The 113,599-nt window shown below is 67.8% G+C and carries 114 protein-coding genes, 2 tRNA genes and 4 pseudogenes (1 of these 120 cut by a window edge); 57 read left to right on the forward strand and 63 right to left on the reverse strand.

Annotated elements, in window-relative coordinates:
- Positions 1–95 precede the first annotated feature (95 nt).
- Positions 96–509 (forward strand): annotated as a pseudogene (locus AC0B44_RS15015) (carboxymuconolactone decarboxylase family protein); the annotation flags it as partial.
- Between the two features lie 11 nt (positions 510–520).
- Here the strand turns inward: AC0B44_RS15015 and AC0B44_RS15020 are convergent.
- The 7 genes from AC0B44_RS15020 to AC0B44_RS15050 form a co-directional block, all read right to left on the reverse strand.
- On the reverse strand, positions 521–1,414 hold the full coding sequence (locus tag AC0B44_RS15020; protein ID WP_471903644.1) for an alpha/beta fold hydrolase: 894 nt from the start codon (positions 1,412–1,414) through the stop codon (positions 521–523).
- A gap of 183 nt (positions 1,415–1,597) precedes the next feature.
- A complete protein-coding gene (locus AC0B44_RS15025; protein WP_471903645.1) occupies positions 1,598–2,119 on the reverse strand; it encodes a metallophosphoesterase family protein in 522 nt (173 codons plus the stop codon).
- A 64-nt stretch (positions 2,120–2,183) separates the two neighbouring features.
- Positions 2,184–3,425 (reverse strand): cysteine--1-D-myo-inosityl 2-amino-2-deoxy-alpha-D-glucopyranoside ligase, encoded by a 1,242-nt coding sequence (gene mshC / locus AC0B44_RS15030; RefSeq protein ID WP_471903646.1) that lies wholly within the window; start codon positions 3,423–3,425, stop codon positions 2,184–2,186.
- A 59-nt stretch (positions 3,426–3,484) separates the two neighbouring features.
- Positions 3,485–4,291: an SCO1664 family protein gene (locus AC0B44_RS15035; protein WP_471903647.1), complete on the reverse strand. Its 807-nt coding sequence runs from the start codon at positions 4,289–4,291 to the stop codon at positions 3,485–3,487.
- 4 nt (positions 4,292–4,295) lie between these two features.
- Positions 4,296–4,883: a DUF3090 domain-containing protein gene (locus tag AC0B44_RS15040; protein WP_471903648.1), complete on the reverse strand. Its 588-nt coding sequence runs from the start codon at positions 4,881–4,883 to the stop codon at positions 4,296–4,298.
- Positions 4,884–4,928: 45 nt separating this feature from the next.
- On the reverse strand, positions 4,929–5,654 hold the full coding sequence (locus tag AC0B44_RS15045; protein WP_471903649.1) for a histidine phosphatase family protein: 726 nt from the start codon (positions 5,652–5,654) through the stop codon (positions 4,929–4,931).
- A gap of 64 nt (positions 5,655–5,718) precedes the next feature.
- Positions 5,719–6,564: an undecaprenyl-diphosphate phosphatase gene (locus tag AC0B44_RS15050; RefSeq protein ID WP_471903772.1), complete on the reverse strand. Its 846-nt coding sequence runs from the start codon at positions 6,562–6,564 to the stop codon at positions 5,719–5,721.
- Positions 6,565–6,757: 193 nt separating this feature from the next.
- Here AC0B44_RS15050 and AC0B44_RS15055 point away from each other — a divergent pair, with 193 nt between their 5' ends.
- From AC0B44_RS15055 to AC0B44_RS15090, 8 genes are all read left to right on the forward strand, one after another.
- Positions 6,758–7,696, forward strand: coding sequence for an aldo/keto reductase (locus AC0B44_RS15055; protein ID WP_471903650.1), 939 nt, complete (start codon positions 6,758–6,760; stop codon positions 7,694–7,696).
- A 90-nt stretch (positions 7,697–7,786) separates the two neighbouring features.
- Positions 7,787–8,452: a biliverdin-producing heme oxygenase gene (locus AC0B44_RS15060; RefSeq protein ID WP_471903651.1), complete on the forward strand. Its 666-nt coding sequence runs from the start codon at positions 7,787–7,789 to the stop codon at positions 8,450–8,452.
- Positions 8,453–8,455: 3 nt separating this feature from the next.
- Positions 8,456–9,481 (forward strand): heme/hemin ABC transporter substrate-binding protein, encoded by a 1,026-nt coding sequence (locus AC0B44_RS15065; RefSeq protein ID WP_471903652.1) that lies wholly within the window; start codon positions 8,456–8,458, stop codon positions 9,479–9,481.
- On the forward strand, positions 9,478–10,590 hold the full coding sequence (locus tag AC0B44_RS15070) for a FecCD family ABC transporter permease (protein ID WP_471903653.1): 1,113 nt from the start codon (positions 9,478–9,480) through the stop codon (positions 10,588–10,590). The genes AC0B44_RS15065 and AC0B44_RS15070 overlap by 4 nt, the downstream gene beginning before the upstream one ends.
- Positions 10,587–11,444 carry a heme ABC transporter ATP-binding protein gene (locus AC0B44_RS15075; RefSeq protein WP_471903654.1) on the forward strand — a complete coding sequence of 286 codons (858 nt, stop codon included), beginning with the start codon at positions 10,587–10,589 and terminating at the stop codon, positions 11,442–11,444. The genes AC0B44_RS15070 and AC0B44_RS15075 overlap by 4 nt, the downstream gene beginning before the upstream one ends.
- Before the next feature lie 137 nt (positions 11,445–11,581).
- The gene (locus AC0B44_RS15080) at positions 11,582–12,586 is read left to right on the forward strand and encodes an NHL repeat-containing protein (RefSeq protein ID WP_471903655.1); all 1,005 of its coding nucleotides are present in this window, start codon (positions 11,582–11,584) and stop codon (positions 12,584–12,586) included.
- 2 nt (positions 12,587–12,588) lie between these two features.
- On the forward strand, positions 12,589–12,843 hold the full coding sequence (locus tag AC0B44_RS15085; RefSeq protein WP_471903656.1) for a DUF5703 family protein: 255 nt from the start codon (positions 12,589–12,591) through the stop codon (positions 12,841–12,843).
- Between the two features lie 39 nt (positions 12,844–12,882).
- A complete protein-coding gene (locus AC0B44_RS15090) occupies positions 12,883–13,956 on the forward strand; it encodes a quinone-dependent dihydroorotate dehydrogenase (protein ID WP_471903657.1) in 1,074 nt (357 codons plus the stop codon).
- 69 nt (positions 13,957–14,025) lie between these two features.
- Here AC0B44_RS15090 and AC0B44_RS15095 read toward each other — a convergent pair whose 3' ends face one another.
- Both AC0B44_RS15095 and AC0B44_RS15100 read right to left on the reverse strand, forming a co-directional pair.
- Positions 14,026–14,568 carry a YbhB/YbcL family Raf kinase inhibitor-like protein gene (locus tag AC0B44_RS15095; RefSeq protein WP_471903658.1) on the reverse strand — a complete coding sequence of 181 codons (543 nt, stop codon included), beginning with the start codon at positions 14,566–14,568 and terminating at the stop codon, positions 14,026–14,028.
- A 32-nt stretch (positions 14,569–14,600) separates the two neighbouring features.
- Entirely contained in the window at positions 14,601–15,953 is a 1,353-nt protein-coding gene (locus AC0B44_RS15100; protein WP_471903659.1) for a M20/M25/M40 family metallo-hydrolase, read from the reverse strand.
- A gap of 118 nt (positions 15,954–16,071) precedes the next feature.
- On the opposite strand from AC0B44_RS15100, the gene AC0B44_RS15105 reads away from it, so the two are divergent.
- From AC0B44_RS15105 to AC0B44_RS15120, 4 genes are all read left to right on the forward strand, one after another.
- Positions 16,072–16,157 (forward strand) — tRNA-Leu (locus AC0B44_RS15105).
- Positions 16,158–16,371: 214 nt separating this feature from the next.
- Positions 16,372–16,457: transfer RNA gene (locus AC0B44_RS15110), tRNA-Leu, on the forward strand.
- 227 nt (positions 16,458–16,684) lie between these two features.
- On the forward strand, positions 16,685–17,596 hold the full coding sequence (locus AC0B44_RS15115; protein WP_471903660.1) for an aminoglycoside 6-adenylyltransferase: 912 nt from the start codon (positions 16,685–16,687) through the stop codon (positions 17,594–17,596).
- A 306-nt stretch (positions 17,597–17,902) separates the two neighbouring features.
- Positions 17,903–18,316, forward strand: coding sequence for a LapA family protein (locus AC0B44_RS15120; RefSeq protein WP_471903661.1), 414 nt, complete (start codon positions 17,903–17,905; stop codon positions 18,314–18,316).
- A 29-nt stretch (positions 18,317–18,345) separates the two neighbouring features.
- On the opposite strand, the gene AC0B44_RS15125 is transcribed toward AC0B44_RS15120, so the two are convergent.
- Positions 18,346–19,290: a helix-turn-helix transcriptional regulator gene (locus AC0B44_RS15125; protein ID WP_471903662.1), complete on the reverse strand. Its 945-nt coding sequence runs from the start codon at positions 19,288–19,290 to the stop codon at positions 18,346–18,348.
- A 93-nt stretch (positions 19,291–19,383) separates the two neighbouring features.
- On the opposite strand from AC0B44_RS15125, the gene AC0B44_RS15130 reads away from it, so the two are divergent.
- Entirely contained in the window at positions 19,384–19,803 is a 420-nt protein-coding gene (locus AC0B44_RS15130; protein WP_471903663.1) for a VOC family protein, read from the forward strand.
- A gap of 10 nt (positions 19,804–19,813) precedes the next feature.
- Positions 19,814–20,200, forward strand: coding sequence for a YdeI/OmpD-associated family protein (locus AC0B44_RS15135; RefSeq protein ID WP_471903664.1), 387 nt, complete (start codon positions 19,814–19,816; stop codon positions 20,198–20,200).
- Between the two features lie 84 nt (positions 20,201–20,284).
- On the opposite strand, the gene AC0B44_RS15140 is transcribed toward AC0B44_RS15135, so the two are convergent.
- Positions 20,285–20,527 carry a hypothetical protein gene (locus AC0B44_RS15140; protein ID WP_471903665.1) on the reverse strand — a complete coding sequence of 81 codons (243 nt, stop codon included), beginning with the start codon at positions 20,525–20,527 and terminating at the stop codon, positions 20,285–20,287.
- An 86-nt stretch (positions 20,528–20,613) separates the two neighbouring features.
- On the opposite strand from AC0B44_RS15140, the gene AC0B44_RS15145 reads away from it, so the two are divergent.
- The 3 genes from AC0B44_RS15145 to AC0B44_RS15155 all read left to right on the forward strand — a co-directional run bounded on the left by AC0B44_RS15145 (position 20,614) and on the right by AC0B44_RS15155 (position 23,890).
- Positions 20,614–22,086 (forward strand): SDR family NAD(P)-dependent oxidoreductase, encoded by a 1,473-nt coding sequence (locus AC0B44_RS15145; protein WP_471903666.1) that lies wholly within the window; start codon positions 20,614–20,616, stop codon positions 22,084–22,086.
- A gap of 87 nt (positions 22,087–22,173) precedes the next feature.
- Positions 22,174–22,557, forward strand: coding sequence for a universal stress protein (locus AC0B44_RS15150; protein ID WP_471903667.1), 384 nt, complete (start codon positions 22,174–22,176; stop codon positions 22,555–22,557).
- Positions 22,558–22,654: 97 nt separating this feature from the next.
- Positions 22,655–23,890, forward strand: coding sequence for a saccharopine dehydrogenase family protein (locus AC0B44_RS15155; RefSeq protein WP_471903668.1), 1,236 nt, complete (start codon positions 22,655–22,657; stop codon positions 23,888–23,890).
- 6 nt (positions 23,891–23,896) lie between these two features.
- Here AC0B44_RS15155 and AC0B44_RS15160 read toward each other — a convergent pair whose 3' ends face one another.
- Positions 23,897–24,733 (reverse strand): mycofactocin-coupled SDR family oxidoreductase, encoded by an 837-nt coding sequence (locus AC0B44_RS15160; protein WP_471903669.1) that lies wholly within the window; start codon positions 24,731–24,733, stop codon positions 23,897–23,899.
- A gap of 493 nt (positions 24,734–25,226) precedes the next feature.
- Between AC0B44_RS15160 and AC0B44_RS15165 the strand changes: the two genes are divergently transcribed.
- Together AC0B44_RS15165 and AC0B44_RS15170 are read left to right on the forward strand one after the other, a co-directional pair.
- Positions 25,227–26,186 (forward strand): sulfite exporter TauE/SafE family protein, encoded by a 960-nt coding sequence (locus AC0B44_RS15165; protein ID WP_471903670.1) that lies wholly within the window; start codon positions 25,227–25,229, stop codon positions 26,184–26,186.
- A 72-nt stretch (positions 26,187–26,258) separates the two neighbouring features.
- Positions 26,259–26,843: a hypothetical protein gene (locus tag AC0B44_RS15170; protein ID WP_471903671.1), complete on the forward strand. Its 585-nt coding sequence runs from the start codon at positions 26,259–26,261 to the stop codon at positions 26,841–26,843.
- A 36-nt stretch (positions 26,844–26,879) separates the two neighbouring features.
- Here the strand turns inward: AC0B44_RS15170 and AC0B44_RS15175 are convergent, their stop codons facing one another.
- Positions 26,880–27,575, reverse strand: a complete 696-nt coding sequence (locus tag AC0B44_RS15175; RefSeq protein ID WP_471903672.1) for an ArsR/SmtB family transcription factor — start codon at positions 27,573–27,575, stop codon at positions 26,880–26,882.
- A 64-nt stretch (positions 27,576–27,639) separates the two neighbouring features.
- On the opposite strand from AC0B44_RS15175, the gene AC0B44_RS15180 reads away from it, so the two are divergent.
- Together AC0B44_RS15180 and AC0B44_RS15185 are read left to right on the forward strand one after the other, a co-directional pair.
- The gene (locus tag AC0B44_RS15180; RefSeq protein ID WP_471903673.1) at positions 27,640–28,098 is read left to right on the forward strand and encodes an OsmC family protein; all 459 of its coding nucleotides are present in this window, start codon (positions 27,640–27,642) and stop codon (positions 28,096–28,098) included.
- Complete coding sequence (locus tag AC0B44_RS15185) at positions 28,095–28,511, forward strand: hypothetical protein (RefSeq protein ID WP_471903674.1); 417 nt, start codon at positions 28,095–28,097, stop codon at positions 28,509–28,511. The genes AC0B44_RS15180 and AC0B44_RS15185 overlap by 4 nt, the downstream gene beginning before the upstream one ends.
- A 31-nt stretch (positions 28,512–28,542) precedes the next feature.
- On the opposite strand, the gene AC0B44_RS15190 is transcribed toward AC0B44_RS15185, so the two are convergent.
- Positions 28,543–29,373, reverse strand: a complete 831-nt coding sequence (locus tag AC0B44_RS15190; protein ID WP_471903675.1) for a helix-turn-helix domain-containing protein — start codon at positions 29,371–29,373, stop codon at positions 28,543–28,545.
- A 148-nt stretch (positions 29,374–29,521) separates the two neighbouring features.
- On the opposite strand from AC0B44_RS15190, the gene AC0B44_RS15195 reads away from it, so the two are divergent.
- Positions 29,522–30,304, forward strand: a complete 783-nt coding sequence (locus tag AC0B44_RS15195; RefSeq protein WP_471903676.1) for an LLM class flavin-dependent oxidoreductase — start codon at positions 29,522–29,524, stop codon at positions 30,302–30,304.
- 366 nt (positions 30,305–30,670) lie between these two features.
- Complete coding sequence (locus tag AC0B44_RS15200) at positions 30,671–31,090, forward strand: Hsp20/alpha crystallin family protein (RefSeq protein ID WP_471903677.1); 420 nt, start codon at positions 30,671–30,673, stop codon at positions 31,088–31,090.
- Here AC0B44_RS15200 and AC0B44_RS15205 read toward each other — a convergent pair.
- From AC0B44_RS15205 to mutA, 4 genes are read right to left on the reverse strand one after another with little or no spacing between them, the layout of a single operon-like run.
- Positions 31,074–31,769 (reverse strand): lysoplasmalogenase, encoded by a 696-nt coding sequence (locus AC0B44_RS15205; protein WP_471903678.1) that lies wholly within the window; start codon positions 31,767–31,769, stop codon positions 31,074–31,076. The two genes, AC0B44_RS15200 and AC0B44_RS15205, sit on opposite strands and share 17 nt — an antisense overlap.
- A complete protein-coding gene (gene meaB / locus AC0B44_RS15210; protein ID WP_471903679.1) occupies positions 31,766–32,830 on the reverse strand; it encodes a methylmalonyl Co-A mutase-associated GTPase MeaB in 1,065 nt (354 codons plus the stop codon). Before meaB ends, AC0B44_RS15205 begins: the two co-directional genes overlap by 4 nt.
- Positions 32,831–32,836: 6 nt before the next feature.
- Entirely contained in the window at positions 32,837–35,083 is a 2,247-nt protein-coding gene (gene scpA / locus AC0B44_RS15215; RefSeq protein ID WP_471903680.1) for a methylmalonyl-CoA mutase, read from the reverse strand.
- A complete protein-coding gene (gene mutA / locus AC0B44_RS15220) occupies positions 35,084–36,973 on the reverse strand; it encodes a methylmalonyl-CoA mutase small subunit (protein ID WP_471903681.1) in 1,890 nt (629 codons plus the stop codon). It abuts the gene before it with no gap.
- 241 nt (positions 36,974–37,214) lie between these two features.
- On the opposite strand from mutA, the gene AC0B44_RS15225 reads away from it, so the two are divergent.
- Positions 37,215–37,916: a TVP38/TMEM64 family protein gene (locus AC0B44_RS15225; RefSeq protein WP_471903682.1), complete on the forward strand. Its 702-nt coding sequence runs from the start codon at positions 37,215–37,217 to the stop codon at positions 37,914–37,916.
- A 75-nt stretch (positions 37,917–37,991) separates the two neighbouring features.
- Positions 37,992–38,765: a crotonase/enoyl-CoA hydratase family protein gene (locus AC0B44_RS15230; protein WP_471903683.1), complete on the forward strand. Its 774-nt coding sequence runs from the start codon at positions 37,992–37,994 to the stop codon at positions 38,763–38,765.
- Between the two features lie 33 nt (positions 38,766–38,798).
- On the opposite strand, the gene AC0B44_RS15235 is transcribed toward AC0B44_RS15230, so the two are convergent.
- Entirely contained in the window at positions 38,799–39,131 is a 333-nt protein-coding gene (locus AC0B44_RS15235; RefSeq protein ID WP_471903684.1) for an amphi-Trp domain-containing protein, read from the reverse strand.
- Between the two features lie 188 nt (positions 39,132–39,319).
- Here AC0B44_RS15235 and AC0B44_RS15240 point away from each other — a divergent pair.
- Positions 39,320–39,739: pseudogene (locus tag AC0B44_RS15240) on the forward strand (MFS transporter); the annotation flags it as partial.
- 18 nt (positions 39,740–39,757) lie between these two features.
- Here AC0B44_RS15240 and AC0B44_RS15245 read toward each other — a convergent pair.
- From AC0B44_RS15245 to AC0B44_RS15255, 3 genes are all read right to left on the reverse strand, one after another.
- A complete protein-coding gene (locus AC0B44_RS15245; RefSeq protein ID WP_471903685.1) occupies positions 39,758–40,648 on the reverse strand; it encodes an NAD(P)-dependent oxidoreductase in 891 nt (296 codons plus the stop codon).
- A 146-nt stretch (positions 40,649–40,794) separates the two neighbouring features.
- Entirely contained in the window at positions 40,795–41,244 is a 450-nt protein-coding gene (locus tag AC0B44_RS15250; protein ID WP_471903686.1) for a hypothetical protein, read from the reverse strand.
- A gap of 184 nt (positions 41,245–41,428) precedes the next feature.
- A complete protein-coding gene (locus AC0B44_RS15255) occupies positions 41,429–41,572 on the reverse strand; it encodes a hypothetical protein (RefSeq protein ID WP_471903687.1) in 144 nt (47 codons plus the stop codon).
- A 252-nt stretch (positions 41,573–41,824) separates the two neighbouring features.
- Here AC0B44_RS15255 and AC0B44_RS15260 point away from each other — a divergent pair, with 252 nt between their 5' ends.
- On the forward strand, positions 41,825–42,010 hold the full coding sequence (locus tag AC0B44_RS15260; protein ID WP_471903688.1) for a hypothetical protein: 186 nt from the start codon (positions 41,825–41,827) through the stop codon (positions 42,008–42,010).
- An 82-nt stretch (positions 42,011–42,092) separates the two neighbouring features.
- On the opposite strand, the gene AC0B44_RS15265 is transcribed toward AC0B44_RS15260, so the two are convergent.
- Both AC0B44_RS15265 and nhaA read right to left on the reverse strand, forming a co-directional pair.
- A complete protein-coding gene (locus tag AC0B44_RS15265) occupies positions 42,093–42,797 on the reverse strand; it encodes a universal stress protein (protein ID WP_471903689.1) in 705 nt (234 codons plus the stop codon).
- Positions 42,798–42,914: 117 nt separating this feature from the next.
- Complete coding sequence (nhaA, locus tag AC0B44_RS15270) at positions 42,915–44,219, reverse strand: Na+/H+ antiporter NhaA (RefSeq protein WP_471903690.1); 1,305 nt, start codon at positions 44,217–44,219, stop codon at positions 42,915–42,917.
- Between the two features lie 221 nt (positions 44,220–44,440).
- Between nhaA and AC0B44_RS15275 the strand changes: the two genes are divergently transcribed.
- Positions 44,441–44,965: an SRPBCC family protein gene (locus tag AC0B44_RS15275; RefSeq protein ID WP_471903691.1), complete on the forward strand. Its 525-nt coding sequence runs from the start codon at positions 44,441–44,443 to the stop codon at positions 44,963–44,965.
- Here the strand turns inward: AC0B44_RS15275 and rph are convergent.
- Positions 44,932–47,541, reverse strand: a complete 2,610-nt coding sequence (rph, locus tag AC0B44_RS15280; protein ID WP_471903692.1) for a rifamycin-inactivating phosphotransferase — start codon at positions 47,539–47,541, stop codon at positions 44,932–44,934. The two genes, AC0B44_RS15275 and rph, sit on opposite strands and share 34 nt — an antisense overlap.
- Positions 47,542–47,780: 239 nt before the next feature.
- Here rph and AC0B44_RS15285 point away from each other — a divergent pair, with 239 nt between their 5' ends.
- Positions 47,781–48,269 (forward strand): hypothetical protein, encoded by a 489-nt coding sequence (locus tag AC0B44_RS15285; protein WP_471903693.1) that lies wholly within the window; start codon positions 47,781–47,783, stop codon positions 48,267–48,269.
- A gap of 28 nt (positions 48,270–48,297) precedes the next feature.
- On the opposite strand, the gene AC0B44_RS15290 is transcribed toward AC0B44_RS15285, so the two are convergent.
- The 5 genes and pseudogenes from AC0B44_RS15290 to AC0B44_RS15310 form a co-directional block, all read right to left on the reverse strand.
- Positions 48,298–49,785 (reverse strand): flavin-containing monooxygenase, encoded by a 1,488-nt coding sequence (locus tag AC0B44_RS15290; RefSeq protein ID WP_471903694.1) that lies wholly within the window; start codon positions 49,783–49,785, stop codon positions 48,298–48,300.
- Between the two features lie 198 nt (positions 49,786–49,983).
- Positions 49,984–50,289: a hypothetical protein gene (locus AC0B44_RS15295; protein WP_471903695.1), complete on the reverse strand. Its 306-nt coding sequence runs from the start codon at positions 50,287–50,289 to the stop codon at positions 49,984–49,986.
- A gap of 208 nt (positions 50,290–50,497) precedes the next feature.
- Positions 50,498–51,211, reverse strand: a complete 714-nt coding sequence (locus tag AC0B44_RS15300) for a GAF and ANTAR domain-containing protein (protein WP_471903696.1) — start codon at positions 51,209–51,211, stop codon at positions 50,498–50,500.
- A 140-nt stretch (positions 51,212–51,351) separates the two neighbouring features.
- Complete coding sequence (locus tag AC0B44_RS15305; protein ID WP_471903697.1) at positions 51,352–51,591, reverse strand: hypothetical protein; 240 nt, start codon at positions 51,589–51,591, stop codon at positions 51,352–51,354.
- 208 nt (positions 51,592–51,799) lie between these two features.
- Positions 51,800–52,777, reverse strand: a pseudogene (locus tag AC0B44_RS15310) (zinc-dependent alcohol dehydrogenase family protein); the annotation flags it as partial.
- A gap of 318 nt (positions 52,778–53,095) precedes the next feature.
- On the opposite strand from AC0B44_RS15310, the gene AC0B44_RS15315 reads away from it, so the two are divergent.
- The 3 genes from AC0B44_RS15315 to AC0B44_RS15325 are packed head-to-tail and all read left to right on the forward strand — an operon-like array spanning position 53,096 to position 54,652.
- Entirely contained in the window at positions 53,096–53,527 is a 432-nt protein-coding gene (locus tag AC0B44_RS15315; RefSeq protein WP_471903698.1) for a (R)-mandelonitrile lyase, read from the forward strand.
- Between the two features lie 31 nt (positions 53,528–53,558).
- Positions 53,559–54,140, forward strand: coding sequence for a hypothetical protein (locus AC0B44_RS15320; RefSeq protein ID WP_471903699.1), 582 nt, complete (start codon positions 53,559–53,561; stop codon positions 54,138–54,140).
- Positions 54,137–54,652: a hypothetical protein gene (locus AC0B44_RS15325; protein WP_471903700.1), complete on the forward strand. Its 516-nt coding sequence runs from the start codon at positions 54,137–54,139 to the stop codon at positions 54,650–54,652. The genes AC0B44_RS15320 and AC0B44_RS15325 overlap by 4 nt, the downstream gene beginning before the upstream one ends.
- Positions 54,653–54,667: 15 nt before the next feature.
- On the opposite strand, the gene AC0B44_RS15330 is transcribed toward AC0B44_RS15325, so the two are convergent.
- Both AC0B44_RS15330 and AC0B44_RS15335 read right to left on the reverse strand, forming a co-directional pair.
- Entirely contained in the window at positions 54,668–55,900 is a 1,233-nt protein-coding gene (locus AC0B44_RS15330; RefSeq protein WP_471903701.1) for an SPFH domain-containing protein, read from the reverse strand.
- A 3-nt stretch (positions 55,901–55,903) separates the two neighbouring features.
- Positions 55,904–56,344: an NfeD family protein gene (locus tag AC0B44_RS15335; RefSeq protein WP_471903702.1), complete on the reverse strand. Its 441-nt coding sequence runs from the start codon at positions 56,342–56,344 to the stop codon at positions 55,904–55,906.
- Between the two features lie 180 nt (positions 56,345–56,524).
- Between AC0B44_RS15335 and AC0B44_RS15340 the strand changes: the two are divergent.
- Positions 56,525–56,955 (forward strand): annotated as a pseudogene (locus AC0B44_RS15340) (pyridoxamine 5'-phosphate oxidase family protein).
- A gap of 9 nt (positions 56,956–56,964) precedes the next feature.
- On the opposite strand, the gene AC0B44_RS15345 reads toward AC0B44_RS15340, so the two are convergent.
- Positions 56,965–57,801: a DUF3097 domain-containing protein gene (locus AC0B44_RS15345; protein WP_471903703.1), complete on the reverse strand. Its 837-nt coding sequence runs from the start codon at positions 57,799–57,801 to the stop codon at positions 56,965–56,967.
- A 77-nt stretch (positions 57,802–57,878) separates the two neighbouring features.
- Here AC0B44_RS15345 and AC0B44_RS15350 point away from each other — a divergent pair, with 77 nt between their 5' ends.
- The 7 genes from AC0B44_RS15350 to AC0B44_RS15380 all read left to right on the forward strand — a co-directional run bounded on the left by AC0B44_RS15350 (position 57,879) and on the right by AC0B44_RS15380 (position 64,815).
- Positions 57,879–58,688, forward strand: a complete 810-nt coding sequence (locus AC0B44_RS15350) for a hypothetical protein (RefSeq protein ID WP_471903704.1) — start codon at positions 57,879–57,881, stop codon at positions 58,686–58,688.
- A gap of 242 nt (positions 58,689–58,930) precedes the next feature.
- A complete protein-coding gene (locus AC0B44_RS15355) occupies positions 58,931–60,373 on the forward strand; it encodes a tyrosine-protein phosphatase (protein ID WP_471903705.1) in 1,443 nt (480 codons plus the stop codon).
- 38 nt (positions 60,374–60,411) lie between these two features.
- Positions 60,412–61,446, forward strand: coding sequence for an ABC transporter substrate-binding protein (locus AC0B44_RS15360; protein ID WP_471903706.1), 1,035 nt, complete (start codon positions 60,412–60,414; stop codon positions 61,444–61,446).
- Positions 61,430–63,097 carry an ABC transporter permease gene (locus tag AC0B44_RS15365; protein ID WP_471903707.1) on the forward strand — a complete coding sequence of 556 codons (1,668 nt, stop codon included), beginning with the start codon at positions 61,430–61,432 and terminating at the stop codon, positions 63,095–63,097. The genes AC0B44_RS15360 and AC0B44_RS15365 overlap by 17 nt, the downstream gene beginning before the upstream one ends.
- Before the next feature lie 44 nt (positions 63,098–63,141).
- Complete coding sequence (locus AC0B44_RS15370) at positions 63,142–64,245, forward strand: ABC transporter ATP-binding protein (RefSeq protein ID WP_471903708.1); 1,104 nt, start codon at positions 63,142–63,144, stop codon at positions 64,243–64,245.
- Positions 64,242–64,388 (forward strand): histidine phosphatase family protein, encoded by a 147-nt coding sequence (locus tag AC0B44_RS15375; protein WP_471903709.1) that lies wholly within the window; start codon positions 64,242–64,244, stop codon positions 64,386–64,388. Before AC0B44_RS15370 ends, AC0B44_RS15375 begins: the two co-directional genes overlap by 4 nt.
- Positions 64,375–64,815, forward strand: coding sequence for a histidine phosphatase family protein (locus tag AC0B44_RS15380; protein WP_471903710.1), 441 nt, complete (start codon positions 64,375–64,377; stop codon positions 64,813–64,815). Before AC0B44_RS15375 ends, AC0B44_RS15380 begins: the two co-directional genes overlap by 14 nt.
- Here AC0B44_RS15380 and AC0B44_RS15385 read toward each other — a convergent pair.
- Positions 64,793–65,626, reverse strand: a complete 834-nt coding sequence (locus AC0B44_RS15385; protein ID WP_471903711.1) for a class I SAM-dependent methyltransferase — start codon at positions 65,624–65,626, stop codon at positions 64,793–64,795. The genes AC0B44_RS15380 and AC0B44_RS15385 overlap by 23 nt on opposite strands.
- A 132-nt stretch (positions 65,627–65,758) precedes the next feature.
- Between AC0B44_RS15385 and AC0B44_RS15390 the strand changes: the two genes are divergently transcribed.
- The gene (locus AC0B44_RS15390) at positions 65,759–66,433 is read left to right on the forward strand and encodes a winged helix-turn-helix transcriptional regulator (RefSeq protein ID WP_471903712.1); all 675 of its coding nucleotides are present in this window, start codon (positions 65,759–65,761) and stop codon (positions 66,431–66,433) included.
- A 26-nt stretch (positions 66,434–66,459) separates the two neighbouring features.
- Here the strand turns inward: AC0B44_RS15390 and AC0B44_RS15395 are convergent, their stop codons facing one another.
- The 8 genes from AC0B44_RS15395 to AC0B44_RS15430 all read right to left on the reverse strand — a co-directional run bounded on the left by AC0B44_RS15395 (position 66,460) and on the right by AC0B44_RS15430 (position 75,169).
- Positions 66,460–67,536, reverse strand: a complete 1,077-nt coding sequence (locus AC0B44_RS15395; protein WP_471903713.1) for a ferrochelatase — start codon at positions 67,534–67,536, stop codon at positions 66,460–66,462.
- Positions 67,537–67,556: 20 nt separating this feature from the next.
- Positions 67,557–68,363, reverse strand: coding sequence for an NADH-dependent enoyl-ACP reductase InhA (gene inhA, locus AC0B44_RS15400; protein ID WP_471903714.1), 807 nt, complete (start codon positions 68,361–68,363; stop codon positions 67,557–67,559).
- Between the two features lie 54 nt (positions 68,364–68,417).
- Positions 68,418–69,161 (reverse strand): 3-oxoacyl-ACP reductase FabG1, encoded by a 744-nt coding sequence (gene fabG1 / locus AC0B44_RS15405; RefSeq protein ID WP_471903715.1) that lies wholly within the window; start codon positions 69,159–69,161, stop codon positions 68,418–68,420.
- A gap of 65 nt (positions 69,162–69,226) precedes the next feature.
- Complete coding sequence (locus AC0B44_RS15410) at positions 69,227–70,207, reverse strand: VWA domain-containing protein (protein ID WP_471903716.1); 981 nt, start codon at positions 70,205–70,207, stop codon at positions 69,227–69,229.
- Complete coding sequence (locus AC0B44_RS15415) at positions 70,204–71,166, reverse strand: DUF58 domain-containing protein (protein WP_471903717.1); 963 nt, start codon at positions 71,164–71,166, stop codon at positions 70,204–70,206. Before AC0B44_RS15415 ends, AC0B44_RS15410 begins: the two co-directional genes overlap by 4 nt.
- A complete protein-coding gene (locus AC0B44_RS15420; protein WP_471903718.1) occupies positions 71,163–72,563 on the reverse strand; it encodes an AAA family ATPase in 1,401 nt (466 codons plus the stop codon). Before AC0B44_RS15420 ends, AC0B44_RS15415 begins: the two co-directional genes overlap by 4 nt.
- Positions 72,564–72,728: 165 nt before the next feature.
- Entirely contained in the window at positions 72,729–74,312 is a 1,584-nt protein-coding gene (locus AC0B44_RS15425) for an NlpC/P60 family protein (RefSeq protein ID WP_471903773.1), read from the reverse strand.
- A gap of 296 nt (positions 74,313–74,608) precedes the next feature.
- Positions 74,609–75,169 (reverse strand): Rv1476 family membrane protein, encoded by a 561-nt coding sequence (locus tag AC0B44_RS15430; protein ID WP_471903719.1) that lies wholly within the window; start codon positions 75,167–75,169, stop codon positions 74,609–74,611.
- Positions 75,170–75,522: 353 nt separating this feature from the next.
- Between AC0B44_RS15430 and acnA the strand changes: the two genes are divergently transcribed.
- Both acnA and AC0B44_RS15440 read left to right on the forward strand, forming a co-directional pair.
- Positions 75,523–78,333 carry an aconitate hydratase AcnA gene (gene acnA, locus AC0B44_RS15435; protein WP_471903720.1) on the forward strand — a complete coding sequence of 937 codons (2,811 nt, stop codon included), beginning with the start codon at positions 75,523–75,525 and terminating at the stop codon, positions 78,331–78,333.
- Positions 78,334–78,443: 110 nt separating this feature from the next.
- Positions 78,444–79,010 (forward strand): TetR/AcrR family transcriptional regulator, encoded by a 567-nt coding sequence (locus AC0B44_RS15440; RefSeq protein ID WP_471903721.1) that lies wholly within the window; start codon positions 78,444–78,446, stop codon positions 79,008–79,010.
- 35 nt (positions 79,011–79,045) lie between these two features.
- On the opposite strand, the gene AC0B44_RS15445 is transcribed toward AC0B44_RS15440, so the two are convergent.
- Together AC0B44_RS15445 and AC0B44_RS15450 are read right to left on the reverse strand one after the other, a co-directional pair.
- The gene (locus tag AC0B44_RS15445) at positions 79,046–79,294 is read right to left on the reverse strand and encodes a helix-turn-helix domain-containing protein (RefSeq protein ID WP_471903722.1); all 249 of its coding nucleotides are present in this window, start codon (positions 79,292–79,294) and stop codon (positions 79,046–79,048) included.
- A 75-nt stretch (positions 79,295–79,369) separates the two neighbouring features.
- Positions 79,370–81,001, reverse strand: coding sequence for an ABC-F family ATP-binding cassette domain-containing protein (locus tag AC0B44_RS15450; RefSeq protein ID WP_471903723.1), 1,632 nt, complete (start codon positions 80,999–81,001; stop codon positions 79,370–79,372).
- 169 nt (positions 81,002–81,170) lie between these two features.
- Between AC0B44_RS15450 and AC0B44_RS15455 the strand changes: the two genes are divergently transcribed.
- Both AC0B44_RS15455 and ku read left to right on the forward strand, forming a co-directional pair.
- On the forward strand, positions 81,171–82,286 hold the full coding sequence (locus tag AC0B44_RS15455; protein ID WP_471903724.1) for a lycopene cyclase family protein: 1,116 nt from the start codon (positions 81,171–81,173) through the stop codon (positions 82,284–82,286).
- Positions 82,287–82,363: 77 nt separating this feature from the next.
- The gene (gene ku / locus AC0B44_RS15460; RefSeq protein WP_471903725.1) at positions 82,364–83,389 is read left to right on the forward strand and encodes a non-homologous end joining protein Ku; all 1,026 of its coding nucleotides are present in this window, start codon (positions 82,364–82,366) and stop codon (positions 83,387–83,389) included.
- A 29-nt stretch (positions 83,390–83,418) separates the two neighbouring features.
- On the opposite strand, the gene AC0B44_RS15465 is transcribed toward ku, so the two are convergent.
- The 9 genes from AC0B44_RS15465 to AC0B44_RS15505 all read right to left on the reverse strand — a co-directional run bounded on the left by AC0B44_RS15465 (position 83,419) and on the right by AC0B44_RS15505 (position 90,498).
- Positions 83,419–83,670, reverse strand: a complete 252-nt coding sequence (locus tag AC0B44_RS15465) for a MarR family winged helix-turn-helix transcriptional regulator (RefSeq protein WP_471903726.1) — start codon at positions 83,668–83,670, stop codon at positions 83,419–83,421.
- Entirely contained in the window at positions 83,646–83,915 is a 270-nt protein-coding gene (locus AC0B44_RS15470) for a hypothetical protein (RefSeq protein ID WP_471903727.1), read from the reverse strand. The genes AC0B44_RS15465 and AC0B44_RS15470 overlap by 25 nt, the downstream gene beginning before the upstream one ends.
- A gap of 15 nt (positions 83,916–83,930) precedes the next feature.
- A complete protein-coding gene (locus AC0B44_RS15475) occupies positions 83,931–84,359 on the reverse strand; it encodes a metal-sulfur cluster assembly factor (protein ID WP_471903728.1) in 429 nt (142 codons plus the stop codon).
- Entirely contained in the window at positions 84,356–84,859 is a 504-nt protein-coding gene (gene sufU / locus AC0B44_RS15480; RefSeq protein ID WP_471903729.1) for a Fe-S cluster assembly sulfur transfer protein SufU, read from the reverse strand. The genes AC0B44_RS15475 and sufU overlap by 4 nt, the downstream gene beginning before the upstream one ends.
- Positions 84,859–86,115 (reverse strand): cysteine desulfurase, encoded by a 1,257-nt coding sequence (locus AC0B44_RS15485; RefSeq protein ID WP_471903730.1) that lies wholly within the window; start codon positions 86,113–86,115, stop codon positions 84,859–84,861. The genes sufU and AC0B44_RS15485 overlap by 1 nt, the downstream gene beginning before the upstream one ends.
- Positions 86,116–86,119: 4 nt before the next feature.
- Complete coding sequence (gene sufC, locus AC0B44_RS15490; protein ID WP_471903731.1) at positions 86,120–86,917, reverse strand: Fe-S cluster assembly ATPase SufC; 798 nt, start codon at positions 86,915–86,917, stop codon at positions 86,120–86,122.
- A gap of 55 nt (positions 86,918–86,972) precedes the next feature.
- A complete protein-coding gene (gene sufD, locus AC0B44_RS15495) occupies positions 86,973–88,223 on the reverse strand; it encodes a Fe-S cluster assembly protein SufD (RefSeq protein WP_471903732.1) in 1,251 nt (416 codons plus the stop codon).
- Positions 88,224–89,669 carry a Fe-S cluster assembly protein SufB gene (gene sufB / locus AC0B44_RS15500; RefSeq protein WP_471903733.1) on the reverse strand — a complete coding sequence of 482 codons (1,446 nt, stop codon included), beginning with the start codon at positions 89,667–89,669 and terminating at the stop codon, positions 88,224–88,226.
- Between the two features lie 91 nt (positions 89,670–89,760).
- The gene (locus AC0B44_RS15505) at positions 89,761–90,498 is read right to left on the reverse strand and encodes a helix-turn-helix transcriptional regulator (protein ID WP_471903734.1); all 738 of its coding nucleotides are present in this window, start codon (positions 90,496–90,498) and stop codon (positions 89,761–89,763) included.
- Between the two features lie 109 nt (positions 90,499–90,607).
- Here AC0B44_RS15505 and mptB point away from each other — a divergent pair, with 109 nt between their 5' ends.
- From mptB to AC0B44_RS15525, 4 genes are all read left to right on the forward strand, one after another.
- Entirely contained in the window at positions 90,608–92,329 is a 1,722-nt protein-coding gene (gene mptB, locus AC0B44_RS15510) for a polyprenol phosphomannose-dependent alpha 1,6 mannosyltransferase MptB (protein ID WP_471903735.1), read from the forward strand.
- Between the two features lie 11 nt (positions 92,330–92,340).
- On the forward strand, positions 92,341–93,285 hold the full coding sequence (locus tag AC0B44_RS15515) for an ABC transporter ATP-binding protein (protein WP_471903736.1): 945 nt from the start codon (positions 92,341–92,343) through the stop codon (positions 93,283–93,285).
- Positions 93,282–94,079, forward strand: a complete 798-nt coding sequence (locus tag AC0B44_RS15520; protein ID WP_471903737.1) for an ABC transporter permease — start codon at positions 93,282–93,284, stop codon at positions 94,077–94,079. Before AC0B44_RS15515 ends, AC0B44_RS15520 begins: the two co-directional genes overlap by 4 nt.
- A 71-nt stretch (positions 94,080–94,150) precedes the next feature.
- Positions 94,151–95,116, forward strand: a complete 966-nt coding sequence (locus AC0B44_RS15525) for a COX15/CtaA family protein (protein WP_471903738.1) — start codon at positions 94,151–94,153, stop codon at positions 95,114–95,116.
- 73 nt (positions 95,117–95,189) lie between these two features.
- On the opposite strand, the gene AC0B44_RS15530 is transcribed toward AC0B44_RS15525, so the two are convergent.
- Entirely contained in the window at positions 95,190–95,546 is a 357-nt protein-coding gene (locus AC0B44_RS15530) for a hypothetical protein (protein WP_471903739.1), read from the reverse strand.
- 22 nt (positions 95,547–95,568) lie between these two features.
- Between AC0B44_RS15530 and AC0B44_RS15535 the strand changes: the two genes are divergently transcribed.
- Positions 95,569–96,534: a quinone oxidoreductase family protein gene (locus AC0B44_RS15535; protein ID WP_471903740.1), complete on the forward strand. Its 966-nt coding sequence runs from the start codon at positions 95,569–95,571 to the stop codon at positions 96,532–96,534.
- A 74-nt stretch (positions 96,535–96,608) separates the two neighbouring features.
- On the opposite strand, the gene AC0B44_RS15540 is transcribed toward AC0B44_RS15535, so the two are convergent.
- Positions 96,609–97,586 (reverse strand): heme o synthase, encoded by a 978-nt coding sequence (locus AC0B44_RS15540; protein WP_471903741.1) that lies wholly within the window; start codon positions 97,584–97,586, stop codon positions 96,609–96,611.
- Positions 97,587–97,798: 212 nt separating this feature from the next.
- Here AC0B44_RS15540 and tkt point away from each other — a divergent pair, with 212 nt between their 5' ends.
- The 5 genes from tkt to pgl are packed head-to-tail and all read left to right on the forward strand — an operon-like array spanning position 97,799 to position 104,254.
- Complete coding sequence (tkt, locus tag AC0B44_RS15545) at positions 97,799–99,901, forward strand: transketolase (RefSeq protein WP_471903742.1); 2,103 nt, start codon at positions 97,799–97,801, stop codon at positions 99,899–99,901.
- 4 nt (positions 99,902–99,905) lie between these two features.
- Positions 99,906–101,051 carry a transaldolase gene (gene tal, locus AC0B44_RS15550; RefSeq protein WP_471903743.1) on the forward strand — a complete coding sequence of 382 codons (1,146 nt, stop codon included), beginning with the start codon at positions 99,906–99,908 and terminating at the stop codon, positions 101,049–101,051.
- A gap of 2 nt (positions 101,052–101,053) precedes the next feature.
- Positions 101,054–102,595 (forward strand): glucose-6-phosphate dehydrogenase, encoded by a 1,542-nt coding sequence (gene zwf / locus AC0B44_RS15555; RefSeq protein ID WP_471903744.1) that lies wholly within the window; start codon positions 101,054–101,056, stop codon positions 102,593–102,595.
- Entirely contained in the window at positions 102,592–103,500 is a 909-nt protein-coding gene (gene opcA, locus AC0B44_RS15560) for a glucose-6-phosphate dehydrogenase assembly protein OpcA (protein WP_471903745.1), read from the forward strand. The genes zwf and opcA overlap by 4 nt, the downstream gene beginning before the upstream one ends.
- Positions 103,493–104,254 carry a 6-phosphogluconolactonase gene (pgl, locus tag AC0B44_RS15565; RefSeq protein WP_471903746.1) on the forward strand — a complete coding sequence of 254 codons (762 nt, stop codon included), beginning with the start codon at positions 103,493–103,495 and terminating at the stop codon, positions 104,252–104,254. The genes opcA and pgl overlap by 8 nt, the downstream gene beginning before the upstream one ends.
- Positions 104,255–104,611: 357 nt before the next feature.
- Here the strand turns inward: pgl and AC0B44_RS15570 are convergent, their stop codons facing one another.
- Positions 104,612–106,387 (reverse strand): GMC family oxidoreductase N-terminal domain-containing protein, encoded by a 1,776-nt coding sequence (locus AC0B44_RS15570; protein ID WP_471903747.1) that lies wholly within the window; start codon positions 106,385–106,387, stop codon positions 104,612–104,614.
- Complete coding sequence (locus AC0B44_RS15575) at positions 106,388–107,068, reverse strand: hypothetical protein (RefSeq protein ID WP_471903748.1); 681 nt, start codon at positions 107,066–107,068, stop codon at positions 106,388–106,390.
- Positions 107,069–107,235: 167 nt separating this feature from the next.
- Between AC0B44_RS15575 and AC0B44_RS15580 the strand changes: the two genes are divergently transcribed.
- Positions 107,236–107,724 (forward strand): SRPBCC domain-containing protein, encoded by a 489-nt coding sequence (locus AC0B44_RS15580; protein WP_471903749.1) that lies wholly within the window; start codon positions 107,236–107,238, stop codon positions 107,722–107,724.
- A 30-nt stretch (positions 107,725–107,754) separates the two neighbouring features.
- Here the strand turns inward: AC0B44_RS15580 and AC0B44_RS15585 are convergent, their stop codons facing one another.
- The 6 genes from AC0B44_RS15585 to AC0B44_RS15610 form a co-directional block, all read right to left on the reverse strand.
- Positions 107,755–108,471, reverse strand: a complete 717-nt coding sequence (locus tag AC0B44_RS15585; protein ID WP_471903750.1) for an SOS response-associated peptidase — start codon at positions 108,469–108,471, stop codon at positions 107,755–107,757.
- Positions 108,472–108,532: 61 nt separating this feature from the next.
- Positions 108,533–109,762, reverse strand: coding sequence for an RNA polymerase sigma factor (locus AC0B44_RS15590; protein WP_471903751.1), 1,230 nt, complete (start codon positions 109,760–109,762; stop codon positions 108,533–108,535).
- A gap of 14 nt (positions 109,763–109,776) precedes the next feature.
- Entirely contained in the window at positions 109,777–110,115 is a 339-nt protein-coding gene (locus tag AC0B44_RS15595) for a YciI family protein (RefSeq protein WP_471903774.1), read from the reverse strand.
- A gap of 105 nt (positions 110,116–110,220) precedes the next feature.
- The gene (gene ppc, locus AC0B44_RS15600) at positions 110,221–112,977 is read right to left on the reverse strand and encodes a phosphoenolpyruvate carboxylase (protein ID WP_471903752.1); all 2,757 of its coding nucleotides are present in this window, start codon (positions 112,975–112,977) and stop codon (positions 110,221–110,223) included.
- Between the two features lie 46 nt (positions 112,978–113,023).
- Complete coding sequence (secG, locus tag AC0B44_RS15605; protein ID WP_072698320.1) at positions 113,024–113,257, reverse strand: preprotein translocase subunit SecG; 234 nt, start codon at positions 113,255–113,257, stop codon at positions 113,024–113,026.
- A gap of 41 nt (positions 113,258–113,298) precedes the next feature.
- Positions 113,299–113,599 carry the 3' portion of a CynX/NimT family MFS transporter gene (locus AC0B44_RS15610; RefSeq protein WP_471903753.1) on the reverse strand. Its footprint extends 944 nt past the window's final position, so the window shows 301 of its 1,245 coding nt (coding positions 945–1,245); its start codon lies beyond the right edge, outside the window; the stop codon is at positions 113,299–113,301.

Consider the following 113,599-nt stretch of genomic DNA (forward strand, 5'->3'; position numbering starts at 1 on the left):
TCCTCCGAGTAGTTCTTTCGTGACATGACTGAAGATCATCTCGCTTCCCCAGCAGGTGCTGGTTTCAGCGTGTCCAAGAACCAGGGTCAAGGCCCCAGCACCCCGACGCGTACAAGCAACTGGTGAGTCTGAACGAGCAGGCCGAAACCGCGGTCCAGCAGGCCGGCGTGGATCCCTTGCTCGCAGAACTGGTCAAGATCCGGATCTCACAGATCAACGGGTGCGCGTTCTGTCTGCGGATGCACACCCGTGACGCCGTCGCGAAAGGTGAGACCTCCGATCGGTTGGCAGTGGTGGCCGCCTGGTGGGAGTCGCAGTACTTCACGCCCCAGGAACGTGCGGCGCTCGCCCTGGCCGAGCAGATCACGCGACTGTCGGTGCCGGACTCCCGTGCATGGGACGACGGTTCTCTGAGTCCCGCGCAAGCGTCCGCGGTCGGATGGCTCGCTGTCGTGATGAACGCGTGGAACCGGGTCGCGATCACCAGTGGGTATCCCGTCGCGCCCTGAACACGTCGGTCTCACGCGGGAGAAGCGGCGCCCTCGATCTCCAGGACGAAACGGGTTGTCGCGTCGGCGAGGTCCTCGGCGTACGAGCGAGGCGACCAGTGACCCGCGTCGAGCGGGCTGACTCGCAGGTTCGTGACCCATCGCGAGGTGTCTTCGTATCCGACCGGCCGCACCGCAAGGTCCCGCAGATTCTGGACGAGCTGAACGGGAACATCGGTCCGCCGCGGGCGCGGATCGGCAAGGCGCCTGCGCACATTCGCGCGGTAGAGCTTCAGGCGGTGCACCATGTCGTCGGCCAGAGTCGGCGCGACCGGTGCGATGAGCGCGGGGTCCGTACGGTCGAACATGCCGACGAAGGCGGGCCAGTGCCGGGACAACCATCCCCGCAGCACCGGCACCGGCAATCCCGGGATCTGGAACAACACTGCGTAGGACGAAGCCAGGGCCTGTTCAGACGGCCCGAGCGGCCCTAACTCCTGCAGCCGCCGCCGCATCCACATGCCCAGATGGTCGAGGTTCGGCCCCGACACCGACGTGTACGACGCGATCCGGCCATCGGCTCCCGGCTCGCAGACGGCCTCCCAGCACAGCACCGCACCCCAGTCGTGACCCAGCAGGTGCACCGGCGCCTCCGGGCTCACCGCGTCGATCACTGCGTACAAGTCGGCGGCGAGATGTTCTAGCCGGTAGTCCGCGACGGCGCGCGGGACCGTCGAACTGCCTGCCCCACGGTTGTCGAAGCGAACGATCCGAAAGGTGTCGGCGAGCAAGGGAGACACGCGATCCCACAGCGCGTGCGTGTCGGGCCAGCCGTGTACGAGGACGAGCGTCGGCCCGTCCGGGTTACCTTCTTCCACGACGTGGAGCCGCACCGGACCGTTGGTGACGACACGGGTGATGCTCATGCTGCCTCCCGAAGACGAGAAGGTCGGCGGGACTCCACCGCGGCGACGGAAGCGCTGAGGGTACGCATGGGCGTCAGGTTAACGTAACCGGTAGTAATATGTAGCCGGAAATGGCTCTCGTCGCCCGAGGGCGGATGTCGACACCGCGAGGTCGCGCGTCGCAGATTCGACGGACGCACCCGATCAGCGCTGAGCCGCCCCGCTTGCCCTCACCGGGAGGCGGTGCAACTCGACCTCGCCCAGGGCGCCGCTCTCGATCGTCGCGGTCATGTACGTGCACTGCGGCTGACGGCGGCGATCCGTCGGGGAGCCCGGATTGAGCAGACGAAGACCGCCGGGAGCTGTTGTGTCCCAGGGAATATGGGAGTGACCGAAGACGAGCACGTCCGTGTCGGGATAGGCCGCAGCCATGCGCTTCTCCCGCCCCGCCGAGCTGCCGGTCTCGTGCACCACCGCGAGCCGCACGCCGTCGAGCGTCACCCGCGCGACCTCCGAAAGCCGCTCGCGCAACGCCGCCCCGTCGTTGTTGCCCCAGCACGCGACCAGACGCCGTGCACGTTCTTCGAGTGCGTCGAGCAGTCCGACGTCGATCCAGTCGCCCGCGTGGACGACGACGTCGGCGCGGTCCACCTCGTCCCACACGACCTCGGGGAGGCGGCGCGCACGCGCAGGGACGTGGGTGTCGGCGAGCAGCAACAACCTCATGCGGCCAGTGTGCCGCTCCCACCTCGGGGACACCAAGAGGAACGGCGGTCCTGGGCGCGGCGCGCTACCGCAGCGGCACACCCAGCAGCGCATCGACGGCGTCGGCGAACAACCCCGGCGCCGACGCATCGTCGCCACCCCGCTCGACCGCGAACCGCGCCCAGCCGTCGAGGGCAGCAAGCGCCTTCGGCGTATCGAGGTCGTCGGCGAGGTGCTGGCGCAGCCGCGCGATCGTGTCGTCGGCCGACTGCGCCGACCCCAGTGCGGCGGCCTGGCGCCACAGCGCGAGACGCGCGTGCGCCTGCTCGAGCACCTCGTCGGTCCATGCCCGATCGGTGCGGTAGTGCCCAGAGAGCAACCCCAGACGGATCGCGGCGGGGTCGACGCCCTGCGCGCGCAACTTGGACACGAACACCAGGTTGCCGCGCGACTTGGACATCTTCTCGCCGTCGAGGCCGATCATGCCGGTGTGCACGTAGTGCCGGGCGAAACGCCGATCACCGGTGACGGCTTCGGCGTGCGCCGAGGAGAACTCGTGATGCGGGAAGATCAGGTCGCTGCCCCCGCCCTGGACGTCGAAGCCGCTGCCGATGCGGTTGAGCGCGATCGCGGCGCACTCGATGTGCCAGCCGGGGCGTCCGTCGCCGAACGGAGACGGCCACGCCGGCTCACCCGGCCGCTGCGCGCGCCACAGCAGCGCGTCGAGCGGATTGCGCTTACCGGCGCGATCGGGATCGCCGCCGCGTTCGGCGAAGAACCGCATCATCGTCTCGTGGTCGTACCCGGACTCGTAACCGAACTGCTCGGTAGCGTCCACTCGGAAGTACACATCCGGGTACTCGGGGTCGTCGACGGTGTAGGCAGCACCGGAAGCGACGAGTTTTTCGACGAGTTCGACGACCTCGTTCACCGATTCGACGGCGCCGATGTAGTCGCGCGGCGGCACTACCCGGAGCGCTTCCATGTCTTCGCGGAAGAGCGCGGTCTCGCGCATTCCGAGGACCATCCAGTCTTCACCGTCACGTTCTGCGCGTTCGAACAGCGGGTCGTCGACGTCGGTGACGTTCTGCACGTAGTGCACGTCGTGCCCGGAATCGCGCCAGATGCGGTTGACGAGGTCGAATGCCAGGTAGGTGGCCGCATGCCCGAGGTGGGTGGCGTCGTACGGGGTGATGCCGCACACGTACATCGTGGCGGTCGCGCCGGGGGTGACGGGACGTACTGCGCGATCCGCGGTGTCGAACAACCGCAACGGGGGGCCCTCACCGGGGACGGACGGGATCGCGACATCGGACCAAGACTGCATGGCTACGAGAGTAGTGGAGCCACGCGATGCTCCTACCGGGGCACCCGGCGGTGGGAACGTCAGAACGCGGGCCACGGAATGCGGCGCTCGCCGTACGGTCGCGGCATGACGGGATGCTCGAGGAGGTCCTCGATTCGCCGGCGCAGCGCCTCCACTTCGTCGGCGGTGATGTGCTCACGCAGCACATCGGCGAACTCGCCTTCGAGCCGACGAGCGAGTTTGTCGAGGTCGGTGAGAAGTGCGGCGTCGATCGGGTCACCGGCCCAGCCCCACAGCACGGTCCGCAACTTGTCGTCCTCGTGCAGGCAGATGCCGTGGTCGATGCCGTAGACGTTGCCGTCGGTGCCTTCGAGCGCGTGACCACCCTTGCGGTCGGCGTTGTTGAGCACGATGTCGAGGACCGCCATCCGCTGCAGGCGAGGGTCGTCCGCGTGGATGAGCAGGACGTCCTCGCCCTCGAGGTCGCGGGCACGGAGAATCGGCAGCCAGCCTTCGGGAAGCGCCTCGGCCGGGCAGAGGTCGACGACATCGAGACGGGCAGCGGGTCCGTCGGAGGGGTCGGGGGTGTCGATCCAGCGCTGCACCATTCCGGGCCCGAACGGGCCGTCGCGCAACACGGTCAGCGGGATGACACCCCACCCGAGCGCGTCACAGATCAGATACGAGGCGACCTCGCGGCCGGCGAGGGTGCCGTCCGGGAAATCCCACAGGGGCCGTTCCCCGCGGACCGGCTTGTAGACACAGCTGACGACGGTGTCGCCGTACCGCGCGTCGCACACCAGCGTCGCGTTGCTGGCGTGCGCGACCTGCCCGACGACGGTCAGGTCGCCCTCGGTCAGCACGATGCGCAGGTCGGCGACGGGCACCAACTCAGTTCTCCTCACCGAACCAGGACGCCGGGTCGAACCCGGGGGTCCGCAGATAGCCGTTCGTCCGGATGCAGATGTGGCCGTCGCCGTCGATCGGCTCGCCGCACAACGGGCACGGCGCGCGTCCAGCCGCGATCACCATGTCGGAGCGCGCAGCGAACTCACGGGCCTGCACCGGAGTGAGGAACACCCGGACCGCGTCGGGACCTTCCTCGGTGTCGTCGAGCACCACGGACTCGTCGAGTTCGGTCTCGGTGACGGCGAGCAGCTCGACGACCACCGCCCCGGAATCGGAGTCCCATCCCAGACCCATGGTGCCGACCCGGAATTCGGCTTCGATCGGGGTCACGAGCGGATCGGTGTCGACCGACGGTTCGTCCGGTACGGCGGTGCCGAACCGGCGATGCACCTCTTCGAGCAGCAGTCCCATCCGGTCGGCAAGGATCTGCACCTGCTGCTTTTCAAGCATGACACTCACGATCCGGGAATCGTGCACGGCCTGTAGGTAGAACACCCGGTCTCCGGGCTCACCGACGGTGCCGGCAATGAACCGGTCCGGAGTACGAAACACGTGTATCGCGCGAGACATCGCACCTCCTCCAGTCAACCCACTCTGCCATGACCGACACTTTCATTATCCGCCCGTCTTCTCCGCGGGCTTCTCCTCCGGGCCGGAGCCATCGTCAGTGCCGCCCGGCACTTCTCCGCCGGGCACCGACTTCGGGGCCGACGGCCCGGCGAGTCCCGACAGGTCGGAGCCCGTGTCGTTGACCCGCAACACGAACGGGCGCGTGTCCGTGTACCGGATGACGCTGATCGACGCCGGTTCCGCGACGATGCGCTGGAATCCGTCGAGGTGCGTGGCCAGAGCATCGGCGAGAATCGACTTGATCACGTCACCGTGAGTGCACGCCACCCACACGACGTCCTTGCCGTGAGCGGCGGCGAGACGCCGGTCGTGCTCCCGGATCGCCGCGACCGCCCGCTGCTGCACCTCGGCGAGACCTTCACCGCCGGGGAACACCGCAGCGGACGCGTGCTGCTGCACGACCTTCCACAGCGGCTCCTCCACCAGGTCCTTCAGCGCCCGGCCGGTCCATTCGCCGTAGTCGACCTCTGCGAGCCGATCCTCGACGACAGGCTCCAATCCGCGATCCTGCGCGAGCGGTTCCACGGTCTGGCGGCAGCGCAGCAGAGGTGACCGCACGATCTCGGCGATCTCGAGCCCGGACAGGCGGGTGACGAGGTTCTTCGCCTGGATGTTGCCGACCTCGTCGAGTTCGACACCGGGGGTGCGACCGGCCAGCACGTGCGAAGTGTTCGCCGTCGACCGCCCGTGGCGCAGCAGGATTACCGTCATGGATCCAGCCTAGAGGCCACGACACGCGGCGTCGCCGCAGACGTGCCGCGGGTCGGGGGCCGGGTCACGTCGCGGAGACCACACCCGTGGCGAGCAGCACGAGCACGACCGCACCGAGAGCGACCCGGTAACCGACGAACCAGTACATCGAATGATTGACGACGAACCGGAGCAACCACGCGATCGCGGCGTAACCGACGGCGAACGCGATGAGCGTGGCGACGATCAGTTGGACGCCCGAGGCGTTGAGTCCCTCCCCCGCCGGCTCGAATGCATCGGGCAGGCTGAACAGTCCGGACGCGACGACGGCGGGAATCGCGAGGAGGAACGAGTAGCGCGCCGCCGCCTCGCGCGTCAGGCCGAGGAACAGGCCCGCGGAAATGGTGCCTCCGGAGCGCGAGACGCCGGGAATCAAGGCCAGAGCCTGTGCCGAACCCATGATCAGCCCGTCCTTGAGGGTGAGTTGCTCGACGCCCCGGCGCTGCTTGCCGAAGTGCTCGGCGGCGGCGATCACGATGGAGAAGACGATGAGCATGGTTGCGACGAGCCACAGGTTGCGCGCGACCGTGCGGATGTCGTCCTTGAACACGAAGCCGAGGATGCCGATGGGAATGGTGCCGAGGATGACGTACCACCCCATCTTGTAATCGTGGTCGCTACGTCGTCCGGCATCGAAGATTCCGCGGAACCACGCCGTCACGATGCGGGCGATGTCGCGGGCGAAATACACGAACACCGCGGCTTCGGTGCCGAGCTGGGTCACCGCGGTGAACGATGCCCCCGCGTCCTGCCCGAAGAAGATCGCGGAGATGATCCGCAGATGTCCGGATGACGAGATCGGCAGGAACTCGGTCAGGCCCTGGACGACGCCGAGGACGATCGTCTGCAGCCAGGTCATCGAGTCGCCGATCATGCGGACACCTCCGCGCCGCGTGCCGAGTAGCACTGAGGACAGGACTGGGTCGTCACCCGCGGAAGGGTACGTGGTGCCGGCGTCATCGGCGCGCCGGAAGGCGCCGAGTGCACGCCGGCACTAGGCTGGCGCCCCGGGGACAGCGGTGCGGTACCGCACGATCCCGATGCTGGGAGGTAGCGCGGCCGGTATGGAATACAGGACTGTAGGTGCAAGCGGGTTACGCGTGTCGCGACTCGGGCTGGGCACTCTGACGTGGGGTCGTGGCACCGACGGCGACGAGGCAGCGGCACAACTGTCGGCCTTCGTGGACGCGGGCGGCACGCTCGTCGACACCTCCCCTGCCTACGGGGACGGGGTGTCGCAGCGCATCCTCGCCGAACTCCTCGACGACGTCGTCCCGCGTGACGAACTCGTCTTGTCGGGAAGTTCCGGTATCGACACGACGAAGATCGGATCCGGTCGCGTCGACTGTTCCCGTGGCGGGTTGCTGACCCAGCTCGATACGACGCTGCGTGAGCTCGGCACCGACCATCTCGACGTGTGGCAGGTGGCCACGTGGGATCCGCACACTCCGATCGAGGAGGTCGCCTCCGCGCTCGAGTTCGCAGTCGCGAGTGGCCGCGTCCGGTACGTCGGGGTGCGCGGCTACCTCGGGTGGCAGCTCGCGACGGCCGCGGCGGCCGCGCAGCGACCTGCTCCGATGGTGTGCACGCAGGTCGAATACTCGCTGCTCGCGCGCGGCGTGGAGGAAGAACTGGTTCCGGCTGCCGCTCATCACGGTGTCGGGGTGTTCGCGGCGGTCCCGCTCGCCGGCGGTGTGCTCACCGGCAAGTACCGGTCGGGTGTGCCGGCGGACTCGCGCGGCGCCGACGAGGTGCACGCCGAAGAGGTACGCAGGTATCTCACCGAATCCGCGGTGCGGGTGGTCGATGCGGTCGCAACTGCCGCCGATGGCCTGGGTACCTCCCCCTTAGCGGTGGCGCTGGCCTGGGTCCGCGACCGGCCGCAGGTGGCGTCCACTCTGGTGGGCGCCCGCGATCTGGCGCAGCTCACCGGGGTGCTCGTAGCGGAAGAACTGGCGTTGCCGCCTGCCATCGCTGCTGCTCTCGACGACGTCAGCGCGTAGCGGATCGGGATCCCCCTCGTCACAGAGCAAAGGTTAGGCTACCCTCCCCAGTAACGTTCCAGGTTGTTCGGGATTCAGGGAGGTCGGCCGATGGCCGCTGTCGAGGTTGCAGGATTTGCCGAGCGCATCAAAGTTGATACGCAGGAGGCGCACAGCGAGACCGAGAACTCCGTTTTCGTCTCCGAACTGCTCGAAGGCAAACTCACCGTCGAAGCCCACGCCGAACTGATCGCGCAGTCGTGGTTCGTCTACGACGCACTCGAACGCATCGGCCGGACCTACACCCACGATCCGATCGTCGGGCCGTTCCTCTCCGACGAATTGCTGCGCATTCCCGCACTCGAAGCCGACCTCGACTTCCTGATGGGCGAGGACTGGCGGAGCCGGATCTCCCCGCTCCCCGCGACGGTGACGTACGTGCAGCGACTCGAGCAGGTCGCCGCGTCCTCGCCGGAAGCCTTCCTCGCCCACCACTACCTGCGGTATCTCGGCGACCTGTCCGGCGGGCAGATCATCCGCCGGATGCTCGAGCGGGCGTACGGCTACCAGCGCGACGGTCTGCGGTTCTACATCTTCGACGGCATTCTCAAACCCAAACCGTTCAAGGACTCGTACCGGGCCAAACTGGATGCCGCTCCCCTCGACGCCGCGCAACAGCAGGCAGTGATCGACGAGGCGATCCTCGTGTACGGACTCAACCGTGCGTTGTTCCAGGACCTCGCCGCCGACATCGACCGCTACCGGGTCCGGGCCTGACCGATGCGCGTCGCACCTCGCACGACCCTGACAGTCCTGCTCCTCGCCGTGACGACCGCCTTCGCCGGAGCGTGTAGTGCTCCCGCCGGCGACAGTCCGTCCCTGTCCGTGGCGACGGGTCATCGCACGGCGGTGGTCGACGACCGGAATCCCCGTCCCATCGGGACGACGCCCTCACCCCGTCTGCCGGCCACCGTGCGCGGCGCGGACGGGGTCGAGGTCACCGTCACGGACGTCTCCCGGATCGTGGTCGCCGATCGCTCCGGAACCCTGGCCCAGACCGTGTATTCACTCGGCCTCGGGAACAACATCGTCGGACGGTCCACCGCGATCTTCCCGGCGGGCGAACACATCCCCAACGTGACACCCGGCGGTCACAGCCTCAACGCAGAGGCCATCCTCGCGCTGAATCCGACGGTCGTACTGACGGATACCTCCGTCGGCCCTCTCGCGGTGCAAGAACAGATCCGCGCCACCGGGGTGCCGGTGGTGTTCGTCGACCCGGAACGCAGCCTCGACACCGTCGCCCCCGGAATCGAGGCGGTGGCGGCGGCACTCGGCGTTCCCGGGGCCGGCGCAGCGCTGGCCCGGCGCACGCTCGACGAGATCACCGCCGCGCGCGAATCCGTGCCCACCGATCACCCGGATCTGACCGTCGCCTTCCTCTACCTGCGCGGTTCTGCCATCAAAATGCTCGGTGGGCCGGGCTCGGGCGCCGACGCGCTGCTCGCTGCCGCCGGTGCACGCGATGCGGGCATCATCGCCGGTCTCGAATCCCAGTTCGTCCCGATCACCAGCGAAGCGATGATCGCGTCCGCACCCGACGTGATTCTGATCATGACCCACAGCCTCGAATCAGTCGGCGGACCGGAGGGGCTGACAGCCCTTCCGGGCGTCGCACAAACCCCCGCCGGAAAGACGCAGAACATCGTCGACATGGACGACTCGGTGTTGCTGAGTTTCGGCCCCGACACCGGAAAAGTGCTCGCGGCCCTCGTCGAAGCGCTGTACCGGACGGACGCCGCATGATCGCGGGTCGCCCCGGCGGCACCCTGACCGCCTCCCCCGGCGACCCGGCCACCGACCGCGGGGTACGCAAGGCCGGACTCGGACGCACCACAGTCGTCTTCGCGGCGCTCGGCACGGCACTGGTGATCCTGGCCGTCGTCTCGGCCTGCCTCGGGCAGGTGCCCACCAGCCCGGCCGAAGTGGTCGGAAGCCTGTTGCACCGCGTCGGACTCGACATCGGACCGATGCCTGCGCATCCCGCCGGTGAAGTGACGTTGTGGGAAGTGCGGTTCCCGCGCGCCGTGCTCGCAATGCTCGTCGGAGCCGCACTCGGTTGCTCCGGCGCGCTCCTGCAGGGCATCTTCGCCAACCCGCTCGCCGAACCCGGCGTGATCGGGGTGTCCTCGGGTGCCGCGGTCGGCGCGTCCGCGGTCATCGTGCTCGGCGGCGCGTTCACCTCGGGCTGGTCGCTCGCGTGGGCCGCGCTCGTATCCGGACTGATCACCACAGCGCTCGTCTACATGTTGTCGCGCTCCGACGGACGGACCGAGGTCGTCACGGTCATCCTGACCGGCGTCGCCGTCAACGCGGTCGCCGGCGGACTCATCGCGCTCTTCACGTTCGTCGCCGATCCCGCCGCACGCGATCAGATCGTCTTCTGGCAGCTCGGCAGTCTCGGAGGCGCGACATGGGACACCGTCGCCGTCGTGGCCCCACTGACCGCCGTCGGGATCGCGGCTGCCATCGTGCTCGCCCCCAAGCTCGACCTCCTCGCGCTCGGGGAGAACGTGGCCCGTCACCTCGGTGTCGACGTGGAGCGGGTTCGGCAGGCCTCGATCGTCGTCGTGGCGGTACTCGTCAGCGCTGCGGTGGCCTTCACCGGAATCATCATGTTCGTGGGGCTGGTGGTCCCGCACCTGATGCGCATGCTCCTCGGCCCCGCTCATCGGGTGCTGTTGTGCGCGAGCGCCCTTGCGGGTGCCCTGGTTCTCCTCGCCGCCGACCTCGGAGCGCGCATCCTCGTCGACAACGCCGACCTGCCGTTGGGCATGATCACCGCCCTGATCGGTGGCCCCGCGTTCTTCTGGATGCTTCGTCGTACCCGTGCGCAGCAGGGAGGCTGGGCATGAACCGGCTCCTGCACCGACGCCAGGACGTCGCAATCCCCCGGCGATCCGGCCACGGCACCACCACGATGCGAGCTGTCGGCGTGGAACTGAGCCGGGGCACCCGGGAGATTCTGCGCGGCGTGGACCTCGAGGTGCGGACCGGTGAGGTGGTCGCGCTCGTCGGTCCCAACGGTGCCGGCAAATCCACCCTGCTGGCCGCGCTGACCGGCGACCTCCCGATCACCGGGGGAAGCGTCGAAGTCGACGGCCGGCCGCTCGGCGACTGGTCTCCCCTCGCGCTGGCACGCAGACGCGCGGTGCTGCCGCAGCAGCACGCCGTGGGATTCCCCTTCACCGCCCGGCAAGTCGTGCAGATGGGCCGCGCCGCATGGGCGCGCACCCCGCGACAGTGCGACGACGACCGCGCCGTCGCAGCCGTGTTCGCCACCTGCGATGTCGGCCACCTCGCCGACAGGCCGTTCCCCGCACTGTCCGGCGGTGAGCGGGCAAGGGTGGCACTCGCACGGGTTCTCGCGCAGGACACCGAGACACTGCTGCTCGACGAACCCACTGCGGCGCTCGACATCGGTCACCAGGAGTCCGTGATGCAAGTCGTTCGGGATCGCGCCGACCGTGGGCATGCGGTGGTGGTCGTGCTGCACGACCTGGGACTCGCGGCCGCGTACGCCGACCGGATCTGTGTACTCGGACGCGGTGCGATCTTGGCAGACGGCCCGCCGACGTCGGTGTTGACCGAAGAACTTCTCTCGAGGGTCTACCAGTATCCGATCCGAATAACCCGGCACCCGGAAACCGGCACTCCCCTCGTCCTGCCGCGACGCGCGACCCCGGGGGCCCGGCCCGACGCGGACTGAGTCGGTCGTCACAGCTCGCCACAGTGGTGTCCGAGCCGGATGCAGCGGCGGTACGCCGATCAGGAACACTGGATCGTGACGCGCCGATGCGGATCGGGTCGGCGCGCGAGTCGGCGCGACAACGAGGAGCGAGAAAGATGGCCAGACCGGGTATCCGTGGGACCGCACTGGTGTTGGGGGTCGCGGTGGCTGTCCTCACCGGATGCTCGGCGGACGACTCGTCCGAGACGCTCCAGACCATCGAACCCGCCACTCCCGCGTCCGCCCCGAGCGTGACACCGGAGGCCGCCGGCAACGTTCGCCCGTTCGACTACCGGGTCGATGCCCTGGTCGTCCAGCCCGACACCGGCACCTTGGCGGCCCTCGCCGACGGCGGGACCCGCCTCCTGCTGCTCGACGATGCCGCCGCCGAACCGCAGGTCGTGGATCTGCCGGCCGAGGCGGCCACTCTCGTCGCCGGACCGGACCACACCGTTCTCGCTCCCGCGTCGGGTATCGTCGCGCAGATCGACACCGCCGACGGCAAGGTCACCGAAGTTCCCGTCGACGCCGACGCCCTCTCGGCTGCGGTTCTGAGCGACGGCCGGTGGGCGGTCGGCACGGCCGACGGCCGGGTTCTGATCGTCGATCCGGGCACCGGTGAGGTGGCCGAAAGCATCGGCGGACTCGCCTCGGCAGACCTGATCGCCGTCAGCGGGGACTCGGTTGCCGCACTCGACCGTCGGCAGACGTCGCTGACCTCGGTGGATCTCGAGGACGCCCACCTCGGGGCCGCGCTGCGTGTCGGACGCGGCGCAACCCAGCTGACCACCGATCCTTACGGGCGCGTCATCGTGACCGACACTGCCGGCGACGAACTGCTCGTCTACACGATCGACGAGCTCATCCTCCGCCAGCGCTACCCCGTCGGTCCGGCTCCGTACGCTGTTGCATACGACGACCGACGCGATCTGGTGTGGGTGACGCTCACCGGAAGCAACGAGGTCGTGGGCTACGATCTGTCGACCGGGACCGCGGAGGAACGCCATCGTTTCGCGACCGTGCGTCAGCCGAATTCGGTTGCCGTCGACCCGGCGGATGGGACGCTGGTGATCGCCTCGGCGACCGGCGACGGACTGCAAAGGATCCCGATCGAAGGGTAGAGATGGCAAGCGAGCGATTCAGCCGGTTCACCCGACTCCCCGTCGACTGGGACACCAGCAACGACGAATACGAATACGTACCGCTGCGGCTTCCGCGCGACGTCTCCCGGGTGAGCGCGTCGCTTCGCCTGGCGATTTCCGCCGAGTTCCACGGCTGGGAGTTGACGCGCCTGCGCCTGTATCCCGACGGCAGCCGCCGAGTGCTGCTCCGCCGGCGCAAAACCGGCCAATCTGTCCCCCAACCCACCGTCCGCTGATCCGATCCCGGCCGTCGCCGGGCCTGCAGGGAGTTGTCCGTGTACCGCTTGCTTCTTCGGCTGATGTTCCTTCTCCCGCCGGAGCGGGCTCACCACCTCGCATTCTTCGTGATGCGTCTCGTGACCCGATTCGCCCCCACGCGGGCGCTCGTCTCGAAGGTTCTCGTCACCGACGACCCGATCCTGCGCAACACCGTCGCCGGGGTGGACTTCCCCGCGCCGCTCGGACTCGCAGCGGGCTTCGACAAGGACGCCACCGGAGTCGATGTGTGGGGTCCTCTGGGTTTCGGGTTCGCAGAAATCGGCACCGTCACCGCGCAGGCGCAGCCCGGCAACCCCGCACCGCGCCTGTTCCGCCTCCCTGCGGATCGCGCCCTGGTCAATCGGATGGGCTTCAACAACCACGGCGCAGGTGAGGCAGCCAATCGGTTGCGGCAGCGCCGTCGCACCGTGCCGATCGGCGCGAACATCGGCAAGACAAAGGTGGTGCCCGCCGCCGACGCGACCGCCGACTACACCGAGAGCGCTCGTCTGCTCGGACCGCTCGCCGACTTCCTGGTGGTCAACGTGTCCTCCCCGAACACGCCCGGCCTGCGTGACCTGCAGGCTGTCGCGTCCCTGCGCCCGCTGCTCGCGGCGGTGCTCGACACCGTGACGGTGCCGGTGTTCGTGAAGATCGCACCGGATCTGTCGGACGACGACATCGACGCGGTCGCCGACCTCGCGCTCGAACTGGGACTCGCCGGCATAGTCGCCACCAATACGACGATCCGCCGCGACGGCCTCCGCACCGATCCGGCGCGAATCGAGGAGATCGGGGCAGGCGGGCTGTCGGGCCCGCCGGTCGCGGCACGTTCGCTCGAAGTCCTGCGACGACTCCACACCCGCGTCGGTGGGCGGCTGGCGATCGTGTCGGTCGGCGGCATCGAGACCGCGGAACAGGCGTGGGAGCGAATCCTGGCGGGCGCGTCGCTGGTGCAGGGTTACACCGGTTTCATCTACGGAGGCGGTCTGTGGGCGCGCCGGATCAACAACGGCATCGCACGCAAACTCCGAGCCCACGGCTACCGGTCGATCACCGACGCCGTAGGTGCCGGAACCCGGGTGCAGTAGCTCCCACCCCGATCGAACACGGCGGGTGACGTCGCAGCCACAGGGCGCGACGTCACCCGCTTCGGTGCTCTAGGCGACCTCGTAGGTCCCGGTGAGAAGTCCGCGCGCGATGGCGTGCCCGAACACGTTGAAGCCCAGGAATGCCGGGCTGGAATCGGGCGTGACGCCGTCGAGAACGTCGACGTCGAGTGCGTGTACCGCGACGATGTAGCGGTGGTAACCGTGGCCGGCGGGCGGTGCGGCGCCGATGAAGCCTTGGCCACCGCCGTCGTTGCGCAGTGTCACCGCGGACTCGGGCAGACCTGCGGCTCCGGGGGTGCCGGCGCCGCTGGGCAACTCGGTGACGGTGGCCGGAATATTCGCGACGGCCCAATGCCAGAATCCCGAACCCGTGGGCGCATCCGGGTCGAACACCGTGACGACGAAGCTCTTCGTCTCCGCGGGAAATCCGGACCACGACAACTGCGGCGAGACGTCACCGCCGCCGGGAATCCCGAATGATCCGCTCGCCTGGGGGAGTTTCCATGCCTCGCCCTCGGCGAAATCCTCGCTGGTGACGTCGAACGTCGGCAACTCGGGCAGGAACTTGTACGGGTCGTAATCGAAGGCCATACCGGTCCTTTCGTGATCGGGATTCAACTGGTTCAGGCGTGCATGAGGAAGTGTTCCATGACACGGGTACCGAAGTGCAGCGCGTCGACGGGGACACGCTCGTCGACGCCGTGGAACAGAGCCGCGAAATCGAGTTCCGGGGGCAACTGCAACGGCGCGAAGCCGAAGCAGCGGATTCCCAATCGTGCGAACGCCTTTGCGTCGGTACCGGCGGAGAGCATGTACGGCACGGTGCGTCCGATGGGGTCGTGCGCGAGGATCGCCGCGTTCATCGCGTCCACGAGATCGCCGTCGAAAGTGGTTTCGTACGACTCGAGGCTCGTGATCCATTCTCGGGTGACGTCCGGGCCGATCAGTTCGTCCACAGTGCGTTCGAACTCGGCGAGGCGACCGGGCAGGATTCTGCAGTCGACCATCGCGTGAGCGATACGCGGGATCACGTTGGCCTTGTAGCCCGCGTCCAGCATGGTGGGGTTCGCGGTGTCACGCAGCGTCGCACCGACAATGCGGGCGATCGACCCGAGTTTCGCGAGAGTGCCGTCGAGATCCGGAGAGGCCGGATCTAGATCGAGGCCCGTCTCCTCCCCCACCACCGTCAGGAACTCGGCGACCGAATCGTTGACGACGAGCGGAAACGTGTGGGAGCCCAGTCGCGCGACGGCCTGCGACAGCACGGTGACGGCGTTGTCCTCGTGCAGGAACGAACCGTGGCCGGCGACGCCCGTGGCCGTCAGCCGCAGCCAGCCCATTCCCTTCTCTGCCGTTTCGACCATGTAGAGGCGGCGTTCACTGCCGTCGGGACGCGGCACGGTGAGCGAGAATCCGCCCACTTCACCGACGGCCTCGGTGACGCCCTCGAACAGGTCGGGCCGGTGGTCGACGAGCCACTGCGACCCGAACTTGCCGCCGGCTTCCTCGTCGGCCAGAAACGCGAACACGAGATCTCGGGGCGGCACGATGTTTTCGGCTTTGAAGTAGCGTGCGACCGCGATCATCATGCCGACCATGTCCTTCATGTCGACCGCACCGCGTCCCCAGACGTAACCGTTCTCCACTGCCCCGGAGAACGGGTGGACGCTCCAGTCGGCGGGTTCGGCAGGCACCACATCGAGGTGCCCGTGCAGGAGCAGCGCGCCGCGGGACGGATCGGAGCCCGGCAGTCGAGCGAAGACGTTGCCGCGACCCGGTGCACCGGACTCGATGTAGACGGTCTCGTACCCCACCTCTTCGAGGAGCGAGGCGACCCATTCGGCACACTCGCGCTCACCGCGGGTGGTGGCGGGGTCGCCGGTGTTGGTGGTGTCGAAACGGATCAATCGGGAGACGAGATCGACGACCTCCGCCTCGGCGCGGGACGGACGGTGAGCACTCGAGTGTGTGACCATGCATGCATGTCTACCATTGCCCGCGGTGCGGATCGGTGCAGGTGAGGGTGCCGATTTGGGGCGGGGGGCTCGGTGGGATAGTCTTTCACAGCACCCGCCGGAGCGGGCGCAAGCATCAGTCCGAGTGGCGGAATGGCAGACGCGCTAGCTTGAGGTGCTAGTGTCCTATTAACGGACGTGGGGGTTCAAGTCCCCCCTCGGACACTCTGAGTTGAGACAGACGATGAAGGCCCCGAACCGCAAGGTTCGGGGCCTTTGTCGTGGTGCCGGGAACCTGCCCGTTCATGGCTCGCGAGTAGCCCAAACCGTCCGCCCGGCGCGATATCGAGGCGTTTTGGGAATCGACACCGGCATGCGCTACTGTTTTCTTCAGCGCCCGCGGGAGCGGGTGCTACCGGCATGTCCCTCGTGGACGTCGGTCCGAGTGGCGGAATGGCAGACGCGCTAGCTTGAGGTGCTAGTGTCCTATTAACGGACGTGGGGGTTCAAGTCCCCCCTCGGACACTCCCGGCAGTTCCACGAACTGCAACCACACGAGGTCACGAACTCGAAAGAGATTGTGGCCTCGTTTTCGTATGTCGGCACCGAAAACCTCACCGACAGCGACAGCGACAGCGACAAACTCGACGTTTTCCGACGCCACCACGGTCTCGACCGAGTGCCGCCTCATCTCGCCCGAGAGGTCGAAGTGAGAGCCCGATCATCGCGGTCGTCCGTGATAGATGTTGCGCATGGAGTCCCCCGCCGAAGTTCTCGACCGCATCGTCGCGTTCGCGTCGGCTCACGATGGCATCGAGGCGGTGATCCAGACCGGTTCCCGCGCGCGCAACCAACGAGTCGATCGCTTCTCCGATTTCGATATCGAACTCGTCGGTCCTGCTATGCCCGCTTTGGCCGGTGACGACGGTTGGGCAGCACCGCTCGGAGACCAGCTGGTGAGCATTCATCTCGCCAACGAGGAGAACCACGCACCGGACTGGCCGACGTACCTCGTTGTCCTGGCTGGTGGACGGAAGATCGACTTGACCCTTGCAGGTCCGGAGCGGATCACCAGGATGGTCGATGGTGGCCTGGACCCGCTCTACCAGCGCGGCTACCGCGTGCTCCTGGACAAGACCGGGATCGCCGCCGCGCTTCCCACTCCCGCCGGCCCGCCCACCGAGGCTCGGCCGACCGAGTCCGAGTTCGTGTCGAATCAGCGAGAGTTCTGGTTCGAGGCGACCCAGATCCCCATCTACATCGCACGCGGGGACCTGTGGCCGGCTCACTTACGGCTGGAGGGAATTCGGTCACTGCTACTGGCCGTGCTGGAGTGGCATGCCAGGTTGCTGAGGGTCGACCCGGTGGACACCTGGCACAATGGCCATCACATCGATGAATGGCTCGCCCCCGCATATCACGACCGCATCCTCGAACTGTTCGCTCTCTACACCCGCGACGATCTGTCCCGCGCACTGCGCGCCACCACCGAGTTGTATGCGCAGGCAGTCGCCGAAATCGCTGCCCTGTATCCACTTCCCGATCTCGGACTCCTCCCGGCGGTCACACAACACATCGGCCGGGTTCTGCAGGCCGACACCGAGGGCGTTCGAGCAACTCCGACGGAACTTCCCGCAACGGGTGATCTCTCCGCGCCCGCCTAGCGGCCCGGCAGGATCAAGCCGCAGGTGGTGCCCGTACCGGCTGCATTCGAAACAGAATGCGGGATCAGTCGAGGTAATCCCCATTCACGAGACCGGCCCCGGAATCGGCGCGCTGTCCTTGCTGGGGGTTTCTGGGAATTATTCTGTATTTCTAGGGATTCCGTACGGTTCGGTATTTCATTCGATATTCCCTGCGATAGGTCGTTCGAAGGGCGCGCACTCCGGTCAACGCAGAATTGAGGGCAACGAGGGCGAAGTGCCTGCCCGGAATCCGAGTAATCGGAACGATGCGGGGTACCCGACGGCATGTCAACCAGTTCTCGAGGCCCAGGCGAGTCGAACCCCGACTACTCGCCCTCCCCGCGGCACAGCGGCGCCTCTGTCCCCTCGTCGGGCACGACGCCGGACCCCGACTCCCCCGGCGATCTGCACCCCGACCTCGAACGGCGTAAAGGCATCAGGCACACCCGGACCGGTGCTCTCTGGATTGCGCTGCTGGCCGGCATCCTGATCTTGGTGTTGTTGTTGGTATTCATCCTGCAGAACCTCGACAGCATCACGCTCGAACTGTTCGGCTGGAACTTCTCGCTTCCGCTGGGTGTGGCATTGCTGTTCGCGGCGATTGCCGGAGCGGTGATCGTCGGACTCACCGGAGGTTTGCGGATCCTCCAACTCCGCCACGCCGCCAACCGCCAGCGCACACTCACGACCGGACGGTAGAACAGCGACGAATATGCCGGCTGGGAGGATCAGCCGGCATATTGCCGTGTGAGCTCGGTCCCGATCCGCGCGAGTTCTTCCTGCACCGTCGCGGGGTCGAGCACCTCGACGGCCCCGCCCCAACCGGCGAGGTTGCGGGCGATGTCGCGCGGAGTCGGTGCAGCAACGAGCACCCGGCTCCGCCCGTCGTCGAACTCCGTGTCGATATGGCAGTGGCGGCCGAAGTGGTCGCGCAGGATCGGGACGTACCAGGTCTCGATTAGGACCGTTGCCCAAGTGCCGGAACGCTTTTGCTCGACTGCTCCCACCACCTCGCTCCACGCCCGGTCGAGCGCGAAGTCGTCCGGACGTTCCGCGGTCTCCTCGGTCGCTTCGACCTCGGCGATCCGGTCGACGCGAAAGGTGCGCTGCCCACGCTCGGTGCCCGCGATCAGGTACCAGATGTCATCCTTGTCCACGAGGCCCCACGGAGCGACCGAGCGCACCGACCGGTCCCCCAGCGCATTGGTGTAGGTCAGCCGCACCTTCCGGCGGCGCACGACGGCGTTCTGCAGCAGGTCGACCGAGTCCGGCCGGGGTCGGTCCAGTCCACTCCACCCGGTGCGGTCGCTCATGACGGCGCCGGCAGCCGCTTCCGCGTCGGCACGAAAGGTGTGCGGCAGGGCGCGGACGAGCTTGCGCAGAGCGGTCCTGGCCTCCCCCGAAATCGCGGCCGACGGGCCGACCAGTAGAAACAGCGCCTGCGTCTCGGTGGCCGACAGTCCACTCAGATCGGTACGGGCGCCGCCGACCAGCGCCCAACCGCCGCCCCGCCCGGGTTGCGGGTAGACGGGGATCCCCGCCACCGCCAGTGCTTCGAGGTCTCGCCGGGCCGTCGCCACCGACACCTCGAGTTCCTCGGCGAGTTGCCCGGCGGTCACCCGCCCCCGCTGCTGCAGAAACAACAGGGCGGCGACGAGACGGTCTGCGCGCATGACTCCAACTATCCCCGGAAAAGTGCTCAGTTGATGAGCACTTCACGGAGAAGAGTGGATCTCACCGGAAGGAAAGAGAAAGGAACATCCACCATGTTGCGAGGACTGACCACCACCAACTTCGTCGTCGACGACCTCGACTCTGCCGTGTCCTGGTACACCGAACTCCTCGGCATCGAGCCCTACTTCGTCCGTGAAGCAGAGGGGACGACGGCGTACGCGGAATTTCGCGTCGGCGACTTCCAGCACGAACTCGGATTCATCGACCGGCGGTTCACTCCTCCGGGACGAAGCAGTGCGGAACTCGGCTCGGCGCTGACCTACTGGGCCGTGGACGACGTCCGGGCGGCGTACGAACGCTTGCTGTCGATGGGCGCGTCCCCGCACGAGGACGTCACCGAGCGCGGACCGGGATTCGTCACCGCGTCGGTCGTCGACCCGTTCGGCAACGCGCTCGGCGTGATGTACAACCAGCACTATCTCGACACCGTCGCGTCGACGAAGGGCGAATGAGATGGACGTCGTGGCGAGCAGCGCCGAGGTGTGGCGTGACTGGCTGGAAACGCACGGCCGGTCCGAGACAGAAGTCTGGTTGATCATCGCGCACAAGGACAGCGGACGGCCGAGCCTGCGGTACCACGAGGCGGTCGAGCACGCACTCTGCTACGGCTGGATCGACGGCCTGCACCGCAAGCACGACGCTCACAGTTCGCGGCTGCGGTTCAGCCCCCGGCGGCCGAGGAGCACGTGGAGTGCGCTGAACCGGGAACGCGCCGAGCGGATGGTCGCGCAGGGCCTGATGACCGAGGCAGGGCAGGCAGCGATCGACCTCGCCAAATTGCGGGGCACCTGGCAGGCAACGCCCGCCGATCCGCGCGAACGGGCGCAGGTCCGGGGCCGTCGCCGCTGAGCTGAATTATCGGAAGTGCACGGCCCCGAACCGTTTTCGGTTCGGGGCCTTACGCCGGGCTGGTCGACGTCCGCGACAACCGGTTCAGGGCCGGCGTCCCTTGCGGAAGTAGCGGATCGGTCCGAAGAAGTTCACCGCGATCACCAGCGCCCACTTGAGTTTGCTGCCGTTGACCTTCTCCGCCGGACGTGTCGCGAGATCCGCCCAGGCCGTCGCCGCCAACGACAACTGCACCGAGGCGAGCGTCAGAACCAGTGCCTTCTTCCACGGCGCCATCTCGGCAAATCTGGTCTTCTTCGACGTGCGCGCCGTCGCATTCCGGCTCATCGTTCCTCCTGGTGTGACATAGCGATCACGGGCGCGACAACCACGCCCGATATCATCATTCGTACAGCACCACACGGAAAAGGCAGATGAACCCCCAAAGCGACACCCTGACTTCGACCAGCGAGACCTTCGGTACCGATCGGATCGATCCCACCGACCTCGAAATCTGCCTGAGAGTTCTCGACCAGGCCGCCGAGCTGCACGCCGAGCATCCGGACGCCCTCACCGTGCAGCGCGCGGTCGGGCACATGTTCAAGAAGTTCAAGCAGATGCGGCGCAAGGAAACGCGCGGACGCAAGGCCGCGGCGGACCGCGAGGTGATCGCTGCGACGGCCACCGGATCCCCCAACCGGATCGACGACGAAACCGCGGGTGTCCCGATCACCTCGTCGACGAACGGGGCGAGCGCGGGCACGCTGCTCCGCCCACGCCCCTGCTACATCTGCAAGGACCGGTACACGCAGGTGGACGCCTTCTACCACCAGCTGTGCCCGTCGTGCGCCGCCGAGAACCACGCCCGGCGCGACGCCCGCACCGACCTGACGGGCCGCCGCGCGCTGCTCACGGGTGGTCGCGCCAAGATCGGGATGTACATCGCGTTGCGATTGCTCCGCGACGGCGCCCACACCACGGTGACCACCCGGTTCCCCAACGACGCGATCCGCCGCTTCTCCGCGATGGAGGACAGCAGCGACTGGCTGCACCGGTTGCGCGTGGTCGGAATCGACCTTCGCGATCCCGCCCAGGTCGTCGCACTCGCCGAGGACGTCGCCGCACAGGGCCCGCTCGACATCCTCATCAACAACGCCGCCCAGACCGTGCGCCGCTCCCCCGGCGCCTACTCGGCGCTCGCCGAGGCCGAATCGGGCCCCTTGCCGGCGGGACCGCTTCCGGAAGTGCTCACCTTCGGCAAGCCGTCCGACGCGCATCCGGCAGCCCTCACCGGGGCACTCCCCTCCGAGTTGTCCGGCGACGCGTTGACCTCCCTCGCGCTGGTAGCCGGATCCGCGACGGCCGAGCGGGTCGCCGCCGGGATCGCCGTCGACGCGGGTGGCCTGCTCCCCGACCTGGTGGACACCAACAGCTGGGTGCAGACCGTCGGAGAGGTCGAGCCGCTCGAACTCCTCGAAGTGCAGTTGTGCAACTCGGTTGCACCGTTCATCCTGGTCAACCGGCTGCGTCCGGCCATGGCTGCCTCCCCTGCCCGCCGCAAGTACGTCGTGAACGTCTCCGCAATGGAGGGCCAGTTCGCAGGTCGCCGCTACAAGGGTGCCGGCCATCCGCACACCAACATGGCGAAGGCCGCGTTGAACATGCTCACGCGCACCAGCGCGGAGGAGATGCTCGCCGACGGCATTCTCATGACGGCGGTCGACACCGGCTGGATCACCGACGAGCGTCCCCACCACACCAAGATGCGCCTGGCAGAGGAAGGGTTCCACGCTCCTCTCGATCTCGTCGATGGAGCGGCCCGCGTCTACGACCCGATCGTGCAAGGCGAGGCCGGCAGGGACCTGTACGGCTGCTTCCTCAAGGACTACCGTCCCGCGCCGTGGTGACGGGACCGCAATTCGCACGCTGAGACACATTCGCACGCTGAGACAATGGAGACGAACCGTCCGCCGTTTCGCCGCCCGAGGAGAGTCATGTCTGTCGCCGTGGTCCATACCGAGAGCCCCGAGGGGCGTGCCGCACTCGTCGCCGCAGCGCGCGAAGCGGCCGATCGGGACGAACGGCTGATCGTGCTGCACGTGTTCGACGACGACGGTGCTGTCGCTCACGCCCAGGAGGAGTCGGTGCGTACCGCCATCCGCGAAGTCCTCGGGAACGACGACTGGGATCTCTGCACCGAGGTGCACGACGGCGATCGGGTCGGCGCCGTGATCGACCTGGTGGCGCGCAGCGGCGCAGAACGGGTCGTGGCGGGTAGCCGCGGAAAGAATGCCGTCGGCAAGTTCCTCCTGGAACGTCCGCTGCAGCGCCTGCTGATCGAGGTGGAGGTACCGGTTCTCATCGTGAAGGCGGCCTGAACCGACCGCACGGCCCGGCGACGACTTCGGTGCGCCGGGCGACCATACGATGTGACGCACTTCGCAACCGGACTTACCCGGCAGTAGGGTGAGGTGCATGACTGCCTCACGAGAACTCGACATCGTCGTCTACGGCGCCACCGGATTCGTCGGGCGGCTCACCGCCGCGTATCTCGCTGCGCACCTCCCCACCGGCGTCACCGTCGGGCTCGCGGGCCGATCCGCCGAACGCCTGGAGAAGGTGCGCGCGGAACTGGGCACCGAGTGGCCGCTCCTCGAGGCGAACGCCGACGACCCGGCGTCCCTGGCGACGCTCGCCCGCTCGACCCGACTGGTCATCAGCACCGTCGGTCCGTACGCGAAGTACGGGCTGCCCTTGGTGGAAGCATGCGCAGAGGCCGGCACCGACTACGTCGACCTCACCGGCGAAGTGCTCTTCCACCGGGAGAGCATCGACCGGTTCGACGACGTCGCCCGCCGCACAGGGGCACGCATCGTGCACTCGTGCGGTTTCGACTCCATCCCGTCGGATCTGGGAGTCCACGCACTGTTCCGCGCCGCAGAGGCGGACGACGCCGGTGCCCTCACCGACACGACGTTCGTCCTCACCTCGATGCGCGGCGGCATCAGTGGCGGCACGATCGACTCGATGCGGCTGCAACTCGACGCCGTGCGCAAGGATGCTGCCGCGCGCAAGATCGCGGCCCGGCCGTACTCCCTGTCGCCCGACCCCGCGCAGGAACCCGATCTCGGTCGCCAGAACGACTTCGCCATGGTCGACGGCAAGTCCATCGCCCCGGAACTGAGGGGCTGGAAGGCACCGTTCGTGATGGCGTCGTACAACACCCGCGTCGTGCGCCGCAGCAACGCGCTCACCAACTGGGCGTACGGGCGAAAGTTCGCGTACCGGGAGGTGATGAGCGTCGGGTCGTCCGTGTTCTCTCCCGTGCTCGCCGGAGTGGTCGCGGCGGGGAGCGGAGCACTTGCGGCGGGACTGGCGTTTCCGCCCACCCGCTTCCTGCTCGACAAGGTACTGCCGGCTCCGGGTGAAGGCCCCTCCGAAAAGACCCGGGAATCAGGTCATTTCACCGTCGACCTGTACACGACGACCGGATCCGGTGCGCGCTACACCGCGCGGTTCGCGGCGCAGGGCGACCCCGGCTACAAGGCGACCGCGGTGATGCTCGCAGAGTCCGCTCTTTCGCTCGCCTCCGGAGGCGCCGCCCTCCATGCGGGCGGCGGTGTCCTCACACCTGCGGTCGCGTTCGGCGACGTACTGTCCGACCGGCTACGCGACGCAGGTTTCGAGATCTCCGCCCGCCGACTCTCCTGACGGCGGTCAGCCGCCGGTTCGGGCAGCGTTCCCCGCGTCGACCGGGATCACGACGCCGCTGAGGTGAACGCTGTCCTCGGCCGCCAGGAACAGGACGGCGCGGGTGACCTCGAACGCGTCGAGCCACGCCACGGGTTGGACGTGGAGGGACCGGAAAACCGGTTCGACGTCGTCTGCTGTCGGGGATTCCAGATCCGGACGCATATGGCCGTAGAGCGTGTCGTTGTGGATCATCGGGGTGCTGATGTTGCCGGGCGCAACAGCATTGACGGTGATGCCGTGCCGGGCGAGGTCGAGCGCGGCGCTCTTGGTCAGCCCGATCACCCCCCACTTGGATGCGGCGTATGCAGCGGTGTTGGTGCCTCCCTGACGGCCCAGCATCGACGACACGGTCACGATCCGGCCGTAACCGCGGTCGATCATTGCCGGCGCCACTGCCCCGATGGTGTTGAAGACGCCGGTGAGATTGCTGCCGATCACCTCGTCCCACTGCGGAGACGTGGTGCGCTGGACGGACCCCATCAATGTCACTCCGGCGTTCGCAACCGCGATGTCGATGCGGTCGAATTCGGCGAGGGCAGCATCGACAGCGGCATCCATCGCGACGCGGTCGGCCACGTCCGCCTTCACGACGAGAGAGCGGCGCCCGGCCTCTTCGACCAGGCGGGCGGTCTCCGTCAGGTCTTCGGGGGTCGCCATCGGATATGTCAGCACCTCGCGGTCCTCACAACGGTCGAGCAGGACGACGTCGGCTCCCCGTTCCGCCAAGGCCACCGCGTGCGCACGGCCCTGTCCTCTCGCCGCGCCGGTTACGAGTGCCACTCTGCCGTCGAATCCGTTCAAGACGATTCCTCCACATAGGTTCGATGAGCGCGTAGGGGTCCGATGAGCCCGTAGGTCGGGGCTCAGTAAGCCACGTCGGCCGGGGTGAGCCAGGGCACATCTCACACAGCGAGACGACCCTCTGCGCCCCGCCGAAGGGATGGATCGGACACACCGGTCACGCGCTCCCCTACCGAGCGCACTGCACCGGCCGATCGACGGCCGAGAACTCGCGGTCACCGGATTGTGGTCGATGGAACGGGTTATGCTCGACCGGTCGCCGTGCGTCGCGGTGACATCGGCGAAATACGAGGACGGCAACGTGGGCGCGACAAGCATCGAGGCGGCTCCGGCCACCCTGCTTGCCCTCATGTCGTTCTGGCCCACGCGTAGCCACGCGTGCTTCGATTGTCTGTGTTGCACCGAGGTCTGTTGCTGAGCGGTTCACCCCGCTCCTTCCGGTACCCCTCACCGAGCCCGGCTCGGTTACTTTCGGACTTTCGGAGCTCTGCTCATGTTCAATCTGCTCGTATTCACGTTGGTCGGCGCCGGCGCCCAGTTGGTCGACGGTGCCCTCGGCATGGCATTCGGTGTCACGGCGACGACCCTGCTGATCTTCAGCGGTATCGGCGCCGCTCATGCCAGCGCCGCGGTCCATCTCGCCGAGGTCGGCACCACGCTCGTCTCCGGCGCGTCGCACTGGAAGTTCCGCAACATCGACTGGAAGGTCGTGTTGCGGCTCGGCGTTCCCGGGGCGATCGGTGCATTCCTCGGCGCAACGGTGCTGTCCAGCCTGTCGACCGAGGCCGCCGCACCCGTGACCGCAGCGATCCTGCTGACGATCGGCGTATATGTCGCCCTGCGGTTCTCCGTACGGCCACCTGCCGTCGCGCACGCACGGACGTCTCCGCACACCGCCAAATTCCTCTCGCCGCTCGGCTTCTTCGGCGGTTTCGTCGACGCGAGCGGCGGAGGAGGCTGGGGTCCGATCACCACCAGCACGTTGCTGTCGCGGGGAAAGACGGCGCCGCGTACCGTGATCGGTTCGGTGAGCGCCTCCGAGTTTCTCGTGGCGATCTCGGCGAGTGTCGGTTTCCTCATCGGACTCGGGCACGAATCGCTCGGGAACCTTCTCGTGGTCGCCGGTCTCGCGCTCGGTGGTGCGCTCGCGGCACCGCTCGCCGCATGGCTGGTCAGCCGGATCCCGGCCACTCTGCTGGGTACTGCGGTCGGTGGGCTCATCGTCCTCACCAACGCTCAGAAACTGTTCGACGTCTTCGATGCGAGCCGCATCGTGTCGACCTCGATTTCGTGCGTGATCGTCTCCGCGTGGGCGGCACTGCTGGTGGTGTCCTGGAAGCGTTCCCGGCTCACCCGGGCCGAGACCACCGGAGTACTGGAACGTCTCGACGTGCTCGAGCCCGTTCCTCTGAGGGACGCCACGGGCGACGACGTGCGAGACCGGCGTCCCTGACCGCTCGGCCGGCACGTTCCGCTCCACAACGTTCAGCTCCCTCCGCGGCGGTTTACCCGCTACCATCCCGGCGTGATACAGAACCGGATACACATTGCCGTTCCTGTTCTCGTTGCCGCCGCACTCGTCCTCGGGGCGTGTTCGAGCGGTCCTGCGGTGGCCGACGCCGGGGAGACCGGTGATCTCGCCGCGCCCGGTTCCTCCGCGAACAACCCGGACTACGTCGCTGCCGTCCGAGCGCGTTTCGCGGACTGTGCGGCCATCGGTGCGACGCTCGCGCCCTATGTCACCGGACTCGTGGCCTCACCGTCCGCCAGATTCGACCCTTCCGGTGTGTACTGCACCTGGGCAAACACCGCCACGACCGGGTCTGCCGGATCCCGCGCCGTCGAGGTCCTCGTCGAACCGGGGAACGGCGTGGTGGCGACCGCCTCCGCCGCGACCACCGGGCTGGCGATGATTCCGGACGCTCGGATCGAGTCCCTGGGCGGGCTCGCGTACAGCATGTCGGTCTCCACCGCCGGGACCGCCTACACAGCGACGAAAGTCGAACTGCCGCAGGTATCGGTGTCGATGACCGTCGGGGGTCGCGGCGAGCAGCCCGCGTTGAGCGGGCCCGCCGCCGTCCAGGCCGCCAAAACGCTGCTCGGGTTGTAGCTCGGGGCTCGTGGAAGAGCCGCGTCGACCAGCCACTCAGCCGGGCGCGAACATGTCGTCGTCGAGAGACCAGTGCTGTCCGAATGCTTCCCGGCCCGCCGCAGTGACGGTGAGGCCGCGACCGCGGCGTGCGGGCCGGACCCAGCCGGATTCGACGGCGTGACCAGCCAAGAGGGCACCGAGTCGGCCTGCGAGATGCGGACGCCGCTCGGTCCAGTCGGGACATGCCCGGCACAGCGGCCGACGGGACGACGCGCCCGCGGAGATATCCAGGCCGATACCGCCGAGTCGGTCCAGCCCGAGGTTCGTCGCCTCCAGTCCGTTCCCCTCGCGTAGCCACCCGCCGCGGACCATGGCGTCGGTCAGCGCCACTCCGAGACGTCCGGCGAGATGGTCGTAACAAAGTCGTGCCTGCGCAAGGTCTTCGGCCTGGCGAGATTGCCGGTACGACACCACGGGAGCGGAGGGACACAGGTGGCCGAGCTGTTCGAGTGCGTCGGCAACGGAAGGTCCGGCGAGACGATAGAAACGCTGCCGGCCGCGAGCCGTGGCCACGATGAGACCCGCATCGCAGAGAATCGCCAGATGTTCGCTCGCGGTCGATGCGCTGACCCCGGCAGCGGCAGCCAGTTCGGATGCCGGCCGACTGGATCCGTCCATGAGCGCATTCAGCACGACGGACCGCGCGGACGCCGACAACGCGTGTCCGATCGCCGAGAAGTCTTTGTTCACAAAGCAAATGTAGAGCCGCGACAGTTCGGCGCACGCCGAAACTTTGCTCGGATACGTTTCCGGCATGACTCGACACCACTACACCGCCCGTATCGGATGGCACGGCACGACGGGAGCAGGGTACGGCGGGTACTCACGCACTCACACCGCTACTGCCCCGCCTGCAACGCAGGAACTCTCTCTCAGTGCTGATCCGGCATTCCGCGGAGACGCGGACCTGCTGGACCCCGAACAACTCCTGGTCACGGCTGCCTCCTCCTGCCAGTTGCTGTCGTTTCTCGCGGTGGCTGCCCGGGCCGGTCTCGACGTGCGCGCCTACGAGGACGTGGCCACTGCTGTGCTCGATACCGGTGGCGTGTCTCCGCAGATCGTCGAGATCCGCCTCGCGCCCGTGGTTCGTGTGGCCGCGGGAACCGATCACGAGCAGGTGCGCGCCGCTGCCGCCTCCGCGCACCGCGGGTGCTACATCGCGAACACACTGACGTGTCCCGTTCACGTCGAGGTGACGGTGGTCGACGCATGAACGTCTTTCGCGATATCGAGGTGGCGCTGCCCGACGAGCCGGGTGCCCTCGCGCATTTCGGTGAGCTCCTGGGCAGCGCCGGGGTGAGCCTCGAAGGCGGAGGAGTCTTCACCTTCCGAGGCACAGCAGTCGCCCATTTTCTCGTCGGTGACGCCGAGACCGCGGGCCGGGCACTCGACGCGGCAGGCCTCGGGCCGGTGACGATCCGGCCCGTGGTGATGCTCGCGCTCGACCAGGAGGTGCCCGGCCAACTGGGTGCCTTCACGCGCTGCCTTGCGGACGAAGCGATCAATATTCTCGTCCAGTACAGCGACCACGACCACCACCTCGTCGTCGTCACCGACCCTGCGCGCCATGATGATGCCGCGCGCGTCGCCGCGGCCTGGACCGCCGGGTCCTGCCGCACGCACTAAGCGACAGGCGTCACCGCGGCGCGATGCGCGGTCAGATGGCTCTGAGGTTTGGGCCGTCACTTCGGAGACGGCTGATTGCCCGTGTCGTGTGCTGGTCCGCCGGCAAGAATACGATGATCTGTTGGGCATCCGGGTCGGGGAGCTCGAGTGTTTCCCTGTCGAAACGGAAATCCTCGCCACGAACGCGGATCCGGACCGGGGCGTTGTCCGGGGGGAGATGTTGGTCGAGCCGGCTGGTGAACTCGGGTCCGACCGAGGGTGCGAGTTCTGTCTTGAACCATTCCGACGCGCCCGCAGAGGGGCCGAGCCAGAGGTTGAAGGCTTGCTCGTCGGCGACTCGAACCCAGTCGGGGAAGGTGCCGCGGGCACGGTGATCGGTGAAGACGTAGCGGGTCAGGTTGGGTTCCTCGGCGTCGAGCACCCCGGTTGGTCCCATGATGGCCTGGAAACCGTGCGTATAAGCGAGGATGTCCCCGAGTCGGTTGGTGAGCGTTGCAACCCCTGGCTCGATCAGGTCGAGGATCCGCCGCACCGACGGACGAACCTCACGCGTCGGACGTTCCGGTTCGGTGTGCGCGGCACAGGCTCCCCCGGTGATCTTGGCGAGGTAGGCCATGTGTCGGCGTTCCCGGGCATCGAGGCGCAGTGCGTCGGCGATAGCGTTGATCACTGGGCCGGTCGGATTGCGGTCGCGGCCTTGCTCGATGCGGGTCAGGTATTCGACGCTGATCCGGGAGCGGGCTGCCAGATCGGATCGCCGCAGGCCGGGAGCCCTTCTGCGGCCATATTCGACAATCCCCAGGTCAGCAGGCTGGGTATCGTCCCGTTTGGCGCGAATGAAGTCACCCAGAGGTGTGCCCATGGCTCGAAGATACGCTTCGCCGCCCGGGGGTAAGGGGCTTCAGGGTGGCCCAGCGGGAGCTAGCTTGCGCTCGGCCTGTTCGGTGCCGTAGCAGTACCGGATCGTAGACGGCATGACACAGTCAGTGCCCTCGAAGGAAGCAGCTGCCATGTCCCTGCCATCCGTGGTGTTCGGGTTCGGTGCCCACAGCCACCTCGCGGAGAGCGACGAACTCATCGACCTCGCGCTCTTGGCCGACAGGTCCGGCTTGGACATCTTCAGTCTGTCCGATCATCCCTACATCGGGTCGCGCATCGACGCCTACGCCGCCCTCGGGTTCGTCCTCGGCCGCACCCACCGGCTCTCCGGATTCGCCAACGTCACCAGCCTGCCTACCAGGCCGGCGCCGATGTTGGCTCGCACCATTACCTCCCTGTCCGCGCTCACGGGCGGCAGGGTCGTGCTGGGCATGGGTGCCGGCGGCATGTTGGACCGCATCGCTGACATGGGAGTCGCCCCGCTCGACGGTGGCCAGGCCGTGGAGGCATTCGAGGAGGCAATCGTCTTGGTCAGGCGCCTCTCCGACGGTGGGCCCCCGGTGACCTTCACCGGCAATCACTACAGGGTCCGTCAGATCGATCCCGCACCCGTTCCCCCGCCCCCGATATGGACCGGATCGGTCGGTCCGAAATCCCTCGCCGCGACCGGCCGGGCCGCCGACGGTTGGATCCCCGGCCACGCCGCCGACTGGCTCTCCCACCGGTATCGCGAGTCCCGGCGGATCATCGAGGCCGCAGCAGCCTCGGCCGGTCGTGACCCGAAGGAAGTCCGGACCGTGTTCAACCTGCCCGGACAAATCACCGGCAAGCCCCTCGCAAGACCCGGGACGCCGCCAACCGGTGGATCGGAGGCTCTACCGAGCAGTGGATCGAGGAGCTCACCGCCGCGGTAACCGACCACCAGGCTTCCGGTTTCATGCTCTTCTCTCCACGAGGTGGGACTCCCGACGCGGCATCACTCGAGATCTGGTCTCGCGAGATCGCCCCCGCGGTGCGCGAAGCCACCCTGACAATCCCATCGAGCGCCTCCTAGTGTCATGCATTCATCCATCGCCGTCAGCAACGCGAAGGCACCCGGTCCGGTCAGCGATCACCGAGGTCAATCGCTCGATACCCGTCACCAGGCCACACACGGTGCACTACCCTGAATCCAGAGCGCGACCGAATTCGATTGCCCGACAAGGACAATCGGTGCATTCGCGTGGATTGTCCGCACTCGGCCGGACACGAAACCGGCATTTCACCTCAAGGGAGATCTCATGTCCACTGTTCCCGCACGCCGCGCCTGGAACCCGTTTCCGGAACTGTCCGACTTCTTCGATTCGATCGGCGGGTTCCGCCCGACTCTCGGCAACAACATCATTCGCGTCGAGGACGAACTGGCAGACGGCCGCTACATCGTGCGCGCCGAAATGCCCGGCCTCGATCCCGACAAGGACATCAACGTGCAGGTCAACGACGGGCGGCTCGAGATCTCGGCCGAGCGCACCGACAAGAAATCGGACAACGGCCACTCCGAGTTCACCTACGGTTCCTACCGGCGCAGCGTCACCCTCCCGCGCGGGGCCAAGGAGGACGACATCGATGCCTCGTACGCCCAAGGAATTCTGACCGTGTCCGTCGGTATCGGCGACGCCGACTCGTCTGCGAAGAAGATCGAGGTCAAGAAAGCGGACTGACGCGGACGTCGGCCTGTGCTTCCGCGTTCCTGGTGAGGACACCGCGTGCGATGAGAGCTTGCGCGCAGATATAGGTGATCATGATCCAGAAACCGGTGGCGGGCAGCGAGAACCCGTCGACGAAGGCGTTCAGCGCGATCAGCGAATCCGAGATCACGAAGACGACCGCGCCCCACGCGACGGTCCGGGACACGCCCGTCGCGAGAACCGCCATCGTGGCGATGCACACTCCGTAGATCGTCACCGCGACGACAAGTGCCCCGGCGCCCGGCGCACACACCGCGATCAGAATCACCACTGCCGCGGCGTACGGAGCGAGAAGCCACCGGTTCGTGCGGATCACGCTGCGGTCGCGGTAGGGCAGGAACGCGGCGATATACGTGATCTGGGCACACAGGAAGAACCCGATCAGCACGAGGAATGCGGTATCCCCGTCGAACAGGTCCGGGGCTGCGTCGCCGAGCCACGAGAACACCAGCGCGAGAAGCGTCAGTGTCACCAGCCGATCCCGGGGACGCACGGTCCGGGCGGCCACTCCGAGCGCGAGCAGCGGCATGAGCAGCCACTGAGTGGACTCGGTCACGAAGGAATCAGGGTCCACCAGCTGGGCGACGAGGTGCGCCACTGCGACGGCCGCGAAGGCGACGAATGCGGCGGTAGCGGCCGCAGTGCGGTTCACCGCTCGCCGCCGTCACCCGTGGACACCGCGCTGCCGACGTTCGTAGCCGTAGCGCCGGCAGACTCTTGTTCGCCCACACCGTCGAACGCATCGAGAATTCGTTGCGCCGCCAGAGCCGCGGTGAGCGATCCGTCTTGCACCGCCGCCTCGACCTCGCCCCGGATCGCCTTGACCCGCGGTGCGGATTCGAGACGCCGCAGCAGCTGGTCGTGCACCATCGTCCAGGTCCAGTCGATCTGCTGCCGGCGGCGCTTCTCTTCGAAGCGGCCCGCCTCGGTGAGCACGCGCCGATGTTCGAGAACGGTGTCCCAGAAGGTGTCGAGCCCGCTGCCCTCGAGGCCGCTCATCGTGATGACCGGCGGCTTCCACAGCGCGTCGTGCGGGTGCACCAGGCGCATCGCCCCCGCGAGTTCACGTGCTGCGACCCGGGCGTCGCGCTCGAACTTCCCGTCGGCCTTGTTGACCGCAACGAGGTCGGCGAGTTCGAGGACACCCTTCTTGATGCCCTGCAACTGGTCGCCGGTGCGGGCGAGGGTCAGGAAGGTGAAGCAGTCCACCATGTTCGCGACCGTCACCTCGGACTGCCCGACACCGACCGTCTCGACGAGGATCACGTCGAATCCGGCCGCCTCGAGCAGCACCATCGTCTCGCGGGTCGCCTTGGCGACTCCCCCAAGGGTGCCCGCCGTCGGCGACGGCCGGATGAAGGCGTCGCGTTCGACCGACAACCGGGCCATGCGGGTCTTGTCACCGAGAATCGAGCCGCCGGTGCGGGTCGACGACGGATCGACGGCGAGTACCGCAACCTTGTGCCCCTGTGCCAGCAGATACATCCCGAGGTTGTCGATGAATGTCGATTTGCCGACGCCGGGGACGCCGGTGATGCCCACTCGGATCGCGCCGCCCGCCTCCGGGAGCAGGCGCAGCAGCAACTGCTGCGCCTGTTCCCGATGGTCGTTGCGGGTGGACTCGACCAGGGTGATCGCCTTCGCCAATCCGGCTCGCTGTCCCGCGAGCACGTCGTCGGCGAGAGCGTCCGTATCGACCGGAGGTCTGCCCATGCCCATCTATCCCTGGGCGGGGTGGCCGAGCTGGGCCGCCAGCTTGGTGAGCAGTCCGGCGGCAGCGTCGGCGATCACGGTGCCCGGCGGGAAGATCGCCGCGGCCCCGGCCTGGTAGAGCTCATCGAAATCGCCGGGCGGGATGACGCCGCCGACGACGATCATGATGTCCTCGCGGCCCACCTCTGCCAGTGCCTGCTTGAGCGCGGGAACCAGCGTGAGGTGACCCGCGGCCAACGACGACACACCGATGACGTGCACGTCGTTGTCGGCCGCCTGCTGGGCGACCTCTTCGGGGGTCTGGAACAGCGGTCCGACGTCCACGTCGAAGCCGAGGTCGGCGAAGGCGGTGGAGATCACCTTCTGACCGCGGTCGTGGCCGTCCTGTCCCATCTTCGCGACGAGGATGCGCGGCCGGCGGCCCTCCTCCTCCGCGAACTTCTCGACGAGTTCCGTTGCCGTGGTGATGTTCGTCGCCTTTCCGGCCTCGTCGCGGTACACGCCGCTGATCGTGCGGATCTCGGCCTGGTGCCGCCCGTAGACCTTCTCGAGGGCGTCGGAGATCTCTCCGACGGTCGCCTTGGCGCGGGCCGCATCGATGGCGAGGGCGAGCAGGTTGTTCTCCATGCCGCCGTCGGTGGACGCGGCGGCCCGGGTCAATTCGGCGAGTGCGGCCTGCGTGGCCGCCTCGTCGCGATCACCGCGAAGCTGCTGGAGCTTCGCGAGCTGCTCGGCACGCACCTTCGAGTTCTCGACCTTGAGAACCTCGATGGTGTCGACCTCGTCGGGCACGTACTTGTTGACGCCGATCAGCGGCTGACGGCCGGAGTCGATGCGGGCCTGGGTGCGCGCCGCTGCCTCCTCGATGCGCAGCTTCGGGATGCCTTCGGAGATGGCCTGCGCCATGCCGCCGGCTTCCTCGACCTCCGCGATGTGCGCGCGGGCCCGGTTCGCGAGTTCGTGGGTGAGCCACTCGACGTAGTGCGAACCGCCCCAGGGGTCGATGGGCCGGGTGGTCCCCGACTCCTGCTGCAGCAACAGTTGAGTGTTGCGGGCGATGCGGGCCGAGAAGTCGGTCGGGAGCGCGATCGCCTCGTCGAGTGCGTTGGTGTGCAGCGACTGGGTGTGCCCCTGTGTCGCGGCCATCGCTTCGACGCAAGTACGTGCGACGTTGTTGAACACGTCCTGCGCGGTCAGCGACCATCCCGAGGTCTGCGAGTGGGTGCGCAGCGACAGGGACTTGGCGGACTTCGGTTCGAACTTCTCGACCAGTTCGGCCCAGAGCAGGCGACCGGCGCGGAGTTTCGCCACCTCCATGAAGAAGTTCATGCCGATGGCCCAGAAGAACGACAGACGCGGCGCGAACTTGTCGATCGCCATACCGGCGTCCAGACCCGCCCGGATGTATTCGACACCGTCGGCGAGCGTGTATGCCAGTTCCAGATCGGCCGTCGCTCCGGCCTCCTGGATGTGGTAGCCGGAGATCGAGATCGAGTTGAACTTCGGCATCTTCGCGCTCGTGTACGAGAAGATGTCGGAGATGATCCGCATCGACGGCTTCGGCGGATAGATGTAGGTGTTGCGGACCATGAACTCTTTCAGAATGTCGTTCTGAATGGTTCCGGCCAGCTGCTCGGGCTTGACGCCCTGCTCTTCCGCCGCCACGACGTACAGCGCGAGAATCGGCAGCACCGCACCGTTCATGGTCATCGAGACCGAGACCTGCGACAGATCGATACCGTCGAACAACTGACGCATGTCGAGAATCGAGTCGATGGCCACACCGGCCATGCCGACATCGCCCTGGACGCGCGGGTGGTCGGAGTCGTAGCCACGGTGCGTCGCGAGGTCGAAGGCGACCGAGAGGCCCTTCTGGCCGGCCGCGAGGTTGCGCCGGTAGAACGCGTTGGATTCCGCCGCGGTGGAGAATCCGGCGTACTGGCGGATCGTCCACGGCTGGTTGACGTACATCGTCGGGTACGGACCCCGCACGAACGGAGCGATACCGGGGTAGCTGTCGAGCGGATATCCCTCGGCGACCACGGCGTCACGGTCGGCGCGGGTGTAGACCGGCTTGACGTCGATGCCCTCGGGCGTGGACCACACGACCTGGTCCTTGGTGTACAGATTGGCGGCGGCAACGGACTCGACGAGTGCCTCGGACTGCTCCCGCGTGGGAGCGGGCGTGGCCTGTGCCGCGGGGTCCGCCAGCGGGACGTCGGCGAAGCTGCCGATCGGATGTTCGATACTCACTTACGCTCCCAGGGTGTCGAGCAGGTCGGTCAGCGCGGCAATCGCGTCGATACGGGCAGTGAGGAAGCCGTCCGGCCGGCTCTCGCCCTGCACGTCGCCCACGGCTTTCTCCGGACCCGCGAGCAGCACGGTGGTGATACCGGCGGCGCGCAGTGCGGCGGTGGCGGTCGCGGCCTCTTCGCCGTACCGGGCATCGGTGCCGCACAGGATGGCGATGCTCGCGCCGGAACCGCTCACCACGCCGGCGAGTGCATCGCCGCTGAGGTCGAGCGGGCCCGGGTTCACAGTCTCGATGCCGCCCGAGGCCATCAGGTTCGCGGCGAACGTGCTGCGGCCGTTGTGCTCGGCGACGGGACCGAGCGGTGCGAGCAGCACCTTCGGGCGGGCGCCGTGTGCTGCGAGGAACGCGTCCGAGCGGTCGCGCAGTGCCTCGAACGGCGCCGCGTAGCGGGCCGCGAACGTGCCTGCCTGCGAGGCTCCTTCCGGCAGCGGCGCCTCCGCGAGGTTGGGGAACTCGTTGATGCCGGTGAGCGAAGTCTTGCGGTGCGCGATGTCGGACTCGCGCTGCGCGCGGGTCGCGGCGATCCTGTCGGCGACAAGTCCCGATTCGAGGGCGGCGCGGTATCCGCCGGCAGCTTCGATCTCCTGGAAGAACTCCCACGCCTTCACGGCGATCTGCGCGGTCAGTTCTTCGATGTACCAGGAACCGGCACCGGGGTCGAGGACCCGGCCGAGGTTCGATTCCTCGAGCAGCAGCAACTGGGTGTTGCGCGCGATACGTGCGGCGAAGCCTTCGGACACACCGAGAGCACCCGCCGGCAGGGCAGCGTCGAACGGCAGCACCGTCACCGCGTCGGCACCGCCGACACCGGCGCCGAACGCGGCCAGCGTGGTGCGCAGCATGTTCACCCAGGGGTCACGCTGCGCCATCATCGCCGCCGACGTGACCGCGTGCTGCGGCGCGTTTCCGGCCTCGGGCGCGCCGGCCACCTGGGCGATGCGCGCCCACAACTGCCGGCCGGCACGGAACTTGGCAATGGTCTGGAACTGATCGTCGGTAGCGGCGAGGCGGAACTCGACCTGGCCGAGTGCCTGCTCTGCCGATCGCCCGGCGGTGATCAGGTCGCGGACGTACTCGAGACCGGCAGCGATCGACGCGGCGAGTTCCTCGGCGTCCGACGCTCCCGCGTTGTGGAATGCCGTGCCGTCGACGGTGAGGGCACGAACCGTGCCGGTGCGTTCTGCGGCCGCCGCGGCCAGTTCGATCGCCTCCGCCACGGTGATATCGGCGCGACCCGAGAACGCACTGGTCAACGGCGCGGCCCCGAGCGAGAGCCGGACCGCGTCCGGGTCCGCGATGTCGGTGCGGGAGTCGACGACCGCGTACAGAGCCGCCGCTGCCGCGACCGTGTCGGTTCCGGCGTCGATGGTCACCGGTGCGAGGTCGAGAAGCACCTTTTCCATTGCTGCGGCCAGGGACTCGACAGGAAGGTCGGTGCCCCCCACTCGCAACCAGAGCGCACTGACGCCGTTCTCGAGCGCGTCCAGAATGCGCTCGTTGACCTTCTTGGCCGTGCCGTATCCGGTCGCAGCGACGTCCCCACCGAACTGCGCGGAGACCAGCCAGCCGGTGGTGACGTCACGGGTGGCGGAGCCCCCACGCACGAAGGGGAACTCGCCGGGCAGCGGAACGTCGGGGCGTTCGTCGCGGATGCCGTAGAGGGGATTGACCGTGACACCGTCGTACGTCGTTGTCTCGAGCAAGCGCTGCGGCTCGGGTCCGAGTTCCGCGGGGTCGACGCGCCGGGATTTCGCGAGCACTCCCGCGACCGCATCCTGCCACTGCGCATATGCGCGCGCGGCGTCCTCGGCTTCTGCAGCTAATGACACGTGCGATTCCTCCTACTGCGGCATGCAGGATCTGTTCGGCGGCGCTGTCGGCCGGGGGCGGATGATCCCGAAAAGGTTAAACCTTTGTCGCTGTGATGCTAGCCGCACACTCTGGACACTTGCTGTGGGGATTCCCACAGATTCTCTAACGATAGATAAACAGCCCGGCACCGTGTGACCGGGCACGCGCCCGCCTGCGGCTTCGGCGACGGCCTCGGACGCCGGAGTACGCTCACACCCCGTGACGAGGATTATCGGAGACCGCAGGATTCTCGGGGTCCTCGTCCTACTCATCGGACTGATCGCTGTCGCCCTGCTGGTTCCGTTGCCGAGTGTGAGCCGGATCCGCGAGTGGTCCGAGACGATGAACGGTCCGGTTCTGCTTGTCGCGTTCTTCGTCGTCCACGCGCTCGTGACCATTGCTCCGGTGCCGCGCACCGTCTTCACCCTCAGCGCCGGCGTGCTCTTCGGAAGCCTGACCGGAATTGCGGTATCGGTCGCCGCGACCACTGCGAGCGCGATCCTGGCGTTTCTGCTTCTTCGTGCGGTCGGCCGCGACGCCGTCGCGGAGCACCTTACGCACCCGACGGCGAAAGCGATCGACCTTCGCCTCGCTCGTCGCGGATGGCTTGCGGTCGGGTCGCTGAGGCTGATCGCGGCAGCACCGTTCTTCGTCGTGAACTGCTGCTGCGCGGTGTCGTCGGTGCGATTCGTGCCGTACACGCTCGCGACGCTGGTCGGCATCCTCCCGGGCACCGTGGGGGTGGTGTTGCTCGGCGATGCGCTCACCGGGCAACCCGACCCGGCTCTGATGGTGGTCAGCGCCGTGTGTATCGCCTTCGGTATCGGAGGCCTGCTGCTCGAGGCCCGCCTCCCCGAACCTGCGGGCTCCGCTCTGGACGCGATCGTCGATCCCGCGTCACACTCGACTCCGAAGGACTGACAACGGATCTCGGGTCGCTCGTCGCCCTCTCCGTTGACCGCAGGAAGTGCGGCACGTTCGCGAGCGGAGGAACATATGACGACGTACGAGTCCATCCGTGTCGAATCGGAAAACCGTGTGACCACAGTCGTCATGGCGCAACCGGCTCGCCGCAATGCAGTCGACGGCGCGATGGCCGCGGAACTCGCGCGAGCCTTCGAAGACTTCGACGCCGATCCCGATGCCGACGTCGCCGTGCTGTACGGCGAGGGCGGGACGTTCTGCGCGGGCGCCGATCTCAAGGCCATCGGAACACCGCGAATGAACGCCGTGGCGGTCACCGGCCACGGGCCGATGGGACCCACTCGGCTGAGCATGTCGAAACCCGTGATCGCGGCCGTCGAGGGTTACGCCGTGGCCGGTGGGCTCGAACTCGCGGTCTGGTGCGACCTGCGCGTCGCGGCCTCCGACGCTGTCTTCGGTGTGTTCTGCCGGCGCTGGGGAGTACCACTCATCGACGGCGGCACCGTGCGCCTCCCCCGTCTGATCGGGGAAAGCCGTGCGATGGACATGATCCTGACCGGCCGACCGGTCGACGCGGCCGAGGCACTGACGTTCGGTTTGGTCAACCGTGTGGTCGAGCCCGGGACGGCCAGAGCGACCGCCGAGCAACTGGCCCGGGACCTGACGCGATTCCCTCAGACGTGCATGCGCAACGATCTCCGCTCTGCGCGCGACCAGGCCGGCCGCACCGAGCAGGAGGCAATGGCCCTCGAGATCCGGTTGGGACTCGAATCGCTCGCGGCCGACACCGAGTCGGGTGCCGCTCGATTCGGCAGCGGTGAGGGACGCCACGGCGGGTTCTCGTAGGTCGGCCGAGTTGTATCGGCATGAACCGCGCGATTATTTTGCGGGAGTCTTCCGGGGCCGGCCTCGTCGTGTCGTCCGCGCGGGAGACGGACTCGTCGACTCTGTCTGCGGCTGATCCTCCTCCGCCGGTACCTCCGGCGGAGCGTCGCGCCAGCTGATCTCGATCTCGATTTCGGTTTCGTCGCCGTCGACCTCGATTTCGAACTCCCAGCGGACTCGCTCGGCAATCACCGTTTTCACGGAGTCACCGGACGATCCCAGTTCCACCTCCGGGCCTTCGGCGAGAGCACGGCCGAGTTCGATCAGCCGGTCGGACGCTTCCTTGCGGGAAAGCTCGGACGTCTTCTTGATCTCCAGCTTGGGCACGGCGACTCCTGACCTCGGCGCAGCGTGCACTCACCGTAACCGCAGTCAGGCGGCCGTCCGGCCCGAACGAGTGGAAGCGCGGGCAGCTCTCCAGCGGCCCGAGTAAACATGTGCGAGCACGGCCCGCTTCGTCGCCGGCCGTGCGAAACTCGATGTCGGGACAGCGCACCGGGTACCGGTCCGGTTTCCCGCTCGCACCGATCGACGAGAAACGCATCAGCGAAGCGGCGGGGGTCAATTCTGCGTCGGGATCGTTCGGGCTCTCCTTCGGCCTCGCCTTCGCCGGCGCTCTGATGCTGGCGACCCTGTCCTTCACTTTCACCGCCATGGCGGAAACGAGCACCGTTCTCCCTCCGTCCGAGCAGCACCGGGTCGCGCAAGTCCTGGAGGACGACGCGCAGGTCGTCAGCAACACACAACTCGAGAGCCTGCTCGTCGAGCAACCCCCGACGATCGGCGACGAGATCGTTCGGATCAATACCGAGAGCCGACCCCTCGCTCTGCAGGTCGCCCTGCTCATTCCGCTCGTCGCAGGGCTCGCCGGAATTCTCACGTCGCTCCGGATGGGGCGTATCCCCCCGCCCGGTCCCTCTCCCGGGCGAATCGGGCGAAAAACGGGACGGCGCCTAGGCTCGGGCCTCACCGACCAGTCCGGCCCTGCGCCGGGTCGCCTCGGTGATCGCGGACCAGTCCTGGTGGCCCTGCCCGTGGGCCAGCGCATCGACGAACACATCCTCGAGCACGCTTCCGAACGGCAAGGTGACGTCGGCCGCGTGCGCCTGGGCGCGCGCGAGGCGCACATCCTTGAGCCCCAGAGCCAAGCCGAACCCGTTCGGCTCGTACGTGCGCGTCGAAATCATCCGGCCGTAGCCCTCGTACACGACGCCCGGGAAAAGGCTGTCGTTCATGATGTCCATCAGCAGTTCCGGCGATCCACCCACCTTCTCGGCGATGGTGGTCGCCTCGGCCATGGCCTGAAGGGCATTGGCGATGAGGTAGTTGCCGAGAATCTTCAAGATGTTGGCCTGCTTGGGGTCTTCCCCCACCCGCCACGTCCGACGACCGATGGTGTCCAACAGCGGCGACACCTCGTCGACCGCGGTCGCCTCCCCTGCCGCGAGGACCGTCAGATTGCCTGCGTCGGCGACTTCTGCGCGCCCGAAAACCGGGGACGCCACGTAGCGCGCGCCGATACCTGCCAGCGCCTCGGTAGCGTGGTTCGCCATCTCGGGGCTCACCGTCGCGAGATTGACATGGATGGAGCCCGGCTTCATCGCGGCGAGGGAGTCGGGTGAGAGCACGGTGCCGGCGAAGGCGTGATCGTCGGCCAGCGCGCTGCACGAGACCGGCAACCGGAGCGCGTCCATCGGAGAAGCAACCTCCCTGCCCCCGTACTCGATTACGCTGCCGGCCTTGCCGGAACTCCGATTCCACACGGAGACGGCGTTTCCGGCACGTGCCATATTGCGGGCCATCGGGGTTCCCATGGTGCCCAGGCCCAGAAATCCGATCTCCACAGCAGAGTCCTTCCCATCGGGAAAGCGTTGTGTTCGCAGAATTCACCGTAACGCCGCCGACGCGGGCACCGGGGCCGCTCCACGGAAGTGGTACCACCGTGCCCGATCCGCGCGGCCGGGCCGAAACCCCTGGGCTCGGACAACTGCTACGTGCGCGACCCGTACCAGCCGACGATCACCGAGCGCGCCCCCGAACACTCCAACATCGTGCGTAACGGTCCACCCGTGCAGATCTGACGGTCGAGTTCCCGCTGCTGTACTCGCAAATCCCGGTCGTCGGGCACTCCGACGAGGATCTCGACGGGGGCGTTGCTGCGCTCGCCCTCCAGGAGGAGTTGCTCTTCGTGCACCGCGTGGACCGGGACGTCGTCGTTGCCCGCCGTGTCGCCGAGGATCAGTGCAACGTAATCCACTTCGTCCTCGTCGTCGTGACACACCACGAGGCGACTGGGACGAGACGCAGGCGACGACGGGCATTCGATCGTGAGGACATCGGAGAATCCGTAACTCTCGACCGGGCCGGTCTCGTGTCTTTCCGCCGCGAGGTTGACTCGTCGCGCCGTCCAACTGAAGAATCCGGTGTCGGGCTTGGCCATCGCTCGTTTGCCCTCCTCTGATAACTGCCTCGAGGGTTATTCGTCGCCGGAGCGCACAAGGACGGGTGCTGTCTGCGGGCGGGGCCCGGGCGCCGCACAGTGCCAGAGCGCAGCGGCATGTCGAGGCCTCACCTGCAGAGGGGCCTTCGGCAACGGCGCAGGTTCGAGCGCGTCGAACGACGACTCAGCGGGAGCGGCGCTTCTGACGCATGTTGGCCGCGAACTCCTTGGCCTTGCGTTGGTTCTCCGGCTTGGACGCTTCGCGCTTGATCACCTGGATTGCCTTGACGGCGACACCGCCTTTGATGACCCGGCTGAGCATTCCCATCGTGTGTCTCCTGTGGTCCGAACCCTCGGCCGGACATCGAACCAACCGATTGTTCCAACGGTACAGAGTCGATGCGGGCGGCGCGACCGGACGCGGTGCCGGAGGGCCCAACAATGCGCCGGGGCCTCTCCGGAGCGAACGGACCTGCGGCGGCCGAACCACAGAAGTTCCGTAATATCCAGGCCCGAAGGTCCCTGATCAGGCGACGATCGATACCTTGTGCATCGGCATCTTCGTACAGAGAATCACCGCATGGGGAACTTCGGGGTGCCCGCCGCCCTTTCGGACGACGAAATCGTCGAAGGCTTGCACTTCTGGCGGAACCGCCTACATCACTTCACCTCCGAAGCGGCTTCCGAAGGAGACAAGGACGCCGAAGAGGCTCGCACCGTCCTCGAGGAATTCACGCACGAGGCTCAGCGGCGCGGGCTGCTCTGACCGGCCGCATGCACTGTGCTGCTCGCTGGTCGGTGCGGTCTTCGCCCTTGCTGATCCTGCGCTGTCGATGCCGCGCTCCGATTCAGCTGGTTTCGGATTCTCGGCCCGCCCTTTGCGGCGTTACGCGAACCGCCACAGTCGGTTCCTCCGCGTCTGCCGGGTCGGACGGGGCCGTCGGGTCCACGACCAGCACGGGCACGGGACAGTGCGCGGTGAGGTATTCGGCCACGCTGCCCATCATCCGGGTCGTCATGCCACGGCCGCGTTTGCCGACGACCAGCACGTCCGCCCGATGGTTCTCCGCGTACCAGCGCAGGCACTGCCCGGCCGGACCGGCGAGGATCGCATAGCCCGTGGGGACATCTCCCGCAGCCGAGGCCGCATCGCTCAGGCGGTGCTTCGCCCGCTCGATCAGCGACGAGTCCGGATCGCTGGCGTCGTCGTAGGACACCACCGCAACCAATTCGAGGGTGCCACCGCTGCTGCCGAACAAGCGCAGCGCCGACGCCAGTGCGTGCTGGGCCTCCATGGAACCGTCATACCCGACCATCACGCGTAAACCGGACGCTTTCGCGGTGTCGGTGCCCCAGCTGCCGACAGGCGTCACCTCGACCGAGCGGGGGTTCCGTTCGATCCGCTCGTACGCGATGGGGACGAACAGCGGACCGAGGATGACCGCGATGAGCGTCCAGCGACCATCGTGTCCGCGACGCGCCATCCACAGGCCCGTGAGCAATCCGATGAGCACCCACACGACGAGAAAGACGGCAAAAACGGTCCAGTTCACGAATTTCTCCTCGAATACGTTGCGGCAGCCCGGCGAGTGCCGGCAGGGACAACGGTTACGGCGTCTCGTTCTCGGCCGGACCGGGCACCGGTGCCCGGCAGCCCGCCGGTTCCGAGCTCAGGCACGGCCGTCACGCTTCTGGTAGACATCCGGGATCCCGTCTCCGTCCTCGTCGAGCGTTTCGATCGCGGCGATCCGTTTGTAGGCGCGGTTGCGGGCGACGAGCACGACAGATGCGCACAGTGCGCTGAGCAACGATCCGCACAGGACGGCAACCTTGACGTGGTCCGCTGCCTCGGTGCCCGCGCCGTAGGCGAGGTCCCCGATGAGCAACGAGACCGTGAAGCCGATCCCCCCGAGCAGCGCGACACCGAACACATCCACCCAGCTGAGCTCCTCGTCCAGTTGCGCACGCGTGAACCGAGCGACCAGAAAGCTGACGCCGAAGATTCCGATCGCCTTACCGATCACGAGTCCGGCGATCACACCCACAGAAATGGGATCGGTGAGGGTGTTCGTCAAACCGGTCAGGCCTCCGACCGTGACGCCTGCGGCGAAGAACGCGAACACCGGGACGGCGACCCCGGCGGACAGGGGGCGGATTCGATGTTCGATGTGCTCGGCCACCGGCACGCGCTTTCCGGCGACCATCCGTGACACCGGGACCATGAAGCCGAGCAGTACACCCGCGACGGTGGCATGCACTCCCGATTCGTGGACGAGCCACCATGTGACGAGTGCCAGGGGAACCAGCACCCACCATGCTGTCACCCCGCGCTGCATCGCGAACCCGAAGGCCGCGAGCGGCAGCAGGGCAAGACCGAGGTAGAGCAGGCTCACGTCGTCGGTGTAGAAGACGGCGATCACGGTCACCGCCAGAAGGTCGTCGACGACCGCGAGCGTGAGCAGGAACGTTCGCAACGCCGTGGGCAGATGACTTCCGATCACAGCGAGGACGGCCACCGCGAACGCGATGTCGGTTGCTGTCGGCACCGCCCACCCGCTCAGGGCGCCGCCACCGCCGCCCATGTTTATTGCGACGAAGATCAACGCCGGGACCACCATGCCGCCGAGCGCGGCGGTGACGGGCATCGCGGCGCGGCGTAGGTCGCGCAAACTCCCCTCGATGAATTCACGCTTGAGTTCGACACCCACGACGAAGAAGAAGACGGCAAGCAATCCGTCCGCAGCCCACGTGCCCACCGACAGGTCAAGGTGGAGAGCCGAGGGGCCCACGGTCGTCTCTCGTAGCGCGTGGTAGGAGTCGGACCACCCTGAATTCGCCCAGATCAGCGCGGCCAGCGCCCCGAGCAGCAAGAGCACCCCGCCCACTGTTTCCCTGCGCAGAATCTCTGCCACGCGGCGGGATTCCTCCCAGGAACCGCGGGACAGAAAAGGCAGGCCGGAGAAGATGCTCGACATCACACGTCCTCAGGGGAGATCGCGGCCGACTGTCGTGCAAGGCGGCACCGGCCCCACCCGGAATTCACGGACGGGCCCCGCAATCCGGCAGACGGGGATAAAGACTCAACGCAACGGTACACACAGTCCTCCGGCTCGAGAGATAGTTCCTCACTCTGCCGACCAGACTTCCCGGCGCACCGCGAAGGACACTACCGCAAAGTTCTGGCATCATCTCTCGCGTGACGACGGAGCGGATCGAAGTGCAACGGACGATCAAGGCCGAACCTGCCGCGATTTTCTCGGTGTTGTGCGACCCCCAGGGGCATGTGGCGATCGATGGCTCGGGCATGTTGATGGACGCGGAAGGTGATGTGGTCACCGCGGCCGGAGACACCTTCGTCGTCCACATGGACCGGGAAGCACTCGGCGACATTCCGATGGGTGAATACGATGTCACCGTCACCATCAAGGACTTCGTGCCGGAGCGGGAACTCTCCTGGACCATCCTGGGGAAGGTTCGTCCGCAGATCGGGCACGTCTACGGATACCGAATCGAACCGGCCGACGACGGTTCCCTCGTGACCTCGTACTACGACTGGTCCGAAATCGACCCCACGTGGCGGGAGACCGGCATCTTCCCGGTGATCTCGGAGGCGACGCTGAAATCCACTCTCGGAATCCTCGCGCGCACCGTGGCGAGGGGATACCCGCGCTCCTCCCCCGGTCCAGGTCACGCGTCCGGGCCGGACACGATCTCGACATAACCGTCCGATCCGTTCACGCGGATACGCTGTCCGTCGCGGATCAGCCGGGTCGCGTGCTGCACGCCGACCACCGCCGGCACACCGTATTCCCTCGCGATCACCGCGCCGTGGGTCATCAGCCCGCCCACTTCCGTGACCAGCCCCTTGATCGACACGAACAGCGGGGTCCAACTCGGATCGGTGTACGCGGTGACGAGAATGTCGCCCGGCGCGAGATCGGCCCGTGCCATGTCCGAAACCACGCGAGCGCGTCCTTCCACAACTCCGGCGGAGACCGGCGTGCCGGGCACGGCGCCCTCCGGAACGTCTTCGCGCCGGTACTCCCCCGACAAGGCCTCGCCGTCCGACGTGAGCACCCGCGGCGGGGTGAGAGTTTCGTGGACCGCGAACGCTCGTCGCCGGTCGCGGACGAGGTCGTCGCATCTCCGGCGCGTGCGCACCACCCCGCGCAACTCGGCGTAGGTGAGGTAGAAGGTGTCGTCTTCCCGGTCCAGGACACCGTCCCGCACCAGTCGTGCAGCCTCTTTCGAGAGCGCCTGCTTGTACACGAAATAGCGGCTGACCATTCCGTACTTCGGATACTCGCGATATCCGGAGAAGGTGCGGAGGCGAGCGATCATGCGCTCGGTCTCGTCCGCCTTACGTGCGCCGTCCGGTAGGGCACGCAGGCGTTCGAGCACCTCGTGTGCTTTCGACTCGGCTGCACGCCGGCCGTCCTCGAAGCGCCGGTGCGCAGAGCCCGGCGTGAAATTGTCGATGTCGGCGACGATCACCGGGACGAGCGCAGTCGGACGTTCACGCCAACGCGGCCGGGTGATGTCGATTTCCCCCGCGCACCGCATCCCGTACCTGTCGAGAAACCCTTCGATGGCCGCCGCCGCCTCTCGGCCTCCCACGACGTTGCCCAGGTCGTCCAGGAAAGTGTCGTCGTCACACCCCGATTCTTCGACGCGGCGGAGGAACGCCACCGCATCCGGGTGCGGACGGATTGCGTCCGCGACGTCGAGGAGCGCCAGGCCCATCTCGGAGGTGACGTTGTGGGGAACGGATTGTGCGAGCGTGTCGGCCGCATCCTTCTCTCCGAGCCAGGTGTGGAGACGATCCGACAGCCAGCGGGCTGAATCCATCGCCGCCGTGATCACCTCGAGGCTTCGAGGCTCGAACAGGATGCGCCTCAACTCCTGAATGTCGGTTTCCACGAAATCGATGAGCGCTGTACCGCACTTCCCCCGGATGTCCTGCTTCAGAGTTGCGAGTGACCCTTCGGCATGCGCGATCAACTCGGTGACGATGTCGGGGCCCGCATCGATCAGGTCGGCGCCGATCGGGCGTTCTCCGGGCGCGCCGTCGCGGGCAGGCGGAACGACGCTTGTTCGAGCGACGAGTGTGCTGAGCGCGTCACCCAGGTGCGGGTCGGACGCCCCGAGAGCATCCACCAGCGACTCGCGGCTCGCGGGGGCCGACAATGCGGTGGTGACGTCGACGAACAACCGCCCACCGGCCGTGCGCATGGGCGCGAGACTCGTCAACTGCCATACCGAGATTCCCAGCGGCTTCATGGCGTCGGTCATCATCTGCTGGTGGCCGACCGAGACGTAGACGTGGTATTCGTCGTCGTCGGCCTCCGGGATCGGGAAAAGCGTGGTGATCGGCCGACTCTGGACGACGCTGAATTCACCGTCGGCAAAACACCATTCGATGTCCTGTGGGCACCCGAAGTGCGATTCGATCACGCGACCCGAATGTACGAGTCGAAGGATCCGGTCGTCGGACAACACCGCGTCGGACTGTCGTTCCCGGGCGATGTCCCGCAGTCGGGTGCCGCCTCCGGGAGCGGGTTCGGTGGCATGCCGTTTCACGGCGACGGTCGCGGTGATGTCGGTGCCCCGCACCCGATAGACGTCGGGGGTCACCCCGCCCGAAACCAAGGCCTCACCGAGACCGAAGGTGGCCTCGACGGAAGTGACCTTGCGATCGGACGTGAGCGGGTCCGCGGTGAACATCATCCCCGCCGCCTGTGGGAACACCATCCGCTGCACCACCACCGCCATCCGGACCGTCCGATGGTCGAAGCCCATCTGCGCGCGGTAGGCGACCGCGCGTTCGGTGAACAACGACGCCCAGCATCGTGTGACGGACCGAAGAACCGATTCGCGACCCACGACGTTCAGGAACGAATCCTGTTGACCGGCGAACGAAGCCGACGGGAGGTCCTCCGCGGTCGCACTGGATCGGATCGCCCACGCCTGCTGTTCACCGAATCGGACGAGTGCGCCGGCGATGTCCGTCGCGACATCGTTCGGCACGGGACGATCTTCGATCGCATCCCGGATCTGCGCGCTCAGTCGGCGCAGTTCGTCGCGGTCGTCCGCTGCAGTGGCGGACAACCGGTCCAGCAGTGCGTCGAGCGACGGCACCTCGTCGACGGCCCGCCGGAAGGCGTCCGTCGTGACACAGAACCCTGCGGGGACATGTATTCCGGGGATGCGGGTCAGTTCCCCCAGATTCGCCCCTTTGCCTCCGACCGTTCCGGCGTCCGTGCGATCGATATCTTCGAGGCTCAGCACATAACTCATTTCGCTCCCCTTTGCCCGCGCTACCGCTTCCTGTCGGCGAGTATGAGCCGAAAATTCGGTGCTCATGAGGTCCGGGGTTGCGGTATAACGTGAAAGGGGGGTGAGATTCGAATGTTCCGAGGAACGTGTCGTCCGGCCCGAGCGCTTGTTCCGCCGAATCCCGGCGCCTGCTCCGCTGCAAGATGCCACAATCGGCAAGTCGTCGACGTCCCTCATTTCGAACTCACCGGAGGAGAGACATGCACCGGAGACTCACCCGATCGATCGTCACCCCACTCGCTGCCGTCGCGGCCGCGTCACTGAGCGTGGGTGCGGCTCACGCCGGCCCGTGGAACTCCGTCGACTTGTTCCCGCCGAAGGACCCCGTTGAAACACCTTTCTGCAGCATCGATTACGTCGACCCCAACGACTTCGGTCGCTCCGACCGAAGTGATGTCACCGTGTCCTCGCCTGCGCCCGGACAAGTGCTTTTCACCTTCCACACCCGCTCGCAGTCTGCGGCGCCGTACACACAGAGAGCCCATGTGATCTGGGCAAACCTCGACACCGGTTTCAATGGCGGCGGCGAGGCAACGGCGCGTATCGAGGAGGGTGAAACCACCATCGAGTTGCCTGTCCAGATCACACAGCCGGGTCGGATCACGGCGGTCACCGGTGTCAGCAACGCCGCCGACGACGGGCAGAACCACACGTACTACGACTGCTCCACCGAATACACGGTGCCCTGACCCGCCACGCCGCCGTCCTGATACTTGATCAGGACGGCGGTGTCGATATCACGTCCGCGCGAGCGGCGGCCGTCACGTCGAAAGCCGTCTCGTCGAACGTCGCGAGTTCTTTCAGCATTCTGTTCGTCGACCAAGGCCAGTTGAAACTGTTGCGGCCGTTGACGTCGAAGAAGTAGCTCTGGCACCCGCCGGAGTTGTACACCGTGCCGGCGAGTCCCTCCTGGACGCGGGCGTTGAAGGAGTCCTGCGCGGACCGGCGGGGTTCCACCCGAGTCCATCCCTCCCGGCGAGCACGGGTCAACACCTGGACGACGTGGCCGAGTTGCGCTTCGAGGATCGTGAATGCTGAGGTGTGGCCGGTACCGAGCGACGGGCCGAGCAGCACGAACGCGTTCGGGAAACCGGCGACCGTGGTACCGAGATACGCCTGTGGACTGCCTTTCCAGTGGTCGTCGAGGCTACGGCCCTGCGCGTCGAAGATTCGGGTCGCGACCGGCATGTCGAGAATATGGAAGCCGGTACCGAAGATGATCGCGTCCACGGCGGTCTCGGTTCCGTCCGCCCCGACCACGACGTTGTCCCGGACCGACTCGACGGCAGTGGGGTGCACCTCGACGCCCGGTTGTGTCAACGCCCGGTAGTACTCGTTCGAGAACAGGAGGCGCTTGCAGCCCAGCGTGTGCCGAGGCGTCAGCGCCTCGCGTAACCGGGAGTCGCGCACCTGAAGTCGAAGCCATGCCTTGCCCAGTTGCTGAATCACCTTCATGATCCAGGGGTTTCGGAATCCGAGTCCGAGTGACTCCATAATCGCGTACTCGACGCGCCGGAGAGCGCCGTGCGCGCCCGGCACACGCCGGAGGACGGTGCGTTCGACTGCGCGCAAGGCGTAGTCGGGCTTGGGCAGCACCCACTGGGCGGTGCGCTGATACACGTGCAGGGCAGCGGTTTTCGGCTGAATCTCGGGGACGAACTGTACCGCCGAGGCGCCTGTGCCGACGACCGCCACTCGCTTTCCGGTGAGGTCGTATCGGTGGTTCCACCGCGAGGAGTGGAACACCTCGCCCGGGAACGTGTCGAGCCCGGGAATGTCGGGTACGAGGGGTTCGTTCCAGGGACCTGCCGCGGCGATGAGCGCGCCTGCCGTGATCACTCCGGCAGATGTGTCGATGATCCATCGGTGAGTCGGCTCGTCCCAACGGGCACGAAGCATCTCGGTACCGAACCGGACCCGGGGGAAGATCCGGTGCTCGCCGGCCACCCGCTCGACGTACCGACGTATTTCTTCCTGCCCGGCGAACAAGCGCGTCCACTCCCGATTCGGAGCGAACGAGTACGAATACAGGGCCGACGGGACGTCGCACGCACATCCGGGATATGTGTTGTCTCGCCACGTGCCCGCAACCGAGTCCCCCTTTTCCAGGAGAACGAAGTCGTCGATCCCGTGCTGCCGAAGTGCGACTGCTGCGCCGATACCGGAGATTCCGGCCCCCACGATCACGACTTCGTGGTACCTCATCGCCGTTCTCCCAGCGTGGCCGGATTCGGTACGACGAGGACCCGTCGTCGACCGAATGCTCCGGGCACGCTGCCTGCAATCGCCCCCGGAGCGAAGTGTGTGTAACTCGCCGTCATACGAAGAAGCTACCAGGTACCACGGTCGCGCCGGATACTTCGAATCCCGAGTCCCGCAAGGCGTCGCCGTGGCGACGATTCCTCAGGCCGCGTACGACGCCACCGGCGGCACGAGTGACGCGAGCACTGCGGGAGCCTGATGCACGCTGAAAAGAGGGATTCCTGCCTCACGCACCCGGTAGACGAGTTCGGCCTCCGCTGCGGAACATATCCCGTCGAGGACTTCTTCGGTCGCCACAGCACCCCAGACTTCACCCGTGGCCGGGAGTGCGCTCGTGGTCGTCCACCCGTGTTCCTCCGCCCAGTCCTGCACAGCGGCCCAGTGATCGGCGGCGGCAGAATCGGCGGGCGTACCCACCAGAACCAAGTGTTCCTGTCCAGCAGTCATCGGAACTCCACATCGTCTCGTTCGCGGTACCACGTTCCGGAAGCGGAGTGTCCGCTCGGACACCCTCCCGGGGTATCCCTATCGATACCGCGTCGAGCGCTTTGCCAAACCCGATCGGGGCGAGTTGTGTCGCTGCTAACAGCGGTGACAGCGCAGTCCGAGTCCGTGCCCACTCCGCAACAGTGCCCGTGCCCGTGCGGCGACGGGGTCATTGCGGGGTGGCGTCCCCCGCGCTCGTCGATCCCGATTCCACCAGTCGTGCTGCGATGTCCGCGAGTGCGATGTTGCTGTCCTGCGACAGCTTTCGCAGCAACTCGAAGGCGCGCACGGAGTCGACACCGAAGCGTTCCATGATCATGCCTTTGGCCTGGCCGATGACGTCGCGGCTCGCCAGCGCCGACGAGAACTGTTCGTGTCCACGTGCAGCGCTCAGCGCCATCGCCGCGTGCGCGGCCAGAACTTCGGTGATTGCCTCCGCGTCGGGACCGAACGCCGCCGGCATCGGGGAGAACAGGTTGAGGGCGCCCATCGATCCGTTGTCCAGGTACAGCTGAAACGACAGGGTGCTGAGCACACCCGCCCGCACCGCCTCGGCCGCGAATCGTGGCCACCGTGTTTCCGTCCGAAGATCGTCCGATCTCACGACCATGTTCTTCTGCGCAGCATCGAGGCAAGGTCCTTCGCCGAGTTTCTCCTGCACGGCGTCGAGTTCTTCCGGCAGCCTCGCCGTGGCAGCGAACGACTCCACGGTCCGCCCGCCGGTCACTGTGAGGATGTCGGCCCACTCGGCGTTCGGGACCAACTCGACCGCTGCGGCCGTAACTCCGCTCAAGGTGTCGGCGAGGCTACTGGGACGGAAGAACTCTCGAGCCAGTTCCGCCATCCGGCGAGCAAGATCCTGCGACTCGGGCAAGGAGTTCATGAACGTCCTCTTTTCGTCGGCCGCGCTCCGTACTACGAGGGTACGAACGTAGCGCCGACACTTCACCGGAACCGTCGGATGGACCGGCGGCATGGCGTCCGGGACCGGACGACCGGATCGACCCCGAAGAGAGTCGGCCCCTATCCGGCCCTGTCCGGTACCGAATCTCCGACCTGCCGTCGCGGTTGCAAGCGGGTGGCGCCCGCCAGGCCGATCACGAGGAAGCCGGCAGCGACGAAGAGCGACCACCTGGTGGCGTCCGCGAAACCGTCGGACAGCTCGTCGGCGGTCTCGGGACCGGCCGGACCCAGACGGCCGGTGTCGCCCTGATCGCGAATGGCCGGAATGGTGCTACCTGCCGAATCACGGGTAGCGTCCACCAACTCGGACTGCACTTGTGGCGGTAGCGGCCCCGTATCGAGGCGGTCTGTGAGGCTGTGTGCCAATCCCAGCGAGAGCACGGTCCCGAGGATGGCGGTACCCAGCGCCGCGCCGAGCTGCCGGGAAGTGCTCTGAATAGCGGATCCCTCCCCCGACTCCGACGTCGGGATGTCGACCAGCACGGTGCCGGTGAGCTGCGCCGACGCCAGCCCCAACTCCCTCGGCCGTCTGCTCGAGTGGCAAGGTCAGGTCGAATACGGCTCCCGGGTCGATGGCGCGGTTCCAGATCAGATCGATCAACTCCGGCAGGAAGCGCCGAACCGGCGCAGGCCCGCCGTGCAGATGCACGTCGGCGAAGAACAGTTCGTCGCCGGGCAGCGAGACGTCATGGGAGACACCCACAAAACCGATGTGCCCGCCCGGGCGGGTGGACCGGATCGCCTGCATCATCGACTGCTGCGTTCCGACCGCCTCGATCACGGAGTGCGCTCCCAGTCCGGACGTGAGGTCCTTGATCCTCGCGACACCCTCGTCCCCACGCTCCTCGACGATGTCGGTGGCTCCGAACCGGCGCGCCAACGCTTGGCGATCGGCGTGGCGGCTCATAGCGATAATCCGGTCCGCGCCGAGTTGTTTCGCCGCCAGAACGCCCAGCAAGCCGACCGCACCGTCCCCGACGACCGCGACCGTCTTGCCCGGCCCGGCTTCCGCGGCGACAGCGGCGAACCACCCGGTTCCGAGCACGTCCGACGCCGCGAGCAGCGAGGGAAGGAGATCCGCGTCGGGTCGGCCGGGTGTCGGGACCAGCGTTCCGTCGGCCAACGGGACGCGCGCGAACTCGGCCTGAGTCCCGAGCGCGCCCATCGGTACCGCGTGAACGCACCGTGACTGATAGCCGGCGCGGCAGATCTCGCACGTGTTGTCGGACGCGAAGAACGAACCCACGACGAAGTCCCCGACCGCGATGTTCGATACCGCGGCGCCGATCTCGGTGACCGTCCCGACGTATTCGTGGCCCATCGGCATGTGCTCTGCCGAGTCCGCACCGCGGTAGGGCCACAGATCCGAGCCGCAGATGCAGGTCGCGTCCAACCGGATGACCGCGTCGGTCGATTCGACGATCACCGGATCCGGACGATCCTCGATTCGCACCTCACCCGGTCGCTCGAGAACGACTCCGCGCATGTTGTCTCCTAGGTCGGCCGACGAGGCGCCATCCGAGCGCACCTCGACACCGGGTCCGCAGCCACCGTCGTGCGGCGTCAGCGGTCTCGATGTGCACCCCGCCCGGGTGCTGTGCTCTCTCAGCGTGCACCTTCCGGCCGCCGACGACACCGAATTGCTCACCCGAAGGTCACAGTACGAGCACTTGCGTCCGGGAATGTGCTCCCCGGCGAATTCCGACTGATCTGATGGACACCACGTGAGCTGCTGGACAAGGCGCCGGCCAGGGGTGCGATCCCCTCGCGGCGGCACGGCGAATCGGCCGAGTGAGGAGCAAGCATGCAGATCGTTCGCAACACGCTCGATACCGGCACGGGGCCGGAGGACTGGTTCACCGGCGACGTCTACATCGATCCGGTTGCCGCTGCACCGCCGCCCTCCCGGGTGTCGGCGGGTCTCGTGCACTTCATGCCCGGTGCCCGCACACACTGGCACCGGCACCCCCTCGGCCAGACGATCTTCGTCACGGAGGGCATCGGGTTGTGCCAGCGTCGAGGTGGTCCCGTCGAAGAGATAAAGCCGGGCGATCGCGTGTTGTTCGAAGCGGACGAGGAACACTGGCACGGGGCAGCACCGAACCGGCTGATGACTCACCTCGCCATCAACGAAACGGACGACGAGCACGATACGGTCCACTGGCTCGAGCCCGTCACCGACGAGGAGTACTTCGGAACGCCCCAAGAGGATTACGGGACAATCCCTGAGGCTTGACTTCACCAAATCAAGGGCTCACACTTGACCAATGTTCGTCCTGACCGTCGATCAACGAAGCAGCCGCCGGGACGTCGACCGGGTGTCGGAACTACTCACCGACCTGCGCGACCCGCGCCTGCTCCGCCCGTTCGACCGGACTGCCGGTGACGAAGTCCAGGCTGTCGCCGACAACGCCGGTGTCGTCGTCGACCTCGTTCTGGAGTTGCTCCGCCGAGAGCGCTGGAGCATCGGTGTCGGCATCGGACCCGTCGAAACGCCCTTGCCGAAACAGACCCGCGCAGGCCGTGGGCCGGCATTCGAATTCGCTCGCCGCGCCGTCGAACGCGCCAAGAATGCCGTCGGGCAGATCGCTGTCGACGGAGTCGATGCCGAGGCGGCAGCGGACGCCGATGCCGCCCTGACCCTGCTCGCCACTGTCGTCCTGCGGCGCTCGCCGCAGGGACACGACGCCGTGGCGCTCGCCCGCTCCGGTGCGACACAGGCACAGATCGCGGACGAACTCGGCATCACCAAGCAGGCGGTGTCCCAACGCCTGGCTGCGGCCGGATGGCGCGCCGAAACCGCGGGAATCACCCTCGTGCAGCGACTACTGGAAAAGGCTGATCGATGACCGTTCTCGCGCTGGTGTGCCTCGCCGTCGCAGTCGTTGCACCCGCGCTGTCCCTTCGGCCCGCACTCCCGGCCTGGGTCGGCGCGGCGGTGACGACCGCGGCGCTCGGCGGTGCCGCGCTGGCTGCGTCCGCGACCGCACCGGTACAGGGAGTCGCGTTGGCGGCGACCCTCGTCCTCACCACTCTGGCCGCCGTCACCGGTGGCGGACCGGCGGTGCTCGTCGCCTTCCGGGTCGCTCGTCGTCAGCCGGACGCCGGGCCGGACCCGGCTCCCCCACCCGGGCCGTTGCGCGGCGGCAGGGTGATCGGGGTGCTCGAGCGCGGGGCCGTCGCGGTATCGATCCTCGCCGGATGGCCCGAGGGCATCGCCGTCATCATGGCCGTGAAGGGCCTGGCGCGGTACCCGGAACTACGCGAACCGAACGCGTCCGAGCAGTTCATCATCGGTACCGCCACCAGCGTCCTGTGGGCATGCGCCGCGTGCGGAGTCGGGAACGCGCTCGTCACCTGACGCGGCAACCGCCCCCTACTGCTTCGGAACCTCTTCGCCGACTTCCTCTTCGAGCGACGGGACGAGCCCTTCCTGTGCGGGCTCGGGCGCCGGCAGGGCCGACGATCCGCCGACGTTCGACGGGCGTTCTCCCGCTGCGACCGGGACCGCGGGGTCGACGGGCTTACGCGCGACGGCCTCGGCTTCGGCGACGGCTTTCGCCACCACCGGGTCGGTCTTCATGTCGAACCAGTCACTGACCTCCGCCGAGTCGTCCTCGGGGCGCTGAAGATCCTCGTCGACCGCGCTCGGTTCGAACCGGAACACTCCGTCCTCGCCCTTGGCGCCGAGCGCACCTGCGAACCCCTTGAGGGCATCGCCGAAGTCGCTGGGCACGAGCCACACCTTGTTCGCGTCGCCCTGGGCCATCTGCGGGAGCGTCTGCAGGTACTGGTAGGCGAGCATTTCGGGCGTGGGCTTGCCGGCCTTGATCGCTGCGAAGACCTTCTCGATGGCCTTTGCCTCACCCTGCGCCTCGAGGTACTGCGCCGCCCGGTCGCCCTGGGCACGCAGGATCCGGGACTGCCGCTCGGCCTCTGCCTCGAGAATCGCGGCCTGCTTCGATCCCTCTGCCGAGAGGATGCGGGCCTGCTTGTCGCCCTCGGCGGTCTTGATCGCAGCTTCGCGGTGCCCTTCAGCCGTGAGGATCGTCGCGCGCTTCTCGCGGTCGGCTTTCATCTGCTTTTCCATCGACTCCTGGATCGACGGCGGCGGATCGATGCTCTTGAGCTCGACGCGCGCGACCCGCAGGCCCCAGCGCCCGGTCGCCTCGTCGAGGACGCCGCGAAGCTGCCCGTTGATCGAGTCCCGGGAGGTCAGGGTTTCTTCGAGGGTCATCCCGCCGACCACGTTGCGCAGTGTCGTGACGGTGAGCTGCTCGACGGCGGCGATGTAGTTGCTGATCTCGTACACCGCAGCCTGCGGGTTGGTGACCTGGAAGTAGACCACCGTGTCGATGCTCAGCGTGAGGTTGTCCTTGGTGATCACCGGCTGCGGCGGGAACGACACCACTCGTTCGCGCAGGTCGACTTTCGCGCGGATACGGTCGACGAACGGCACCAGGAACGTGAGCTGCCCCGACGCGGTCCGGAAATAGCGGCCCAGCCGTTCGATGACGGCGGCTTCTGCCTGCGGCACCAGGGCCACCGACTTCACCACCACGATCACGACCAGCACCACCAGGACGGCGAGCACGATCAACGCTTCCATAGGTCAGACACCCCTCCATACGACGGCTGTCGCGCCGTCGATCTGCATCACAGTCACGGTTGTTCCGGGTTCGTACACTTCGGTGACGTCGAGCGGCCGCGCCGTCCATACGTCCCCGTCGATCTTCACGCGACCCGCGTGCTCGCCCACCTGCTCGAGCACCAGGGCGTGTTTGCCGGGCAACGCCTCGACCCCCGTCGTCAGCGCCGGCGGGACGGAGTACCTGCGTCGCAGGATGGGCCGAACGCCGAGAAGCAACACGAGCGAGAACACCGCGAACACCACGGCGTCGATCCACACCGGCGCATCGGTCGCGGCGGACACCCCGGCAGTGCCCAAGGCAGCGCCGCCGAGCATCAAAAGCACGAAGTCACCGGTGAGTGCTTCCGCCGCCGCCAGAGCCACGCCGGCAATCAGCCATATCAGAGCCGCCACAAAGACCATCGAACCATAATTCGGACATCCCGGCAGAGACGCAGGTCACAGGCTTGCGGAGCGGTTCTCACGGACACACCCACCGTGGCGGGCGCAATGACCGAGCACGTCGGCGGACTGTCCGTGATCATGGAAAGTGACGGGCTCGGGGCACCCAGCCCCGCCTTCCCCCAGATCGGAGAGGCCACGATGAACACCCCCACGAGTTCACTGAGCGATGAGGACCTGGAGTTCCTCCGGCGTCCCCTGCACGGATTCGTCAGTGTGGCGGCAGGACCGGTCCCGCCGCAGCCCCGGCCGGTCTGGTTCGAGGCCACCGACGCGGGCACCGTCGACCTGTTCACCGCCCCGGATTCCCTGAAGGTCCGGCGCCTGCGGCGCGACCCGCGCGTGTCGATCGTGGTGGCCGCCCCGGTCGGTGAACGTGAACGCTGGGTATCGGTCGCGGGCAACGCCACGATCGAATCGGACGGAGCACACGAGTTGTGTTCCCGTCTCGCCGCGCGCTATTGGGATCTCGACGACCCGGTGCGTGCCGCCGATCTCGCCGGAATCCTCGCCGAAGATCAGGTCCGCATCGTCATCCACCCGGAGAGACCGTGCACCGGTACATGTACTGAGCGCGGCGCTCAGTCGCCGTCGTCGGGTTCGGTGACGAAGTCCACGAGTCGCTCGACGGCGCCGATCAGCGGGGCCTCGAGATCCCGGAACGACGACACCGAGTTGTAGACCCGGCGCCAGCCCTCCTGCGGGGTTCCCCACCCGAGTTCGCGGCAGACGCCGGTCTTCCAATCCTGCCCGCGGGGAATCGTCGGCCAGGCGTCGATGCCGACGACCTTGGGCCGCACCGCTTCCCACACGTCGATGTACGGGTGGCCGGTGACCATGACATGGGGGCCGAGGTTCGCGGTGAGCCGCTCCTCCTTCGACCCGGTGACGAGGTGATCGGCAAGGACACCGACCCGCCGTCCCGGACCGGGCCGGAAATCGGCGAGGCGCTCCGCGAGGTTGTCGAGGCCTTCGAGTTGTTCGACGACGACCCCCTCCACACGAAGATCGTGGCCCCACACCTGTTCGACCAGAGCCGCGTCGTGCACGCCCTCGACCCAGATGCGGCTGCCGCGAGCGACCCGCGCCCGGAGTCCCTCGACCCTTGTCGAACCGGAGGCCGAGCGGGCCGGTGCCTGTGCGACCGGCCGCGCCTTGGGTCGGACGAGGGTCACAGGCGCACCGTCGATCAGGAACGCGGCAGGCCTCATCGCGAACAGGCGGGTCCGGCGCTGTCCGTCCTCGAGGCGCACGAAGTCGCCGTCGTAGGTGCGTTCGATGCCGACGATCGCACCGCACCACCCCGACGCGGCGTCTTCGACCACGAGATCCTTCTCGGCCTCGAGTTCCGGGACGGCCTGCTTTCGCTTGCGGTTGTGTCCGGCAAAGATGTCGCCGTAGCTATCGCGTGGACTCACGCCGGTCAACGTTAAGACAACGGCAGCGGCATGCGGTCGTCGCCACGCCGGGCGGCAGCGCGTCCTATGCTCGTTCCGTGAGTTCCCCGAGCCAGAGCCTGACGCTGTGGGCCGGCGCATGGCTCTCCGGCCATGCAGCGCCCGACGAGGTCATCGATGCCCTGTACGAGTGGGCGCCGATGCACCTCGTCGTTGCCGCCGACCCGGATGCGCAACACCGCGCCGGCCTGACCGGCCAGGACCCCGAAGACGGTGCCGCCGGACTGCTCACGGTGATCCGGCGGGTCGATCCTGCCGGGGGCGCGGGTATCCGGCTGGTGCTGCCGTCTCCGGGCGATGTGCGCGGCCTGCCCGCCGGCGTTGCCTTCTCCGCAGCGGCAACGGCCGCCGGCGAGGGAGTGCTCGTCGGAGCGCCGGGAACGCCCGGACTCGGCCTTGTCCCGACCGTCGAAGGACCCGACGTACTCCGCTGGACCGTGTTCGCCGTACCGGTGGTGCCCGAACTCACCGATCTTCCCGGTCTCGGGGAAGCCGAATTCACCATGCGCGAAGCGGTGCGTGACGCCGCCTCGACGCTCGCCGGTATCCGCACGGTCGGTGACGACGCGCGCAGCACCGACCCACGTGCCGAGATCGCCGCGGAAATCGCCGAACTGGCCCGTCACCGGTACCCCGACACCATTCCGCAGCGTGCCGTGCGCATCCTCGACTCCGCCGGTCAGGTCGCGGCGATCCTCACCGTCGCCGGGCGCGGGGGTGGTCTGCGCGCTGCCACGGCGACTGCCACCGCGGCGCGCGAGGACGCATTGCGTCCGTTGTGGACGGCTGTGAGAAACGCGCGGGTCGGAGCGGTCGACGCGGCTCTGCACGCTGCCCGGCACAACTGACGGTTCCTCGCGGACGCGCTTCCCGACAACCCGGACCATCCGAACGAGACCGACAAGCCTGCGTACCCCCGACTGTTAACCTGCCCGCCGCCGTTCCTTACGACGAGTAGACCCTGCCATTCAATCCGGCCACCCACGCTGTGTCCCGACGGAACGTTGTTCCGGAACCGTTGGAACATCGAGTGGCAAGGGATGAATCTTGGATCCGATCGAGGTGGCCGGGACGTTCAACGTCCGCTGTTGTGGGACCGGGCATCGCTCCCGGCGTTCTGTTCCGCTCCGCGGCGCTCGACCACCTCACCGAGCACGGCCGGAAAGCACTGCACGCGCGGGGAATCACCACCGTGATCGATCTGCGGGATCCCACCGAACGCGCCACCGCCGAGGCGATCCGCTGGAAGGTGGTCCACAATCCTCTCTTCGACCCGCGGGTCGGGCCTCCCCGGTCGGGTGACATCGTCGCGATCTACCGCGCACTACTCGACGAGCGGAGCGACGCGCTCCTCGACGCACTGCGTGCACTCGCCGCCTCCCCCGGACCGGCCCTGGTGCACTGCGCCGTCGGCAAGGACCGCACGGGGTTGGTGGTCGCCCTCGCCCTCGCCGCGATCGGCGTTCCGGATGCCGTCATCGTCGACGACTATGCCCGCTCCGGCGCGCAGGTCCGTCCGCACCGGGAGACTCCGGTTCACGAGACGTTGCGGCGACTGATGCTCGCACCCGAGGAGTATGCCCGCGCCCTCGAACTGCATCTGGACTCACCTCCCGCGGCGATGGCCGCCACTCTCGAGTACCTTCGGGACCGATACGGCACGGTGCACAGCTATCTCCACAACCACGGCTTCACCTCGGGCGATCTCGCCGCATTACGGAGGCGACTCCTCGCGGACGCGCCCGGTGGCGACAGCACCGAACTCACCGTGCTTCACGTGAGCGATGTGCACGCCACCGCCGGCGAGCCGCTCTTCCCGGACGTCGACGGTATCGAGCGGCTCCGCCGCGTCGCCGACCATGTCGAATCCTCGCTGCTCCGACCGGATATCGTCGTCGTCACCGGCGATCTGGCGCAGCACGGCGCGGCGTCGACCTACCCGGCACTCGCCGGTGCACTCGAAGACCTGTGTATGCGCCTCGGGTGCCCCGCGGTCGTCGTGCCGGGCAATCACGACGCGCCGGCGGCTTTCGCATCGGTGTTCGGCCGGCATCCCGTCGAACACGTGCGTGGTTTCCGCGTGATCGGGCTCGACAGCTCCGCGGGCCGGCTCTCGCGCGACGAGCTGGACCGTTTGCGCCGCGAACTGGAGTCGCCCGCGCCGAACGGCACGGTTCTGGCTCTGCACCATCCACCGATCCCGTCACCTGCGGCCGCACTCGCCGGACGCGAACTGGTTGCCTCCGAACAACTCGCGGCGGTGATCCGCGGATCCGACGTCGTCGCGATCCTCGCCGGCCACTTCCACCATCCGATGAGCGGAATGTTCGCCGGAATCTCGCTGTGGGTGAGCGGTTCGCTCGCCTACCTGCAGGACGTCGGGACACCCGCCGGCACCGTAGTCGGGCTCGACTCGCCGGGCTATTCGCTCGTGCGCTGCTCGCGGCACGGCGTCAGTGCACTTCCCCTCTCGCTCCACACCCCCGAGGTGTTGTTTCGGTCGAGCCCCACGCTCACCGTCGCCGCGCCCTGAACCCGACCCTCTCACTCCCCCGATCAGGAGAAAAGTTCGTGACATCACTGCCCCGTCTCGTCTCGGTCGCCGCATTCGGCACCCTTACCGCCCTCACGCTCGCCGCGTGTTCCGAGCCCGCCGCGTCCGATTCGGCGTCCGCCGGTACCTCCCCAGCGGCCGAGGACCGGACGCTGACGGTCTACACCTCCGAGCCCCAGGCCAAGATCGATGCCCTCACCGCCGCGTTCACCGAGGAAACCGGCATCGCCGTCGAGGTGTTCCGGGCCGGCACGGGCGATTTGACCGCACGCATCGAGGCCGAACGCGCCACCGGCCGCATCAACGCCGACGTGCTGCTCGCCGCCGACGCCCCGACCTTCGAGGGCTACAAGGACGACGGCCTGTTGCAGCAGTACACCCCCGCCGACGTGAATGCGCTCGACCCCGACGTCGTCGACCCCGAGGGCTACTACGTGGGCACCCGGATCATCCCGACCGTGATCGCCTACAACACCACAGCGATCGATGCGCCCCCGACCGCATGGCAGGATCTGGCCGACCCGCAGTACCTCGGCAAGATCACGCTGCCGAATCCCGACGTATCCGGAGCGGCTGCGTACAACACCGCGGTGTGGCTGAACACCCCCGAACTCGGGGAACGGTGGCTCGAGTCGCTGGCGTCGAACGAACCGGCGGTCGCCGAGAGCAACGGTCCGGTCGGTCAGGCGGTCGCCTCCGGAACTCAGCCGGTGGGCATCGTGGTCGACTACCTGGTCCGTGAACTCGCTGCGAAGGGATCACCGATCGCGTTGTCGTACCCGACCGACGGCGTTCCGTACATCTCGCAGCCGGCGGGAATCTTCACCGATTCCGACAGCACCGAGGCAGCCCGGAAGTTCGTGGACTTCCTCGTCGGCAAGCGAGGCCAGAAAATGGCCGTCGAGCAGCAGTACCTGCCGGTGCGTGGCGACGTCGGTACCCCGGAGGGTGCGCCGGTGCTGTCCGAAATCGCCCTCCTGAACCCGGATCTGCAGCAGATCACGAAGATCCAGAACGAGGCCGTCGAGAAGTTCAATGACCTCGTCGGCTGACACGCTCCCTTCGCCCGTCGCCCGGATCCCGTCCGGGCGGCGGCCCGATCCGGTCCTCGGCCTGCGGGTCGCGCTCTGGGTGTTCGTCACCGTCCTGATCGTCGCGCCGCTCGCGACGGTCGTGTCGCTCGGCGCGGGCGGCAACCACATCGGGCAGTTGATCGACGACGACATCGCCGGCGCCGCCGCCAACAGCATCGTCTCGGCGGGCCTGTCCGCGCTGTTCGCCGTGGCCCTCGCCACCGTCATGGCGTTGCTGCTCGACCGCACCGACCTTCCCGGTCGCCTCATTCTCCGCCTGATCCTGTTGTCGCCGTTGTTGATTCCTCCGTTCGTCGGAGCAATCGCCTGGACCGGATTGCTGGGTCCGAGCGGCATGGTGAACCAGTTCTGGTCCGAGCACTTCGGCGGTCCGCTGTGGAACATCTACGGCGGCGACGGAGTGGTGTTCCTGCTGACGGTGCATTCGTATCCGATGGCGTATCTCATCATCGCCTCGGCGCTGAAGAAGGTACCCGGCGACCTCGAGCAGGTCGCACGGATCGGCGGCGCCTCACCGTTGCGCGCGATGCGCACCGTGACCTTGCCGCTACTCCGCCCGGCACTGCTGGCCGCCTTCACCCTCACTGCGGTGTCCAACCTCGCCGACTTCGGTATCCCCGCGCTGGTAGGGCTACCCGAGCGGTACACGACTCTGTCCACGATGGTCTACCGCTACATCCAGTCGGGAACCGTCGACCGGCCCCTCGAGGTCGTGTCCACGATCGGAATCGCGTTGCTGCTGCTGGCGGTGCTCGCGGTGGTCGCCGACCGACGACTGTCCCGGCGCCACCGGCAACTCGACGGACCGGTCACGGCGCCGCAGGTCCTCCCCCTCGCCGCCGCCCGGATTCCGTCCGGTGCCGTGGCGTGGATCGTCGGGTTGTCCCTTACGGCGCTTCCGATCCTTGCACTCGCCGGGCAGGCGCTGCTCCCCGCGCCGGGCGTCCCCCTGACATGGGACAATCTCACTCTCGACAGCAACGTGGCTGCTGTCACCGCCCCGGGGACCGTCGTGGGCGTCCGGAACTCGGTCGTGCTCGCGGTCGGCGCCGGGATCGTCTGCGCCGTAGCCGGACTCGCAATCGGGGTGCTCACCACCCGCACCCGATCCCGGGACAACGCGGGCCTGGACCTTTTGGCGATGCTGCCTCAGGCGATTCCCGGCCTGGTCATCGCTGTGGGTTGGCTGATCGTCGGTCGCTACACCGGCCTGTTCGATACCCGCTGGGTGATCCTGTGCGCGTACGTCACCGCGTTCCTCGCGATCGTCGTGCAGGCGGTGCGGGCGCCGTTGTCGACGACACCCACATCACTCGAAGAGGCCGCCCGCTCGTCCGGGGCTTCCCACCTGCGCTCTCTGCGCGACGTGCCCTGGGCGATGACCGTGCCCGCCGCCGTGACCGGCGGTGTGCTGGTGGCGCTGACGGCGGTTCGCGAGCTGACCATGTCGGTGCTGCTCGTCGCACCTGGAACCCAGACCCTCGGAGTGTCGATCTTCAACCTGCAGCAGGCCGGCGACTACAACGCCGCGTCCGCACTGTCCCTGCTCGTCGCGCTGGTCGGCATCGCAGCCCTCGGTCTCGTCGCCGGCACCCGCGCAGCACGCTGAGCCCCCACTACAGCGACCCCCTTCACAGATCGGAAGTTCCCACCATGTCAGCGATCACCCTCACCGGGGTCGACCTGCACTATCCCGACGGCACCGCCGGGTTGTCCGGCATCGACCTGGATGTACGCGACGGCGAGTTCATCGCGCTGGTCGGCCCCTCGGGATCGGGCAAGACCACCCTGCTGTGTACCGTTGCCGGATTCCTCGACCCAACCGCCGGCACCGTGCGCCTCGGCGATGAGGTCGTCGCCGACGGCAGACGCAGCATCCCACCCGAGAAACGACGCCTGGGAATGGTGTTCCAGCAGCACGCGATCTGGCCGCACCGCAGTGTGGGACGCAACGTCGCCTACCCGCTCGAGGTCGCGAAGATGCCTCGCGCCCGGCGCGCCGCGCGCGTCGCCGAGGTTCTCGAACTGGTGGGCCTGCCCGGGGTGGAGAAGCGCGACCCGGCGACACTGTCGGGCGGGCAGCGTCAGCGCGTCGCACTGGCCCGGGCGCTCGCGGGTCAGCCCTGCGCCTTGTTGCTCGACGAAGCGTTGTCCGCGCTGGACGAGCCGTTGCGAGACCGACTACGTCTGGAACTGCGAACGCTCACCAGGTCGCAGAATCTGACGGTCGTGCACGTCACCCATGATCGGGCCGAGGCGCTCGCGCTGGCCGACCGGGTGGTGGTGCTCGATCACGGACGCATCCAGCAGGTGGGGACACCGGAGGATCTCGTCCGGCGACCGGACACGGCATTCGTCGCCAAATTTCTCTCGGACGCGAACCTCCTGCCCGGTACGGTGACGCCCCGCGGTTTCAGGAGTGACGACGGAGTCGTCGAAGTCGGGCGAGACCTGCTGCCGCACATACCTTCCGGCGGCGGCACGATCGCCGTGCTACCCGAGGATCTGGCGCTGACCTCGCCGGAGGACGCGGGGACCGCGCAGGGCATCGTGTTGTCGTCACTGTACGGGCGGGATGCGAGCGACGTCGTCGTCTCGTGCCGCGGTGTCGACTTCCGCTGTGCGGTGCGCGGCCCACGACCGGTGGTCGGCGACCGGGTGGGGTTGACGATCCGGCGGGCGCTGTTCTACCCCGCACCGACCGCGGCCGACGTGGCCGCTCGCGGCGCCGCGGCCCTTGCGGGAGCAAGCCGATGAGGCCGGCAACGCGGTTGGCGCTGGTGCGTCACGGCCGGACCGACTGGAACCGGCGGGGCCTGTTGCAAGGCAGCAGCGACATCCCGCTCGACGACGCCGGGACGGCAACAGGCCCGCGACGCTGCGCGGATGCTCGCCCGTGACGAATGGGATTCGGTCGTCACCTCCCCGCTGGCGCGGGCCGTGGGCACCGGTCGCATCATCGCCGCGCACCTCGGAATCGGCGTTGCGGGCACCGTCGCCGACCTGGCCGAACGTAGCTACGGCGCCGCCGAGGGACTGTCCCGAGCCGAAGCCGATGCGCTGTGGCCGGGAGAGGATTCTCCCGGGTCGGAATCGCTCGGCTCGGTCTCGTCGCGAGGTCGACGAGCCCTCGACACCATCGTCTCGATGCACCCCGGATGCCGGATCGTGGTGGTCGCGCACGGAGCGCTCCTGCGCGCGGTCCTCGGCGACCTGACCGACGTTCCGGTCCCACGCATCGTCAACGGCGCGATCAGCGAGGTCGAGTGGACAGGACGGTGGCACGTGCGCTCGGTCAACCGCATCACATCGCACGCTGCGCCGTGAGCAGCAGGTACTCCCAATCCATCGCCCCGCCGCCCAGGTCGTACCGTCGTGCGAGGTCCGCGAGATCGCGATCGAGTGCGGCCACCTTCTCCGGGTCGTCGGCGATCCCACGATAGACGGCGATGGTCGGACCGTAGTTCGCCTTGAAGAAGTCACGGAAGTCTTCGCCGGTCGCGAACCGGTCGACGCGCAACGACTCCGTGCGGGCCCGCACGTCGCCGACACGGGTTCCCAGCAGTGCCCGCACATGGCTTTCGTCGCCCCACAGCGGTGGTGGTTGCGCTCCGGGCGGCGGAGCGGGTGCGTACGGCTTCATGGCCGCGAACATCCGGCCGATGAATCCATCGGGTGTCCAGCTCAGCAACCCGATCCGGCCTCCCGGCCGGGTGACGCGCACGAGTTCGTCTGCCGCCACCTGGTGGTGCGGCGCGAACATCACCCCGACGCACGAGAGCGTCACATCGGCACTCGCATCGTCGAAGGGTAGGGCTTCCGCGTCGGCTTCCTGCCAGGTCACAGCGGCGCCGGCACTCTCGGCGTCGCGTCGGCCGGCGTCGAAGAGTTCGGGAGTCAGGTCGGTCGCCACCACGTCGGCGCCGGCCAGTGCTGCGGGAATTGCGGCGTTACCCGCCCCTGCCGCGATGTCGAGCACCCGGTCGCCGGGCCCGACCCGGCAGGCCGAGACCAGGGCCTTTCCGATCGACGGAATCACCTCTGTCGCCACGGCCGGGTAGTTGCCGAGCGCCCACATGGCCCGGTGCTTCGATTTGAGGGCGCGGTCGATGTCGAGCGTGGTGCTGGATTCGGTCATCACAGATTTCCTTCCAGGACCCGTCCCGGTCCGCCGTGCGACAGATCTCCGGGCGCACACCAACGGTATGAACTCCGCCGGATCGCTTCCAGTTCGGAATCTGTACTTGCTCGGGGGCCTACCATTCGAAGCATGGGCTCGCCCTACCACCAATTCTGTCCCGTCGCGAAAGCGATGGAACTCTTCGACGAGCGGTGGACTCTCCTGCTGGTTCGCGAACTCGTGCTGGGAAGCGAACGGTTCAACGATCTGCGTCGCGGCCTTCCCCGGATGTCACCGTCGCTGCTGTCCACCCGGCTGCACCAGTTGACGGTCGCCGGGATCGTGCAGCGGATCACCGAGGGATCGGAGGTCCGTTACGTGCTCACACCTGCCGGCCGCGATCTCGAACCGGTGTTGGTGGCGCTCGGCACGTGGGGATCGCGATGGACGGGGCGACTCGGCGACGAAGATCTCGACCCGAAATTGCTGATGTGGGACATGCATCGCAACGTCGACCACACCACCGTTCCGGATTCCCGTGTGGTCGTGCATTTCGTCTTCACGGGTGCTCCGCGGGGGTCGCGGCGGTGGTGGCTGGTGATCACCGCCGACGAGGTCGACGTGTGCGACGTGGATCCGGGCTTCGAGGTGTCGGTGACCGTCACCGCGGGTCTGCGGGCGCTCACCGAGATCTGGCGAGGTGAGCGCGGCTGGCCCGACGCGCTGCGCAACGGGGCGGTTGCGGTCGACGGCCCGGTGGGGTTGCGTCGTTCCCTCCCGGACTGGTTCGTCTCCCCCCTCGTCGGCGCGAAGCAGCAACGATAGGACCGGCGCGGGAGGACGACCCCGGCTCAGCGCGCGGCGGGTGCGGGACGGGAGGGGCGTGCCGGAGGTTCGCAACACCCGATTGCGCACAACGCGCCGTTGCATCCCACTCCGAATTCCGGTTCGGTACCGCGCCGGTGCGGGGTCGCGGTGCCGAGGCGTTCCTGCACGAGTTCCCGGACCATCTGCGCGAATCGTGGATCCGTGCCGGCGGTCGCGGCGCGCACGAACGCCATGCCCAGTTCGGCGGCACGGTCGCGCGCTTCGGTGTCGAGATCCCAGACGACCTCGAGATGGTCGGAGACGAATCCGACCGGAACGACGACGACCGAGGTCACCCCGCGGTCGTGCAGGGTGTCGAGGTGATCGACGATGTCGGGTTCGAGCCACGGCACCTGTGGCGGTCCCGAACGCGACTGCCACACCAGGTCGTAGTCGTCGATGCCGAGCGCACCTGCAACCAGGCGCGCGGCCTCTGCCACCTGACGGCTGTAGAGGTGACCGCCCGCATCCGGTGGGCCTCCGGTCGCGTCGGCTGCCGTCGGGACGGAATGCGCGGTGAAGACGACCCGCGCCGGAGCCGCGTCGGCAGGCAGTTCGGACAGCGCCGCGCGCACGGCATCCGCGACGGCGTCGAGGAACAACGGGTGGTCGTAGAACTGCCGCAGTTTGGTCAGGTCGGGTGCGTTCTCGACGACGTCCCGGGCCCGCCGGATGTCCTCGTGGTACTGCCGGCATCCGGAATAACCGCCCCATGCCGAGGTGGCGAACACCAGGGCGTTGCGGATTCCGTCGTCGCGCATGGTGGCGACGGTGTCCTCGACCATCGGGTGCCAGTTGCGGTTGCCGAAGTAGATCGGCAGGTCGATGCCGTGCGCGTCGAACTCCGCCCGTACCGCGTCGATGAGATCACGGTTGAGCGCATTGATCGGTGATACACCCCCGAAGTGCAGGTAGTGCTCCGCGACAGCGTCGAGACGTTCGGGCGGGATGCCGCGGCCGCGGGTGACGTTCTCGAGGAACGGCCGTACGTCGTCGGGGCCTTCCGGCCCGCCGAACGACAGCACCATCACTGCGTCGAACGGTTCGGGGGTGTTCACCATGCGAGTGCTCTCCTGACCTGTCAGGCGCCGAGGCCGACCTGGGAATGGAAACCACCGTCGACGTAGACGATCGACCCGGTCGTGCGGGGCAGCCAATCGGACAGTACCGCGCACACGGTCTTCGCGACCGGGGTCGGGTCGTCGACGTCCCATCCGATCGGCGATGCCGCCGACCAACCCTCGTTGAGGCGGTTCATCTCGGCACCCGGTCCGGTCGCGTCACCGGCGATGGCCTTCGCGGCCAGCGTCTTGATCGGGCCTGCCGCGACGAGGTTGGAGCGGATGCCACGCGGTCCGACCTCCTTCGCGACATACCGGTTGACGGACTCGAGCGTCGCCTTGGAGACACCCATCCAGTTGTAGAACGGCATCGCGCGGGAGGGATCGAAGTCCATGCCGACGATGGAGCCGCCCTCGTTCATCACCGGCAGCACGGCCTTGGCGAGCGCGCCGTACGAATACGCGGACACTTCGAGGGCGACGGCGACGTCGGTCCACGGAGCATCGAGGAAGGGGCTTCCCAGGCACGAGCGCGGCGCGAACCCGATCGAGTGGACGACGCCGTCGATCCCCTCGGGCGCGAGCTCACGCAGTTTGTCCGCGAGGCCCTCGAGGTGCTCGGTGTTCTGGACATCGAGTTCGATCGCCGGCGGCACCGGCTGCGGCAGGCGCTGCGCGATCCGGTCGATCAGTCGCAGCCGGTCGAAGCCGGTGATGATGATCTTCGCGCCCTGTTCCTGTGCCGCTCTGGCGGTGTGGAACGCGATGGAGGCATCGGTGATGATGCCGGTGACGAGAATGGTCTTGCCCTCGAGCAGTCCGCCCATGAGTGTGTCGATCCTCCAGTGAGATTCGGATGTGGTTCGGGTGTGGCGGCGGGGTCAGTGACCCATACCCATGCCTCCGTCGACGGGGATGACCGCGCCCGAGACGTATGCGGAGTCGTCGGAGGCGAGGAAGCTCACCACGCCCGCGACATCCTCGGGCTTGCCGAGACGCTGCAGCGGGATGAACTTCTTCGCCGTCTCGCGCAGATCGTCGGACAGATCCGCGGTCATGTCCGTCTCGATGAAACCGGGCGCGACCACGTTGGCGGTGATCGATCGGGAACCGAGTTCGCGTGTCACCGACCGGGCGAGACCGATCACGCCGGCCTTCGAGGATGCGTAGTTGGCCTGTCCTGCCTGGCCGGCCAGTCCGACGACCGATCCGAGGAAGATCATCCGTCCCCACCGTGCGCGCAGCATCGCCCGGTTGGCGCGCTTGGCGCACCGGAACGCGCCGGTGAGATTGGCGTCGACGACGTTGGTGAACTGGTCTTCGGTCATGCGCATCAGCAGCGTGTCGTCGGTGGTGCCGGCGTTGGCGACCAGAACCTCGACGGGTCCCTGGTGTGCTTCGACCTCGGTGAACGCGCGATCGACGGACTCGGTGTCGGTGACATCGCAGACGACACCGAACAGGCCCTCGGGCACACCGGAACCGCGGTGCGTGACGGCGACCTTGTGTCCGTCGGCCTGCAGTCGTCGGGCCACGGCAAGTCCGATGCCGCGGTTTCCTCCGGTGACGAGGACGGACCGGGGGGTGGCAGCGGGGCGCGCGGCTGAGCTGGTTGCGTCATTCATGGCGACAAACCTATCTGGTGGTGGATCGCACACGGAGCGGGCTCCGTGAGCAGCGACAAGAAGGATCAGGGCAGGCGCTGGCGGAGCACCATCGCGGAGAGAAGACCCGCTGCGACGGAGAGCGCACCGAGCATCAGCCACGGGCGACTGGCGTCGCCGCGAGTGGTTTCGAAGCCGATCTGCTCCTCGAGCGTGTTGTAGGCGTCCTCGAGTTCCTCGAGACTCGACGCGGTGAAGAAACTGCCGCCGGAGAGGTTGGCGATCTCCTTGAGGGAGGGGTCGTCGACGGGCACGGGGATCCGTTCGTCCTCGATGGTGACCGTTCCCGTCGCGGTGCCGAAGGAGATGGTGGAGACCGGGATGCCCTTCTCTGCCGCCTGCCGGGCCGCGGTGAAACCGCCCCGCGGGTCGTCGGGACTCTCGGGCACCGTCTGCTTGCCGTCCGACAGCAGCACGATCCGGGCGGGCGGCGCCTGATCGCTGCCGCCGAGCACCGCCGACAGGGTGTCGATGGACTGCATCGCGGTGAAGATCGCTTCGCCGGTGGCGGTGCGCTCGCTCAACTGGAGATGGTCGATGGCCGTCTTGGTCGCCTCGCGGTTGGTCGTCGGCGACACCAGCACCGACGCGGTACCGGAGAACGCAACGAGCCCGAGGTTGATACCGGGGGTCAGATCGTCGGCGAACTGCTTCGCCGCCTCCTGAGCGGCAGCGAGCCGGGACGGTGCGACATCGGTGGCCTCCATGGACAGCGACACGTCGATCACCGCGACGACCGTCGCGCGGTTGCGCGGCACCCGTTGCTCGGCCGTGGGTCCGGCGAGGGCGACCGTGAGGAAGACCAGGCCGGCGAGCAGCAGCGCGACCGGAATGTGGCGGGCGCGACCGGGCCGGTCGGGAGCGACCTTCTCGAGGAGTTCGAAGTTGGTGAACCGGAGGGTGTGGGAGAGCCTGCGGCGCTGCACCAGCACGTAGCCGACGCCGAGTGCGGCCACCACGACCAGGAACAGCAACCACCACGGTGAGGTGAATCCGGAGATGCTCACCGGCCCACCCTCCCCGCGCCACCGGCGGCGTAACTGTGCCGCCGGGCCGCGACGAAACGAACCACGTCGCTGATCCAGTCCCGGTCGGTCCGCAAACTCAGCATCGGGGCGCCGCAACTGCGCATCGCCTGCTGCACGGCGGCGCGATGCTCCGCCGCAGCCTGGGCGTAGTCGGCGCGCAATTGGGGTGTCGTCGTGAATTCACGGGTGCGTCCCGTTTCGGGATCGTGCAGGACCACGTCGCCCAAGTCGGGCAGTTCCAGGTCGCGGCGGTCCAGAACCTCGACCGCCAGCAGGTCGTGGCGGCCGGAAAGGGCACGCAACGACCGCTGCCAATCGAGCGGACCCAGGAAGTCGCTGATCACGACGGCGAGACCGCGCCGGCGCTGGGGTCGGCGCAGTGCCTCCACCACACCGCGCAGATCACCGCGGGTCCCGTCCGGGGGGTGCGGGATGGTGGCGATCGTGCGCAGCATGGATTGGGCGTGTGCCCGTCCCCCGCGTGCGGGAATCCGCACCGTGTCGCGGCCGGTGGAAACCACGGCGCCGATCCGGTTACCGCCACCGATCGTCAGGTGTGCGATCGCGGCGACTGCGGCGACGACGAGGTCGCGCTTCTCGCATGCGGCGGTGCCGAAATCGAGACTGGCCGACAGGTCGACGGCGAGCCAGGTTTCGAGTTCTCGGTCGGCGACGGTCTGACGGACGTGCGGATGGGTGGTGCGGGCGGTGACCGACCAGTCCATCTGACGCACGTCGTCGCCCGGCTGGTACTCCCGGGCGTCGCCGGGTTCCGATCCGGGTCCGGGAATCAAGCCGAGATGATCGCCGTGCAGGACACCGTCGAGCCGCCGCCGGACGGTCAGTTCCAGCGTGCGCAGCGCAGCAGTCAGTGCGGGGTCGCGCAGCTCGCCGGACCGGAACGCGGGTGGCGACCCGTCGCGGGCGGGTTCGCTCACCGTTGCCCCGCACCTCCGTGCGGTCCGGGCGCGGGTACCGCAGGAACGCCGGGGCGCACGACGGCAGGCGGGCCCGCGGGAACCGGAGGCGTCGCCTGGGGTGAAACCTGGGGCAGGCCGACAGTCTGCAGGATCTCGGCGATGATCCGGTCGGGTGACACATCGTCGGCCAGCGCGTCGTACGAGAGCACCAGACGATGGCGCAGGACGTCGGGGATGACATCGACGATGTCCTGCGGGACCACGTAGTCACGGCCCCGGACGAGTGCGAGCGCACGGGCTGCGGAGATGATGCCGAGCGTCGCACGCGGTGAGGCACCGTAGGCGATCCAGCCCTGCACGTCGTGCAGGCCGATCTCGGCCGGCGCGCGGGTCGCGAAGATGACCCGCACGACGTAGTCGACGAGCGCGTGGTGCACGAACACGCGACTGGCGATCTGCTGGAGGCGCAGCAGTTCTTCCCGCGACAGCACCTGCTTCGGTTCGGGAGCGGCGACGCCCATGCGATAGACGATCTCGCGTTCTTCCTCGACCGACGGGTAGTCGACGAGGACCTTGAACAGGAAGCGGTCCCGCTGCGCTTCGGGGAGCGGGTAGACGCCTTCGTTCTCGATGGGGTTCTGCGTCGCCATCACCAGGAACGGATCGGGCATCGGGAAGGTCTTGCCACCGATGGTGACGTGCCGTTCGGCCATCACCTCGAGGAGAGCGGACTGGACCTTCGCGGGCGCGCGGTTGATCTCGTCGGCGAGCACGAAGTTCGCGACCACCGGACCGAGTTCGGTGTCGAACTCTTCGCGGCCCTGACGGTAGATACGGGTTCCGACGAGGTCGGTGGGCACCAGGTCGGGAGTGAACTGCACGCGGGAGAAGGAGCCGCCCACGACCTTGGCGAATGTCTCGACCGCCAGGGTCTTCGCCACACCGGGCACACCCTCGAGCAGCACGTGCCCGCGGGCGAGCACGCCGACGAGCATGCGCTCGACGAGGAGGTCCTGGCCCACGATCACGCGTTTGACCTCGTAGATGGCGCGTTCGAGGAGACGGACGTCGTCGGCCGGGTCGTAGGCCTTCGCAGGCGCGGTGGCCGGGTCGCCGGCCTTCGCCGGGGCGGCGGGGTCCTTGGAGGTGTTCACCCGGGCCGGACCGGCGCTGGTCGCACCGGCGGGAGCGTTCCCGGGAGCAGAGACTCGTCCGGGTCCGGCGGTGGCGGATGCACCGCTGTTGCCTGCCGGACCCCTGTTGTCTGCCGGAACTCTGTTGCCTGCCGGTCCGTTGTGGCCGGCACCGCCCTTGGGATCCACCCCGCTGGTCTGACCGGCGGTATTGCTCGGACCGGCCCCACCCTTCTGCGCGTCCGCTGCCGTATCCGAAGTCCCGCCCTCGCGTGAGGTCACCAAGAATCCACCGCTTTCGCCTACGTTGATCCGCTGGAAATCGCCTGCTGCACCACTATGGCAGGTGTCGATTCAGTGTGTCGTAACGCCGGGTGTCGTAACGCCCGGGCCCGCGCGGTGGGCGGGTCCCACCGTCGGGTCACTGCGATCACGCTCACTTCACCGTCACGACACCATCCGCACCACATACGGTGTCATGCCGTCCCAGCGTACCGGCGAGATCATGACGTGCGAACCCGACTGCGGTGCCTCGAGCATCGTGCCGTCGCCGAGGTACAGACCGACGTGCTGGCTCGCGTTGGGTCCGTAGAAGATCATGTCGCCGCGTCTCATCTCCGACGACGGCACCTGCGTACCGGCGGTGTACTGGTAACCGGTGTAGTGCGGCAGGGAGATGCCGATGCCGGCGAACGCGTAGATCATCAGACCCGAGCAGTCGAAACCGATCTTGCCGAAGTCCCCGTAGCTGTCGGCGACACCACCGTCGCGGATGCCCCGGGTGGGTCCGTTCTCGTCTCCGCCGCCCCACGCGTACGGCACGCCGATCTGTGAGAGCCCTCGGTCGATGACGGTTTCGATCGCGGCCGTGCCGGTGAGAGACGGCGTCGTGCGGGTGCGTGGCGTCGGCCGCTTCGTCGACGGCTCCGACGGCGACGGAGTCTCGGTCACTTCGTCGGCCGGGTCCACTTCGCTCCCCGGGGCGGGTGGGTCGTCGTCCCCGGGATCGGGCGCCGTGGTGCCGGTGTCGGGCTCCGGCACGACCGTCTCTGTGCTCGGTGTCTCTGCCGCTACCGCACTTTCGCCGAGATCGGTGTGAGGACGGCGCCCGTTGGCCAGTTCGGCCGCGCGCGCGAGCCCCGCCGCGTCCGCGGCGACCCGGACAGCGGCCGCGGCCGCCTCCTGCCGGGCGACTTCTTCGGCGGCGGCGCGTGCCGCGTCCTCCGCCGCACGCTGACGGTCCCAGGCAACGTATTCGGCACGTTGTCCCTCGAGCCCCGCGACGTTGGTGCGTGCGAAGTCGAGTTCGGCCTGGGCTCCCGCGCGGGACTGTTCGATCCGGTCCTTTTCGGCGGTCTGCCGGTCGAGTGCCGTCAGGGCAGCCGAGATCGCCGCTTCGGCGTCGCCTTTGCGTTGTTGCGCTGCTGCGGCGGCGGCATCGGCTTCCTGCTTGGCGGCGCGGGCGCGGGAATGGGAGTTGGCCTGCTCTGTACGTGCCCGTTCGAGCGCGTCGAGTACCGCCTCGCGCCCGGTCGAGAGCATGCGCATGACCTGCGCCCGGTCGAGCAGGTCGTCGGGTCCGTCGGTCGACAGGAACGCCGCGAGAGACGCCGAGTTCGATCCGCGGGTGTAGCTCTCCCGCGCGAACGCGTCGAAGTCCTTCTGGGCGAGGGAGATCTGCGCTCCGGCGTCCCGCAAGGCCAACTGGGACGACGACACCGCCTGCTCGGCCGCAGCCGCGAGATCCTGAGCTGCGTGCAGATCGACGAGCGCGCGGTTGACGTCCTCGCGCTTGACGGCGACCTGCGCGTCGAGTTCGGCAAGCTGCTGATCCGCGGCGGCGATGCGCACGATGAGCTCGCCGATCCGGTCGACCCCGGTAGCCACGGCGGCCCCGGCTTCACCGAGTTCGGTGTCCGACGGATTGGGGGGCGGCGGAGGTACCGCAGTGGCCGTCGATCCGACGGTGACGAGCACCGCGGTCACCAGGCCGATACCGGCGACGAGCCGCGACACCCGGGCGAGGTGCATCCTCCCGTGGAAACCGTACCGCTTCACGTGTGCTCTCCCTCGGTCGTGCCGACCTGCCGAAACAGCCGGCCCCGACGTCTCGGGGAGCGCGCGACGAACACCGCTCGCGGGAGGCCCGCGATCGGTCGCTGTCCTGGTCACCCGTCGTGAGCAGCGTCCCACGACTGGGGTTGTGACACACCTTCCCCAAGAGCGTCATCCGAACCGTACGACACAGCGAGCACATGCCGCACGACAGTTACGAATTTGGCTGCGAAGAATGCACAACCCAGCGGCCCACCTGCGCGGAGGTGCCGTCAGGAGTTCGTGGAGGGGCTTTCCGGTGTGGACGTCCGACCGGCGGTTTCGGCCGATGCGGGCCGGTCGCGGCGGCGCGACTTGACCCAGTAGGTCGCGCCCGAAGCGGCTGCTACAAGGAGCACGAGCAGGATGGTCAGCATCGTCCAGGGCGGCGACGGCTCGGTCACCGTGTCGACGAAGTTCTTCGTCGACACCACCGCGTTCCCCGTGTAGGTGGTGTCCTCGGCAGCTTCGAGAGTGACGCGATCGAGACTGTCGCTGAACGTGCCGACCCAGCCGGGGCTGAGGACCAGCACGGTGCCACCGTCTTCGGCACCCACCTCGGTGGCGAGGTCACGCAGCTGCGAATCCATCCGGGGATCCCGATCGATGACGACCACGCTCAGGTCGATTCCGTGGTCGCGCGCTCGCGCCACCTCGGCCACCAGGTCGTCCACCTGATCGGACGGCGCGGCGACCTGGTCGTCGTTCAGATCCGCGAGGATCGCCTCGACGGTGACGCCCGGAGGGAGATCTGTGGCCGACGGCCCGGGGATTCGTAGCAGTGGCGCAGACATTTCTCTCCGGTAGTGCTGGGCGGGAGCGTGTACGACCCGGGTTCGCCGTACCGAGCACTCGGCACACGGAGCACCACGCTCGCAGGGCAACACCGAACAGTACGCGATGACTCTCCGGCGGTGCAGCCGCACCGAGGTACGGCGGCGGGCTCGAGGTGGCGCCGCACACCCCTACCTGCGACGGATTCCCGGTACACTCCCGCCTTTATTACAGGACAAGCGTACTGTTAGACTCTACGGTGAGATGCCGCGGCGGCACCGCACAGGAATTCTCCTCGCGGACGTCGTGTGCCTCGCTTCAGCCGTCGACACAGCCCCGTCGGCGGCGAGCCGAAACGACGAGTGGAGCTGACGTGAGCACCAATACTGATTCGTTCGGCGCCAAGGGGACGCTGCAGGTCGGAGACAACTCTTACGAGATCTTCCGCCTGTCGGCCGTCCCCGGCACCGAGAAACTCCCTTACTCCTTGAAGGTTCTCGCCGAGAACCTGCTGCGCACCGAAGACGGTGCCAACATCACCGCCGATCACATCCGTGCCATCGCCGAGTGGGACCCCTCCGCGGACCCGAGCATCGAGATCCAGTTCACGCCTGCCCGCGTGATCATGCAGGACTTCACCGGCGTGCCGTGTGTGGTCGACCTCGCCACCATGCGTGAGGCCGTCACGACCCTCGGCGGCGACCCGAACAAGGTCAACCCGCTCTCCCCCGCCGACATGGTCATCGACCACTCGGTCATCCTCGACGTATTCGGCCGCGCCGACGCCCTCGAGCGCAACGTCGACCTCGAGTACCAGCGCAACGGCGAGCGTTACCAGTTCCTGCGCTGGGGCCAGGGCGCGTTCGACGACTTCAAGGTCGTCCCGCCCGGCATGGGCATCGTCCACCAGGTCAACATCGAGTACCTGGCTCCGACGGTGATGACCCGCAACGGTCAGGCCTACCCCGACACCTGTGTCGGCACCGACTCGCACACCACCATGGTCAACGGACTCGGCGTCCTCGGCTGGGGCGTCGGCGGCATCGAGGCCGAGGCCGCAATGCTCGGCCAGCCGGTCTCCATGCTCATCCCGCGCGTGGTCGGCTTCAAGCTCTCCGGCGAGATCCAGCCCGGCGTGACCGCCACCGACGTCGTGCTCACCGTCACCGAGATGCTGCGCAAGCACGGTGTGGTCGGCAAGTTCGTCGAGTTCTACGGTGCCGGCGTCGCCGAGGTCCCCCTCGCGAACCGCGCAACCCTCGGCAACATGAGCCCCGAGTTCGGTTCCACCGCAGCGATCTTCCCGATCGACGGTGAGACCATCAACTACCTGCGCCTGACCGGCCGCAGCGACGAGCAGCTCGCTCTCGTCGAGGCGTACGCCAAGGAACAGGGCATGTGGCACGACCCGGAGAAGGAGCCGGTCTACTCGGAGTACATCGAGCTGGACCTGAGCACCGTCGTTCCGTCGATCGCCGGCCCGAAGCGCCCGCAGGACCGCATCCTGCTGAGCGACTCGAAGCTCGCGTTCCGCCGCGACATCCGCACCTACGTGGGCGACGATCAGCCGGCCGAGCACAGCCAGCTCGACGAGGCCGTCGAAGAGTCCTTCCCCGCGTCGGATCCGGTCGCTCTCTCGTTCGCCGACGACGGTGACAACACCGCGAACAGCGTGCAGTCGGCCGCCAACGGCGCCACCGGCCGTCCGTCCAAGCCGGTCACGGTCAAGACGGAGCAGGGCGAATTCGTCCTCGATCACGGCGCCGTGGTCGTCGCGGGCATCACGTCCTGCACGAACACCTCGAACCCGTCCGTGATGCTCGGTGCAGCGCTGCTCGCCCGTAACGCCGTCGAAAAGGGCCTGGCTACGAAGCCGTGGGTCAAGACCAACATGGCGCCGGGTTCGCAGGTCGTCTCCGACTACTACGAGAAGGCGGGCCTGTGGCCCTACCTCGAGAAGCTCGGCTTCTACCTCGGCGGTTACGGCTGCACGACGTGCATCGGTAACACCGGGCCGCTGCCGGAGGAGATCTCCAAGGCGATCAACGACAACGACCTGTCGGTCACCGCGGTGCTCTCGGGTAACCGCAACTTCGAGGGTCGCATCTCCCCCGACGTGAAGATGAACTACCTCGCGTCCCCGCCGCTCGTCATCGCGTACGCGCTGGCCGGCACCATGGACTTCGACTTCGAGGCCGACGCCCTGGGCAAGGACAAGGACGGCAACGATGTCTTCCTGAAGGACATCTGGCCGTCCGCGCAGGAGATCGACGACACCATCAAGTCGGCGATCAGCCAGGACATGTTCCGCAACTCGTACGCCGACATCTTCAAGGGCGACGAGCGTTGGCAGAACCTGGAGACCCCGGCCGGCGACACCTTCGCGTGGGACGAGAACTCGACCTACGTGCGGAAGCCTCCGTACTTCGAGGGCATGACGATGGATCCGGCTCCGGTCACCGACATCAAGGGCGCTCGCGTGCTCGCGCTGCTCGGCGACTCGGTCACCACCGACCACATCAGCCCTGCGGGTCCGATCAAGCCCGGCACCCCCGCCGCGCAGTACCTGGACGAGCACGGAGTCGAGCGCAAGGACTACAACTCGCTCGGTTCGCGTCGTGGCAACCACGAGGTGATGATCCGCGGCACGTTCGCGAACATCCGTCTGCAGAACCAGCTGCTCGACGGTGTGTCCGGTGGCTACACCCGCGACTTCACCCAGGACGGTGCACCGCAGGCGTTCATCTACGACGCCTCGCAGAACTACCAGAAGGCGGGCATCCCGCTCGTCGTGCTGGGCGGCAAGGAGTACGGCTCCGGTTCGTCGCGTGACTGGGCGGCCAAGGGCACCAGCCTGCTGGGCGTCAAGGCGGTCATCACCGAGTCCTTCGAGCGCATCCACCGCTCGAACCTCATCGGTATGGGCGTCGTCCCGCTGCAGTTCCCCGCCGGCGAGTCCGCCGCAAGCCTGGGGCTGGACGGCACCGAGGTCTTCGACATCGCGGGCATCGAGGCGCTCAACGAGGGCACCACGCCGAGCACCGTGCACGTCACCGCGACCAAGGAAGACGGCAGCAAGGTCGAGTTCGACGCCGTCGTCCGTATCGATACGCCCGGTGAAGCGGACTACTACCGCAACGGCGGCATCCTGCAGTACGTGCTTCGCAACATGATCCGGGGCTGATACCCCGAATCGGCCGCCCACATCCGCGGGCGGTCCACGCTGTGCAGTGACGGCGGGTCCGGGACGTCTCGTCTCGGGCCCGCCGTCCACATCGGGAAAGGACGGTCGCGGTGCCCAAGGTCAGTGAGCACCACCTCGCCGCGCGCCGGAGCCAGATCCTCGACGGCGCCCGGCGCTGTTTCGCCGAATACGGCTACGAGGGCGCAACCGTGCGCCGCCTCGAGGAGGCCACCGGCCTCTCGCGCGGCGCAATCTTCCACCATTTCAAGGACAAGGACAGGCTGTTCCTCGCGCTCGCTCAAGAAGACGCGAAGCGCATGGCCGACGTCGCCGCGAACGAAGGCCTCGTCCAGGTCATGCGGGACATGCTGTCCTCACCCGACCAGTTCGACTGGCTCGGTACCCGACTCGAAATCACGCGGCGGCTGCGCACCGACCCGGAGTTCGCCAAGGAGTGGACCCGGCATTCCGACGAACTGACGGCCGCGACCGTCGGGCGTCTGGAACGGCAGCGCGAAGCCGGTCGCCTGCGCGACGACGTGCCCACCGCAGTGCTGGTCGGCTATCTGGACCTGGTACTCGACGGGCTCATCGCCCGGCTCGCATCCGGGCACGCCGAGAAGGAACTGTGCGAGGTCCTCGATCTCGTCGAGGAATCGGTGCGCCGCCGGGACTGAGCCCGACGGCTCCCCTCACAGGTTCTTGCCGGCCCTCACGTAGTCTTCTCGGCCGCCGCCCTGCGGCGGTTCGGCCCGCCCCGCCCGCGAAGCCGGACGTGCGACTCCACCAGCACGTTGTGCACGAAACCGTAGGATCGTCCGGTTTCGTTGGCGAGGGTACGGATGCTCGCACCCGCCTCGTAGCGGCGCTTGAGGTCTTCCTGCAATCGGTCCCGCGAATCCCCGGTGATCCGGGTCCCCTTCGCGAACGTCGTCTGGCCACGATCGGGATTTCGCACCATCGGTTCCTCCCGGCACCTCGACAAAGGTCCTGGTTCAAGGCTAAAGGACCGGAACGATCACCGGAGCGGATCGGATCATGCCAGCTGGATGAGCTCCAGATATTCCTGGGACCAGTGGTCCTCCGTACCGTCCGGCAACAGGATGACCCGTTCCGGGTTGAGGGCTTCCGCCGCACCGGGATCGTGCGTGACGAGCACGACCGCGCCCTCGTAGCTGCGGAGCGCGTCGAGCACCTGTTCGCGCGAGACGGGGTCGAGGTTGTTGGTCGGCTCGTCGAGGAGCAGCACGTTCGCGGCGGACGACACCAGACCTGCGAGCGCGAGCCGGGTCTTCTCACCGCCGGACAACGTGCCCGCGGGCTGCTCGAGCTGGGGTCCGGTGAACATGAACGCACCGAGCAGACCGCGCAGGTCCTGTTCGCCCGCGTCGGGCGCGGCGTGGCGGATGTTCTCCCACACCGACGCCGAATCGTCGATCGTGTCGTGCTCCTGCGCGAAGTAGCCGACCTTGAGCCCGTGGCCGGGGACCAGTTCACCAAGGTCGGGCTTCTCCGTCCCGGCGAGCAGGCGCAGCAGTGTCGTCTTTCCGGCGCCGTTGAGGCCGAGGATCACCACGCGGGAGCCGCGGTCGATGGCGAGGTCGACGCCCGTGAAGATCTCGAGCGAGCCGTAGACCTTCGTCAGGTTCTTCGCCATCAGAGGCGTCTTGCCGCACGCGGCCGGCGTCGGGAACCGGATCTTCGCGACCTTGTCCGCCACCCGCACGTCGTCGAGTTCGTTGAGCAGTTTGTCGGCGCGCTTGGCCATGTTCTGCGCGGCGGTCGCCTTGGTGGCCTTCGCGCCGAGCTTGGCCGCCTGCTTGTGCAGCGCAGACGCCTTCTTCTCCGCATTGGCGCGCTCGCGGCGGCGGCGCTGCTCGTCCGTCGCCCGGGCGTCGAGGTACTTCTTCCAGTCCATGTTGTAGATGTCGGCCTCACCGCGCACGGCGTCGAGGAACCACACCTTGTTGACCACGTCGGCGAGCAGGTCCACGTCGTGGCTGATCACGATCAGTCCGCCGTCGTGGCTCTGCAGGAAACCGCGGAGCCAGGTGATCGAGTCCGCGTCGAGGTGGTTGGTGGGCTCGTCGAGCAGCAACGTCGTGTTCGACTTGCCGCCCGAGCCGTCGGACGCCGCGAACAGGATGCGTGCGAGTTCCACGCGTCGGCGCTGACCGCCGGACAGGGTGTGCAGTGGCTGGCCGAGGACGCGGTCGGGCAGGCCGAGGCTGTGGCAGATCCGGGACGCCTCCGACTCGGCGACATACCCGCCGAGCGTCGAGAAGCGTTCCTCCAGGGATCCGTACTTGCGGACGGCGCGGTCGCGGATCTTCTCGTCCACCGCTTCCGCCATCAACGCCTGCTGCTTCTCCATGCCGCGCAGGATCTCGTCGAGTCCGCGCGCGGACAGCACGCGGTCCTTGGCGAGAACGTCGAGGTTGCCTTCTTTGGGGTCCTGCGGCAGATAACCGACTTCACCGGAACGGATCACGGTGCCGGCATACGGCTCGCCTTCGCCCGCGAGAATCCGCAGGGTCGTGGTCTTGCCCGCGCCGTTGCGCCCGACCAGACCTATCCGATCGCCGGCCTGCACCCGCAACGCCGATCCGGGCGCGGAGAGCAGTGTCCGCACACCCGCGCGGACTTCGAGATCGGTAGCGGTGATCACAGGTGGGAACTCCTCGGCGACGACGGGGTAAGTGCCGAAACCGACTGGCGGGGCACACGAAGTGTCCAGTTTACCGTGTGTACCGGTCACCGCCGCGGTGAGATGCACTACTACGCCCTCCCCGAGTGCGCTTCGGCGGATCCGGCGGGTCGCCGCCTACTCTGTGGTCGTGCCTGCTTCCTCCCCCGCCGACGTGCTGGTCGCCGGGCTCGGTCCGGCGGGACGGGCCGTCGCCGCCCGCGCCGCGCGTGCCGGCCTCGACGTGATCGCCGTCGATCCCCGGCCGTCCCGGCAGTGGACGGCGACATACGCCGCGTGGAGCGACGAACTTCCGTCCTGGCTTCCCGAGCATGCGATCGCAGCGACCGTGGAGGCACCGGCGGTGTGGGCGTCGCGACTGCACGAACTGAGCCGGCCGTACCGGGTCCTCGACACCGCGCGACTGCAGGAGTCTCTCGACCTGGGCAACGTGTCGGTGGTGCAGGGACGTGTGGACTCGATCGACGCGCGTAGCGCCGTCCTGAGCACCGGAGAACGGCTCCGTGCCCGGCACGTGATCGACGCACGCGGAGTCCCGGCAGGTCAGGGGCGGGCCGGCCAGACCGCGTTCGGGCGGGTGGTCGACAGTGCGGTCGCGCAGTCCGCGCTGGAGGGGCAGCAAGCGTGGTTCATGGACTGGCGGCGCGACAACGGCACCGACACGGGCGACATCCCGTCTTTTCTCTATGCGATGCCGCTCGGCGGTGGACTCACTCTTCTGGAGGAGACCTGCCTCGTGGGCCGGCCACCGCTTCCCCTACCGGAGTTGCAGCGACGGCTGGACATCAGGCTCGCGGCTCGGGGCATCGCGTCGGCGGATGCGGAACGGATCGAGAACGTGCGGTTCGCGGTGGAAGGCATCCGCAGCGAACCCGGCGTGATCGGTTACGGAGCACGGGGTGGCCTCATGCATCCCGCGACCGGTTACGCCGTCGCGACCGCCCTCTCGACGGCCGATGCCCTCGTCGACGCCCTCCGGCACGGGTCCGATCCGCAGCAGGTGTTGTGGCCGGCGTCCGCCCGCGCGGTGGCGAGGCTCCGGGGCCTGGGACTGCGGGTGCTGTTACGTCTCGACGCGCAGTCCGCCGCGGCGTTCTTCGACGTGTTCTTCGGCCTTCCGGCCGGGCAACAGCGCGCCTATCTGTCCGGCCGGGCAGACCTCGCGGGCGTATCGAGCACCATGTGGACGCTGTTTCGACGGGTCCCGGGGCCGCTGCGCAGCGCAATCGTGCGCTCGGTGTGGTGACGTAGGTCTCTGCGACACCCGGGGTCGATTTCCGCTTCTTTTCACCGAGTGCCCGCATCGTCGATCATCATGGACAGATGCGGTCGATTTGGAAAGGTGCCATCGCGTTCGGCCTCGTCAACGTGCCGGTGAAGGTGTATTCGGCAACCGAGTCCCATGACATCAAGTTCCACCAGGTGCATGCGAAGGACGGCGGACGCATCAAGTACCAGCGCGTGTGCTCCGAGTGCGGCGAAGTCGTCCCCTTCCAGGAGATCGACAAGGCGTACGACTCCGACAACGGTGAGCGCGTCGTCCTCACGGACGAAGACTTCGACAAACTCCCCGCCGCGGAGAAACACGAGATCCCGGTACTCGAGTTCGTGCCGTCCGAGCAGATCGATCCGATGCTGTTCGAGAAGTCGTACTACCTGGAACCGGATTCCTCCTCACCGAAGGCGTACGCGCTGCTGGCCGCGACTCTCGAGCAGAGCGACCGGATCGCACTGGTGCACTTCACGCTGCGGCAGCGGACCCGGCTCGCGGCGCTGCGCAACCGCGACGGAATGCTGGTGCTGCAGACGCTGCTGTGGCCCGACGAGGTCCGTGCCGCAGAGTTTCCGTCGCTCGACGGTGTCGAGAAACCCAAGCCGAGAGAACTCGCGATGGCGGAGACACTTGTGGAGTCGATGTCGGGCGACTTCGATCCCACCGAGTTCACGGACGAATTTCAGGTCGAACTGCGCACCTTGATCGACGATGCGCTGGCGCACGGCGGCGAAAAGGTGTTCCAGGTGGCCGAGTCGGACTCCGAGGGTGAGGACGCCGAGGTGCTCGACCTGGTGGCGGCGTTGCAGCGAAGCGTCGAAGCCGCGGGCAGCACGACCGGCCGGGCCTCCGACAGCGCCGGGGGTGGCAAGTCGTCCGGTTCTTCGTCCTCCGGCACGAAGTCCACCGCGAAGAAGGCGGCAGCCGAGAAGGCACCGGCGAAGAAGACCACCGCGAAAAAGACGGCGGCGAAGAAAACCACCGCCAAAACGTCCACGGCCGAGAAGACACCGGCCAAGAAAGCAGCGGCCAAAAAGACATCGGAGCGAAAGACGAGCGAGCGCAAGGGCGCGTAACGCGCGACGCCGACTGCACGTACGTGCAGTCAGTCCATCGACTCGCCGAGGCGCTGCAGCAAAACGGTGAGCTCGCGGATATCGGCGGCACTCCAATCGGCCAGCCGCCCACGCCAGAGCTCGGTCTCATTCTCCAGGATCTCGTCGAGCTTGCGCCGGCACGCCGGGTCGAGGGCGACCAGGCGGGCGCGAGCGTCGTCGGGATCGGGGATCCGCTCGACCAGTCCGAGACGTGCGGCACTGTCGATACGACGGGTCAGGGTCGACTTCTCGATCGCCACTCTGCGAGCAGATCGGACATCGCGACCGCGGCGGCGCGACGCAGCATCAGCAGCATCGGATATACCACCGGATCAAGCCGCGGATGCACCGCGCGGGCCCGCTCGGCGATCAGGCGCCGGAAACGCCGGATCACCGCGATCATCTCGTGCTCGAGCGCAACGACGGGATCGGCGGTCGCCGCATCGGCCGTGTCGGCCGACGGGCTACCGCCGTTCTCGTCTGCCAGGTACTGCGTGTCGGTCACAGAGTTCCGCAACCGTCACACGGTGAAGCCGAGGGCACGCAGCTGCTCGCGTCCGTCCTCGGTGATCTTGTCGGGTCCCCACGGCGGCATCCACACCCAGTTGATGCGGAGATCGGCGCACATACCGCTGCGCACGAGCGCGTTGCGGGCCTGGTCCTCGATCACATCGGTGAGCGGGCAGGCGGCCGACGTCAGGGTCATGTCGACGGTGACGGCGTCCTCGGACTCGGAGATGCCGTACACCAGGCCGAGATCGACGACGTTGATGCCGAGTTCAGGGTCGACGACGTCACGCATTGCCTCTTCGAGCTCGTCGAGCCGGACCGGATCCAGCGGCGGCACCGTGTCGGCCACCAGCGTGGTCGCGTCGCCGCTGGTGTCGTCTGCCGTAGCGGTGGGGTCGGCAGCCTCGGGGGCCGTGGTGTCGGGGGCGGGTTCTGTCATCGGTTCTGTCCTCCGCTCGAAACGGTGTCGGCGTCGCCGGTCGCGGGTGCGGCAGTGTCGCCGCCCTTGTCCACGACCTGCGCGACCGCATCCTTGAAAGCCATCCATCCCAGCAACGCGCACTTGACGCGCGCCGGGTACTTCGACACGCCGGCGAATGCGATGCCGTCGCCGAGCACGTCCTCGTCACCTTCGACGGTGCCTCGGCTGCCGACCATCTCCACGAAACTGTCGACCGTGGAGAGCGCGTCACCGACGGACATCCCGATCACCTGATCGGTGAGCACCGAGGTCGATGCCTGGCTGATCGAGCAGCCCTGTCCGTCGTACGACACATCGGCGACCACGCCACCGTCGAGGTGCACGCGCAGCGTCACCTCGTCCCCACACGTGGGGTTGACGTGGTGTACCTCGGCGCCGAACGGATCCCGCAGGCCACGGTGGTGCGGGTGCTTGTAATGGTCCAGGATGACCTCCTGGTACATCTGCTCCATCCGCATCAGCCACGCTCCCCGAAGAATTCCTGAGCGCGCCGAACGGCCGCGCCGAGTGCCTGCACCTCGTCGAGCGTGTTGTACACCGCGAACGACGCGCGTGCGGTCGCTGCCACTCCGAAACGGCGGTGCAGCGGCCACGCGCAGTGGTGGCCCACGCGGATCTCGACACCCTCGTCGTCGAGGATCTGCCCGAGATCGTGGGCGTGGATCCCGTCGACGACGAACGACACCGCGCCGCCGCGCTGGTCCGGTGTGGTGGGCCCGATGATCCGCACGCCGGCGATGTCACCAAGTTCGGTGAGCGCCGCGGCGGTCAGCTCGTGCTCGTGCGCTGCCACCGCGTCCATGCCGATGTCCTGCAGGTACCGCACTGCGGCACCGAGCCCGACGGCCTGCGACGACATGGGCGACCCGGCCTCGAATCGCTGCGGGGGGGCCGCGAACGTGGTGGCGTCCATGGTGACCGTCTCGATCATCGAGCCACCGGTGATGAACGGCGGAACGTCGGCGAGCAGGTCGCGGCGGCCGTACAGGACGCCGATCCCGGACGGGCCGAGCATCTTGTGCCCGGAGAACGCGGCGAAGTCGACGCCGAGTTCCCGGAAGTCCACCGGCGCGTGCGGCACCGACTGGCAGGCGTCGAGCACGACGAGCGCGCCGACCGTCCGTGCGCGACGGACGATCTCCTCGACGGGCGCGACGGCGCCGGTGACGTTCGACTGATGCGAGAACGCCACCACCTTGACGGCGTCGGTGAGCTCGAGCGAGTCGAGGTCGATGCGGCCCTCGTCCGTGACGCCGTACCAGCGCAACGTCGCGCCGGTGCGCCGGGCGAGTTCCTGCCAGGGCACGAGATTCGCATGATGCTCGAGCTCGGTGACCACGATCTCGTCCCCGGGGCCGAGCGCATGCGGGAAACGATCGTCGGCGAAGGCGTACGCCACCAGGTTGAGCGCCTCGGTGGCGTTCTTGGTGAACACCACCTCGTCGGCGTCGACACCGACGAAGCCGGCGATGACGGCGCGGGCACCTTCGTACGCGTCCGTCGCTTCCTCCGACAACGCGTGCGCGCCTCGGTGGACCGCGGCGTTGCAGGTCGTGAGGAACTCACGTTCGGCGTCGAGGACCTGGACGGGCCGCTGCGACGTCGCACCCGAGTCGAGGTAGACCAGCGGCTTGTCGTCGCGCACCGTCCGCCCGAGAATCGGGAAGTCGGCCCTGATCCGGGCGACGTCGAGCGTCCGCACCGGCACCGTCATGCGCTCACGCTCCCTGGGTGTCTGCTGCTGCGGCGTGGGTGAAGCGCTCGTAGCCGTTGGTCTCGAGTTCGTCGGCCAGTTCGGGGCCACCGGATTGGACGATGCGGCCACCGACGAAGACGTGCACGAACTGCGGCTTGATGTACCGCAGGATGCGGGTGTAGTGCGTGATGAGCAGGACGCCGCCGTGCTCGCGTTCCTGGTAACGGTTCACACCCTCGGACACCACGCGCAGTGCGTCGACGTCGAGGCCGGAGTCGGTCTCGTCGAGGATCGCGATGCGCGGCTTGAGCAGCCCGAGCTGGAGAATCTCGTGGCGCTTCTTCTCGCCGCCGGAGAAGCCTTCGTTGACGCTGCGCTCACCGAACGCGGGGTCGATGTCCAGTTCGGCCATCGCGCCCTTGACTTCCTTGACCCAGTGCCGCAGCTTGGGTGCTTCGCCACGCGCCGCGGTGGCCGCGGTGCGCAGGAAGTTCGACATCGAGACCCCGGGGACCTCGACGGGGTACTGCATCGCCAGGAACAGGCCGGCGCGGGCCCGCTCGTCGACCGTCATCGCCAGCACGTCTTCCCCGTTGAGGGTGATGCTGCCGGAAGTCACCTCGTACTTCGGGTGACCGGCGATCGCGTACGAGAGCGTGGACTTGCCGGAGCCGTTGGGCCCCATGATGGCGTGCGTCTCACCCGAGCGGACCGTGAGGTCGACGCCCTGGAGGATGTCGATCGGTTCGGCGTTCGTGTCGGTCTGGGCGACGCGAACGTGCAGGTCCTTGATCTCGAGGACGTTCTGAGTTGTGGACATCGATCAGTGGTTCCTTAAAGAAGAAGTATCGGGGTTACGGGTCGGGCGGGGCCGGTCAGGCTCCGACTGCCTCGAGTTCTGCTTCGATGGCGGCCTCGAGACGCTCGCGGATCTCGGGCACCGTGATCCGTTCCAGGAGTTCGTGGAAGAAGCCGCGCACGACGAGACGACGCGCCTGGTCTTCCGGGATACCGCGCGACCGCAGGTAGAACAGCTGCTCGTCGTCGAAGCGACCGGTCGCGGAGGCGTGGCCGGCGCCGAGGATCTCACCGGTCTCGATCTCGAGGTTCGGGACCGAATCCGCGCGGGCACCGTCGGTGAGCACGAGGTTGCGGTTGAGCTCGAACGTGTCGGTGCCTTCGGCGGCCGCACGAATAAGAACGTCGCCGATCCACACGGTGCGCGCATCCGGCTTCCCCGACTGGGGATCGCCCTGCAGAGCACCCTTGTAGATCACGTTCGACTTGCAGTGCGGCTGCGAGTGGTCGACGAGCAGACGCTGCTCGAGGTGCTGACCGGCATCCGCGAAGTACAGACCGAGCAACTCGGCGTCGCCGCCGGGCGCGTCGTACTTGGTGGTCGCCGACACGCGGACCAGATCACCGCCGAGCGCGACGGTGAAGTGACGCAGCACCGCGTCGCGGCCCAGCCGAGCGTGGTGCGCGGCTACGTGGACGGCGTCGTCCGCCCAGTCCTGCACCGCGACAACCTTGAGCTGGGCGCTGTCGCCGACGATGAACTCGACGTTCTCGGCGTAGGTGCCGCTCCCACGCTGGTCCACCACGACGGTGGCCCGGGCGAACGCTTCGAGGCGGATCTGCAGATGCCCGTAGGCAACGTTCCCCTCGCCCGGTCCGGTCACCGTGACGACGACGGGATCGGCGATCTCGGCTTCGCGTCCGACGGTGAGGACGGTGGCGTTCTCGAACGACGTGAACGCCTGCGCGGCGATCCGGTCGAACGGGACACCGCCCTGTCCGAGGCGGGTGTCGTCGCGCCCGACGGTTTCGACCTGCACGCCGTCGAAGGGGGTGACCTCGACGGTGGCGGTGCCGTTGGCCACGGCGCTGCCGTCGTGGAGTCCGCGCAGGCGGCGCAGCGGCGTGAACCGCCAGATCTCGTCGCGTCCGGAGGGGACCTCGAAGGCGTTCACGTCGAACGACGTGAACACCTCACCCTTGTTGGCCGCCGGTTTGGCAGTTCCTTCGAGGGCCGACGCGGGGTTCTCGCCGCGCACAGCTTCCTGAACCCCGGCGAGTCCTGCCGGTGTACCGGCGGTGGGGGTGTTGTTCGATTCCGCAGTCATTTAGCCGACTGCCCCTTCCATCTGCAGTTCGATCAGGCGGTTGAGCTCGAGGGCGTACTCCATCGGCAGCTCCTTGGCGATGGGCTCGACGAACCCGCGGACCACCATCGCCATGGCCTCGTCTTCGTTGAGGCCGCGGCTCATGAGGTAGAACAGTTGGTCGTCGCTCACCTTGGAGACGGTCGCCTCGTGGCCCATCGTGACGTCGTCCTCGCGGATATCGACGTACGGATAGGTATCGGAGCGGCTGATCTGGTCGACGAGCAGCGCATCGCACTTGACGGTCGACTTGGAGCCGTAGGCGCCCTTGTTGACCTGCACGAGACCGCGGTACGACGCGCGTCCGCCGCCGCGAGCCACGGACTTCGACACGATGGTCGACGACGTGTGCGGGGCGAGGTGCAGCATCTTCGCGCCCGTGTCCTGGTGCTGACCCTCACCGGCGAAAGCGACGGAGAGCACCTCACCGCGAGCGTGCTCGCCCATCATCCACACGGCCGGGTACTTCATCGTCACCTTGGAACCGATGTTGCCGTCGATCCATTCCATCGAGCCGCCGGCCTCGACCTTGGTGCGCTTGGTCACCAGGTTGTAGACGTTGTTCGACCAGTTCTGGATCGTCGTGTAGCGGCAGTGGCCGCCCTTCTTGACGATGATCTCGACCACGGCGGAGTGCAGCGAGTCGGACTTGTAGATCGGCGCGGTGCAGCCCTCGACGTAGTGCACGGAGGCACCCTCGTCGACGATGATCAGGGTCCGCTCGAACTGGCCCATGTTCTCGGTGTTGATCCGGAAGTACGCCTGCAGCGGGATGTCGACGTGCACACCCGGCGGCACGTAGATGAACGAGCCGCCCGACCACACGGCGGTGTTGAGCGCCGAGAACTTGTTGTCGCCGGCCGGGATCACCGTGCCGAAGTACTCGCGGAACAGCTCGGGGTGCTCACGCAGACCGGAGTCGGTGTCGAGGAAGATCACGCCCTGCTGTTCGAGGTCCTCACGGATCTGGTGATAGACGACCTCGGACTCGTACTGGGCGGCCACACCGGAGATCAGCCGCTGCTTCTCCGCCTCGGGGATGCCCAGCTTGTCGTAGGTGTTCTTGATGTCGGCGGGCAGCTCGTCCCAGCTCGCGGCCTGCTTCTCCGTCGAGCGCACGAAGTACTTGATGTTGTCGAAGTCGATCCCGTCGAGGTCCGAACCCCAGCCCGGCATCGGCTTCTTATCGAAGGTGCGCAGTGCCTTGAGGCGGATGTCGAGCATCCACTCGGGCTCGCTCTTCTTCGCGGAGATGTCCCGCACGACGTGCTCGGAAAGACCACGCTTTGCGACGGCACCGGCCGCGTCGGGGTCCGACCAGCCGAACTGGTAGTGGCCGAGAGAGTCGATCGCCTCTTCTTGCGTCAGCGGTGCGCCGCCGGGCGTCTGGTCCGATGTGACGGTCATGCGAGCTCCTTCCGGAGTCTGGGTGTGGTCGGCGTGGGCTGCGCGCCGACTGTCAACGGGTGATTCACGAGTGCGGGGATTCCGGTGGCCGTCAAGAGCTCGGCGGCTCCTTCGCCGGGAGCACCGGCACGTGGGTGGTGCAGAACGCGTCGCCGTTGGCGATGGTCGCGAGCCGCTGGACATGCGTGCCGAGGATCTCCACGAACGCCTCCTCTTCCGCTTCGCACAGTTCCGGGAACTGTTCGGCCACGTGTGAGACGGGGCAGTGATGCTGGCAGATCTGGACACCGGTGCCGACGCGCCGCGTCGATGCCGCGAAACCGGATGCGGAGAAGGATTCGGCGATGTCCTCGGCGACTGCTTCGACGTCCTGACCGGACGGATCTATGCCGCTGAGGATCGACTGCACGCGACGCCGGGCGAAATCCTCGATCGCGGCTTCGCCGCCGATTTCGCGCAGGTGGCGCATGGCAGCGGTGGCGAGGTCGTCGTAGGAGTGGCCCAGGCGTGCCCGGCCGACGGCGGTGAGCTGGAAGCGGCGCGCGGGGCGGCCCCGGCCCCGGCCCTGACGGCGGGGCGGTGCGGCGGCCTCGGCCTCGCCGGCTTCGATGAGAGCGTCGAGGTGACGGCGCACGCCCGCAGCACTGAGTCCCAGCTGCTCCCCGATCTCGGGTGCGGTGATGGGTCCGTGCTCGACGAGAAGCTGCACGATGGCGGCACGGGTCTGGCCCTCGTGTGTATCGCGGCCGCTCACGGCACGGGCAGGCTGCGCCGCAGGCGCGTGACCTGGGCGTTCCTCTTGCACGTGGGGTGCGGTCGATGATTTCACAACACCAGTGTGACGGAATTCGGTACACGGTTCCACCAAGGGTGCCCTTCCTCACCCTCCGGTCCCGGAGCCGTCCGGTGCCCCGGACGTCGCCCGTTACGCTGCTCGGGTGCCGCCGACAACACGCCCCACCCCGAGCGAGAACCCGGTCGCGGCGGGGCGACCCGGCATCGGGGCCCGCGCTCTCGACCTGACCCGACGGGCACTCGGTCTCGACCGCCCGAGCCCCCGGGCCGACGTCGCCGTGGTCCTGCACGGCGACGAAACCGAAGGCCGTGGGCTCGACGCTGCCGAGACCACCCAGCTACACCGGATCCGGCTCTTCGGCGCGACCGGCGCAGTCCTGATGGCCGTCGGCGCACTCGGCGCCGGCGCGCAACCGGTCCTGCAGAACCCCGTGCAGGGTGTGCGCGGGCTCGGCCTCGCGGCGCGGATGCCCAGCGCCGCGCTGACCGTGACCATGACGGGCATCGTCCTCGTGGTGCTGGCCTGGCTGCTACTCGGCCGTTTCGCGATCGGCCGACGTGATCCGGACGGTCAGCCACGACGGCTGACGCGGTCCCAGCTCGACCGGACGCTGCTGCTGTGGATCGTGCCGCTCGTCGTCGCACCGCCGATGTTCAGCAAGGACGTGTACTCCTACCTGGCGCAGAGCGAGATCGCGGCGCGGGGACTCGATCCCTACGCGATCGGTCCGGCCGGCGCGCTCGGTGTCGATCATGTTCTGACACGCACCGTGCCGAACATCTGGCGCGACACCTCCGCGCCCTACGGTCCGGCGTTCCTGTGGCTCGGCGAGAAGATCGCCGCGCTGACCGGCGACAACATCGTGGCCGGAATCTTCGTGCACCGCCTGTTCGCGCTGGTCGGCGTCGCCCTGATCGTGTGGGCCCTGCCCCGGCTGGCACGACGCTGCGGTGTCGCCTCGGTCAGCGCGTTGTGGCTCGGCGCTGCGAACCCGCTGTTGCTTTTCCACCTCGTCGCCGGTGTCCACAACGAAGCCCTCATGCTCGGTGTCATGCTCACCGGCGTCGAACTGGCGCTGCGCGGTGTGTACGCGGACGGGAACTCGACGCGGGGTCGTGCCGTGGCCTGGATCGCCGCGGGTACCGCCCTGATCGCACTGTCCGCGATGATCAAGTTGCCGTCGCTGCTGGCCCTCGGGTTCGTGGGCATGGCACTCGCGCGGCGCCGGGGAGGCAACTTCCGGGCCGTGGTGACCACGGCGGTGATGCTCGGGATCGGTGCGGCCCTGGTCATCGGTGTCGTCAGCTGGGGCAGCGGACTGGGCTGGGGTTGGACGCAGACGCTCGGCACCGCAACCGAGGTGCGCAGCTGGATGTCGATCCCCACCCTTCTCGGCATGGGGACCGGCCTGGGCGGGGTCCTGCTCGGTCTCGGCGACCACACGACGGCCGTGTTGTCCATCACACGTCCGATCGCCGCACTCGTGGCCGCCTTCATCACGGTGCGGATGCTGCTGGCAACCCTGACCGGCCGGATCCATCCGGTGGGCGCTCTCGGCGTCTCGCTCGGTGCGATCGTGCTGCTGTTCCCGGTCGTGCAGCCCTGGTACCTGCTCTGGGCTGTGATTCCCCTCGCAGCGTGGGCGACCCGTCCGATCTTCCGCATCCCGACGATCGCTTTCTCGTCGGTGGTGAGCGTGATCCTGATGCCCAACGGCGGCGAATACCAGCCGTTCATCATCGTGCAGGCGGCCATCGCCACCATCGCGGTGGTGGGTCTGCTCATCGTGGCGACCCGCAACGTTCTGCCGTGGCGGGGTGAGGAGCGCGCACCGGCGCGTCCGTCACAGACCGCGGACGCCTAGGCTGGAACCCTGTGACCCCGAGTTCTCCCTCCAGCGCCGTCCCGGCTGTGCGCCTGGACGGCGTTGTAAAGACCTTTGGGGGCGTCACCGCAGTGGATCACCTCGACCTCACCGTCGAGCGTGGCAAGGTGCTCGCCCTGCTCGGCCCCAACGGGGCCGGGAAAACGACCACCGTCGAGATGTGCGAGGGATTCGTCACCCCGGACTCGGGCTCCGTCCGGGTGCTCGGACTCGACCCCGTGGCCGACTCCGACGCGCTCCGGCCCCGCATCGGGGTGATGTTGCAGGGCGGCGGCGCCTACCCGGGATCCCGGGCGGGCGAGATGCTCGATCTCGTGGCCGCCTACTCCGCCGATCCCCTCGATCCCGACTGGCTGCTCCAACGCCTCGGCCTCGACGAAGCGCGGCGTACCCCCTATCGCCGGCTCTCCGGCGGTCAGCAACAGCGGCTCGCGCTGGCGTGTGCCCTCGTCGGCCGACCGGAACTGGTGTTCCTCGACGAACCCACGGCCGGTCTCGACGCGCAGGCACGCCTGCTGGTGTGGGAGCTGATCGACGCCCTGCGCCGCGACGGCGTGAGCGTGTTGCTCACCACCCATCTGATGGACGAAGCCGAGGAACTCGCCGACGAGATCGTGATCATCGATCACGGCCGGGTCGTCGCGGCGGGAACTCCGGAAGAGGTCATGCGCACCGGCGCTGAGGGGCAGTTGTGGCTGACCGCGCCGCCGGCCCTGGACGTGGCGCCGCTGCAGGCGTCGCTGTCCGGCGTCTGCCGGGTTCGGGAGGCGCTGCCCGGCCGCTATCTGGTCGAAGGCGCGATCGACCCCGACGTGGTCGCCGCGACGGCACAGTGGTGCGCGACGCTGGGTGTGCTCGCCACCGAGATCCGGGTGGACCAGCGCAGCCTCGAGGACGTGTTCCTCGAACTGACCGGACGGGAGCTGAGAGGGTGAGCGTGACCCACGACCGACTGGCGAACAACCGATTCGCCGAGGGGACCTTCACCCCCCGCCCGACGCCGAACGCGCCGGCGAAGATGCTCGCAGCGCAGACACGCATGGAACTGAAACTGCTGTTGCGCAACGGTGAGCAGTTGCTGCTGACGATGCTGATTCCGATCACGCTGCTGATCGGTCTCACGCTGCTGCCCATCGCCGAACTCGGCGAAGACCGTGCGGCCCGTGTGCTTCCCGCCGTGATGATGGTGGCAATCATGTCGACCGCGTTCACCGGTCAGGCAATCGCCGTCGGATTCGACCGCAGATACGGTGCATTGAAAAGGATCGGCGCGACCGCACTCCCGAAGTGGGGCATCATCGCAGGTAAGAGCGGTGCGGTCGGACTTGTAGTGGTGATGCAATCAATTCTGCTCGGAGGTATCGGGGTCGCACTCGGATGGCGGCCCAGCCTCACCGGACTTCTCGTGGGTGCCGTCGTGATCGCACTCGGAACGGTGATGTTCGCGACTTTGGGTCTACTCCTCGGCGGCACGCTGCGCGCCGAGATCGTTCTCGCCCTCGCCAACGTCGTGTGGTTCGTCCTCCTCGGCATCGGCAGCATCGTGCTGCTCGACGACGTGGTCCCCGATGCGGTGCTGCACGTCGTGCGCCTCGTGCCCTCGGGCGCGCTGACGCTGGCGCTCGACACCGCCGTGGCGGGCGGCGTGGACTGGCTGTCGATCGCTGTGCTGGTGGTGTGGACCGCCATCGGAGGCGCCGCCGCTGTGAAATGGTTCCGGTTCACCTGACCTACCGGTTCACCCGAACGTCACAGCACCCAACTACACGTCGTAGTGGACGACGCCGTAGCATCGGCACCGTGTTGTATCGCGGCTACCTGAGCCTTGTCGACCGTCTCCCCGTGCCGTCGCTCCGGGCGCAGCGGATCATCGCGTTCCTGACGATCCTCACCCAGGGCGGCATCGCAGTGACCGGATCCGTGGTCCGCGTGACCGCGTCCGGACTCGGCTGCCCGACCTGGCCCCAGTGCTTCCCCGGCTCGCTCGTCCCGGTCGGAGTGTCGAGCAACGTCCACACCCTGCATCAGATCGTCGAGTTCGGGAACAGGCTCCTCACGTTCGTCGTCGTCGCTGTCGCGGCCGCCATCGTCCTCGCGGTGACCCGGGCACGCCGTCGCAAGGAAGTGATCGCGTGGGCGTGGCTCATGCCCGCCGGCACCGTCGTCCAGGCCATCCTCGGCGGCATCACCGTCCTCGCGGGCCTGGTGTGGTGGACCGTCGCGATCCACATGCTCGCCTCCATGCTGATGGTCTGGCTCGCCGTTATCCTCTACACCAAGGTCGGCGAACCGGACGACGGAGTCGTCGTGCAGGTGCTGCCGCAGCCACTGCGCTGGCTCACCGCCCTGTCCGCCGTGGCGCTGAGCGGTGTGCTCGTCCTGGGCACCATGGTCACCGGGGCGGGACCGCACGCCGGTGACAAGAGCATCGACAACCCCGTGCCCCGCCTCGACCTCGACATCACCATGCTGGTGCATCTGCACGCGGAAGCACTCGTCGGCTACCTCGCGCTCCTCGTGGGCCTCGCGTTCGCCGTGTACGCCGTCCACGCCCCCGAGGCGGTGAAGACCCGGCTGAAGGTCCTACTCGTCCTCGTCGCCGCCCAAGCGGGTATCGGGATCGTGCAGTTCTGGACCGACGTGCCGGCCGTGCTGGTCGTGCTGCACGTCGCGGGCGCGGGAGTGTGCACCGCCGCCACCGCTGCCGTATGGGCCGCGGGACGGATTCGGACCGCCGCACCGGCCCCCGAGCCGGTCACGGTCTGACCCTTTTCTCCCAGACGACCAGGGGCCGTCCACATCGACGATGTGGACGGCCCCTGGTTCGTGTCGGACGGTGTCAGGCGTCGACCGCCTGTTCGTTGCGCGCCTTCGGGAACCGCGCCTGGCGGGCGACCCAGCCGGCCATCTTCTTCCAGTGCCCGGGCGCCGGGTTCACGATGCTCGTCAGCTCCCGGTCCCACTCGGAAGCGACGGTGACATCCGGCAACGCGTCGATGACGGCGTGGGCGGTCGGCAGGTCCTTCGCGACCCGGTCACCGAGGGTTCCGTCGGCGGCGACGACGGTGACCCGGACCCCGGACCGGCCGATCGGCTGCAGCACGGCCTTGCCGGAGCCACCGTGCTCGGCGACGAAGGTGCGAATGGACGAGACGATGGCGGCCGGTGCGGCCGCGACCTCTGTTTCGGCGCTCATGAAAGCAGAATACTGTGACGGAATGCGCGCAATCGAAGTGGCACAGTTCGGCGGCCCCGAGGTACTCGTTCCGGTGGAACGTCCCGACCCGCAACCCGGTCCCGGCGACCTGCTCGTCCGCACCGACGCCGTGGGCGTGAACTTCATCGACACGTATTTCCGCACGGGCATGTACCCCACCGATCTGCCCTACATCCCGGGTTCCGAAGGGACGGGCACGGTCGTCGCGGTCGGTGAGGGCGTCGCCGACGACGTGATCGGCACCCGAGTCTCCTGGTGCGCTGCCCCCGGTTCGTACGCCGAACTGGTACGCGTCCCGCAGGACGTTGCGATCCCCGTTCCGGACGGAGTGCCCGCCGAACAGGCAGCCTCCGCACTGCTCCAGGGCATGACCGCGCATTACCTGATCGAGTCGCTGTATCCCGCCCGGTCCGGGGACACGGTGCTGGTCCACGCCGGCGCCGGTGGCGTGGGCCTGCTGCTCACCCAACTGGCGACGGCGAAGGGGGTGCGCGTGATCACCACCGTCTCGTCCGACGCGAAAGAAGCACTGTCGCGCGAGGCGGGTGCCGCCGAGGTGCTGCGTTACGAAGACGACATCGCGGCCCGCGTCAGGCAGCTCACCGATGGCGAAGGCGTCGCCGCCGCGTACGACGGGGTGGGTGCGGCGACGTTCGAGGCGTCCCTGGCCTCGGTCCGGATCCGGGGCACCGTGGCACTGTTCGGTGCCGCGAGCGGACCGGTTCCTCCGTTCGATCTGCAGCGTCTCAACCCGGCCGGTTCGCTGTTCGTCACCCGGCCCACCCTCGCGCACTACACACGCACGCGTGAGGAACTGCTCTGGCGGGCCGGAGACGTGTTCGCGGCGATCGCCGACGGCTCACTGAACGTCCGCGTGGGCGCGACCTATCCCCTGGCGGACGCCGCGCAGGCGCACACCGATCTCGCGGGCCGCGGCACGACCGGGTCGGTCGTCCTGCTCCCCTGAGCCGCACCGCAGAAGCGACGACGCCCCCGTTCCGGTGAGGAGCGGGGGCGTCGTCGTAGCGCGGAGACGGAGGGTCAGAAGAAGGACCCGATCGTCGGCAGAGCCAGCACCGAGTCGACGGCCAGCCCGAGGCAGACGAGCGCGAGGTAGTTGTTGGACTGCAGGAACAGCTTGAGCGGCTTGACCGAGGCGCCACCCCGCACGCTGTTGTAGAGCTGGTGCGCGACGAACAGGAACCACGCGCCGGCGAGGACCGCCACGACCGCGTAGACGATTCCGGCGGCAGGCACGATCACCAGCGTCGCGAGGACGGTCGCCCAGGTGTACAGCAGGATCTGCTTGGTGACGTGCTGCTCTGTCGCGATCACGGGCAGCATCGGCACGCCGGCCGCCTTGTAGTCCTCCTTGTACCGCATCGCGAGTGCCCACGTGTGCGGAGGCGTCCAGAAGAAGACGACGAGGAACAATACGACCGGTTCCCAGCTGAGGGATCCGGTGACCGCGGCCCAGCCGACCATCACGGGCATGCAGCCTGCGGCGCCGCCCCACACGACGTTCTGCCAGGTACGGCGCTTGAGCACCATCGTGTAGACGAGGACGTAGAACAGGATCGTGGCGACGACGAGCAGGCCCGCCAGCAGGTTCGCCCGCCACCACAGCCACGCGAACGACGCCACGCCGAGGAGAACACCGAAGACGAACGCATTGCGGGTGGGCACGGTCTGGCGCGCCAGCGGGCGAAGCGCGGTGCGCTTCATCACCTTGTCGATGTCGGCGTCGACCACGCAGTTGAGGGAGTTGGCGCTCGCCGCACCCATCCAGCCGCCGAACAGGGTGCTCAGGATCAGGACGATGTCGACGTGGCCACGATCGGCGAACAGCATCGCGGGGATGGTCGCGACCAGCAGCAACTCGATCACGCGCGGCTTGGTGAGGGCGATGTAGGCGAGGACCTTGCCCGAGATGCGTCCCCACGTGGTATCGCGACGGGGAGCACCCGGTGCTTCGGGGGCGCCGAAGCCGTGTCCTCCCGGCCGTTGCCCTGCCCGCACTCTGTCTCCTTGCACCACGCGAATCCGCACTTTCGCTCGCCCGTTCACGGTCGCCCGGTTCCGGACGCTCCCTACTACTACGAACGATGGTAGACGGCAGAGACTCGCCGACCGAATCGACCCGCTCCCCCGCGCGCACTAGTCTTAAGGAGCGCGCGGGCCATACTCTGCCGCAGCCGCCCCGTACATCCCATGTCAGGAGAATTCTGCTCGTGTCGATCACAGACGAGATCCGCACCCTCACTCAGCCGGCGCATCCGGCCGACTGGACCGACCTGGACACCAAGGCAGTCGACACGGCGCGCGTGCTCGCCGCCGACGCGGTGCAGAAGGTCGGCAACGGGCACCCCGGCACCGCGATGAGCCTCGCTCCGCTGGCGTACACCCTCTACCAGCGTGTGATGCGGCACGACCCCACCGACCCGAAGTGGGTCGGTCGCGACCGCTTCGTGCTGTCGTGCGGCCACTCCAGCCTGACCCTGTACATCCAGCTGTACCTGTCGGGATACGGCGTCGAACTCGCCGACCTCGAGGCGCTGCGCACGTGGGGCTCGCTGACCCCGGGACACCCCGAGTACGGGCACACCGCGGGCGTCGAGATGACCACCGGACCGCTCGGCCAGGGCCTCGCGTCCGCCGTCGGTATGGCCATGGCCGCCCGTCGCGAGCGCGGCCTGTTCGATCCGGATACCGCTCCGGGCGAGAGCCCCTTCGACCACTTCATCTACGTGATCGCTTCCGACGGTGACATCGAAGAGGGCGTCACCTCCGAGGCCTCGTCGCTCGCGGGCGTGCAGGAACTCGGCAATCTGATCGTCTTCTACGACGCCAACAAGATCTCGATCGAGCACGACACCACGATCGCGCTCGGCGAGGACGTGGCGAAGCGGTACGAGGCGTACGGCTGGCACGTGCAGACCGTCGACGGCGGCGAGAACGTCACCGGGATCCTCGAGGCCGTCGAGGCCGCCAAGGCGGTCACCGATCGCCCCTCGCTCATTTCCGTGCGCACGATCATCGGCTATCCGGCTCCGACCAAGATGAACACCGGCGACGTGCACGGTGCTGCTCTCGGTGTCGACGAGGTCGCCGCGGTGAAGAAGGTGCTCGGCTTCGATCCCGAGAAGAACTTCGACGTCGATCCGGCTGTGATCGAGCACGCCCGCGGCGTCATCGAGCGCAACGCCAAGGCGCGCGAGGCATGGCAGGCCGACTTCGACGCGTGGGCTCGGCGCGAGCCCCAGCGCAAGGAACTGTTCGACCGTCTGTTCGCGGGTGAGTTCCCGGAGGGCTGGGTCGACGCCCTGCCGCTCTACGATCCCACCGACAGCGGTCCCGCGACCCGCAAGGCCTCGGGCAACGCGCTCGCGACCCTCGGCCCGATCCTGCCGGAACTGTGGGGCGGCTCCGCCGACCTCGCCGGCAGCAACAACACGACGATCCCCGGTTCCGATTCGTTCGGTCCGGCGTCCATCTCCACCGACGACTGGACGGCCCAGCCGTACGGACGCACCCTGCATTTCGGTATCCGTGAGCACGCGATGGGCTCGATCCTCAACGGCATCGCTCTGCACGGACCGACCCGGGCCTACGGCGGGACGTTCCTCGTGTTCTCCGACTACATGCGGCCCGCAGTGCGCTTGGCCGCGCTGATGCAGACGCCGGCCATCTACGTGTGGACCCACGACTCGATCGGACTCGGCGAGGACGGCCCGACGCACCAGCCGATCGAACACCTCGCCGCGCTGCGCGCGATCCCCAATCTCGCGGTGATCCGTCCGGCGGATGCCAACGAGACGTCCTTCGCGTGGAAGTCGGCTCTCGAGAACAAGACGGGCCCGACCGCACTGGCACTCACCCGCCAAAACGTGCCGGTTCTCGAAGGAACCCGGGAGAAGGCCGCCGAGGGTGTCGCCCGCGGCGCGTACGTACTGTTCGAAGCCTCCACCGGGACTCCCGAGGTCGTGCTGCTCGCCACCGGATCCGAGGTCGAGCTGGCGGTCGCCGCCCGCGAGACCCTCGAGGCCGACGGTGTGCCCACCCGGGTCGTCTCGGTGCCGGTACTCGACTGGTTCCTCGAGCAGGACCAGGCCTACCGCGACGAGGTACTCCCCCCGTCGGTCCGTGCCCGCGTCTCCGTCGAAGCCGGTCTCGCGTTGCCGTGGTACCGGCTCATCGGCGATGCCGGCGAGGCCGTGTCGCTCGAGCACTTCGGCGCTTCCGCCGATTACAAGACCCTGTACCGCGAGTTCGGAATCACCGCAGAAGCCGTCGTCGACGCTGCGCGCCGCTCGCTGACCCGAGTGAAGGGATGATCGGATGACTTCACAGACCACCGCACAGAACGAAGTGCTCGCTGAGCTCTCCGCACAAGGGGTGTCGGTGTGGCTCGACGACCTGTCGCGGGAGCGGATCGAGTCCGGCAATCTCGCCGATCTGATCGCCACCCGCAGCGTGGTCGGCGTGACCACCAACCCGTCGATCTTCCAGGCGGCGTTGTCCAAGGGACACGCGTACGACGCGCAGGTTCGTGACCTGGCGGCGGGCGGTGCCGACGTCGAGGAGACCATTCTCGCCGTGACCACCGACGACGTCCGGTCGGCGTGCGACGTGCTCGCCCCCGTGTACGAGGCGACCGGCGGACTCGACGGCCGTGTGTCGATCGAGGTCGATCCGCGTCTCGCCCACGTCACCGACGAGACCGTGGCGCAGGCCAAGCAACTGTGGCAGGTCGTCGACCGCCCCAACCTGTTCATCAAGATCCCCGCGACGGTCGCCGGACTTCCGGCCATCGCCCGGGTGATCGGCGAGGGCATCAGCGTCAACGTCACGCTGATCTTCTCCGTCGAACGGTACGAGCGGGTGATCGAGGCCTACCTCGACGGGCTCACCGCGGCCAAGGCTGCCGGCCACGACCTGTCGAAGATCCATTCGGTGGCGTCGTTCTTCGTTTCCCGCGTCGACACCGAGATCGACGCGCGGCTCGAGGCAATCGGCACCGACGCGGCGCTGGCGTTGCGTGGCAAGGCGGGCGTCGCGAACGCCCGGCTGGCGTACGCCGCCTACCGCAAGGCATTCGAGTCGGGTGCACGCTTCGAACAGCTCGCCGAGGCGGGCGCGAATGCGCAGCGCGCGCTGTGGGCGTCGACCGGTGTGAAGAACCCGGAGTACTCCGACACGATGTACGTCACCGAACTCGTGGCTCCGAACACGGTGAACACGATGCCGGAGAAGACGCTCGAAGCGGTCGCCGACCACGGTGTGATCACCGGTGACACCGTGACCGGCAACATCTCCTCGGCTCAGCAGGTCTTCGATGCGCTCGACGCGGCGGGAATCGACCTGCCCGACGTGTTCCGCAAGCTCGAGGAAGAGGGCCTCGAGAAGTTCGAAGCGTCCTGGAGCGAACTGCTCACCGCTACCTCGGAGCAGCTCACCGCCCACGCGCCCGGCGCGGAGGGCTGAACGTGAGCGAACCCGGTACGGCGGAGTGGGCGAACCCGCTGAGAGACAGCAGCGATCGCCGGCTTCCTCGCATCGCGGGTCCGTGTGCTCTCGTCATCTTCGGCGTCACGGGCGACCTCGCCCGCCGCAAACTGATGCCGGCCGTGTACGACCTGGCCAACCGAGGGCTCCTGCCGCCCGGATTCGCTCTCGTCGGCTTCGCCCGCCGCGAGTGGGACGACGCCGAGTTCGGTGAAGTGGTGCACGACGCGGTGCGCAACAACTCGCGCACCCCGTTCCGCGAAGAAGTCTGGCAGCGGCTCGCCGAGGGCATCCGTTTCGTCCAGGGCACGTTCGACGACGATGCCGCGTTCGCGGAACTCGCCGAGACGCTCCACAAGCTCGACCAGGAGCGGGGCACCGGCGGAAACCACGCGTTCTACCTGTCGGTGCCGCCCGATGCGTTTCCCGTCGTGTGTGGGCAACTGGCCCGCTCGGGTCTCGCATCGGCGCAGGGCGACACGTGGAGCCGGGTGGTGATCGAGAAGCCGTTCGGTCACAACCTCGAAAGTGCTCGTGAGCTGAACGCGGTCGTCGGCGAAGTGTTCTCCGAGGATTCGGTGTTCCGCATCGACCACTACCTCGGTAAGGAAACGGTTCAGAACATCCTGGCGCTGCGGTTCGCGAACCAGTTGTTCGATCCGATCTGGAACGCGCACTACGTCGACCATGTCCAGATCACGATGGCCGAGGACATCGGTCTCGGCGGCAGGGCGGGTTACTACGACGGGATCGGGGCGGCGCGCGACGTCATCCAGAACCACCTGTTGCAGTTGCTCGCGTTCACCGCGATGGAAGAGCCGATCAGCTTCGCGCCGTCCGAACTGCGCGCCGAGAAGATCAAGGTGCTGTCCGCGACGCGCCTGGCCGAACCCCTCGACGAAACGACCGCTCGTGGTCAGTACTCCGGTGGGTGGCAGGGCGGCGAGCGGGTCGTCGGACTGCTCGAGGAGAAGGGATTCGCGGCGGACTCGACGACCGAGACCTACGCGGCGATCACTCTCGAGGTCGACACCCGGCGCTGGGCAGGTGTCCCCTTCTACCTGCGCACCGGAAAACGGCTGGGCCGCCGGGTCACCGAGATCGCCGTGGTGTTCAAGCGCGCACCGCACCTCCCGTTCGACACGACGATGACGTCGGATCTCGGGCAGAACGCACTCGTGATCCGGGTGCAGCCCGACGAGGGTGTCACGATGCGCTTCGGGTCGAAGGTACCCGGCTCCGAGATGGAGGTGCGCGACGTGAGCATGGACTTCAGTTACGGCCAGGCGTTCACCGTGTCCTCTCCGGAGGCCTACGAACGGCTGCTGCTCGATGTGCTGCTCGGTGAACCGTCGCTGTTCCCGGTGGACGAAGAGGTCGAGTTGTCCTGGAAGATCCTCGATCCGGTTCTCGAACACTGGGCTGCGAAAGGCCGGCCGGAGCCGTACGAAGCGGGCGGCTGGGGTCCGCCCTCGTCCGAAGAGATGCTGCGCCGATCCGGCCGGGAATGGAGACGGCCGTGAGACTGCAATTGCGCAACACCTCCGCGGTGGATGTCAGCAAGAAGCTCGTCGAATTGCGACGGACCGGCGGCATCGTCACGCAGGGCAGGGTTCTCACGCTCATCGTGTGCGCCGGCGAAGCACGCGGCATCGAGGCGGCGATCTCGGCGGCGACCGACGCCGCGCGTGAGCACCCGTGCCGCGTCATCGTGGTCGGGCGCGGTCGCGCCGAAGGTCCGTCCCGTCTCGACGCGGAAATCCGCGTCGGTGGTGAGGCCGGTGCATCCGAGGTGCTGATCCTGGCGCTTCACGGCGAACTCGCCGAGCATCAGGAGTCGGTCGTCGTGCCGTTCCTGCTGCCCGACACGCCCGTCGTCGCGTGGTGGCCGAGCCAGGCGCCTCCGGTCCCCGCCAAGGATCCCGTCGGCAGGCTCGCCGTTCGACGGCTCACCGATACGACGAACGCACTCGATCCGCGTGCCGATCTGTTCTCGCGGTTGTCCGGGTACACCCCCGGCGACACCGATCTGGCGTGGGCACGGATCACCTATTGGCGTGCACTTCTGGTGTCGGCGCTCGAGCAACCGCCTCACGAGCGCGTCGTTTCCGCGCACGTCTCCGGTCTGCAAACCGAACCTGCGATCGACCTGCTCGCGGGTTGGCTCGCGAGCCGCCTCGACTGCCCGGTGCTGCGCGCGACCGGCGAACTGCGCGTCGAACTCCGCACGACCTCGCAGACGATCGTGCTGGGACGTCCCCAGGAAGGGCGCGTGGCGACACTCCAACGAACGGACAAGCCCGCGTCGTTGATCACCCTGGCCCGGAGGGATTCCGCCGAGTGTCTCGCCGAGGAGTTGCGCCGGCTCGACCCCGATGTCATCTACGAGGCCGCACTGTCGGCCCTGCCGAAGGTGGATTATGTCTGAATCCGTCAGCGCCCCGACCGAAGTGTTGACCTTCGCCGACGCGGACGCCGTCGCACGGGCGGCGGCGAAAGCCTTCGTCGACGCCGTGGTCGCGGCGCAACGCGAACGCCTGCAGGCCCATGTGGTCCTCACCGGTGGCGGGACGGGCATCGCGGTGCTCGAGCACGTCGGCCGCGAGCAGGGCGGGATCGACTGGTCGGCGGTGAACGTGTACTTCGGCGACGAGCGTTTCCTCCCGCCGGGCGATCCCGACCGCAACGAGGTGCAGGCCCGGGCCGCGTTGCTCGACCACGTGCCGATCGACGAGGCACGTATCCACACGATGCCGGCACTCGGCGAGGACGGGTGCGCAACACCGGCCGAGTCCGCGGAGCGTTACGCCCGGCGTCTCGCGGCGCAGTCCGCCGACGGGTCGGTACCGGACTTCGATGTGCACCTGCTCGGCATGGGGGGCGAGGGGCATATCAACTCGCTTTTCCCCCACACCGACGCGGTGCGTGAATCGGCGCGTTTCGTGGTCGGCGTGGAGGATTCTCCGAAGCCGCCTCCGGCACGGGTGACGCTGACGTTGCCCGCCGTGCAGCGCGCCCGTCAGGTGTGGTTGCTGGTCACCGGGGAGAACAAGGCCGACGCGGTCGCCGGTTCGATCGCGGGGGCAAGCCCCGAGGACATTCCGGCAGCGGGGGCCCGCGGGCTCGAACGCACCGTGTGGTTCGTCGATCCGGCTGCGGCCGCGGGGCTCCCGAAGTCCTGAGCCGCCGGCCACGACGTGTGCCGCGGGGTACTGCGTCACTGCGTCACTGCGTCACCGAGGATCGCTGTCGCGGTCGGACTCGTCCGCCGGAGTCCGGGGCGTACCGTCGTCGGTGCCCTGCCGGACGCACCGGAATCTCACCGACGAGCGAGGGCCGCGCGTCGTGCGTGCTGCGGTGAGCCGGGGACGTCCGGGGACGCATCGCGTCGTTCGTGGGTCCATGCGGGTGGGCTCCTCCCGTGGTGGGCCGCTTTCGTTTCCGGCCCTTGTCACGTTCGACGCACCGCCGGGCGCGTAGGTTCCCCGTCCAGGAAATCGGACGGTCGCACACGCCCGGCGCTGCAGCCCAGGACCGTCCTACAGTCCCCGCGCGATGACTGCCTCGGTGACGCGATCGTCGATCGACGACACCGGATTCTCACGCCCGACCCACGCTTCTCCGCCGAAGTACTTCTCGATGATCTTCTCGGCCGTCCGGGTGGCGACCGCCTGCGTGGTCAGGGTCGGGTTCGGCCCACCGAGACTGTTGGGGAGGGCGGAGTTGTCTGTGATGAAAAGCCTTTTCACCCAACGTGATTCGGCATCTGAGTTGAGCACCGAATTGTGCTCGTCGAGTCCCATCCGCATGCTCGACTGCGAATGCAGGATCAACGGCGGCCAGTCGCAGCGGTGCACCGACTTCGCGCCCGCCGCCCGCATCAGTTCGACGGCCTTCCGGGTGGAGTATTCGCGATTGCGTTTGGTGCGCGCCGATCGATTCCGGTGGGCCATCGTGATTTTCGGCGCGAGCCCGCCCTCGCTCGGAAGCAGCACGGGCGACAACGTCACCCGATTCTCCGGTTCGACGTCGTCGTCGGTGATGACGAGTGCCGCGAGCACCCGGTCGGTGTCGGACATCGTATTCAGGAGATCGCGCCCCACGAGCCTTCCCATGGTGTCCGCTCCCGCGGAGTCGACCACGCCTCCTGCTCGTCCGTAACCGTTGATCCCGGAATCGCTGAAGTTCAGTGCGTACGCGATGAGCGCGGGCGGCAGACCGAGTTGCTCGACCCCGCCGTAGCCGGGCAGGTCGACGCGCGCATTCGAACCGGGTCCCCTCGTCTCACCGGTGTATTCGTCGAAGACGCCGAACACGCCGTCCATGTGGTGATCGGTCAGACCACGGCCGACCCATCCGTTCGGGTTGGGCAGACCGGAACCGAGCCACAGACGCGGTGACTCGATGCATCCTGCGGCAAGCACGACGACGGGGGCGGTGGCCTCGTGCTCCGCGCCGTCGGCGGTGGTGGTGAACCGCACCCCGCGCGCAGTGGTCTCCCCGTGAACCTCCTCGAAGAGGACCTTCGTGACGACGGCGTCGGAGACGAGCGTGACGGCACGGCCCTGGGGCGACCAGGCGTCGGCGGTGAGCATCATCGGAACGTACGAATTGTCCGTCGACCGTTTGGCTTTGAGATTCCGCGGTGCGCCGAGCGGGAGGTAGCACCCCTGGTAGCAGTGGCCGCACATGGTGCATCCGCGCGCGTCGGGATAGTGCAACTGCGCGGGGTCGCGGGTGCGGCCCGCGGTTCCGCCGGGCTGCAGGATGGCGTTCTGCTGCGCGCGGTAGGACGGTCCGGTGGTGTCGAGCGTGGTCTGATGCGTCAGGCCGAGTGCGGCGGCGCCACGGAGGAACACCTGTTCCTTGGCCCCCATGGGGGCCGTCTGCACCGGAAGCGTCGCCTCGACCCACTCGTAGTAGCGCCGTAACTCCTCGTACCCGAACGGGAACAGGTGCGCGGTGTCGTACATGTCGCGGTCGGGCGCGTCGTAGCCGACGAAGGCGCCGGCCGCCGCGCGGGGGGAATTTCCGAAGAAGTGCAGGGTGGTGCCGCCGACGCCGGCGACCTGCCAGACATACGACTGCTGGGGGACGTCCCGCAACCACGGCGTACGGGATCGGTCACCGGGGCCCTGCCGCAGAAATCCCGTGATCGGGTTGTTGGCGTCGTCTTCGAAGTGGGTCCACTCGTTCTCCGGGTCGATGAAGCGTGGTCCGGCTTCGAGCACGAGGACATCGAGTCCGCGCGCCGCGAGTTCCTTCGCCACGACCGGGCCGCCGCCACCCGATCCCACCACGATTACGTCGGTCATCTATGCCTCCACCTTGTCGATCCCGCGGTAGTACCCGATCACTTCGTCCCATCCGTCGCTCGGACCGGCGTAGTTGCTCAGGTCCCAGCCCACCGGACGGCCGGTCGTCTTCCTTTCGATCCGGTCGAACGCCGACACCTCGGAGAAGGCGGCGAACGCGGCGAGAGTCGGCACGGAGTTCACCACGAACCGGATGATGAAGTTTTCGAAGCGCGGGTCGGTGTCGAGCCACTCGAACACGAGCGCCTTCTTCGCATGGTCCAGGTTCGCGAACGGCGCCGCGAAGGGCCCGTTCGCGGCATTGGGATCGGCGGTGGCCGCGAAAATGTTGAGCAGCACCGCAACTCCCGCAGCGCCCGGGAGCGGAACTCCGGCCCCGCCGAGCAGCGGAATCGCGAGCGCTCGGTCGAGAGTCAGTTCGAGGGACGCGGCAGTTCCCGGAGTCACTCCCCCGGGCCGGTCGGTGGCCACCCCCTGGTGCTGGGAGTACGGGTCGTTCCCGGGCACGACGAACGAGAGCAACCCGTTTATGGTGTCGCGAATCGGTGGCGCCGGCGCCGCAGGCTGAGCACCTGCCGTGGGAACACCCAGCGTGCTCAGCGCGGCGAGCGCAGCTCCGCCCCCGATGAATCCGGTCAGAAACTGTCGGCGGTTCCACGAACCGTCGTGTGCACAGTTCACGTTCGTCCCCTCGTCGGTGAAATGCAACTGACGGGAGTGTACGGACGAACCGGTCGAAATCCCGGGAGGTCGGTACCCCCGGAAAAGGCGCGAATGCGACGTCCCGTTCGCGTCCGGACGCCGAACGGATCCATCACACTGGCAAACGAAGACGAGGGGAGCAACCGATGAGCATGCCCACGACGGTCATGGGAGAGGTACGGCCGGAAAGCGATTGCCCGCAGGACGCGTCGCTGGTCAGGCTGGTTTATCGCCGCAGTTTCGCGTTGCCCCCCGACGAGATCTGGCACGCGCTCACCGACCCGCGGCAACTGTCACGGTGGTACGGCACCTTCACCGGCGATCCCGCCACGGGGCACGTGCGGCTGACGATGACCGACGAACACGATTCGGCGACCGCCGACGTTCGGATCCTCCGGTGTACTCCCCCGGCCGGGTTCTCGCTGGAGGTGGACGGCTGGTTGCTGACGGTCGCCCTGCGCGCGGTGGGTCGTGTGACCACACTCGACTTCACGCACTCTCACGTGCCGCGATCAGAGGCCGGGGAGATCGGCCCGAGCTGGCAGTACTACCTCGATCGCCTGGACGCTGCTCTCACCGGCAGTCCCCTGCCCCGGTGGAGCGATTACCTGTCGCTGGTCGACGAGTACCGGTGACCGGCCCGCGCCGGATCGGGGGTCACAGGATCATCGATTCACGGGTCGCAGCAGGTCCGGTGTGTTGTTGCGAGGCGAGTTGACCGCGGTACTCACCTCGTAGGGTTCGAGATGGGGTTCGGGGATCGAGTTCAGCAGCGCATCGACGTCCTCGCGGGCGGTGAGCGTCGTGTCGAGCCACGGGTCGACGAACGTGGCCGGGAGGACGACGGGTGAGCGGTCGTGGATATGCCCGGCAGCGTCGGTCGCCGGGCGGGTGAGCACCGTGCAGGTCCACAACCACCGTTCCGGGTCGTCCTCGGGCAGTTCGGGATTCGGCCACAACTCGTAGAGTCCGGCCATGGAGATGGGCGCGTCCCCGTGCAGGAAGTACGGGATCTTCTTCCCCTCGTCGTTTTTCATCCACTCGTAGTATCCGTCGGCCGGGAGTATGCAACGCCGCCGGGCGGCAGCGGCCTTGAACGCCGGTTTCTGCGTGATCGTCTCCGAACGCGCGTTGATCATGTGCGCACCGATCTTCGGGTCCTTCGCCCAGGACGGGACCAGACCCCAATGGAGCCGGGACGAGACCAGGCGCACCGGATCGCCATCGGGGTCGTCGCGCGGAGTACGCACGAGCACGGCGTTGACCCGCTGGGTCGGGGCGACGTTGTACGACGGTGGCAACTCCTCACCGACCGCTGCCGCCGCGTCGTAGGTGGCGAGCAGGTCGTCCCGGGTACTCGTGCTTGCATAACGTCCACACACGAAGACATCACCTCTCTGCTTTTCCGCCTCTGCGCTTCCCGCCTCTCAGCTTCCCTCACTGTCACCCGGATCCCTCGTCGAACGAGGACAGACGGGCGCGGACACGGCGGCGTTCCGGCTCGGTGCCCGCCAGACCCGATGCCCGCCGGAACGCGCGCTCGGCGTCGGCGTCACGGCCGAGCCGGTCGAGGAGGTCGGCGCGGGCCACGTGGTACGGGTAATGGTCGCGAAGGACCGGTTCGTCTGCCAGGGCGTCGAGCAGTTCCAGGCCCGCTGCGGGTCCGTCGCGCATCGCCACGGCGACAGCACGGTTCGCGGCGACCAGCGGCGAGGGTGCGAGTGCGAGGAGTACCCCGTAGAGCGCGACGATCTGCGGCCAGTCCGTGGAGTCGACGTCGGGCGCTTCGTCGTGCAGGGCTGCGATTGCCGCCTGCACCGCGTACGGGCCCGGTGGTCCGCCGGACAGCGCCTCGACCACCAGCGCACTTCCTTCGTCGATCATCTCCCTGTCCCACCGGGTCCGGTCCTGGGCGTCGAGGAGCACGATCTCGCCGGCTGAGTCGGTGCGGGCGTCGCGGCGCGCGTGGACGAGGAGCACGAGTGCGAGCAACCCGGCCACCTCGCGTTGCGCGGGCATGAGCCGGCGCAGGATCCGGGCCAGCCGGATCGACTCTTCGGCCAGATCCGGCCTTTGCAGATCCGTGCCGCTGCTGGCGGCATATCCCTCGGTGAAGATCGAGTACAGCGCGCTGAGCACGATGGGTAGCCGCTCTTCGAGCTCGTCGGCGCGAGGAACCCGGAACGGTATCCGTGCACCGCGGATCTTCTTCTTGGCCCGCACTATTCGTTGCGCCATGGTGGCGTGGGGAACGAGGAACGCGCGGGCGACCTCGCTGGTGGTGAGCCCGCCGAGGCACCGCAGGATCAGCGCGACGCGGTCGTCGGCCGCCAGTGCAGGATGGGCACAGGTGAAGAACAGTTCCAGTCGTTCGTCGGGCAACTCGTCGCGGGGTGGTACCGGGGAGCCACGACGCTCGGTGTCGATCGCGAGCTGAGCAAGCCGTTGCGCGTAGGTGCGGTCCCGTCGCACCCGGTCGAGCGCACGGCGGCGGGCGGTGGTGAACAGCCACGCTCCCGGCCGGTCGGGCACCCCGTCGACCGGCCAGTGCACGAGCGCGGCCTCGAGCGCATCGGATGCGGCTTCCTCGGCGAGGTCGAGATCGCCGAAGCGGTGTACCAAGCCGGCGAGGAGCCGGCCGTGCTCCTCCCGGAACACGGCCTCGGCCGACACACCCGCATCCACGGTTACTCGCCGAACTCGGCGATCGGCCGCACGACGACGGTGCCACCGTCGCGAGAACCCGGGCACCGCGCCGCCCAGTCGATGGCCGAGTCCAGGTCCGGCACATCGATGACGTCGTAGCCTCCGAGCACCTCCCGGGTTTCGGCGTACGGCCCGTCCGTCACGGTGCGGCGTCCGTCGTCGCCGACCCGGACGGCGGTCGCGGTGACGAGGTCCTGCAGCGCATGGCCACCGACCAGCACCCCGGCATCGCGCATCGCCTTCTCGTAGTCCTGCCAATCCTGGAAGGTGCAGGTGCTTTCCTCGGTTGCGGATGTGTAGATCAGCAACATGTACTTCATGATCGTCTCCTGTCGTCGGTCGTACAGCGGTTCGCCGTACGTCATGACGACGAGCGGCCCCTACCGGAATCGACACCCCTGTGAAGTTTTTCTCGCCGGGATCCGTCAGCCGCTGTTCCGGAGCGCGGTCGCCAGGCCGTTCATGGTCAGCTGGATGCCGCGGCGTACCTGCTCGGTGTCCTCACCTGCGCGGAACCGGCGCAACAGTTCGACCTGCAGGTGGTTGAGCGGCTCCAGGTACGGGAACCGGTTGTGCAGGGAGCGTTCCAGCGCGGGATTGTCGGCGACGAGCGAGTCGTAGCCCGTGATCCGCCGGTAGACGTCGACGGTCCGCGCGTGTTCCTCGGCGATCTGGCCGAAGACACGTTCCCGCAGGTCGGTGTCCTCGACCAGTTCCGAGTAGCGCGCCGCGATGCCGAGGTCGGACTTGGCCATCACCTGCGCCATGTTCGACAGCACCGAGCGGAAGAACGGCCACCGGCGGTACAGGGTTCTCAACGACTCGAGCCGCTCGGGGTCGTCACCGACCCACTGGGTGACCGCGCTGCCCGTTCCGTACCAGCCGGGCAGCATCACCCGGCTCTGGGTCCAGGCGAGCACCCACGGAATTGCACGCAGGTCGGCGATGGCTTCGGTGGGCTTGCGCGACGACGGCCGGCTCCCGATGTTGAGGGCACCGATCTCCGCGACGGGTGTCGACGTCGTGAAGTACTCGACGAACCCCGGCGTGTCGTGGACGAGACGCCGGTAGGCGTCGCGGGCGAGTTCGGCGAGTTCGTCGAAGATCCGGTACGCGGCGGACGCATCCGCGCCGAGACCTTCCACGTCGAGCAGTGTCGATTCGAGCGTCGCGGCGACGAGCGCCTCGAGGTTGCGACGTGCCAGGACGGGTTCGCGGTACTTCGCGGCGATCACCTCCCCCTGCTCGGTCAACCGCAGCGAGCCCTGCACCGCACCGGGCGGCTGGGCGAGGATGGCGTCGTAACTGGGTCCGCCTCCGCGGCCGACGGTGCCGCCGCGGCCGTGGAACAGGCGCAGGCGCACTCGTGCGGCACGGGAGACCTCGACGAGGTCGAGTTCCGCGCGGTACAGCGCCCAGTTGGCGGCGAGGTAACCGCCGTCCTTGTTGGAATCGGAGTAGCCGAGCATGACCTCCTGTAACCCGTCGTGCGCGTCGACGAGACTGCGGAACTCGGGCACGGCCAACGCGGCAGTCAGGGTCGACGCACCACCCCGCAGGTCTTCGATGGTTTCGAACAGTGGAATCACCTGGACACTGCTGCGCGGGTAACCGGCGTCGAGGTCGAGCAACCCGACTTCCTTGAGCAGCACCTCCACCTCGAGCAGATCCGACACCGACGTGCACATGCTGATGATGTAATGCTCGATCGCGGCATTTCCGATGCGCTGCACCACATTTGCCGCAGCTCGCAGGATGCCGAGTTCCTTTGCCGTTTCCTCCGACAACTGCGCATCCGGGCTCGTCAGGGGCCGGCGGATGCGTAGTTCGGAGGTGAGCAACGCGACCCTGTCCTCTTCCGACAGTGCGGAGTATCGGTCGGTCACCCCGGCCCAGGAGAGCAGTTCGGCCACCACCCGCTCGTGGACGTCGGAGTTCTGCCGCAGATCCAGCGGTGCGAGGTGGAAGCCGAAGACCTCGACCGCACCGCGAAGACGCGCGAGCCGATCGTCGGCGATCACCCCGCCCCCACCGGAGCGCAGCGACGCGTCGACCACCGTCAGGTCGGCGAGGAGTTGTGCGGGTGTGCGGTACCGCTCGCGCGACAGGTCGACCGTGTGCGGAAGGTCGACTCCCGGCAGCAGATGGGCGCCGGTCGCGGTGAGCCGTCCGCGGATGCCCCGTACGGCCCGCCGGTACGGCTCGTCGCTGTGCGCCGGATTGTCGTCGCCGGAGAGGTCGGCGAGTTCTTCCAGCGGGGAGGTGACGACGGTGGTGCGCGCCGACATCGACAACTCACGTTCGAGCGCGTCGAGTTCGGTGAGGTGGTGACGCAGAGCAGTCGCGCATGCACGGTCGGCGGCGGTGGTGACGACTTCGGCGTCGACGTTGGGGTTTCCGTCCCGGTCGCCGCCGATCCACGTGCCGGGGCGCACGATCGGCCGGGTGAGTACTGCGGCGTCGGGCCAGCGCCTGCGCAGTTCGCGGCGGACCTCGGCGTTGAGAGTGGGCACGACGTCGAAGAAGGCCAGGTCGTAGTAGCGCAGACCGTTGTCGATCTCGTCGCTGATCCGCAGTCGCGACAACCGGATGAGCGCGGTCTGCCACAGCGTGAGGATCTGCCGGTACAGGGCACGGTCGAGTTCGTCCCGCTCGTAGGGATCGACGGTGTGGTTGCGCCGGCGCATGAGGTCGGTGACGGCGGTCTGCACGTCGAACACGCTGCGGCGCCGGGTTTCGGTGGGGTGCGCGGTGATCACCGGGGCGACGAGTGCGTCTGCGAGCGCCTCGGCGACCGAGTCCGCGTCCAGGCCGACCGCGTCGAGCTTGACGTAGGTCGCGGCGAGGGCGCTGTCCTGCGGAGGATCGCCGGCCTCGGTGTGCACGGCACGGCGCCGCTCCCGGTGGAGATCTTCGGCCAGATTGGCGAGCAGCCCGAAGTGACTGAACGCGCGCACGACCGGAAGCAGATTCCCGGTGTCGACATCGGCGAAACGTGCGGCGAGGTCGGCGCGCTCCATCTCGGATCGCCGGATTCGGAAACTCGCGACCCGCGCCGCTTCGACGAGGTCGAAGATCTCCTCCCCCGCCTGGTCCCGGACGACATCGCCGAGGATGCCGCCGAGGAGCCGGATGTCGTCGCGCAGGGGTTCGGTGGCCGAAGCCGGCGGGGAGTCCGTCATGCGGCCAGTATCGGCGTCTCCGCGCCGATACGCGACCGCTGGCCGGTCAGCTGAACTTGATCTGCAGCCCGATGCCGAGGATGGCGATCACCCACACGATGCCCGTGAACACGGTGAGCCGGTCGAGGTTCTTCTCGGCCACCGACGAACCGGACAGGTTGGATTGGACGCCGCCGCCGAACAGGCTCGACAGACCGCCGCCCTTACCGCGGTGCAGCAGCACCAGCAGGATGAGCAGCAGGCTCGTGACGATCAGCAGAATGTCCAGGAACAGTTCCATGTCGGCGTTCGGTGTCCTTCGATGGTGGGTGACGTCGGCCGTCAGCTTACCCGGTCCGGAGAACTTCCAGGATTGCCGGACCCCCTGCCGGATGTTGCCTCGTCGGTGTAGCGGTCGCGGCCGGCGAACGCCCCGACCACGGCCTGACCGGCCGCGCACACCGCGACCAGCACGAGTACCGCGGTCCAGGTGCCGGTGAGGTCGAAGATCGCGCCGGCCACCACCGGACCGCTCGCCGCGAGCAGGTAGCCGATGCATTGCGCCATGCCGGACAACTGTGCGGTCTGTGCGATCGTGCGGGTGCGCAATCCGAACAGCGACACCGCGATGATGAACGTCGCG

This window comes from Rhodococcus sp. NPDC019050, from assembly GCF_055664235.1.

Coding starts and splice junctions, on each gene's coding strand:
- AC0B44_RS15020 (WP_471903644.1), bottom strand. CDS start 1,414: ATGAGCATCACCCGTGTCGTCACCAACGGTCCGGTGCGGCTCCACGTC.
- AC0B44_RS15025 (WP_471903645.1), bottom strand. CDS start 2,119: ATGAGGTTGTTGCTGCTCGCCGACACCCACGTCCCTGCGCGTGCGCGC.
- mshC (WP_471903646.1), bottom strand. CDS start 3,425: ATGCAGTCTTGGTCCGATGTCGCGATCCCGTCCGTCCCCGGTGAGGGC.
- AC0B44_RS15040 (WP_471903648.1), bottom strand. CDS start 4,883: ATGTCTCGCGCGATACACGTGTTTCGTACTCCGGACCGGTTCATTGCC.
- AC0B44_RS15045 (WP_471903649.1), bottom strand. CDS start 5,654: ATGACGGTAATCCTGCTGCGCCACGGGCGGTCGACGGCGAACACTTCG.
- AC0B44_RS15055 (WP_471903650.1), top strand. CDS start 6,758: ATGGAATACAGGACTGTAGGTGCAAGCGGGTTACGCGTGTCGCGACTC.
- AC0B44_RS15060 (WP_471903651.1), top strand. CDS start 7,787: ATGGCCGCTGTCGAGGTTGCAGGATTTGCCGAGCGCATCAAAGTTGAT.
- AC0B44_RS15065 (WP_471903652.1), top strand. CDS start 8,456: ATGCGCGTCGCACCTCGCACGACCCTGACAGTCCTGCTCCTCGCCGTG.
- AC0B44_RS15070 (WP_471903653.1), top strand. CDS start 9,478: ATGATCGCGGGTCGCCCCGGCGGCACCCTGACCGCCTCCCCCGGCGAC.
- AC0B44_RS15075 (WP_471903654.1), top strand. CDS start 10,587: ATGAACCGGCTCCTGCACCGACGCCAGGACGTCGCAATCCCCCGGCGA.
- AC0B44_RS15080 (WP_471903655.1), top strand. CDS start 11,582: ATGGCCAGACCGGGTATCCGTGGGACCGCACTGGTGTTGGGGGTCGCG.
- AC0B44_RS15085 (WP_471903656.1), top strand. CDS start 12,589: ATGGCAAGCGAGCGATTCAGCCGGTTCACCCGACTCCCCGTCGACTGG.
- AC0B44_RS15095 (WP_471903658.1), bottom strand. CDS start 14,568: ATGGCCTTCGATTACGACCCGTACAAGTTCCTGCCCGAGTTGCCGACG.
- AC0B44_RS15100 (WP_471903659.1), bottom strand. CDS start 15,953: ATGGTCACACACTCGAGTGCTCACCGTCCGTCCCGCGCCGAGGCGGAG.
- AC0B44_RS15115 (WP_471903660.1), top strand. CDS start 16,685: ATGGAGTCCCCCGCCGAAGTTCTCGACCGCATCGTCGCGTTCGCGTCG.
- AC0B44_RS15120 (WP_471903661.1), top strand. CDS start 17,903: ATGTCAACCAGTTCTCGAGGCCCAGGCGAGTCGAACCCCGACTACTCG.
- AC0B44_RS15125 (WP_471903662.1), bottom strand. CDS start 19,290: ATGCGCGCAGACCGTCTCGTCGCCGCCCTGTTGTTTCTGCAGCAGCGG.
- AC0B44_RS15130 (WP_471903663.1), top strand. CDS start 19,384: ATGTTGCGAGGACTGACCACCACCAACTTCGTCGTCGACGACCTCGAC.
- AC0B44_RS15140 (WP_471903665.1), bottom strand. CDS start 20,527: ATGAGCCGGAATGCGACGGCGCGCACGTCGAAGAAGACCAGATTTGCC.
- AC0B44_RS15145 (WP_471903666.1), top strand. CDS start 20,614: ATGAACCCCCAAAGCGACACCCTGACTTCGACCAGCGAGACCTTCGGT.
- AC0B44_RS15150 (WP_471903667.1), top strand. CDS start 22,174: ATGTCTGTCGCCGTGGTCCATACCGAGAGCCCCGAGGGGCGTGCCGCA.
- AC0B44_RS15155 (WP_471903668.1), top strand. CDS start 22,655: ATGACTGCCTCACGAGAACTCGACATCGTCGTCTACGGCGCCACCGGA.
- AC0B44_RS15165 (WP_471903670.1), top strand. CDS start 25,227: ATGTTCAATCTGCTCGTATTCACGTTGGTCGGCGCCGGCGCCCAGTTG.
- AC0B44_RS15180 (WP_471903673.1), top strand. CDS start 27,640: ATGACTCGACACCACTACACCGCCCGTATCGGATGGCACGGCACGACG.
- AC0B44_RS15185 (WP_471903674.1), top strand. CDS start 28,095: ATGAACGTCTTTCGCGATATCGAGGTGGCGCTGCCCGACGAGCCGGGT.
- AC0B44_RS15190 (WP_471903675.1), bottom strand. CDS start 29,373: ATGGGCACACCTCTGGGTGACTTCATTCGCGCCAAACGGGACGATACC.
- AC0B44_RS15195 (WP_471903676.1), top strand. CDS start 29,522: ATGTCCCTGCCATCCGTGGTGTTCGGGTTCGGTGCCCACAGCCACCTC.
- AC0B44_RS15200 (WP_471903677.1), top strand. CDS start 30,671: ATGTCCACTGTTCCCGCACGCCGCGCCTGGAACCCGTTTCCGGAACTG.
- meaB (WP_471903679.1), bottom strand. CDS start 32,830: ATGGGCAGACCTCCGGTCGATACGGACGCTCTCGCCGACGACGTGCTC.
- AC0B44_RS15230 (WP_471903683.1), top strand. CDS start 37,992: ATGACGACGTACGAGTCCATCCGTGTCGAATCGGAAAACCGTGTGACC.
- AC0B44_RS15250 (WP_471903686.1), bottom strand. CDS start 41,244: ATGGCCAAGCCCGACACCGGATTCTTCAGTTGGACGGCGCGACGAGTC.
- AC0B44_RS15255 (WP_471903687.1), bottom strand. CDS start 41,572: ATGGGAATGCTCAGCCGGGTCATCAAAGGCGGTGTCGCCGTCAAGGCA.
- AC0B44_RS15260 (WP_471903688.1), top strand. CDS start 41,825: ATGGGGAACTTCGGGGTGCCCGCCGCCCTTTCGGACGACGAAATCGTC.
- nhaA (WP_471903690.1), bottom strand. CDS start 44,219: ATGTCGAGCATCTTCTCCGGCCTGCCTTTTCTGTCCCGCGGTTCCTGG.
- rph (WP_471903692.1), bottom strand. CDS start 47,541: ATGAGTTATGTGCTGAGCCTCGAAGATATCGATCGCACGGACGCCGGA.
- AC0B44_RS15285 (WP_471903693.1), top strand. CDS start 47,781: ATGCACCGGAGACTCACCCGATCGATCGTCACCCCACTCGCTGCCGTC.
- AC0B44_RS15290 (WP_471903694.1), bottom strand. CDS start 49,785: ATGAGGTACCACGAAGTCGTGATCGTGGGGGCCGGAATCTCCGGTATC.
- AC0B44_RS15295 (WP_471903695.1), bottom strand. CDS start 50,289: ATGACTGCTGGACAGGAACACTTGGTTCTGGTGGGTACGCCCGCCGAT.
- AC0B44_RS15300 (WP_471903696.1), bottom strand. CDS start 51,211: ATGAACTCCTTGCCCGAGTCGCAGGATCTTGCTCGCCGGATGGCGGAA.
- AC0B44_RS15315 (WP_471903698.1), top strand. CDS start 53,096: ATGCAGATCGTTCGCAACACGCTCGATACCGGCACGGGGCCGGAGGAC.
- AC0B44_RS15320 (WP_471903699.1), top strand. CDS start 53,559: ATGTTCGTCCTGACCGTCGATCAACGAAGCAGCCGCCGGGACGTCGAC.
- AC0B44_RS15325 (WP_471903700.1), top strand. CDS start 54,137: ATGACCGTTCTCGCGCTGGTGTGCCTCGCCGTCGCAGTCGTTGCACCC.
- AC0B44_RS15330 (WP_471903701.1), bottom strand. CDS start 55,900: ATGGAAGCGTTGATCGTGCTCGCCGTCCTGGTGGTGCTGGTCGTGATC.
- AC0B44_RS15335 (WP_471903702.1), bottom strand. CDS start 56,344: ATGGTCTTTGTGGCGGCTCTGATATGGCTGATTGCCGGCGTGGCTCTG.
- AC0B44_RS15365 (WP_471903707.1), top strand. CDS start 61,430: ATGACCTCGTCGGCTGACACGCTCCCTTCGCCCGTCGCCCGGATCCCG.
- AC0B44_RS15370 (WP_471903708.1), top strand. CDS start 63,142: ATGTCAGCGATCACCCTCACCGGGGTCGACCTGCACTATCCCGACGGC.
- AC0B44_RS15375 (WP_471903709.1), top strand. CDS start 64,242: ATGAGGCCGGCAACGCGGTTGGCGCTGGTGCGTCACGGCCGGACCGAC.
- AC0B44_RS15380 (WP_471903710.1), top strand. CDS start 64,375: ATGCTCGCCCGTGACGAATGGGATTCGGTCGTCACCTCCCCGCTGGCG.
- AC0B44_RS15385 (WP_471903711.1), bottom strand. CDS start 65,626: ATGACCGAATCCAGCACCACGCTCGACATCGACCGCGCCCTCAAATCG.
- AC0B44_RS15390 (WP_471903712.1), top strand. CDS start 65,759: ATGGGCTCGCCCTACCACCAATTCTGTCCCGTCGCGAAAGCGATGGAA.
- AC0B44_RS15395 (WP_471903713.1), bottom strand. CDS start 67,536: ATGGTGAACACCCCCGAACCGTTCGACGCAGTGATGGTGCTGTCGTTC.
- inhA (WP_471903714.1), bottom strand. CDS start 68,363: ATGGGCGGACTGCTCGAGGGCAAGACCATTCTCGTCACCGGCATCATC.
- fabG1 (WP_471903715.1), bottom strand. CDS start 69,161: ATGAATGACGCAACCAGCTCAGCCGCGCGCCCCGCTGCCACCCCCCGG.
- AC0B44_RS15425 (WP_471903773.1), bottom strand. CDS start 74,312: ATGCACCTCGCCCGGGTGTCGCGGCTCGTCGCCGGTATCGGCCTGGTG.
- AC0B44_RS15430 (WP_471903719.1), bottom strand. CDS start 75,169: ATGTCTGCGCCACTGCTACGAATCCCCGGGCCGTCGGCCACAGATCTC.
- AC0B44_RS15445 (WP_471903722.1), bottom strand. CDS start 79,294: ATGGTGCGAAATCCCGATCGTGGCCAGACGACGTTCGCGAAGGGGACC.
- ku (WP_471903725.1), top strand. CDS start 82,364: ATGCGGTCGATTTGGAAAGGTGCCATCGCGTTCGGCCTCGTCAACGTG.
- AC0B44_RS15475 (WP_471903728.1), bottom strand. CDS start 84,359: ATGACAGAACCCGCCCCCGACACCACGGCCCCCGAGGCTGCCGACCCC.
- sufU (WP_471903729.1), bottom strand. CDS start 84,859: ATGCGGATGGAGCAGATGTACCAGGAGGTCATCCTGGACCATTACAAG.
- AC0B44_RS15485 (WP_471903730.1), bottom strand. CDS start 86,115: ATGACGGTGCCGGTGCGGACGCTCGACGTCGCCCGGATCAGGGCCGAC.
- sufC (WP_471903731.1), bottom strand. CDS start 86,917: ATGTCCACAACTCAGAACGTCCTCGAGATCAAGGACCTGCACGTTCGC.
- sufD (WP_471903732.1), bottom strand. CDS start 88,223: ATGACTGCGGAATCGAACAACACCCCCACCGCCGGTACACCGGCAGGA.
- sufB (WP_471903733.1), bottom strand. CDS start 89,669: ATGACCGTCACATCGGACCAGACGCCCGGCGGCGCACCGCTGACGCAA.
- AC0B44_RS15530 (WP_471903739.1), bottom strand. CDS start 95,546: ATGAGCGCCGAAACAGAGGTCGCGGCCGCACCGGCCGCCATCGTCTCG.
- AC0B44_RS15535 (WP_471903740.1), top strand. CDS start 95,569: ATGCGCGCAATCGAAGTGGCACAGTTCGGCGGCCCCGAGGTACTCGTT.
- tal (WP_471903743.1), top strand. CDS start 99,906: ATGACTTCACAGACCACCGCACAGAACGAAGTGCTCGCTGAGCTCTCC.
- pgl (WP_471903746.1), top strand. CDS start 103,493: ATGTCTGAATCCGTCAGCGCCCCGACCGAAGTGTTGACCTTCGCCGAC.
- AC0B44_RS15570 (WP_471903747.1), bottom strand. CDS start 106,387: ATGACCGACGTAATCGTGGTGGGATCGGGTGGCGGCGGCCCGGTCGTG.
- AC0B44_RS15580 (WP_471903749.1), top strand. CDS start 107,236: ATGAGCATGCCCACGACGGTCATGGGAGAGGTACGGCCGGAAAGCGAT.
- AC0B44_RS15595 (WP_471903774.1), bottom strand. CDS start 110,115: ATGAAGTACATGTTGCTGATCTACACATCCGCAACCGAGGAAAGCACC.
- ppc (WP_471903752.1), bottom strand. CDS start 112,977: ATGACGGACTCCCCGCCGGCTTCGGCCACCGAACCCCTGCGCGACGAC.
- secG (WP_072698320.1), bottom strand. CDS start 113,257: ATGGAACTGTTCCTGGACATTCTGCTGATCGTCACGAGCCTGCTGCTC.